Source organism: Armatimonadota bacterium (assembly GCA_036504095.1).
Lineage (GTDB): Bacteria > Armatimonadota > DTGP01 > JAKQQT01 > JAKQQT01 > DASXUL01.
The window spans coordinates 171,455-286,797 of sequence record DASXVS010000080.1 but is presented as its reverse complement, the minus strand read 5'-3'; the positions used below and the strand labels follow the sequence as shown (position 1 = coordinate 286,797).

Annotated in this window: 92 protein-coding genes (2 of these 92 running past the window's edge); 44 read left to right on the top strand and 48 right to left on the bottom strand. The window is 62.9% G+C overall.

What is annotated here, in order from left to right; genetic code table 11:
* From VGM51_19455 to VGM51_19435, 5 genes are all read right to left on the bottom strand, one after another.
* Positions 1–919 carry the 5' portion of a hypothetical protein gene (locus VGM51_19455; GenBank protein ID HEY3415218.1) on the bottom strand. It extends 965 nt beyond the left edge of the window, so 919 of the gene's 1,884 nt are visible here — the first part of the coding sequence; it begins with the start codon at positions 917–919; the stop codon falls past the left edge of the window.
* A 14-nt stretch (positions 920–933) separates the two neighbouring features.
* The gene (locus VGM51_19450; GenBank protein HEY3415217.1) at positions 934–1,350 is read right to left on the bottom strand and encodes a hypothetical protein; all 417 of its coding nucleotides are present in this window, start codon (positions 1,348–1,350) and stop codon (positions 934–936) included.
* Positions 1,325–1,936, bottom strand: coding sequence for a sigma-70 family RNA polymerase sigma factor (locus VGM51_19445; GenBank protein ID HEY3415216.1), 612 nt, complete (start codon positions 1,934–1,936; stop codon positions 1,325–1,327). Before VGM51_19445 ends, VGM51_19450 begins: the two co-directional genes overlap by 26 nt.
* A gap of 180 nt (positions 1,937–2,116) precedes the next feature.
* Entirely contained in the window at positions 2,117–3,163 is a 1,047-nt protein-coding gene (locus tag VGM51_19440) for a BMP family ABC transporter substrate-binding protein (GenBank protein ID HEY3415215.1), read from the bottom strand.
* Between the two features lie 38 nt (positions 3,164–3,201).
* Positions 3,202–4,773, bottom strand: a complete 1,572-nt coding sequence (locus VGM51_19435; GenBank protein ID HEY3415214.1) for an ABC transporter ATP-binding protein — start codon at positions 4,771–4,773, stop codon at positions 3,202–3,204.
* Between the two features lie 320 nt (positions 4,774–5,093).
* Between VGM51_19435 and VGM51_19430 the strand changes: the two genes are divergently transcribed.
* The 4 genes from VGM51_19430 to VGM51_19415 all read left to right on the top strand — a co-directional run bounded on the left by VGM51_19430 (position 5,094) and on the right by VGM51_19415 (position 8,308).
* Positions 5,094–6,167, top strand: a complete 1,074-nt coding sequence (locus tag VGM51_19430) for an ABC transporter permease (protein HEY3415213.1) — start codon at positions 5,094–5,096, stop codon at positions 6,165–6,167.
* Complete coding sequence (locus tag VGM51_19425) at positions 6,164–7,069, top strand: ABC transporter permease (GenBank protein ID HEY3415212.1); 906 nt, start codon at positions 6,164–6,166, stop codon at positions 7,067–7,069. The genes VGM51_19430 and VGM51_19425 overlap by 4 nt, the downstream gene beginning before the upstream one ends.
* A gap of 78 nt (positions 7,070–7,147) precedes the next feature.
* Positions 7,148–7,933 (top strand): M55 family metallopeptidase, encoded by a 786-nt coding sequence (locus VGM51_19420; GenBank protein ID HEY3415211.1) that lies wholly within the window; start codon positions 7,148–7,150, stop codon positions 7,931–7,933.
* Positions 7,934–8,077: 144 nt separating this feature from the next.
* Positions 8,078–8,308 (top strand): hypothetical protein, encoded by a 231-nt coding sequence (locus tag VGM51_19415; protein HEY3415210.1) that lies wholly within the window; start codon positions 8,078–8,080, stop codon positions 8,306–8,308.
* Positions 8,309–8,413: 105 nt separating this feature from the next.
* Here the strand turns inward: VGM51_19415 and VGM51_19410 are convergent, their stop codons facing one another.
* From VGM51_19410 to VGM51_19395, 4 genes are all read right to left on the bottom strand, one after another.
* Complete coding sequence (locus tag VGM51_19410; GenBank protein ID HEY3415209.1) at positions 8,414–10,210, bottom strand: glycoside hydrolase family 2 TIM barrel-domain containing protein; 1,797 nt, start codon at positions 10,208–10,210, stop codon at positions 8,414–8,416.
* Positions 10,211–10,224: 14 nt separating this feature from the next.
* On the bottom strand, positions 10,225–11,937 hold the full coding sequence (locus VGM51_19405; GenBank protein HEY3415208.1) for an alpha-L-fucosidase: 1,713 nt from the start codon (positions 11,935–11,937) through the stop codon (positions 10,225–10,227).
* Positions 11,938–12,000: 63 nt separating this feature from the next.
* Positions 12,001–13,110: a DUF4855 domain-containing protein gene (locus VGM51_19400; GenBank protein HEY3415207.1), complete on the bottom strand. Its 1,110-nt coding sequence runs from the start codon at positions 13,108–13,110 to the stop codon at positions 12,001–12,003.
* A gap of 37 nt (positions 13,111–13,147) precedes the next feature.
* Entirely contained in the window at positions 13,148–14,575 is a 1,428-nt protein-coding gene (locus VGM51_19395; protein ID HEY3415206.1) for a hypothetical protein, read from the bottom strand.
* A gap of 248 nt (positions 14,576–14,823) precedes the next feature.
* Here VGM51_19395 and VGM51_19390 point away from each other — a divergent pair, with 248 nt between their 5' ends.
* Positions 14,824–17,247: a glycoside hydrolase family 38 C-terminal domain-containing protein gene (locus VGM51_19390; GenBank protein ID HEY3415205.1), complete on the top strand. Its 2,424-nt coding sequence runs from the start codon at positions 14,824–14,826 to the stop codon at positions 17,245–17,247.
* 22 nt (positions 17,248–17,269) lie between these two features.
* Here VGM51_19390 and VGM51_19385 read toward each other — a convergent pair whose 3' ends face one another.
* The 5 genes from VGM51_19385 to VGM51_19365 all read right to left on the bottom strand — a co-directional run bounded on the left by VGM51_19385 (position 17,270) and on the right by VGM51_19365 (position 20,820).
* Positions 17,270–17,731, bottom strand: coding sequence for a 2TM domain-containing protein (locus tag VGM51_19385; protein ID HEY3415204.1), 462 nt, complete (start codon positions 17,729–17,731; stop codon positions 17,270–17,272).
* Between the two features lie 31 nt (positions 17,732–17,762).
* A complete protein-coding gene (locus tag VGM51_19380) occupies positions 17,763–18,245 on the bottom strand; it encodes a 2TM domain-containing protein (protein ID HEY3415203.1) in 483 nt (160 codons plus the stop codon).
* A gap of 5 nt (positions 18,246–18,250) precedes the next feature.
* Positions 18,251–18,733 (bottom strand): 2TM domain-containing protein, encoded by a 483-nt coding sequence (locus VGM51_19375; protein ID HEY3415202.1) that lies wholly within the window; start codon positions 18,731–18,733, stop codon positions 18,251–18,253.
* A 23-nt stretch (positions 18,734–18,756) separates the two neighbouring features.
* Positions 18,757–20,145, bottom strand: coding sequence for an asparagine--tRNA ligase (asnS, locus tag VGM51_19370; protein ID HEY3415201.1), 1,389 nt, complete (start codon positions 20,143–20,145; stop codon positions 18,757–18,759).
* 171 nt (positions 20,146–20,316) lie between these two features.
* Positions 20,317–20,820, bottom strand: coding sequence for a DUF4255 domain-containing protein (locus VGM51_19365; protein ID HEY3415200.1), 504 nt, complete (start codon positions 20,818–20,820; stop codon positions 20,317–20,319).
* Positions 20,821–20,940: 120 nt separating this feature from the next.
* On the opposite strand from VGM51_19365, the gene VGM51_19360 reads away from it, so the two are divergent.
* Positions 20,941–23,043, top strand: coding sequence for a glycoside hydrolase family 2 TIM barrel-domain containing protein (locus VGM51_19360; GenBank protein HEY3415199.1), 2,103 nt, complete (start codon positions 20,941–20,943; stop codon positions 23,041–23,043).
* A 95-nt stretch (positions 23,044–23,138) separates the two neighbouring features.
* Here the strand turns inward: VGM51_19360 and VGM51_19355 are convergent, their stop codons facing one another.
* The 3 genes from VGM51_19355 to VGM51_19345 form a co-directional block, all read right to left on the bottom strand.
* Positions 23,139–23,894, bottom strand: a complete 756-nt coding sequence (locus VGM51_19355) for a VanW family protein (protein HEY3415198.1) — start codon at positions 23,892–23,894, stop codon at positions 23,139–23,141.
* Positions 23,895–23,994: 100 nt separating this feature from the next.
* Positions 23,995–28,680, bottom strand: coding sequence for an alpha-2-macroglobulin family protein (locus VGM51_19350; protein ID HEY3415197.1), 4,686 nt, complete (start codon positions 28,678–28,680; stop codon positions 23,995–23,997).
* Positions 28,664–30,259, bottom strand: coding sequence for a hypothetical protein (locus VGM51_19345; protein HEY3415196.1), 1,596 nt, complete (start codon positions 30,257–30,259; stop codon positions 28,664–28,666). The genes VGM51_19350 and VGM51_19345 overlap by 17 nt, the downstream gene beginning before the upstream one ends.
* A gap of 256 nt (positions 30,260–30,515) precedes the next feature.
* Here VGM51_19345 and queC point away from each other — a divergent pair, with 256 nt between their 5' ends.
* A complete protein-coding gene (gene queC / locus VGM51_19340; protein ID HEY3415195.1) occupies positions 30,516–31,208 on the top strand; it encodes a 7-cyano-7-deazaguanine synthase QueC in 693 nt (230 codons plus the stop codon).
* Here queC and odhB read toward each other — a convergent pair whose 3' ends face one another.
* Together odhB and VGM51_19330 are read right to left on the bottom strand one after the other, a co-directional pair.
* The gene (gene odhB, locus VGM51_19335) at positions 31,209–32,453 is read right to left on the bottom strand and encodes a 2-oxoglutarate dehydrogenase complex dihydrolipoyllysine-residue succinyltransferase (GenBank protein HEY3415194.1); all 1,245 of its coding nucleotides are present in this window, start codon (positions 32,451–32,453) and stop codon (positions 31,209–31,211) included. It abuts the gene before it with no gap.
* 1 nt (position 32,454) lies between these two features.
* Entirely contained in the window at positions 32,455–35,325 is a 2,871-nt protein-coding gene (locus VGM51_19330) for a 2-oxoglutarate dehydrogenase E1 component (GenBank protein ID HEY3415193.1), read from the bottom strand.
* A gap of 109 nt (positions 35,326–35,434) precedes the next feature.
* On the opposite strand from VGM51_19330, the gene VGM51_19325 reads away from it, so the two are divergent.
* From VGM51_19325 to VGM51_19305, 5 genes are all read left to right on the top strand, one after another.
* Positions 35,435–36,667, top strand: a complete 1,233-nt coding sequence (locus tag VGM51_19325; protein ID HEY3415192.1) for a glycosyl hydrolase family 28-related protein — start codon at positions 35,435–35,437, stop codon at positions 36,665–36,667.
* A gap of 55 nt (positions 36,668–36,722) precedes the next feature.
* Entirely contained in the window at positions 36,723–37,406 is a 684-nt protein-coding gene (locus VGM51_19320) for a hypothetical protein (GenBank protein ID HEY3415191.1), read from the top strand.
* A gap of 146 nt (positions 37,407–37,552) precedes the next feature.
* The gene (locus VGM51_19315; protein ID HEY3415190.1) at positions 37,553–38,674 is read left to right on the top strand and encodes a DUF4185 domain-containing protein; all 1,122 of its coding nucleotides are present in this window, start codon (positions 37,553–37,555) and stop codon (positions 38,672–38,674) included.
* Complete coding sequence (locus VGM51_19310; protein ID HEY3415189.1) at positions 38,671–39,912, top strand: beta-galactosidase; 1,242 nt, start codon at positions 38,671–38,673, stop codon at positions 39,910–39,912. The genes VGM51_19315 and VGM51_19310 overlap by 4 nt, the downstream gene beginning before the upstream one ends.
* Before the next feature lie 182 nt (positions 39,913–40,094).
* Positions 40,095–42,692 carry a tetratricopeptide repeat protein gene (locus VGM51_19305; GenBank protein ID HEY3415188.1) on the top strand — a complete coding sequence of 866 codons (2,598 nt, stop codon included), beginning with the start codon at positions 40,095–40,097 and terminating at the stop codon, positions 42,690–42,692.
* 137 nt (positions 42,693–42,829) lie between these two features.
* Here the strand turns inward: VGM51_19305 and VGM51_19300 are convergent, their stop codons facing one another.
* Complete coding sequence (locus VGM51_19300) at positions 42,830–43,201, bottom strand: VOC family protein (GenBank protein ID HEY3415187.1); 372 nt, start codon at positions 43,199–43,201, stop codon at positions 42,830–42,832.
* Between the two features lie 56 nt (positions 43,202–43,257).
* Positions 43,258–44,328 (bottom strand): redox-regulated ATPase YchF, encoded by a 1,071-nt coding sequence (gene ychF / locus VGM51_19295; protein ID HEY3415186.1) that lies wholly within the window; start codon positions 44,326–44,328, stop codon positions 43,258–43,260.
* 141 nt (positions 44,329–44,469) lie between these two features.
* Here ychF and VGM51_19290 point away from each other — a divergent pair, with 141 nt between their 5' ends.
* Together VGM51_19290 and VGM51_19285 are read left to right on the top strand one after the other, a co-directional pair.
* Positions 44,470–44,943, top strand: a complete 474-nt coding sequence (locus tag VGM51_19290; protein ID HEY3415185.1) for a hypothetical protein — start codon at positions 44,470–44,472, stop codon at positions 44,941–44,943.
* Positions 44,944–45,023: 80 nt separating this feature from the next.
* Positions 45,024–45,404 (top strand): YtxH domain-containing protein, encoded by a 381-nt coding sequence (locus VGM51_19285; GenBank protein ID HEY3415184.1) that lies wholly within the window; start codon positions 45,024–45,026, stop codon positions 45,402–45,404.
* A gap of 30 nt (positions 45,405–45,434) precedes the next feature.
* Here the strand turns inward: VGM51_19285 and VGM51_19280 are convergent, their stop codons facing one another.
* Positions 45,435–48,854, bottom strand: a complete 3,420-nt coding sequence (locus VGM51_19280) for a PAS domain S-box protein (protein HEY3415183.1) — start codon at positions 48,852–48,854, stop codon at positions 45,435–45,437.
* Between the two features lie 239 nt (positions 48,855–49,093).
* On the opposite strand from VGM51_19280, the gene crcB reads away from it, so the two are divergent.
* From crcB to VGM51_19265, 3 genes are all read left to right on the top strand, one after another.
* On the top strand, positions 49,094–49,474 hold the full coding sequence (gene crcB / locus VGM51_19275; GenBank protein HEY3415182.1) for a fluoride efflux transporter CrcB: 381 nt from the start codon (positions 49,094–49,096) through the stop codon (positions 49,472–49,474).
* A gap of 9 nt (positions 49,475–49,483) precedes the next feature.
* Positions 49,484–49,843, top strand: a complete 360-nt coding sequence (locus tag VGM51_19270; GenBank protein ID HEY3415181.1) for a DUF190 domain-containing protein — start codon at positions 49,484–49,486, stop codon at positions 49,841–49,843.
* A gap of 255 nt (positions 49,844–50,098) precedes the next feature.
* A complete protein-coding gene (locus tag VGM51_19265) occupies positions 50,099–52,993 on the top strand; it encodes a glycoside hydrolase family 38 C-terminal domain-containing protein (GenBank protein ID HEY3415180.1) in 2,895 nt (964 codons plus the stop codon).
* A gap of 90 nt (positions 52,994–53,083) precedes the next feature.
* Here the strand turns inward: VGM51_19265 and VGM51_19260 are convergent, their stop codons facing one another.
* From VGM51_19260 to VGM51_19195, 14 genes are all read right to left on the bottom strand, one after another.
* Positions 53,084–53,491 carry a hypothetical protein gene (locus VGM51_19260; protein HEY3415179.1) on the bottom strand — a complete coding sequence of 136 codons (408 nt, stop codon included), beginning with the start codon at positions 53,489–53,491 and terminating at the stop codon, positions 53,084–53,086.
* Between the two features lie 90 nt (positions 53,492–53,581).
* Positions 53,582–54,613 carry a Gfo/Idh/MocA family oxidoreductase gene (locus VGM51_19255; protein HEY3415178.1) on the bottom strand — a complete coding sequence of 344 codons (1,032 nt, stop codon included), beginning with the start codon at positions 54,611–54,613 and terminating at the stop codon, positions 53,582–53,584.
* 102 nt (positions 54,614–54,715) lie between these two features.
* Positions 54,716–55,351 (bottom strand): GDSL-type esterase/lipase family protein, encoded by a 636-nt coding sequence (locus tag VGM51_19250; GenBank protein HEY3415177.1) that lies wholly within the window; start codon positions 55,349–55,351, stop codon positions 54,716–54,718.
* A gap of 90 nt (positions 55,352–55,441) precedes the next feature.
* Positions 55,442–56,386: a sugar phosphate nucleotidyltransferase gene (locus VGM51_19245; protein ID HEY3415176.1), complete on the bottom strand. Its 945-nt coding sequence runs from the start codon at positions 56,384–56,386 to the stop codon at positions 55,442–55,444.
* Between the two features lie 13 nt (positions 56,387–56,399).
* Positions 56,400–57,347, bottom strand: a complete 948-nt coding sequence (locus VGM51_19240; protein HEY3415175.1) for an inositol monophosphatase — start codon at positions 57,345–57,347, stop codon at positions 56,400–56,402.
* Between the two features lie 177 nt (positions 57,348–57,524).
* Positions 57,525–59,705 (bottom strand): protease pro-enzyme activation domain-containing protein, encoded by a 2,181-nt coding sequence (locus VGM51_19235; protein HEY3415174.1) that lies wholly within the window; start codon positions 59,703–59,705, stop codon positions 57,525–57,527.
* A gap of 391 nt (positions 59,706–60,096) precedes the next feature.
* Positions 60,097–61,689 carry a phosphoenolpyruvate carboxykinase gene (locus VGM51_19230; protein ID HEY3415173.1) on the bottom strand — a complete coding sequence of 531 codons (1,593 nt, stop codon included), beginning with the start codon at positions 61,687–61,689 and terminating at the stop codon, positions 60,097–60,099.
* On the bottom strand, positions 61,595–61,942 hold the full coding sequence (locus VGM51_19225) for an RHS repeat-associated core domain-containing protein (GenBank protein ID HEY3415172.1): 348 nt from the start codon (positions 61,940–61,942) through the stop codon (positions 61,595–61,597). The genes VGM51_19230 and VGM51_19225 overlap by 95 nt, the downstream gene beginning before the upstream one ends.
* A gap of 228 nt (positions 61,943–62,170) precedes the next feature.
* Positions 62,171–62,968, bottom strand: coding sequence for an RHS repeat-associated core domain-containing protein (locus VGM51_19220; protein HEY3415171.1), 798 nt, complete (start codon positions 62,966–62,968; stop codon positions 62,171–62,173).
* 248 nt (positions 62,969–63,216) lie between these two features.
* Complete coding sequence (locus tag VGM51_19215; protein ID HEY3415170.1) at positions 63,217–64,839, bottom strand: trypsin-like peptidase domain-containing protein; 1,623 nt, start codon at positions 64,837–64,839, stop codon at positions 63,217–63,219.
* A gap of 164 nt (positions 64,840–65,003) precedes the next feature.
* Complete coding sequence (locus VGM51_19210) at positions 65,004–65,561, bottom strand: hypothetical protein (protein HEY3415169.1); 558 nt, start codon at positions 65,559–65,561, stop codon at positions 65,004–65,006.
* 106 nt (positions 65,562–65,667) lie between these two features.
* The gene (locus VGM51_19205) at positions 65,668–67,272 is read right to left on the bottom strand and encodes a glycosyltransferase family 39 protein (protein ID HEY3415168.1); all 1,605 of its coding nucleotides are present in this window, start codon (positions 67,270–67,272) and stop codon (positions 65,668–65,670) included.
* 100 nt (positions 67,273–67,372) lie between these two features.
* Positions 67,373–68,248 (bottom strand): class I SAM-dependent methyltransferase, encoded by an 876-nt coding sequence (locus VGM51_19200; protein ID HEY3415167.1) that lies wholly within the window; start codon positions 68,246–68,248, stop codon positions 67,373–67,375.
* Positions 68,175–69,389: a glycosyltransferase family 9 protein gene (locus VGM51_19195; protein ID HEY3415166.1), complete on the bottom strand. Its 1,215-nt coding sequence runs from the start codon at positions 69,387–69,389 to the stop codon at positions 68,175–68,177. Before VGM51_19195 ends, VGM51_19200 begins: the two co-directional genes overlap by 74 nt.
* 226 nt (positions 69,390–69,615) lie before the next feature.
* Here VGM51_19195 and VGM51_19190 point away from each other — a divergent pair, with 226 nt between their 5' ends.
* Positions 69,616–70,629, top strand: a complete 1,014-nt coding sequence (locus VGM51_19190; GenBank protein HEY3415165.1) for an LCP family protein — start codon at positions 69,616–69,618, stop codon at positions 70,627–70,629.
* 372 nt (positions 70,630–71,001) lie between these two features.
* Positions 71,002–71,826, top strand: a complete 825-nt coding sequence (locus tag VGM51_19185) for a sigma-70 family RNA polymerase sigma factor (protein HEY3415164.1) — start codon at positions 71,002–71,004, stop codon at positions 71,824–71,826.
* Between the two features lie 48 nt (positions 71,827–71,874).
* Here the strand turns inward: VGM51_19185 and VGM51_19180 are convergent, their stop codons facing one another.
* Complete coding sequence (locus VGM51_19180) at positions 71,875–72,861, bottom strand: zf-HC2 domain-containing protein (protein HEY3415163.1); 987 nt, start codon at positions 72,859–72,861, stop codon at positions 71,875–71,877.
* 120 nt (positions 72,862–72,981) lie between these two features.
* A complete protein-coding gene (locus VGM51_19175) occupies positions 72,982–73,698 on the bottom strand; it encodes a sigma-70 family RNA polymerase sigma factor (protein ID HEY3415162.1) in 717 nt (238 codons plus the stop codon).
* A 141-nt stretch (positions 73,699–73,839) separates the two neighbouring features.
* Here VGM51_19175 and VGM51_19170 point away from each other — a divergent pair, with 141 nt between their 5' ends.
* From VGM51_19170 to VGM51_19105, 14 genes are all read left to right on the top strand, one after another.
* On the top strand, positions 73,840–74,358 hold the full coding sequence (locus tag VGM51_19170; GenBank protein ID HEY3415161.1) for a gamma carbonic anhydrase family protein: 519 nt from the start codon (positions 73,840–73,842) through the stop codon (positions 74,356–74,358).
* A gap of 26 nt (positions 74,359–74,384) precedes the next feature.
* Entirely contained in the window at positions 74,385–74,858 is a 474-nt protein-coding gene (locus VGM51_19165) for an ACT domain-containing protein (protein HEY3415160.1), read from the top strand.
* A gap of 176 nt (positions 74,859–75,034) precedes the next feature.
* Positions 75,035–76,393, top strand: coding sequence for an aspartate kinase (locus VGM51_19160; GenBank protein HEY3415159.1), 1,359 nt, complete (start codon positions 75,035–75,037; stop codon positions 76,391–76,393).
* Positions 76,394–76,496: 103 nt separating this feature from the next.
* On the top strand, positions 76,497–76,760 hold the full coding sequence (locus VGM51_19155; GenBank protein ID HEY3415158.1) for an AtpZ/AtpI family protein: 264 nt from the start codon (positions 76,497–76,499) through the stop codon (positions 76,758–76,760).
* On the top strand, positions 76,760–77,146 hold the full coding sequence (locus VGM51_19150) for a hypothetical protein (GenBank protein HEY3415157.1): 387 nt from the start codon (positions 76,760–76,762) through the stop codon (positions 77,144–77,146). The genes VGM51_19155 and VGM51_19150 overlap by 1 nt, the downstream gene beginning before the upstream one ends.
* A complete protein-coding gene (gene atpB, locus VGM51_19145) occupies positions 77,143–77,934 on the top strand; it encodes a F0F1 ATP synthase subunit A (GenBank protein HEY3415156.1) in 792 nt (263 codons plus the stop codon). Before VGM51_19150 ends, atpB begins: the two co-directional genes overlap by 4 nt.
* A gap of 63 nt (positions 77,935–77,997) precedes the next feature.
* Positions 77,998–78,273, top strand: a complete 276-nt coding sequence (gene atpE, locus VGM51_19140; protein HEY3415155.1) for an ATP synthase F0 subunit C — start codon at positions 77,998–78,000, stop codon at positions 78,271–78,273.
* A gap of 77 nt (positions 78,274–78,350) precedes the next feature.
* Entirely contained in the window at positions 78,351–78,965 is a 615-nt protein-coding gene (gene atpF, locus VGM51_19135) for a F0F1 ATP synthase subunit B (GenBank protein ID HEY3415154.1), read from the top strand.
* Positions 78,962–79,528: a F0F1 ATP synthase subunit delta gene (locus VGM51_19130; protein HEY3415153.1), complete on the top strand. Its 567-nt coding sequence runs from the start codon at positions 78,962–78,964 to the stop codon at positions 79,526–79,528. Before atpF ends, VGM51_19130 begins: the two co-directional genes overlap by 4 nt.
* Positions 79,529–79,821: 293 nt before the next feature.
* Positions 79,822–80,262, top strand: a complete 441-nt coding sequence (gene tnpA / locus VGM51_19125; protein ID HEY3415152.1) for an IS200/IS605 family transposase — start codon at positions 79,822–79,824, stop codon at positions 80,260–80,262.
* Between the two features lie 134 nt (positions 80,263–80,396).
* On the top strand, positions 80,397–81,155 hold the full coding sequence (locus VGM51_19120) for an SIMPL domain-containing protein (protein ID HEY3415151.1): 759 nt from the start codon (positions 80,397–80,399) through the stop codon (positions 81,153–81,155).
* A 59-nt stretch (positions 81,156–81,214) separates the two neighbouring features.
* Positions 81,215–82,753, top strand: a complete 1,539-nt coding sequence (gene atpA / locus VGM51_19115) for a F0F1 ATP synthase subunit alpha (protein HEY3415150.1) — start codon at positions 81,215–81,217, stop codon at positions 82,751–82,753.
* A gap of 87 nt (positions 82,754–82,840) precedes the next feature.
* Complete coding sequence (gene atpG / locus VGM51_19110; GenBank protein HEY3415149.1) at positions 82,841–83,704, top strand: ATP synthase F1 subunit gamma; 864 nt, start codon at positions 82,841–82,843, stop codon at positions 83,702–83,704.
* Positions 83,705–83,742: 38 nt separating this feature from the next.
* Positions 83,743–84,204: a GNAT family N-acetyltransferase gene (locus VGM51_19105; protein HEY3415148.1), complete on the top strand. Its 462-nt coding sequence runs from the start codon at positions 83,743–83,745 to the stop codon at positions 84,202–84,204.
* 9 nt (positions 84,205–84,213) lie between these two features.
* Here the strand turns inward: VGM51_19105 and VGM51_19100 are convergent, their stop codons facing one another.
* The 3 genes from VGM51_19100 to VGM51_19090 all read right to left on the bottom strand — a co-directional run bounded on the left by VGM51_19100 (position 84,214) and on the right by VGM51_19090 (position 88,647).
* The gene (locus VGM51_19100; GenBank protein ID HEY3415147.1) at positions 84,214–86,505 is read right to left on the bottom strand and encodes a hypothetical protein; all 2,292 of its coding nucleotides are present in this window, start codon (positions 86,503–86,505) and stop codon (positions 84,214–84,216) included.
* A gap of 22 nt (positions 86,506–86,527) precedes the next feature.
* Complete coding sequence (locus VGM51_19095) at positions 86,528–87,298, bottom strand: IclR family transcriptional regulator C-terminal domain-containing protein (protein HEY3415146.1); 771 nt, start codon at positions 87,296–87,298, stop codon at positions 86,528–86,530.
* Positions 87,299–87,525: 227 nt separating this feature from the next.
* Positions 87,526–88,647, bottom strand: a complete 1,122-nt coding sequence (locus VGM51_19090) for a hypothetical protein (protein ID HEY3415145.1) — start codon at positions 88,645–88,647, stop codon at positions 87,526–87,528.
* Between the two features lie 45 nt (positions 88,648–88,692).
* Between VGM51_19090 and VGM51_19085 the strand changes: the two genes are divergently transcribed.
* Entirely contained in the window at positions 88,693–90,684 is a 1,992-nt protein-coding gene (locus VGM51_19085; GenBank protein HEY3415144.1) for a right-handed parallel beta-helix repeat-containing protein, read from the top strand.
* Positions 90,685–90,839: 155 nt separating this feature from the next.
* Here VGM51_19085 and VGM51_19080 read toward each other — a convergent pair whose 3' ends face one another.
* Together VGM51_19080 and VGM51_19075 are read right to left on the bottom strand one after the other, a co-directional pair.
* Positions 90,840–91,988, bottom strand: a complete 1,149-nt coding sequence (locus tag VGM51_19080; GenBank protein ID HEY3415143.1) for an NlpC/P60 family protein — start codon at positions 91,986–91,988, stop codon at positions 90,840–90,842.
* A 108-nt stretch (positions 91,989–92,096) separates the two neighbouring features.
* Positions 92,097–92,537 carry a hypothetical protein gene (locus VGM51_19075; protein ID HEY3415142.1) on the bottom strand — a complete coding sequence of 147 codons (441 nt, stop codon included), beginning with the start codon at positions 92,535–92,537 and terminating at the stop codon, positions 92,097–92,099.
* A 387-nt stretch (positions 92,538–92,924) separates the two neighbouring features.
* Between VGM51_19075 and thrS the strand changes: the two genes are divergently transcribed.
* The 5 genes from thrS to VGM51_19050 all read left to right on the top strand — a co-directional run bounded on the left by thrS (position 92,925) and on the right by VGM51_19050 (position 99,130).
* Complete coding sequence (gene thrS, locus VGM51_19070) at positions 92,925–94,703, top strand: threonine--tRNA ligase (protein ID HEY3415141.1); 1,779 nt, start codon at positions 92,925–92,927, stop codon at positions 94,701–94,703.
* A gap of 87 nt (positions 94,704–94,790) precedes the next feature.
* On the top strand, positions 94,791–95,699 hold the full coding sequence (locus tag VGM51_19065) for a class I SAM-dependent methyltransferase (GenBank protein ID HEY3415140.1): 909 nt from the start codon (positions 94,791–94,793) through the stop codon (positions 95,697–95,699).
* 103 nt (positions 95,700–95,802) lie between these two features.
* Positions 95,803–96,915 (top strand): uroporphyrinogen decarboxylase family protein, encoded by a 1,113-nt coding sequence (locus VGM51_19060; protein ID HEY3415139.1) that lies wholly within the window; start codon positions 95,803–95,805, stop codon positions 96,913–96,915.
* Positions 96,916–96,927: 12 nt separating this feature from the next.
* A complete protein-coding gene (locus VGM51_19055) occupies positions 96,928–98,151 on the top strand; it encodes an MFS transporter (GenBank protein ID HEY3415138.1) in 1,224 nt (407 codons plus the stop codon).
* Positions 98,152–98,239: 88 nt separating this feature from the next.
* On the top strand, positions 98,240–99,130 hold the full coding sequence (locus tag VGM51_19050; protein ID HEY3415137.1) for an MBL fold metallo-hydrolase: 891 nt from the start codon (positions 98,240–98,242) through the stop codon (positions 99,128–99,130).
* A gap of 90 nt (positions 99,131–99,220) precedes the next feature.
* Here the strand turns inward: VGM51_19050 and VGM51_19045 are convergent, their stop codons facing one another.
* The 5 genes from VGM51_19045 to VGM51_19025 form a co-directional block, all read right to left on the bottom strand.
* Positions 99,221–99,724 (bottom strand): GNAT family N-acetyltransferase, encoded by a 504-nt coding sequence (locus tag VGM51_19045; protein ID HEY3415136.1) that lies wholly within the window; start codon positions 99,722–99,724, stop codon positions 99,221–99,223.
* 24 nt (positions 99,725–99,748) lie between these two features.
* On the bottom strand, positions 99,749–100,171 hold the full coding sequence (locus VGM51_19040; GenBank protein ID HEY3415135.1) for a hypothetical protein: 423 nt from the start codon (positions 100,169–100,171) through the stop codon (positions 99,749–99,751).
* Positions 100,172–100,274: 103 nt separating this feature from the next.
* Positions 100,275–103,427 carry an SMC family ATPase gene (locus tag VGM51_19035; GenBank protein HEY3415134.1) on the bottom strand — a complete coding sequence of 1,051 codons (3,153 nt, stop codon included), beginning with the start codon at positions 103,425–103,427 and terminating at the stop codon, positions 100,275–100,277.
* A 19-nt stretch (positions 103,428–103,446) separates the two neighbouring features.
* A complete protein-coding gene (locus VGM51_19030; protein ID HEY3415133.1) occupies positions 103,447–104,298 on the bottom strand; it encodes a TIGR02757 family protein in 852 nt (283 codons plus the stop codon).
* A gap of 39 nt (positions 104,299–104,337) precedes the next feature.
* On the bottom strand, positions 104,338–106,068 hold the full coding sequence (locus VGM51_19025; protein HEY3415132.1) for a gamma-glutamyltransferase family protein: 1,731 nt from the start codon (positions 106,066–106,068) through the stop codon (positions 104,338–104,340).
* Between the two features lie 421 nt (positions 106,069–106,489).
* Between VGM51_19025 and VGM51_19020 the strand changes: the two genes are divergently transcribed.
* From VGM51_19020 to VGM51_19000, 5 genes are all read left to right on the top strand, one after another.
* Positions 106,490–106,804 carry a septal ring lytic transglycosylase RlpA family protein gene (locus VGM51_19020; GenBank protein ID HEY3415131.1) on the top strand — a complete coding sequence of 105 codons (315 nt, stop codon included), beginning with the start codon at positions 106,490–106,492 and terminating at the stop codon, positions 106,802–106,804.
* A 245-nt stretch (positions 106,805–107,049) separates the two neighbouring features.
* Positions 107,050–110,397, top strand: coding sequence for a glycoside hydrolase family 38 C-terminal domain-containing protein (locus tag VGM51_19015; protein HEY3415130.1), 3,348 nt, complete (start codon positions 107,050–107,052; stop codon positions 110,395–110,397).
* Positions 110,398–110,452: 55 nt separating this feature from the next.
* Complete coding sequence (locus VGM51_19010; GenBank protein ID HEY3415129.1) at positions 110,453–113,713, top strand: glycoside hydrolase family 38 C-terminal domain-containing protein; 3,261 nt, start codon at positions 110,453–110,455, stop codon at positions 113,711–113,713.
* Between the two features lie 361 nt (positions 113,714–114,074).
* Positions 114,075–115,175 (top strand): DNA polymerase III subunit beta, encoded by a 1,101-nt coding sequence (gene dnaN, locus VGM51_19005; protein ID HEY3415128.1) that lies wholly within the window; start codon positions 114,075–114,077, stop codon positions 115,173–115,175.
* Between the two features lie 45 nt (positions 115,176–115,220).
* Positions 115,221–115,343, top strand: partial view of a hypothetical protein gene (locus tag VGM51_19000; GenBank protein ID HEY3415127.1) — the beginning only. The gene runs 189 nt beyond the window's last position; the window shows 123 of its 312 coding nt (coding positions 1–123); it begins with the start codon at positions 115,221–115,223; its stop codon lies off the right edge, out of view.

Genomic DNA, 115,343 nt, shown 5'->3' with positions numbered 1-115,343 from the left:
TGGTGGACTGGGCTCGCATCAGTGCGCCGACCTTGAGAAGGTCCAGCCGGAGGTCCGCCGCGCCGGTCCCGTTGCGGGCCTTTTCCCGCCGGGCGGCTTCGGCACGAATCAGCGCGGCGGTATCTTTCAACTGCGCATAGTGCGTGAATGTCATGCCGCCGAGTGTGCCGGCATGAACCAGAGTGTTCCCGGGTCCCAGGGCCCGATTCGCGAGGCGCCAGGCCCCGCTCACCTCGTCGGCGACATAGTCGTTCCACTGGGGGAGAGCGGCGGCGTGGATCATGGAGCGCAGGGCGTCATCGTCATGGCCGGCGGCATACAGGCCGGCCGACCGTATCGCCGGGAAAAACGCGTTCCGCGGGTCGAGCCGTTCACCTTCCGCTGCCAGGCGGTCGAACGTTGCGTAATGCCCTTCAAGTGGTCCTTCGACGGTGCGGGATGTGCGTAAACCGTCAGCCGTTCCGAGCGCATCGAGTTCCGTGCGATGGATCCGGATATTTGCGCCGGCCGCATATCGAAGCGTGGCGGCTATGACGGCGGGGTTTCGGGGAAACCGGGTCGTCATCGGCAGCAGGCCGGACAGCGTGTCACGGGGCGGAGGCTCCGGGCCCGGTTCGGGCAGATCCCGTACGACAGCCGAAACTTGTGCCATCGCATCACCTTGCATCGCCTCGGCAGCCTGCCGAAACGCCGCTTCCGATTCCGGGGTGCGCGCTCCTCCCTCCGCGTAGGGGCTGAGCTCCGGCGGAGTGGCCTGCGCGAGGCGCGTGGGGATGGCCAGGGCCGCCTGGAGCCGTATGAGCCAACTGCTGCTGGGGGAGTGCCAGAGAGCCAGCACAACGCCAAATGCCAGACCCAGGAGGATCGCGGCGACTCGCATTCGGGTTCGGGCGGCATATGGGCGTGTGCGGTACATCATGTGTGGATTCCGACTCAGCCGCCGGCGTGATGCGGCCGGTGCGTCGGCTCGGCGGGGCGCCATTTACCCATCGACAGATAGGCGTCCGCGGTAAGCGCCGTCTCCACGGGGGTACTGTCCCGCCTGAGTGTCTGCGCGGAGGCCGGGGGGCTCGCGGCGAGGGCCGGGTTGGCGGTCTTGACGTTTGACGAGAGGATCAGCGTGGTGACGACGGTCGACACGGCAGCGGTGGCGAGGGCCGGGCGCAGCGCCGAGAGGAGCAGCTCCCAAAGGGGCGACCGCCCGCTGACCGCGCTGAGCACGCGGGCGTCAAAATCCGCCGAAACGGGTGGAACCGGCTGCGCGCGCAACCCTTCGCGGAAGGCCATTTCCGTGTTGTCATCCATCACGCCATCGTCTGACGGATCAGACCGGCGGTCCATCCATTTCATCTGTTTCCTCCGTGACCTTCGCCCACATCTCGCGGAACCGTCCCCGCGCCGCGTTCAAACGCGACCGAACGGTGCCGACCGGTATGCCCAGCGCTTCGGCAATTTCCTCGTACTCCAGCCCTTCCAATTCCCGCAGTACCAGCGCCGCGCGCAGTGCCGGGCTCAGCCGGTCCAGCAACTCGCGAACGACGATGCGGGTATCCGCCTTGTCCGGCGGCGATGACAGCGGAAGCGTATCGTCCCATTGGATCTCGGCGTCCCAGCGTTTAAGGCGCCGGCGGTCCAGGCAAACCCGAAGCACGATATGGAAGAACCAGGTGCTGAAACGGCTGTCCCCCCGGAAGGCGCGAATACCTTTGAAGGCACGGATAAATGCTTCTTGCGCCGCATCCTCGGCTTCATCCGGCCTGCGCAGAACCTGCGTTGCCAGACGGACAGCACGAGCCCGGTACCGGGACAGGAGATAGGTGAAGGCGGCATCGTCACCGATGCGCGCACGCACGATCCAGCGCGATTCCTGGTAATCGTCCTCGGTTACGCGCGTTGTAGCCATAGCGTGCATTGCAGGGGCAAGTTCGCCGGTCATCGTCGGTCCTCCCTCAAAGGAGTAGACGAGTTGACCGGTCCGAGTAGTTCACCACAAAGACACAAGTCCGAAATGCTGATTGCAGAATGATGAGTGATGAATTCGGTCGCGTCATCGCGTATTCATCACTCATCATTCCAAACTAAGCACTCTCTGTGTACCTTCGAGGTTGATTCCGTTCTACAGCTTGAAGTTGTTTTTCGCGGCGAAGGCGGTCAGTTCGGCCGGGGTGGCGGGCGGAACGATGTCTCCCGCGATGATCTTCTGCTTGAAGGCATCTACCTTCGCCATTACGTCCGCCGGCACGTCTTTCCGGGTGTACTTCATTTCGCTGAGGCCAACGCCGTTTTCCTTGAGCCCATACTGGTGGTCGCCGGGGGTGAATTGGTTCGACTTTACCTTCTGCGTGAAGTCGTAAACCGCTTTGTCCACGTTCTTGACCATACTGGTCAGGACTTTGCCGGGGGCCAGGTGGTCCTGATCGGAGTCCACGCCGATGGCGTATCTGCCGGGACCCTGGAGTTTGGCGGCGTTGATGACGCCCAGGCCGCATTTGCCGGCCGCGTGGAAGATGATATCGGCGCCCGTGCTGAACTGCTGTTGGGCCTGAATCTGGCCTTTGCTGGAATCGTCCCAGGATTCGGTGTACTGCGAAATGATCTTGATGTCCGGCCGCATCATTTTAGCGCCGGCGACATAACCGCTTTCGAAGCGTCCGATGACGGGGCCGTGCATCCCGCCGATGAAGCCGATGGTTCCGGTCTTGCTCATTCCCGCCGCCAACGCGCCGACGAGGAATGAGCCCTCCTGCTCTTTGAATGTGATTCCGGCGGCGTTTGGGGTATTGGCGGCCTGACCGTCGATGATGACGAACTTGGTCTTGGTGTCCTTGTACTCTGCCGCAACCTGGTTGTAGGCATCCTGCTCGAGGTAGCCGACCGCAACGATGAGATCGTAGCCCTGTTTGGCGTAGCTGCGGAGATTGCGCGCGTAATCGCTCTCCATCTGGCTCTGGGCGTATCGCGCTTCAACGCCCAGGTCCTTTTGCGCATTTTGAGCGCCGCGCCACGCCGAGGCGTTGAAAGACTGGTCGTTGATTCCGCCCCGATCGGTCACAACGCCCAGCAGCAGTTTTTTCGAGCCGCCGGCGGGACCTGGGGTCGATTGTTTCGGTTGACAGCCTGCCAGGGAGGCGACGGCAGCAAGGCTAATGATCCATGGTTTCAAGTTCAGGTTCCTCTCAAATAGCATTCAAGATAGAGCGATCAGGAGTCCTGGGAACCGCCTATCATCAGGCGGCCGAGGCCTTCCCGTGTGGCTTCGGCGCCGGAGACGGTCCCGGCGACCTTCCCGCGGTAAAGGACGGCGATACGGTCGCTGAGTGACAACACCTCATCGAGGTCGAGTGAAATCAACAGGATCGCCCGGCCCGCGTCCGCTTCGGCGCGCAGGCGGTCGTGCAGCATTTTCGTGGCGCCGATGTCGAGGCCCCGGGTGGGCTGGTAGGCGATGAGAAGTTTCGGGTTCCTTCCGACTTCGCGGCCGAACAGATACTTCTGCTGGTTTCCACCCGAGAGCGAACGGGCCGTAGAACGGGACGGGTGGGTCATTCCGACCCGCGGCGTTCGCACGCCGAACTCCTCGACAATCGCATCGGCGTCGCGTTCCATCTCCGCCGTTGCGAGCGACGGTCCATTCGCGTAAGGTGGGCGGTCGTGACGTCCGAGGCAGAGGTTTTCCGACAGCGAAAAGTCCAGAACTAGGCCCTCGCGCTGCCGGTCTTCCGGAAGATAGGCGATCCCGGCCTGATATCGGGCATAGGTCGGGGTGGACGTTATGTCGGTACCATCCAGCGCAATCGAGCCTGACTGGACTTCGCGAACGCCGATGAGCGCTTCGGCGAGGGGGGCCTGGCCGTTGCCGTCCACACCCGCGACGGCGACGATTTCGCCCGGCCGGACAGTGAGGCTGATGCCGGAGAGGCCGGTCTCGTGCTGCGCCCCGGATACCACCACGTCCCGAACCTCCAGAACCGGGCGTCCGGCCGCACTGCCCTGTCGCGCCGTGCCGCGGTCGTCCAACCCGAGCACACTCTTGACCACTGTTACGGCGGGACCGGAACCGCCCACCAGGAGCGATGCCAGTTCGTTGACTGATGTGTCACTGGTTTCCAGGGTCGCCACAAGTTTCCCCGCCCGGAGCACGGCGACGCGGTTGCACAACTCCATCACCTCCGGCAGTTTGTGGCTCACGAACAGCATCGTGAGGCCCTGGTCGGACAGGCGGTGGAGGTTCGCGATCAGGTCCGCGCTTTCCTGAGGGGCGAGCGATGCGGTCGGCTCGTCCAGGATCAGAAGCTGCACGTCGCGGTAGAGAGCCTTCAGGATTTCCACTTTCTGCTGCGCGGCCACGGTCATGTCCTGCACGGCCGTATCCGGATCCACGGACAGCCCGGTCGTTTCGCCGAGGGCTCGCACGCGCTCGGAGAGTTTGCGCCGGTCCATGATCAGCCCCCTGCGAGGCTCGAATCCCAGGCCGATGTTCTCGGCGGCCGTGATGGGGCCTACGAGGAGGAAATGCTGGTGGACCATGCCGATTCCGCGTGACTGAGCGTCGCGCGCGGATCGCCAGCGAACGGGCTCGCCTTTCCAGATGATCCGGCCGCCGTCGGGCTGCAGTTCGCCCGCCAGCATACGCATCATCGTGGATTTTCCGGCGCCGTTTTCGCCGAGGACCGCGAGGCGGTCACCGGGCCGGACCTGCAGGGAGATGCGGTCGTTCGCGGTGAATGCGCCGAACGTCTTGGTGAGGTTCTCTGTGGAAAGCAGGTGTTCCATAAGCGGAAAGGCGCAGATGCGCCGAACGCATGGTAGCGTCTGGCGGTTGAAAGATGGAAACGAAGGGGCCGGACCGGGCAAGGCCGGCCCGGAAGACGCGCGCGGCCCTGCCGGAGCGCGAGTGAATACTCTCGGCATTCATGAGACGCAACGGGATGCCGCCCAGGGGTTTCGGTGCGAGACCGGCGTGGCGGAGAGGGCCACAGAATGTTCACCGGCGGGCGTGCTTCTTCCTATAATGGCCGTGCGGGCCGCCTTGCGAACGCTCGTCCCATGAACATGAAACTCATTCCCGCGATCGTACAGACTGGCAGCCCCTTATGCGCGTTCTGATAGCCGCCGTCATTGGCCTCGTGCTGAGCGCCGCGGTCATAGCCGCCACCGGCTACCAGCCGGTCGACGCGTACCGCGCGATGTTCTCGGAAGCGCTTGGGTCCGTGGAGAGCCTCGCCGGGGTTCTGGGGGCCGCTACTCCGCTGCTTTTGCTGGCGCTGGGGTTCACCGTTGCTTTCAAGGCCGGGTTGTTCAACATCGGCGGCGAGGGCCAGTTCGTGATGGGCGCGGTCGGCGCCGCACTGCTCGGCCACGCAGGCCGCGCGCTGCCGGCTATCGCCCTCATCCCGCTCGTGATCGCCGGCGGAATGGTTACCGGGGCCGCATGGGCCGCTCTCGCCGCTCTGATGAAGGCCAAGCGGAACGTTCATGAGGTGGTGAGCACCATCATGCTGAACTGGGTGGCGCTGAAGCTCTCCACGTATCTCATCAACACCGTTTACGGCCCCATGCACGATCCGGCCTCCCAGAGCCCGCAGTCGCTTCCTATCGGTTCGAACGCGGTCCTGCCCACGCTCTTCGCGCGGACCGATCTGCATGCCGGCGTCTTTCTGGCCCTTCTCATGGTGCCGGCGGTGGCCTGGCTTCTCAGCCGGTCCGTGCTTGGATTCGAGATTCGAGCGGTAGGCAAGAACCGGTTCGCGGCGCGCACGTACGGCATCGACGAGGGGCGCGTGCTGCTCCGGGCAATGGCGGTCAGCGGCGCTCTGGCCGGCCTGGCGGGCGCGATGGAACTGATGGGTGTATCCGCGTATGCGGGCGCTCTGAAGCCGGATTTCGCCGCGGGCCGCGGCTTTGACGGCATTACGATCGCCTTGATGGGTGGCGGAGGGCCGTTGGGAATTCTGGCGGCCTCACTGTTCCTCGGCGCGCTCCGCCTCGGTGCAATCGGTATGGAGACGCTGACAGGGGTACCGAAGGAACTGTCCTTCATCGTGCAGGGCATTTTGATCCTGGCGGTCATGACTCCGGTCCTGGCGGACTACCTTCGCGGGTTCCGCAAATCGCGGCCGTCCGCCTCGCCGGATGCGGCTCCGCCACCGGTGGTGCCGCCGTCATGAAACTGCTCGTTACGATCCTTGCCAGCACGATGAGCCTGAGCGCGCCGCTGATCCTGGCGGCGATGGGCGGCATTCTGTCGGAGCGCAGCGGCGTTGTCATCATCGCCCTCGAAGGGATGATGCTCGGCGGAGCGTTCGCGGCGATCGCTTTCGGCTCGACGGGCGGGGTACTGGCGGGGCTCTTCGCCGCGCTGATTGTGGGCGCGCTGCTCGGCCTGCTGCATGCGGCGGCGACGCAGAAAATGCGCATCGGCGCGATCGTCAGCGGGGTGGCGATCAACATCCTCGCATCCGGCTTCACGGGCTACCTCAGCAAGGTGCCGTCGATCCCCAAGGAGGCGGAAGGGCCCAGTATCTGGAACATCCCCGTGTTGTGCAATATTCCGGTTCTCGGCGACGTGTTGTTCCGGCAGAGCCCGTTCACGTATTTCGCGTGGATCACCGTGGCGGCGATGTCCTTCTTCCTCTGGCGGACGCCGTGGGGCCTGCGCGTGACGGCCGCCGGCGAGAACCCGGAAGCGGTGAAGGCGGCCGGCATTAATGTGGTAAGACTGCGCTTTGGCGCCGTGATGGCGGCGGGCATGCTGGCCGCGCTTGGCGGCGCGCAGCTCAGCCTGGGCCTGGTTCAGAACTTCACGGACAACATGACGGCCGGCCGCGGCTTTATCGCGTTGGCTGCGATCGTCTTCGGACGGTGGCGGCCGGGGGGAGCGCTTATCGCCTGTGTGTTTTTCGCCTTCGCCGACGCGCTGCAGAGCGGCCTGCAACTGGTCCCCGGCATCGGTAACAAGGTGCCGAGCGAGTTGCTGGCAATGCTGCCTTATGTCGCAACGCTGGTTGCCTTGGTCTTTTTCTCGAAGCAGGTCCAGGCCCCCGCGGCGACCGGCGACACCGGAGACTGACAACAAACCACAAAGGCACAAAGACACGAAGATACCTTTGTGTCTTTGTGCCTTTGTGGTTGTTCTCGAGGGAGCAAGATGAAGATCTATATTGCGGCGGATATGGAGGGCGTGGGCGGCATTATGCTGCCGGAGCAGTTATCCCGCGGGACGGCAGAATACGCCGAGGCGAGGCAACTTTTGACTGCCGAGGTGAACGCCGCCGTTGACGGCGCGTTTGAAGGCGGAGCGACCGAAGTCATCGTTCGGGACGCTCACGGTACCGGCTTCAACATCCTGTGCGACCAATTCGATACCCGCGCGCGCCTCCTGCAGGGCGCTGCCGTCCCTGACAGGTTTCCCGAACTCGAAGGCGCATCGGGCCTGATCCTCCTCGCATACCACGCGAAGGCCGGTACGCAGGCTGCGGTGTGCGACCACACGATGTCATCGGTCGCCTGGTTCCGGTACGAATTGTGCGGGCGTGAAGTGGGCGAGGTCGGCATCGACGCGGCCCTCGCAGGCTGTATCAACGTTCCTGTGATGCTGGTGACCGGTGACGACAAGGTGTGCGCCGAGGCGGCCGCGCTGCTTCCTGGCGTGACAACGTGTGAGACCAAGATCGGCCTCGCGCGCCATGCCGCGATCCACCTCGCCCCGGCGGAATGCCGCCGGCGGATCCGTGACGCCGCAACGAAGGCGGTCAAGGCGCCCCGGCCGGCGCCGTTCCAACCGGCGCCACCCTACGAGGCCCGCGTTACCCACGTGCTCAGCAGCGGCGCCGACGGTCGCCGGTACGACCATCGCACTTTGCGCATCGACGCGCGGACCGTCGCCTGCCGCGGCGACGATTTGCGCGACGTCATCGAACGATCTCTGCGCTAAACCGCGTCCGGATCGCCTCGTTTCGGCTCCGAGCGCTTTTCTGCGAGAATCTTTGCCCAATCGTGCACCATCATCCGGTTTTAGTCGTCAAACCAAATGTGAGCAATCGGGTTCGCGGCGTGAGGGAGAGAGCGGAACGCGCAAATGGCAACGGCGGAGTACAAAAGGGGCATGGTTTTGGAGCCGATGCGGCAGCCGGGGACCGAGCAGCGGCTCTGTGTGCTTATGGAAGACGTTGCCTTGCTTCCCGTGCACGTGAAAGTGGCGGAACGGGGCGGAGATGGACAGATCCTCCTCACGGGTCAGGAGTTCGTCGTGCCGCCATCCGCGCTTGAGCTCCTCCGTCCCATCGCGGGGCTCTGCTACGAATTCTGACCCCCCGGTTATTCACCACAGAGCCACGGAGGACCCAGAGATTGGGGCTGAAGTCGTAGAGCTGAATCCGGCACCCCCTCTTGCCCTCGCCCACTCACGATCCTGTCACTCGTAACGGATATCGTCCAGGTAGAAGGTGACGGGGCGCCCCTGGCCGGCCACGGTGAACGCGAAGCCGGTTTTGACACGCGTCAAGTCCTTTCCGGTCAGGTCCATCGAGAACTGCTGCCACGCGGTGGTTAGTTTTGTCTCCAGTTTCGCCTGCGCCGTGTCCGGGTATTTGCTGTCAGCGCCGATCAGGCCGATGAGGAACGTGACGGTCTCCGTGCCTTTGTCACCACGCGCCCAGAAGGTGAGCCGTTTCGCGCCGTTCAGGTTTCGGCCGCCGGGCAGATCTCCCCAGTCGTTCGCGGGACTCTGCCACACCACGCCGGCCCAGTCGTTGCCGGCGCTGTAGTCGCACTGAATGCACGTTGTCCCCGAGTGCGGCTGGATTTTGCAGCCCTCGTCCAGCTTGAGCGCCTTGATGTTGCCCATCCACCCCGTCGGCACGTACACGGCGTCGCCCTGACCTTGGTCGGAGTAGACCGTGAACGGCAGTTTGGCCGCGGTTGCCGCGACGGGCTTGATCTCGCCTTTGACCAGCAGCGGGATGTTGCCGACGGCCGCGTTACCCTTGCCATCACGAGCGTATGCGAACAGCCGGTACCCGCCCGCTTCGGCGGGCAGTTTGACGTCCGCGCCGTCCTTGCCGGATTTCACGATCGCCTCCGGGTACGTTGGCAGCGCACGCTCCGACGAGCCTCCCAGGTTGTAGCGATCCGCTTCCGGCTGCAAGACCCATGTGACCTGCAAGGGATCGCCGTCGGGATCGGTGACGTTGAAAGACGCGTGCACCGTCGCGCCGGGGTCCACCTGGTCGGGGCCGTCGAGTTTCAGGGAGTTGATGACCGGGCACCGATTCGCAGGCGGCTTGCCGGACCAGAGCTCGGTCATCGTGTCCACGACACCAAGATTGCTTCCGTCCGACAACAGCATTCCGAACCACGTGGCCGTGGCCTCCTGTTTGAAACCCCACGTAAATGCGTATCCGCCGAGAGACAGCGGGCGATTGACGATGGCCTGGGTGTAGGTCCGTCTGTAGGCTTCCGCCTTCTGCGTGCTGGTGAGTTCCTGGGCCGCGCCCCAGGCGGTCTTGCCGGTTTCCCACGTGCCACCGGGCCCGTACTCCGTGAGCACGTACGGCTTCGTGCCGCCGGCCGCCTTGTATCGTTCCGGGATCGACGGGCCGCCGCCGTAGGAGTTGATGCCCACGATGTCCACGTCCGGGCACAGGCGGTTGATGTTCTTGACCCGATCGCCCCCGATTTCCGAGATCACCGTCATCACCGGGTGATTGGGGTCGAGGCGCTTGACCATCACCGCCAGGTTATTGATGGCCGACCAGATGGCGGCGTTGTCACCCGCGCCATAGCCTTCCATTTCGTTGCCCAGCGCCCACATGAGGACCGCCGGGTGGTTCTTGTATTGCTCGACCGACTTCCTGACCTGCGCTACCTGGTCGGCGACCTGATTGGCGTTGTTGTAACTGAATCCGTGCTCCTCGTGGCCAAGCCAGATGCCGACGGTGATCGTAAGGCCCAGTTTCTGGGCCTCATCCAGCATCGGGCCGAGGTTGTCCGCGCCCCACGTCCGGTTCGAGTTCGCACCGGCTGCCTTGAGGCGATCGAGCGGTCCGCTCCCCCCGGCGCCCTTGATGAAGAACGGCTTCCCGTCGCGCAACAGGCGGTACCCGTCGGCGGTCTTCTCAAGCGTCACGGGAACGGGTTTGGCCGCCTGTGCGCGGGCGTTCGCGGGAATGGCAAGTACGATCAGGACCGTCAGCAGAGCGCGGTGGTTCATATCCGTTGTCTCCTCTACCGGTGCGCAACATTACGCAATGAGAACTCGTTGATCGTGGGGCCGTCGCTTGCTTCGAGTATGTTGAGCCGCACGTATCGGCCTGTCACTTCGGGGAAGGTGGCGCTGAAGTGCTCTCCCATCGTTGTGCCGGCGAGCGCCGTCCGCCACGGCTGATCCGGCGTGTCGCGGTACTCGATTTCGAACCGCCGGATCCGCGGCGCCCATTCGCTGACGCCAACTTCGTTGAAGGTTGTCGGTCGGCCCAGGTCGACCTCCAACCAGCACTGTTTGGTGCCGGTGTCCGTGGCCCAGCGCGTTGCGTCATCATCGTCCACGGCGGCGGAGGCGGCATAAGCCGTTTCACCCTGGTAGACGTTGGACGCGGTGGCCTTCTTGCCGGCCGCGAGGGACGATGCGGGTGACCATCTTACCGGTGTGAGGCTTTCGGCGTTCGCGTCGAGTTCGAGCGCGACGATCGTATCGATATCGTTCCGATGCCCGGGGTCCACGGATATCTCGATGCCCCGATCGGTTTGCGAGACGGTGCATTTTCCGCCAGTCAATACGCTGGAGCGCGTGATCTTCGCGGGGAGCGGCGAGAGCGTGATCGTGTCGCCCGGCCAGCGGAAGACGTGGACGTAGACCGTCTTGCCTTTCGACGTCGATACACCATCGCCGGACGGCATGAACGGGCCGCCGCGGGTGCCGTAGATCGCCTTGCCGTTCTTGCGCAGCCACGTGCCTACTTCGTTCAGGCGCTCGACCTGCGGCGCCTCGATCTCGCCGAGCGGCGTCGGCCCCACGTTGAGGAGCAGGTTGCCGTCGCCGCCGGCGCACCGGGCGAGTGTACGGATGCATTCGGAGAGCGGCTTGAGCGTGTCGTTCGGCTTCCAGGCCCATTGGGTGCAGATTGTGATGCACGATTCCCACGGCGCGTCGCGATTGAAGCGGCCGATTGTTTGTTCCGGCGTGGCGTAGTCGCCGGCCTTGCCGTCGCGCCCGTGGCCCACACGGTCATTGATGATGATGTCCGGCTGAAGCGACCGGACGTACTTCTCCAGGTCGAGGCCTCGTTCCAGGTTCCACGGTTGCTCCCACTCGCCGTCAAACCAAACCAGGCCCAGCGGTCCGTACCCGGTGACCAGTTCTTTGAGCTGGCCCTTCATATACGCGACGTACCGGTCCATGTCGGGGTTTGTCTTTACGCCGCCGCCGGGGGCTTCGCCGATCGGGTAGTCCGGATGCCGCCAGTCCAGAACCGAGTAGTACGTACAGAACCGGATGCCCTGCCGGCGGCACTCATCGGAGAGTTCGCGGACCACGTCGCGCTTGAACGGGGTATGCGTGATGCTGTAGTCCGTGAGCTTGCTGTCCCACATCGTGAAGCCGTCGTGGTGCTTGGTGACCAGCACAATGTACTTCACCCCGGCGGATTTGGCGATGCCGACCCATTTGCGAGCGTCGAACTTTTCCGGGTCGAACCGTTTGTACAGGTTGTCATACTCGGCGGCGGGCACTTCGTTCGAGCGGGACCACCCGATTTCCGTCCCCTTCAGAGAGACGGGCCCCCAGTGGATGAACATGCCGAACCGCGCGTCGCGCCACCAAGCCATGCGCGCATCGCGCTGGGCAGGTGTTTCGGGAGGCGTCACGGCGGCGGACGGCACAAGGGAGGCGGCAGCCATTAAGGCGCCGAGCGCGGCAATCTGTCCAGACGGAGTCTTCATAGGAGGCCTTTCGCGGTTGCGGTTGTTGGTACACTCCCATTATGCACTCGGCGGATTGCGCGGTCAGTCCTCTTTTATCTCATACGTACCCTTCACGAAGCGATAGATGTCGTGGTAGTACGCGCGTTCGACTGGGTCTTCGTGGTCCCACATCTGGGCGATTCCATTGCGGCCGTGATACCAGGCGCACGCGGCCTCCTTCATGAATCCGAACTTTGCGCCCCCGTTCAGGTAATCACGGAAGCGCTTCTGGCGCTCGTCGAGCACCGCGAACGGTTCTCCCCATTCCAGATAGTACTCCATCTCGAAGCCGGCGTTTCGCGCTTTGGCGACGGCGGCGGGTCCCTCGATACCCGGCGTATTCACGTAGAACATGTGGTTGGGCTGCTGGAAGGCGAGGTCGAAGTAGTAGTCCTGGTAGTTGTCCAGCAGGTGTGTGTTGTACGTCGATGAAAACGGAATCCACGTCATCACCTTGCCGAGTTGCTTCAGGTGTTTGTGGTGCTCCTTCAGCAAGAGGTGGTCATCCACCTCCCAGCCGTGGTACACCGTCTCGAACGGCCAGTAGAACCCCAGAAAGCTCACGTTGGGCCATCGCGCATCATCCCATCTCGCGACGCACTCATCCGCGAACCAGTTCGTCGCGGCAAGGCGGTCCATCGTGGCCGGTGTGATGCCCTGCTTGACGGTGCTGAAATTGAGGCATTTGTCGCTGCCCGGCAGGCGTCCCCACATGGGTTGCATGATGCCGGGGTAGGGGGTCATCAGCACCGCGTTGTGCTTGTGGGCCGGCGCGGGCAATTCGCACTTCAACGACTCGACGCCCGCATTCATCGCATCCAGGTATCCACCGTCGCCGAAGTAGACATCCAGGAGGTCGTCGTAATCCTTGCGGGTGGCCGGGTTGGGCACGGGAATCGGGTAGAAATCGCCCTCGCCGCACATCGTGGTCCCCAGGTTGACATCCGACCCGAAACTGCGGCCGGACGCCGCGGTCATCGGCACGAAGAGGAGGGAGTCGAAAAACCAGTCCAGGGGCTTTCCGTCTTCGTTCATGTACGCGAGATAGGGGCGTATTCGCTCGGCGTTCCAGATTGATATGTCGCGGCCGTAAAGGAGAATCAGATGGCGCAGGTAGCCCATCTCGGGCGCGCCCTGGGGGAAGTATGGCATGGGGAATATGTGTCCTTTCGCGAATTGTTACATAACATTATGCACTCTGCGCCAACTCCCCGTGCGACCTAATCTCCTCAACGAGCGTGCTCGCGTTCGAAATGCCCAGCCAGAAGCGAATTGTGGCCCGTGATCCCTTGATCACCCAGAACTGCATCACGTCGCTGCCGACCCTGCGCGACGAACTTATGTCAGACCAGGCGATGAAGGTCTTGCCGGAAGGTGTTGTCTGCGTGACGCCGAGACTGTCCGTGCGGATGGACACGGTACGGTAGCGCCACAGACACCATGCCCAGACCGCGAACGAGCCGAGGCCGATGATCCACGGCGCCAAGCGATCACGCTGTACGGCCAGGCCTTGTGCCTGCAGGACGCCGATCACTACAGCGATCAGCACGAAGCCCAGCGGGAACATGAGCAGCGCGCGGCTGGTGTACGTCCGGTAGTGGTAGACGTGAACGCCTGCCGAACCGCCGTCCGGGCCGATGACGTCGCCCTCTGCGTCCGACGTGTACCGCGCGTTCACCGCGAATCGCTTAATGATGGCGTCAAGCCGCATGGCGTCTCGAATCATACGGGTGTACTCGAACTCGCCGTCCGGCGTGACGATGACCCGCTTTTTCCCGTACGCCATGCGTCCCACCGGAACAAGCCGGACGCCCTGAACGTCCTCCCAATTCGCACGCAGAGACCGCTCCCCGTCCTCGAACGCGATTCCGTCCGGATCGACGGTGATGCGTTCGGTGCGCCGCCGAAGTCCGTCTTTGATCGCGATGATGAAACCGCAGTACACAAAGGCAGCGATGCCTGCGGCAAGGACGAGCACCAATATGAGAAAGCCACACATCATCAACAGTCCCAGGTCCTGGAGGATGCCCGCCAGTTTGGCGAGAACACGGTGGAAGACCAGTCCAACGTAAAGAGCGGTGCCGACGATCGCGGCCCATCGCGCCAAGGCCAGGCGACGCTCGTCGTACTCAAAAACCCGTTGCGACGTTCCGCCGCTCGTGAGCACACCCCATTCGTCCTCGAGGACGTCAAGGGCACGTGCAGCCAGCAGTGCCTTGAGGTCTGCCTGGTGTGTCCACAAATCCGGCACAACCAGCCGGCCGGCATCAGTCCGGATGATCAGGAACGGCTTGCGCGCCGCGCCTTGGGTGTCCTGCAAGTGGTACTCCAGCACGCCGGACCACGGAACAGACCGGCCGAACCCGAACCGCCTCCAACGAAGGCCATGCTCGTCCGCCACAACGCTGGAGGTGGCGCAGAAGAGCGTTTCCATCGCCGAGAGCGACAACGCGATGAATCCGATGGCGGTGAGGGCAGGGTCGTCCACCGGGTGTGGAGCCAGGGTGGGGATAAAAAGGAAGAATCCACCAAGCAGCGCGAGAAGCGCCGCGGAGGTGATCCACAGGGGGCCCGGGCGGCATATAACGGTTGTCACTGGCTTCAATGATGTGTTCATGGTCGATGAGATTCTCTGCTGTTGTGAAAATGCCGACGCCAACCGGGCACTGAAGTACCCGTCTAGTGGGCCTTCGGCCAATCGTCCGCCGGACGAAGGCGGAGCGCTACGCGCGTGTTGTCGATGAGATTCTTCGCTTCGCTCAGAATGACATCCTAAGTCACCTCTGTGTCCTCGGTGGTGAATCCGAAGGTCGATACGAGCGGGACGTCACCATGTTACAATGACGCAGGAAACGGAGGAAACCCATGCTCGCGAAGACCCTGCACATGATAGGAAACGCCCACCTGGACCCCGTGTGGCTCTGGCGGTCGCAGGAGGGCTTCCATGAAGCGCTCGCCACGTTCCGTTCGGCACTCGATCGGATGACCGAGGACGACGGCTTTGTCTTCACTTCCAGCAGCGCCGCGCTGTATGAGTGGGTTGGTAGCGTGGCGCCGGGAATGCTGGATGAGATCCGGGGACGCGTAACGGAGGGACGGTGGCGCATCGTGGGCGGGTGGTGGATCCAGCCCGACTGCAATATCCCGTGCGGCGAATCGTACGCGCGGCAGGCGCTCTACGGCCAGCGGTTCTTCCGCGAGAAACTGGGCGTCACGGCCACGGTGGGGTATAACCCGGACAGCTTCGGGCACAATGCCATGCTGCCGCAAATCCTCGCGAAGAGCGGCATGGACTCCTATTTATTCATGCGTCCCGGCCCGCACGAGAAGGATCTGCCCGGACACATCTTTCGCTGGGCTTCACCGGACGGTTCCGAGGTGACGGCGTACCGGATCCCGTACACCTACTGCACCTCGCCCGAACAACTGCCGGAGCACCTGGCCCGATGCCGCGCGCTCGAACAGGACGGCATCGATGAGTTCATGTGCTTCTACGGCGTTGGCAATCACGGCGGCGGCCCGACGAAGGAAAACCTTCGCCTGATCGCCGAAGAAGCCGCCTCAAGCACGGAGACCACGATCGTCCACAGCTCGCCGGACGACTACTTCAGGGCCATCCGCGGCGCCGATCTGCCGCTGGTCAACGATGACCTCCAGATCCACGCGCCCGGATGCTTCGCCGCACACAGCGGCATCAAGCGCTGGAACCGTATCGCGGAAAACCGGCTGCTCGGCGCCGAAAAGATCTCCACGCTGGCGAACTGGATCGCGGAGTTTGACTATCCGAAGGACCTTGGCCGCGCATGGAAAAACGTGCTGTTCAATCAGTTCCACGACATCCTGGCCGGCACATCGCTGGAGGAGGCATACGAAGACGCCCGGAACGATTACGGTGAGGCGATCGCCATCGCGGATCGCGCACTCGGCGCAGCGGCCGTTGGGATTGCCTGGAAGACCAACTTGCGCCCTGTCGACAATTGCCTTCCGGTTGTCGTGTTCAATCCGAACGCCTGGCCGGTGCGCCGGGTGGTGGAGTTCGAAACGGATACGAACCACGCGCCCAGTGTGATGGTCGCGCCGGACGGGAATCGCTCCGTCGTGCAGGCGGTGCTGCCGCAGGCGTCGGTCGTCTTTCGCAAGCGTATCGCATTCGTCGCCGAGCTGCCCGCTCTGGGATACCGGGCCTTCTGGGGGTTGGCCGAACCGGAACAAGCGCCACCGACCGAGGTCAGTGGCTGGCGCGGCGGAATGTCGGCTGAAGCCGACTCCGGCTCGGCGGACATCGAGAACGAATACCTCCGCTTGAGCGTAGACCCGGCGACCGGGTTCATCACGCTGTTGGACAAGCGGACCGGCGTGACTATTGTACGAGACGGCGCTGCGCCGTGCGTGATCGCGGACGACAGCGACACGTGGAGCCACGGGCGCGTCCGCTTCGATGATGAGTTTGGTCGGTTCGCCGTGACGGGCATCTCGCTGGAAGAGGCCGGCCCGGTGCGATGGACGCTGCGGTTGGAGAGCGGGTGGGGTTCTTCTACGCTGGTCCAGCGGTTTTCGCTGGCGGCCGGAATCCCACGCGTGGATGTGGCGGTGACGGTTGACTGGCACGAGCACCATCAGATGCTTAAGCTACGTTTTCCGACCGGGATTACCGACGGAGTGGTGACCTACGAGATCCCGTATGGCAGCATGGTCCGCCCCGCCGATGGTAACGAGAAGCCCGGCCAGTCGTGGGTTGATATCAGCGGCGCCGGCGCGGGGCTGTGCCTGCTGAACGACGGCAAGTACAGCTACAGCGCCGAGGGCGATACCCTCAGCCTCACGGTGCTTCGAAGCCCCGTCTACGCGCACCACGACCCATATGTCCTGGATCCGGTGCTGCCCTACGCCTGGCAGGATCAGGGCGTTCAGTCATTCATGTATTCGCTGCTGCCGCATGGGGGAGACTGGCGCGCTGCGCACCCGCATCGCGAGGCGGCGGAACTGAACCAGCCGCCCGTGGTTCAGATCGCGACATTCCATGAAGGCACGATGCCGACGGAATACTCACTGGCCACCATTGAGCCGGCCAACGTGATATTAACCGTATTGAAGGTGGCGGAAGATGGGAGCGGGATCGTCCTCCGGTTGGTGGAAACGGACGGAATGGCGTGTCGTGCGGCGATCACTTTCAACTGGGGCCGCACGATCGAGGCGGACTTCGGCCCGTACGAGATCAAAACGATCCTCGTGCCCGATGACTCCGATGAGGATTGGGTAGAGACGAATCTGTTGGAAACACCACTGTGAGGCCAGTGGGGCGAAGGCTCCGTTACATCCGCGGGGGCAGTTCCTTCTTTGGCGCCGGGCCCGGGTGGTGTACGTGGAGCCAATCGTTGTACGCGTCAATGTGGTCCTGACTGTCGCGTACATTTGCGCGCACCCAGTGCTTAAAGAGGCCGAGCCCCATACCGAGAAGCGGGAACACGAACCACCAGAATCCGCGCGTTGTGAGGTAGTTGAACGCGAACAGAAACGCGTTCACGCCGATGAAGGAGTACAGCGCCGATTGAAACGCGCCACGCTCATGGGCCAGGAACTCGCTGTAGAGTTCGCGGCGTCCCCCCTCGGCGAGGTGTTCGGCCTCGGCCAGGCGCAGCGCCTCCGGTGAGATGCCGAGTTCGGCGCCAATCTTCTCCAGTTGCTCCAACGACATCGCGTCCTTAAGCGGCATATTCTCGATGGCGCGGCGCAGGATGTCGTTTGATTCTTCTTCCGAGTAGTGTGGTTTCATATTGTTCGCTTCTTCGCGGGTTTCGAGCGCGCTACCCGCCGGGGCGCGGAGCGATACGCCCGAGTTCCTGCGCGGCGAGCTCCCGCGCCCGCCGCTCGATGCGCCATCGGGTGAACCGGAGTTCGAAATCCTCGCCGTCCGTACGCAGGACAAACGCAGCCCGCAGCGCCAGGCCGATGGTCGAGCCAATCATCACCACTATGGCGAGAGAAATCGCCTGTTCCCGGCCGATGGCGAGGCACCAGAGGAAGAACAGCACGTTCACCACGGCAAAAACTGTGAAGGTGCGCCGGAAATCGGCGCGACGCGTGGCGATGAAGGCTGCACGGTCGACTGCTTGAGCCTGTTCGGCCTCCCAGTCCGCCTCCGCCTTCTGAAGGGCATCCGGCGAAACACCGAGCTCGGTTGCGATGCTCTCCAGTTGCGCACGCGACATCTCATCCTTCATCGGCATGCGTTCAATGGCGCGCCGCAGGATGGCGTTGGCTTGTTCCTCTGTGTAGTGCTGTCTCATCGCGGTCAGAGGTCCTTCTTCGATCCGAGGCGTCCCAACTCCCGGGCTGCTAGTTCGCGGGCGCGCCGCCCGATGCGCCAGTGAGTGTAGCCTGCGTCGAATTGCGCGCTTGTTGTGTTGAACGCGGAAAGGCCGTGGCAAACGATTCCGATGCCCCACAGAAGAGCGATGACAACCGTTGGGATCATGCCGTCCGGATCGTTCTCGGCCCCTGTTACGTAGGCGATCATGAGCGTGAACAGGACGTAGGCTGCCAGGTGCTTGTAGAATCCGAGGCGTTTCAACGAAGCGTATGCCAGCCGTTCCTCTTTGTCCGATCGCTCCGCGTGCCAGTCATCCTCAGCCTTGCGCAGCGCCTCGGGAGACACGCCAATCTCCGCCGCAACGGCTTCCAACTGCTCGCGGCTCATCTCATCCTTCATCGGCGCGCGTTCCACCGCCCGCCGGAGGATCTCGTTCGCTTCTTCCTGTGTATAGTGCGGCTTCATATGGGATGGAAGGTCCTCCAGGATCAGAATTCCGCGCTGCCCGGCGTTCGCGGGAACGGGATGACATCCCGGATGTTCTTCATCCCCGTCAGGTACATCATCATGCGTTCCAGGCCGAGGCCGAACCCTGCGTGAGGCGCGGTGCCATACTTCCTGAGATCAAGATACCATTTGTAGTCATCTTCCGGCAGGTGCTGCGCGCGAATCTTTTCGAGAAGGACGTCGTATCGCTCTTCACGCTGGCTGCCGCCGATGATCTCGCCGATACGCGGCGCGAGGACGTCCATCGCCCGCACCGTCTTGCCGTCGTCGTTCAGGCGCATGTAAAAGGCCTTGATGTCTTTCGGATAGTCGGTCACGATGACGGGCTTCTTGAACGTCTCGTCGGTTAGATAGCGTTCATGCTCGGCCTGCAGGTCAACGCCCCATTCTACGGGATACTCGAACGGTTTGCCGGCCCCTTTCAATATACGGATAGCCTCCGTATAGGTTACGTGCTCGAAGTCGTTGGACGCCACGTTCTCAAGTGTCGCCAGCACGCTGGTATCGATCCGCTTGTTGAAGAACTCCAGATCCGGCGCGCACGTATCGAGCACGTGGGCGATGATGTGCTTCAGGAACGCCTCGGCGAGTGCGCGATCGCCGTCCAGGTCGCAAAACGCCATCTCGGGTTCTATCATCCAGAACTCGGCGAGGTGACGGGGGGTATTGCTGTTCTCCGCGCGGAACGTGGGGCCGAAGGTGTAGACGTTGGAAAACGCCAGCGCGAAGACTTCGGCCTCCAACTGCCCGCTCACTGCAAGGTAGGCCGGTTTTCCGAAGAAGTCCTGCGTGAAATCGACACGTCCGCCCTCACGGGGAAGGTTCATCAGGTCCAGTGTGGAAACGCCGAAGAGGCTCCCGGCGCCTTCCGCGTCGGACGTCGTGATGAGCGGCGTGTTGACGTAGAGGAAGCCGCGCTCCTGGAAGAAGCCGTGGATCGCGCGGGACAGCGCGTTGCGCACCCGGAAAACGGCGCCGAACGTGTTAGAGCGGACGCGCAGGTGGGCGATCTCGCGCAGGAATTCCATCGTGTGCCCCTTCTTCTGAAGGGGATAGGCTGCCGGATCGGCATCGCCGAAGATGTGGATCTCGGTGGCCTTGAGTTCCACCGCCTGGCCGGCCGCGGGGGACTCCACGAGGTCGCCGGTTACGCGCAGGCACGCTCCGGTCGTGATTTTGGCCAGCGTCTCCTCGGGTACCGTGCCGGTGTCGATCACGATCTGCAGGTCCGCGAAGCACGAGCCGTCGTTCAACTGCAGGAACGTGATGCCCTTGCTGTCGCGGCGTGTTTTCACCCAGCCGTGCGCCTGAACGGCGGTTCCGGGCGTTTTCTGGAAGATGTCTTTGATGTATTCGCCGCGCAAAATCATTGTGTTTGCCTCTCTGATGGAATAATCGGCAGCCGACCGGGGTTCAACGTCCGTCCCGCGAGCCATCACGTAGATCGCCGCGAGTCACGCCGCAACCGTCCCAACGGTAGTCGCCCCGCCGGCTGCGGACGTGATTCCAGACTTCGTTGAAGATGACACCGAATGTCCGGTTCAGGCGCCGATGCGCAGCCGGGCGGAATAGCCCACGGAAATCTGGTATCCGTGCGGGCTCACGCCTTTCCACAGCCGCAACATCGCCTCGTCACTGAGGTCCTCCAACTGGTACTCCAGGACTTCGCCTTCATCGAACACGACGCCCTTGACGGCATTCAACGTGGCCGCATCGATCGCGGGGGTATCGGTCAGCGTTTCCATCGCCCAGCCGAGGATGCGTTGCTGCTGCCCCGCGTCCTTGCCCCAGGCGGTCAGGATGAAGTGAATGTACAGGGGGAGCGACGGCCTGCCCTTGCGCGGCGGGTTCCGGGATGTGATGTCCTGGCTGACCCGGTAAAGGAGCAGCGTGACGCCGCCAGTGGGTGGATCCACGAGGTCCGACGATCCGATGACGCGGAAGTGGAGGGGTTCGCCCTTGAAGTCGTCTTTGCGGTATTGCCGGTCCAACAGGTCAACAACCGCCTGGCAGGCGGTGGCTATCGCGCGATAATTGGCCATCATCACTCTCCTTTGGTTTTCCTCATTGTGGCACCGAACATCAACGGTTGGCCCACTCGGTTTGACCCGGCCATAATGATCCCATGCCAACCGTTCTCCGCTCCCGATTGCGTAAGGTGCGAAATGAAGCTATCGATTCCTCTCCTGATCCTCTGTGCGGCTTTGCATTCGGCGCGCGCCCAGGCCACGCCTACGCTGCCGGACCACACAATTGACCTCAACGCCAACTGGCGATTCCTGCTTCAAAACCAGCCCTCGGCGCGTGCCGCCGGGTTCAACGACTCCGGTTGGGACAACGTGTCGCTGCCTCATTGCTGGAACGTGCAGGCAGGGCAGGATGGAGACTCCAACGCCTACTACAAGGGAGCGGGTTGGTACCGCCGCCACGTGCGGCTGCCCTCGAGTGACGCCGGCAGGCAGTTCTATCTGCGATTCGACGGCGCGTTCGTGGTGACGGATGTCTTTGTCAATGGGGAACACGCCGGAACACACGACGGAGGCTTTGCTGCGTTCTGCTTCGACGTGACCCGTTTCGTGAAGCCGGGCGGGGACAATGTGATTGCGGTGCGTGTGGACGGTTCGCCGGATGGGCATGCGGGGCCTCCGCAGGGGGGCGACTACACCAAATTCGGCGGCCTCTACCGCGGCGCCCGCCTGCTCGTGCGCAACCCGGTCCACATCTCGACGGAAGATGCGGCCGGGCCGGGGGTCTATCTCGACCAGATGAGCGTAACCCGGGAGGCCGCGAAGATCCGGGTCAGGACGCTCGTCGCCAACTCGTCCGCCCGAAAGACCAGCCCCACGGTTCGCGTACGGATACTGACCGCGGGCGGCCGGCCTGTCGCGGCGGAATCCGCGGCGGTGACCGTTGCGCCGCGAACCACGGGCGTGAGCACCATCAGCATGCAGATCAGGCATCCGCATCTTTGGAACGGAGTCCTGGATCCCTACCTGTACCGGGCCGTTGTGGAAATAGCGTACGACGGTAAGGTACTGGACCGGGTGGAGCAGCCGTTGGGGCTCCGGTATTTCCGCATCGATCCCGAGGCCGGCTTCGTCCTGAACGGCAGGCCCTACGCCCTGCACGGGGTGAACCGGCACCAGGACAGGCTGGGCGAAGGATGGGCTATCACAAGCGCGGACACCCGCGAGGATGTCGGGTTGATTTGTGACCTGGGCGCCAACTGCCTCCGCACGGCTCACTATCAGCAGGCCGACGATCTGTACACCCTCTGTGACGCTAAGGGCGTCGTCGTGTGGACCGAACTCTGCATGGTGAATTCCGTCCGGCGATCCGAGGCATTCAAGGACAGCGCGCGGCGGCAACTCGTGGAACTCGTCAAGCAGAACTACAACCACCCGTCTATCTGCTTCTGGAGTTTGTGGAACGAGATCTCGTTTGAGGGTGGCAAAGGCCCGAACGATGACGACCTGGCCTTCCTGAAGGGTCTGAACGACACAGTGAAGCGCCTCGATCGGTCGCGGCTGACCACCGCGGCGAGCAATTCCCTCGGGACCCAGCGCCAAACGTTGACCATACCCGATGTGATCGCGTGGAACGGGTATCCGGGCTGGTACGGCGGGAAACCGGGCGAATGGGACCGCACGCTTGGTAATCTGCGGTCTTCCTTCCCGGGGCGCGCGGTCGGTGTCAGCGAATATGGCGCCGGCGCAAGCGTATTCCACCATGAAGCCGCACCGAAACAGCCTTCCGCCGGCGGCCCATTCCACCCCGAGGAGTGGCAGTCGCTCGTCCATGAGGCCGACTGGAAGGCGCTTTCGGCGCGCCACAACTTGTGGGGCACGTTCATCTGGAACATGTTCGATTTCGCCTCGATTACCCGCAAAGAGGGCGATCACCCCGGTCGGAACGACAAGGGGCTGGTGACGTATGATCGCCAGGTCCGCAAAGACGCTTACTTCTACTACCAGGCGCAGTGGACTCGGGGACTCATGGCGCATATTACCAGCGGACGATTCAACCCGCGACCGTCGGGTCCGGCGGAACTGAAGGTCTACTCGAATGCGGATACGGTGGAACTCCGCCTGAACGGCAAGCCGCAGGGCGCCAGATCCGGCGATGGCGGCGTCTTCAGATGGGATGTGACCCTTCCGGAAGGGAGCGTCCGCGTGGAGGCCGTCGGATATCGCGGAAACGAGAGGGCGAGCGACGCCGTGGCCTGGACGTGCTCAGCCGCTGCGCCCTCGCGTATCGGCCCAAAGTGAAGCATCAAGTCAATAGGTGAATGAGTAAACGCGTGCGCAGACGCGCCTCAAACGTCGCCTCATCCCCCTTCACCGGATGACGCACCAGTAGCCGCTTACGGAGCGACGCCGAGCGCCACCACCCGGTTCATCGCGGGGTAGGAGTCGCGAGAGACCAGTTCACGGATTCCGGCGCGCGGCCCCTTGTCGAACACGCGGTAGACGGCTACGCACGCTCCCGGTTTGCCACGCGTGATCACGCGGCGCTGGCCGGCCGGCACGTGAACGCTGTTCTGGACGATCTCCATGGGGTCGACCCGGCCGGTGGTCACGCCCGTAACGCCGGCGATCGGTCCGCGATCGCGCCCCAGAACCTCGAACGCGAGCGAGTCGCCCACGTTCCGCAGCCGGATGCGGACCGGCCACCGGTAGGGGTTCTGCAGGCGCAGGTCCACATCGTACTGGGCGACAGCCGCATCCAGGCCCGGGGGAGCATAGCGGGGCGCCCACGTGTGCCGGTGCCGCTCCACGATCTTCAGGCCCGCCAGCAGGCCTGCGTTGTAAAGAGTTGTGGACGTCTGGCAGACACCGCCGCCCCAGTCCTTGACCAGTTCGCCTTCGTAACTGACCGGCGCCCGGACGTAGCCCCGATCCATGCTCCACGGCCCAACCGTCCGGTTGAACGAGAACACGTGTCCCGGTTCTATCACGGCGCCGTCGATCGCTTTCGCGGCCAGCATGGCGTTCAGGCGCTGGCCGGCGGTGCGGCCGTCCAGCGAAGTGGAGTAAGCGCCGAGGACACCCTCGGCTCGCGGCTGTAAGAGCATCGCCAGCAGACCGACGGCCAGAACGAATAGAATGATGACTCGCATAATAGGGTCGAGGGCTTGGGGTGTTGGGTCTAGGGAGAGGACGATAGGCTTGGGATTCCGCCCCTAACCCGAGCCCCCATACTCTAGACCCTCACCCCCCTCACTCCTTGATCGTGATCTCGTCGGCGCGCGATTCGGCGCGCAGACTGGGATTGTACATGTCAAACACCCGCGGCGGCAGTGCGGTGTACCTTCCGGGGACCGTGGCGGTGAACCTGTAATCGAGGCGATGCAGGCCCGGTTCGATATGGCGGATGCCGAACGCGACCTTCTGGTCCCGAACGATCTGATCGGCCCACCAGTTTCTCCAGTCCGACGCATCCACGGCGCCGCGGTCCCGGACCTCTGCGCCGGCCGGAACCGGATCCTCAACCATCAGGTAGTCGAATGCGCGAATGGCGTGCAGCACGAGCGTCACCTCAATGATATCGCCGCTGCGGAACTCCTTGACGCTCGGACGCCAGTCGGCGAGCGCCCTCTCGTTGTACGGGTTTTCACCGGGCTCCACCTTGCGGTATCTCCGCTCTATCGTGATGCCGGCCTCGTTCGACAAGGGTGAGCCGAGATCCATCGTAGCGGACTGGGTCAGCGATGCGGTGTAGTACAACCTGCCCGTTCCCGCCGCCCGGATAGTGACCCGCAACGGCCCGACCGGCAGGTCCCTTGGACCAAGCGCGACCTGGAACTCCGGACGCATCATGTCGGCGGATGTGAGCCGGCGCGAGGCGATTTTCCGCCCATTGACTTCGATGGTCGCGTTGAGGTTCGGCGTGAGCTCATTCGTCAGGCGCACGTACCGGGCCAGGGCGTAGAGCGCGGCCGCGGTGTCCCGCGTGGAATCCCAGTGGTTTGCGCGACGCTGATCCATGATCCAGCGCGTGAGGGCGGGGAGGCGCGGGTCGCCGGGCGTGATCTCGCAGGCGGCGTACAACTGGGCGGCGCCATACTCGGCCGGCGACCGCCACTCGTAGAGGCTGGTCTGTGGCAGGAACCCGCGATCCGAGAAGTGCTTCCAGGTATCTGAAAGGACTCTGTTCGCCCGGTCGGCCTGCCCGGTTCTTGCGAGCGCGAGCGCCAGCCACGGCCGGCCGGCATCGCTCAGCTTCAGTCCTTTCGTTGCCGATGTTGAGATCGCGAGAGCGATGGCGCTTTGGGCCTCCTGCGTGCGCCCTGCGAGAGTGAGCACGTAGGCAGCGTAGGCGCGGATGTCCGAACCCGTCTTATTGTCCGGGTTCTGCGCCATCCGGGCGAGCGCATCGATGCCGCGGGACAGCGCTCCGTCGTTGATGGTGAAGCCGCTGTCACGGGCCTGGATTAAACCGAACACGACATATGCGGTCATCCATGAATCGCTTTCGTCATACGTCCACCATTTCCAGCCGCCGTCGTCGTGCTGCATCGTATAGAGCTTGAGCAGCCCTTCCTGCACCATGGCCGGGAGTTTGGCTTTCAGCTGAGGCTCATCGATTCCGCGATTCTGCAGCAGGTTGAACAGAATGACGTCGGGAAGGAACGCGGACATCGTCTGCTCCGTACAGCCATACGGATATTGCGCCAGATAGTCCAGCGAGCCCAGCATCGCCGAGACAATCGACGGCGAGAGGCGGATCGTCAACGCCTGTGTCCCGGGGACGCAGTCCGTGCGAACCTGCAGCGTCTCGGTTCGCGAGCCCTGCACGTCGCCGCAGCGGGTGTCGGTCTGCTCCCGCCCCTTGGGCAGCACGGGCACGGTAAGTTCCATGGCGTCGTTCAGTTTGCCCGCCGTTCCCCAAACGCGGATGCGGAGCCCGCCGATATCGGCCGGTCGAACCTTCCAGGCAATCCTCTCGGTCTTCCCCGGGCCGACCTCGCGCTCAATCCGGCGCCCGCCTTCCAACGGAGCCAGCGGGGAGTCATATCCAACGGTCGCCTTTACGGAGGCCGTTGTGAGATTGTGCGCGACGGCGGCGATTTCGACCTCGTCGCCCTGAACCATGAATCGAGGCGTCTCCAGCCTCAGCAGGAAGGGCTTCTGGACGATGACGCTTTGCGTCGTCTGACCCACGCGCGTCTCCGCGTCCGCCGCGCGGCACGTGGCGCGCCATGTGGTCAGATTGTCCGGCAAGGTTACGTGGAACGTGGCGTCGCCTTGGGAGTCGGTGACGGTCGCGGGCTGCCAGAACGCCGTGTCCGGGAACAGCCTGCGGGTCCGGATGCCCTGTCCGGCCTTCTCGTCGCCGGAAAGGTAGATGTCCGGGAAGGAGAACTCAGTTCGGACTTCATTTAGCCTCTTGGGATAGAAGAACGTCACGATGTTGGGCGTCTGCTCCGCGAGTATGTCGTAGACAGCCTCATCCACGAGGCCCAGCGATACCTCCGCGCTTACGGGCTTTCCCTCGGGCGAGAGCGTCTTGACCCTGTACACGGCGGATTCGCCTGGTTGGTAGATCGGCTTATCCGCCGTCACCTCCACGCGCAGCGCCTTTCGCTCGCGCGAGATGTTGAGCAGCGCCGAGCCGTTGAAGTAATTCTTCCCCTTTATGTACGAGACTGTGGCGTTGACGGCCGGCATCATATCCGCGGTGATCGGAATCCGGAGGATGTTGGATTTGCCCTCAAGACGGATCACTTTGTGCGAGATGATATGGGCCGCCTCGATGGTGAGCAGCGCCGAGACGCCCGCCTTTGGCGACTGGACGACGATCTCCGCGACTTCGCCCATCTTGAACACCCGTCGCGCCGCGTGAACCTCGAGATTCTGGAACGGGTAGCCGTAATCCGCCGAGTCCGAGCTCATGACGTAGATGCCGGCCTGTTCGGTCACGGCATTTCGCCGCGAGTCCTTCGCCCGGGCGATGATGCCGTAATCACCGTCTACCGGCGGAGTGAGCGTCACCGCCGCGTCGCCGCGCGGGCCGGTGACAAATGGGACTGTGGCAACCTTGTTCGATGTCTCCTCGTACCGCTTCCATATGTGGCGAACGAACTCGATGGCGCCTGACACGTTTGGAACCGGCTTCCCATCATAATCGACCGCGGTCACGACGACGCTGGTCGGAACGCCCGGCTTGGCCAGATATCCCTCCGTGCGTAACTGGAGGCGGAAATCCCCCTGGGTGACCAGAGTGGAGCCCTCCCCACCAGCCTCGAACCTGCTCGCGTCCGTGACCGTGGCATTGACCGTGTACTGCCAATCCTGCCCCAGATCGTCTGCATTCTGCGAAGGAGTGGGCGAGAACTCGATATTCAGCCGGCCCATGGAGTCGGTAGTGCCCTCGCCGGTCTTCACCGTCTCGCCGCTGTAGTAATCGTCGTTCATCTCGGGCTCAAGGTCGGAATCCCAATATCCGCTGTCTTCGCGGTAGTAAGACGGGCTCCGGGTGATGAACCAGCTCACCCTGGCATCCGGCACGGGCGCACCGTAGTAGTACCGGGCCTCCACCGTCGCGGCGACGGTTTCGCTGGCGGTATAGCGCTTCCGTCCCGGAGTCACCGTTACCTCGAATTCGGGCTTGCGGTACTCGGCGACCATGAAATCCGTGTCATAACGGTTGCCGCCCGCGTTGAGCGAGATGGTGTAGGGGCCGGGAATGGCGGCGCGGCTCAACGGGAAACTGCCGTTCATAGAGCCGTTCTTGTTGGTCCTGAGGCCGCCGGAGTAGATGACGTCTTCGTTGCGGTCGGTCACACGTACGCGGGCGTTCAGGCCGGCGGGGATTGTATACTTGTCGCCGTTAAGCGCTCGGGCTATGGATTTGAAGTACACTGTGTGGCCGGGACGATAGACGGGCCGGTCCGTGTAGGAATACACGCGGAGATGGTCGCGGCTTTCGGCACGATCGGTATACGTTCCCGAGATCGCCACGGAGTCCGCGTAGCGCGCAACAGCGGTCATCTGTGATCCGCGCACCGAGGTTGGAGACACCATCCAGGTGCCATCCGTCCCCGTCTCGCCCGATGCAACTGTCTTGCCTTTGCCGATGACCTGGATGCGAGCGCCGGGTACCGGCTGACCTGTCTCGATGTTGGCGGCGTAGACCAGCGTGTCGCCCGGCGACGACTTGAGGATAATGGCGAGGTCCGTGACTGTCACGACGCTCATTTCACGCGCAGGGCCGGCATCGAAGGCGACCAGGTACATCCCGGCCGCGAGTTTTCCGAAGCCCACATCCTGGCGGAACACGCCCTCGGCGTCCCGTTTGACGATCGGTTGTTCCGTCCTGCTGACCAACCTGAGCGTTTTCAGCGCGTCCAGGTTGACCTGCCTGATCTGGCGGCGTCCGCCTACGGCATCGTTGAATCCCGACTGCCAGATGCGCGCCATCGCGGAGTCGGTGATGCGGTAGACACGGATGCTCAATTCGGTTACAGGCGCGAATCCGTGGACCTTGAGTTTGGGCGTCTCCCGTGTGGTAAACACACGCTGGTGCTGAAAAACCTGCAGGAACGGATCGGCCGGCGGCAATTCCAGCGTCTGTGAAATTGATTGGCCTTCGAGGACTTCGATGATTTGATTGTTCTGCTTGTGAGCCTGGGTCACGGCGCTGATACGGTACAGGCCCGTCGCCACGCCGGGGAACGAGAAAGCGCCGTGCTTGTCGGTTGCGGAGTAATAGGTCTGGTGAGTGTTCAAGGCAGGTGTGAGCGTTACCTGCGCGTTCGGCAAAGGTGAACCGCTCTCCGCCGCCACCAGGGTGCCCGACACGCTTCCGCGTGGTGTTTCGGCGTTGATGACATACGCTGCCGCCGCCAGCAATACCAGCAGCATGAGCAGCAACGCGGCATTGGATTCATGCAGGCGTTTCATCGCTCATCCCCCTCAGCTTGCCCGCAACATAGACGACAAGCACGATGACGGCCAGAACCGCTATGGCATAGACTTTTTGGGCGCGCGTGAGGTCGAGGTTGACGGCGATCGGCGTTATGTGCGCCGCGATGAGCGCGGAGCCCAGCAGGAATACGTGGGGAGACGACATGATCGCGATCAGACGCTCCTCTGCGGTGCTCCACGCGACGACAAGCATCCAGACGACTTCAGAGACCACGAGGCCGCCGATGAAGGCCGCGGTTGCGCGTCCACCCCAGAGCGCGGCGATGAAGACCGGCGCTGCGACGGCCATGAGGCCGAGACCCGTCACGGCGAACGCCTGGGCTGACTGGAGCCCGGGGCGCGATTTCCACCGTGCGCTGCCATTCGCGACGTGGCTGAGCAGCGCAAACACGGCTCCGGCGCCCAACGCAACCGCCAGGAACTGGTAGTGCTGTTGAAAATCGAGTGATCGCCACTGCTCAAATTCATCGCTATACAATCGGTACCACGTGAGCAGTAGGAGAAGGGCGGCGCCGCCGGAAACCATCGCTCCGGCCATCGAACCCTGGGCGGTTGGCCGCCCGCCGTGGACGAGCAACACGATGACACCGGCCGCCACAAGCGCGAGCGCCTGGCCATAACCCCCGGCCGCCTGGAACGCCAGCGCGCCGACCAGCAGTGCGGCAAGCGCTGTCACGAGGGCGGGCATGGCGGGCCGTCCGGGGTAGTCTCCGGACGCGGCATCTTCACGCTGGAACAGGAACGCCATGAGGCCGAAACCGACCGTCGCGTAGACGAGCGGCGTCCATGTCAGTTGCGGCAGGAGTTTCCAGCGGATCAACCCGGCGGCGAGGGCTATTGCCAACGCGCAGGCGATGCCCGTGATCAGCAGGCGGGCGGGCGCGAGCTTCGCGCCGTTGCCGACAGCCACGAGGATCAGCACCAGAGCGGCAATGGCCGTCAGAAGGCCCGGTATAGACCAGTATCCGCCGGCGTCGGCGAATGGTGTTGCGCGGGGATACCGGGCGAGCGCGAGATATGACCCGGCGGCAACCGCTCCGGCGGAGAGGATGTACGATTCGATGCCGCGGCACAATGCCCCGGCCGATGAAGCGCCGGCCGCGGCGGCGGGCGCCAGCATGCCGATACAGCCGATGGCGACGATCACCCCTCCCAAGGCACAGCCTATCACCGCGTCCGATGGGTCCCCGCGAAATAGGATCAGGATCAGGCTGGGTCCGAGTGCGGCCAGTGACAGGAGCCCGGCGCACCGTCCGGCCCAGGCATCGCCGGCCGGGTCTGTGGCCGCTTCCCCCACGGCCAGAAGGGCGCACAACGCGCCGATCAGGATGCCGAAACCCATCAGCAAGCCGGGCGACCACGGGGGCTTGTACGGCAGTGTAAACAGGAAGGCGAGAAGCGCGGCCGATGCGCCGAAGGCGGGCGCCAGGCCCCACCCGTCCCGCAGCAGCCTCGACCAGCCCGATGCCTGCTTCGTGGCGCGACGCGCCAGCCAGGCGTAGATAAGGCCCAGAAGCGAAGCGCCGGTGGCAGCACCGGCAAGCACAGTCTGCATCTTCGAACCCTCCGTACAGCGTCATGACCGATTGGGCGGCATAAGGCAGGCGGGCTCTAGCGACCGGCGGGCGGCAAGACAGGAAGGAAGACGCCCACCGCACCGCCACTGCGAACGCGCTGCATCTTTGAACGCTCCTGATTAGGGGGCAGCCCCGTGAACGGGCTCTGAATTAGTGAACGGATGACCGCACTGAAAGTCACGCTGGAACAGGCATCGATTTCCACGCCCGCATGATAGGTTATACTTACCGATTATGGCGAGTTCTCATGCAGTTGTTTTGCTCAGTGGGGGACTGGATTCCGCGACGGCCCTGGCGGTGGCTCAGAGCGACGGGTTCGAGGCCTGCGCGCTCAGTTTCCGCTACGGCCAGCGGCATCTGGTGGAGATAGAGGCGGCGAAGCGGGTCGCGCAGCGGGCGGGCGTGTCCCGCCACGTTGTGATGGACATCGACCTTCGCGCGTTTGGCGGCTCCGCCCTCACTGACGACATCGCGGTTCCGAAAGGCCGCGACCTCGCGTCGATCGGCCACCGCATACCCATCACCTATGTCCCCGCGCGCAACACCATTTTCCTGTCATTCGCGCTGGCATACGCCGAGGTGCTGGGCGCGGCCGACATCTATATCGGGGTCAATGCCCTGGATTACAGCGGCTACCCGGACTGCCGTCCGGAGTACATCGAAGCGTTCCAGAAGATGGCCAACCTGGCAACACGCGCCGGGGTAGAGGAGGGCCGCCACCTGACGATCCACACCCCCTTGCTTCACCTCACAAAGGCGGAGATCATCCGTCTCGGCCGCTCGCTGGGGGTAGACTACAGCATCACGATCAGTTGCTACGATCCATCGCCGGAAGGCGTTCCGTGCGGCGCGTGTGACTCCTGCCTTCTTCGGGCCAGAGGGTTTGAGGAAGCGGGTATTGCCGGCCCGTGGAAGACCGCGGGCTGACTAGCCTTCCAGCAGCAGGCGGGACGGGTCCTCGATCATCTGTTTGACGTGAACGAGGAAACGAACGGCCTCGGCTCCGTCCACGATGCGGTGATCGTAAGAGAGGGCGAGGTTCATCATCGGGCGGATGACGACCGCACCGTTCAGCGCCACGGGCCGATCCTGAATCTTGTGCATTCCCAGGATGCCCACTTGCGGCGTGTTGAGGATGGGCGTGCTGAGCAGGGAGCCGAAGACGCCGCCGTTGGTGATGGTGAACGTCCCGCCCTGCAGTTCCGGCAGCGTCAATTTGCCGTCTCGCGCTCGGGCGGCCATGCCGGCGACGTCGCGCTCGAGTTCCGCGAAGGTCTTCCGGTCGGCGTCCCGAACGACGGGCACGACGAGCCCTTCGTCGGTCGAGACGGCGATCCCGATGTCGTAGTATCCCTTGAGGACCATCTCGTCGCCCTGGATTTCGGCGTTGAGCATGGGGAACACCTTGAGCGCGCTCACGACCGCCTTCGTGAAGAACGACATATAGCCCAGGCCGACGCCATAGCGTTCCTTGAAAGCGTCGCGGTGGGCGGCGCGAAGAGCCATGACGGAGGACATGTCCGCTTCGTTGAAACTCGTGAGCATGGCGGCGGTGTGCTGGGCCTCCACAAGGCGAGTCGCGATGGTCTGCCGGCGCCGGGACATCCGAACCCTCTGCTCGGGGCGATCCGTCGCTGCAACCTGACCTGCCGCCGGAGGAGCCAGGAGTTGAGGCGAGGCGGCCGGTGGCGAAGTGAATTGCGGCAAAACGGGCGGCGGCGTGGGGGCGGGGATGGAGGGCACGGTCTCAGGAGCGGCGTGCTGGATGAAGCCCTCGACGTCCGTCCGCGTTACCTTGCCACCCGGACCGGTGCCGGGAACCGCGGCGATATCGACATCTTCCACCCGGGCCATGCTCCTCGCGAGCGGCGTGGCCGTAGCGGGCGCGGGGGGAGGCGCCGGGGGCGTCGCGTCGGCAGCGGCGTTCTGGGGCGCGCCTTCCACGACGCGGCCTAGGACCTCGCCCACCTGCACCGTGTCACCTTCATTCCGGAGAATCTCGCTCAGGACGCCGGCGCGTTCGACGGTCACATCGAGGTCAACTTTGTCTGTCTCCAGCGCGAGCACTGCCTCGCCTTCGGCGACGGCGTCGCCGGGCTTCTTGAGCCAGCGGCCAAGCGTGGCATCCACCACCGATTCACCGAGTTGGGGTACGACAATATCGAATGGCATCTCAGGTTGCGCTCCTTGGTTTGTTCGCCGACCTTCGTTTCGGCTTTTCGACGGCCGGGTCCGGCACGGCGTTCAGGACAGCAGTGATGATCTTACCCTGCGCCGATTGGTGGCGTTTCAGGGAGCCCTCGGCCGGGCTGGCGCTCTCCGGCCGGCCGACGTATCGCATTTCGAGATTCAGGCGTCCGGCGTCTCTCAGCACGCCGCGCACGCGGGGCGCGGCGAATGACCACGGCCCCATGTTGCGCGGCTCTTCCTGCATCCAGACAACCTCCAAAAGGGAAGGGTACATTGATAGGACCGCGGCGAGTTCATCGGACGGAAACGGGTACAACTGCTCCAGCCTCGCGACCGCGATCCTGGGCGCCTGTTTGAACGCCTCATTCGCCGCCAGATCGTGGTAGACCTTTCCGCTGCACAGGATCAGTCGGGTCACGGCGGCGGCGTCCGTAACCGCTTCATGAAGCACCGGGCGGAACGCACCGTCAGAGAGGTCGGCCAGCGACGATCCCGCGGCCGGCAGACGGAGAAGGCTCTTCGGGGTAAGGAGGATCAGCGGTCGCGGCGCCGTTTCCAGCAGGGCCGCCTGGCGTCGCAGCACGTGGAAATACTGAGCGGCGGTGGTGCAGTTCACCACGCGGATGTTCTCGTTGGCGGCCAATTGCAGGAACCGCTCCAGGCGCGCGCTGCTGTGTTCCGGCCCCTGTCCCTCATATCCGTGCGGCAACAGCAGCACGAGCGACGGGGTCTGCCGCCATTTGGCGTTGCCGGACACGAGGAACTGATCGATGATGACCTGCGCCGAATTTCCGAAGTCTCCGAATTGCGCTTCCCAGATGACGAGGGCGCCGGCGGCGTGCATGCTGTAACCGTATTCAAACCCCAGGGCGGCGCACTCCGAAAGAGGGCTGTTGTAGATGGCAAATGACGCGCGCGCTTGCGGAAGCGATTGCAGCGGCACGAAGCAGTCACCCGTTGTCGGGTCCCAGACGACCAGGTGGCGTTGGCTGAATGTCCCGCGCTCGGCGTCCTGACCGGTCAACCGGATGGGAGTGCCGTCTTCGAGGGTCGCGGCGAGCGCCAGGGCCTCGGCGTGTGCCCACTCGATGCCGCCCGGTTCCGAAATCAGTCCCCGCCGGCGCTGGAGATTCTTCTCCAATTTCGCATTGGGAGTGAACTCCGCCGGCCTCGCCAGCAAGGCTTCATTGAGATCGAGCAGCCGCTCAGCCGAAACACGCGTGTCCGGCGCCGGGACCGAATATATGCTCTCCGAGACCACGTTTCGCACGGGAGCGACCGGCTCGGCGCTCCGGGCGGTCTGCAACTGTTCCTTCACCGTGCCGACCATCGCGTCCGCTTCGTCCCGCGTGAGTACGTGGTCGCGCTCCAGGTCGCGAGCGTACAGTTCGCGCACCGTGGGGTGCGCGGTGATCCTCGCGTACATGCGAGGCTGTGTGAACGCCGGCTCATCGCCTTCGTTATGGCCCCACCGCCGGTAGCCGATGAGATCGATCAGGAAATCCTTGCCGAACTGCTCGCGGTAGGCGTGTGCCATACGCGTAACGGCGACGCACGCTTCCGGGTCATCCGCGTTCACGTGAACGATGGGAATCTCGTACCCTTTAGCGAGATCGCTGGCGTAGAGGGTGGAGCGCGCATCCCCGGGGCCGGTGGTGAAGCCGATCTGGTTGTTCGTGATGATGTGGATCGTGCCGCCCACGCCGTATCCGGGGAGTTGCGAGAGGTTGAGCGTTTCCGCCACCACCCCTTGTCCGGGAAAGGCCGCGTCCCCGTGGATGAGCACGGCGAGCGACGCCGCCGGATCCTGCAGCGGGTTTCCGCGCCGGTTCCGCCGCTCCTGTGCGGCGCGTGCGCGGCCCACGACGACAGGGTTCACATACTCGAGGTGGCTCGGGTTCGGCGCCAGCGTGATCGGCATATCGTGATGGCGCAGGGCGGTGTAGGAACGCCGGGCGCCGAGGTGGTATTTCACGTCGCCGCTCCAGCCTTGCGTGCCGCCGCCCGAAACCGCCGCGCTCTCTTCGCGGACGGCGGACTGGAATTCCGCGAGGATGACCGCATACGGCTTACCCAGAATGTGCGCGAGCACATTGAGCCTCCCGCGATGGGCCATACCCATGACCATCTCCCGCGTTCCCGCCGCAGCCGCCGCCGCGATGAGCTCGTCCAGCATGGGGACGAGGCAGTCCACCCCTTCAATGGAAAACCGCTTCTGCCCAACGAACGTCTGGTGCAGATAGCGTTCGAACGTTTCAACGGCAGTGAGGCGTTCGAGGAGCTCCCGCTTCCGATCGGCGCCGAAATCCTGGAAGAACCGCCGGCTTTCGATGACCTCGCGCAGCCATTCGCGTTCGGCGGGCACGTGAATATGCGCGTAATCGTATCCCACCGAACCGGAGTAGACGCGGCGCAGCCGGCCGATAGCCTCCAGCGCGTTCGGGGCGCCTTCCGACAACGGCCCACCCACCACGCTGGCGGGAAGCGCCGTGAGGTCGGTGGTCTGAAGCCCCTGGTTTTCCAGCTCCAGCGCCGGATCGCCCGGCGGGTGCGTACCCAGCGGATCGGTGTGCGCCGCCAGGTGGCCGATCTCGCGGATCATCCGTGTGAGGCGGGCGGTCGCGACGATTTTGGTGATCTCCGCCTCGGATCGCGTGAAAACAACGGCCGGCGCCGAAACGGCCGGCGCCTGGGCTGCGGCTTCAGCGGCGGGCGCCGGGTTGTTCGCGGCCTCCCATTGTTCGAAGAGGTTGCGTGTTTCGGCGTCCACGGAGGCCGGGTCCTCGCGGTATTGATCGTACAACTCCTGTGCGTAACCCGCATTCGCGCCAAAGAATGTGTTGAAATCAGCCATCGTTTTACCTGTGGGCTTAAGGATACCCTTCAGGCGCCGTGTTTGACACCCCCGCCGGATGCAGGAACACCATTCACGCGGCACCAATTCCATTTATGGAGGTCGGCGAATGCGCGTGACACCTGTCCTCTCGGCGGCACTGTTCCTTTCGGCCGTTTCCGTTGCCCTCGCGAAGCCGCCGGGAAACAGCGTTCGCGATTACGGCGCGAAGGGCGATGGCAAGGCCGACGATACCGCTTCATTTCAGGAGGCGATCGACTCTATCGCGAAATCGGGCGGGGGTGTGCTTTCCGTTCCCAGGGGCAACTACCTCATCAAGACTCACCTCACGGTCCGGGAGCACGTTGTCCTGGAAGGCGTGTTCAAGGCGCCCACCGCGCGGTCCGAGATGAAGGGCAGCACACTCCTCGCCGTGGAGTCGAAAGGCGGATTGGAGGGAGAGCCGTTCATCACGCTGCTTGCCAATGCTTGCCTCAAGGGCATCACCGTCTTCTACCCGGAACAGAGCCAGACGACTCCCAAACCATATCCGTGGACGGTCCGCGGCATCGGCGACAACTGCACCATTAAGGACTGCCTGTTTACCAACCCGTACGCCGCAGTCGATTTCGGCACCTATCCCGCAGGCAGGCACTATATCAACGGCCTCTACGCGCAGGCCATCTACCGCGGCGTGTTTGTCGACAAGTGCTTCGACGTGGGGCGCCTCGAGAACGTTCACCTGTGGCCGTTCTGGACGGAGAAGTTGATGGACTGGACGCTCAAGAACGGCGAGGCGTTCACCATCGCGCGGACCGACTGGGAGTACATGACGAACTGCTTCTGCATCTCGTACAAGACCGGCTTCCATTTTCTGGGAAAGGCGGACGGGCCGGGAAACGCCATCCTCACCCAGTGCGGCTCGGATGTGGGAGATGTGGCCGTCCAGGTGGACGCGCTTCAGGGGCACGCGGGAGCGTCGTTCCTCAATGGCCAGTTCATGGGAGAGATCCGGGTCGCACCGGCCAACACGGGTCCGCTCAAGTTCACCGCCTGCGGTTTCTGGGGCGTCGCCGGTCGGACCGAGACGTATGGCATCCTCGAGGGTCACGGCCAGACGAGTTTCAGCAACTGCCATTTCACCGCGTGGGACCAGAAGACTAACGGCGCGCCGGCCATCCACGCCGTCAACGGCGGGCTGAGCGTGATGGGCTGCGATTTCATGGACGCCGGCCTGAACCAAATCGTGCTGGAGAAAGGCGTCGAAGCGGCCACCATCGTCGGCAACCGTTTCCGTGGAGGGCAGAAAATGACCAACAACAGCAACGGAAGCGTCGAGATCGGGCTGAACGCGAAGGGGTGAGGGGCGGAGGGAGCACTCGGAGACGGCTCCCCACGTGTATGAAAGGGTGTAAGCTATGGCGAAACGCGCTGATCTGATTCATCTTCCCGCTTTGTTCCTTCTGAGCACTGATGTGACGCGGTATCTTGCTCCAGAGCTAGCCGTTGATGGTTTTCTTACCGTGGAGTTACGCGACTGGGCCAGAAAGAAACTCCTGTCGTCCTTTCACGATGATGACATTGACCTCGACGGTCTGCAAAACTCAGTGCGCGGTGCACAGGCAGAACTTGGCAAGCCTATGGTGGGCGCCATTGCACACTGGCGGAAAATGGCGTTCCCAAGAGAAATCGAGTCGGTTCGCCGCTGGGTTTGGATGATGTTGTTCCTCAAGCTTCGAGATGTGTGGGAAGCCGCCGAGCAGAACAGCCGCGATCCGCTATGTGAAGAGGAATACGCGTGGGTTAGGGTGCTGATACGTCAGCGGGTAACCCATTCATGCATCCTAAGGGATGAGGTCGATGATCTCCTGGAAAGATCGCGTTCGGAATGGGACCCGATGGTGGCATCCCGCTATTCCGACTGGTTCGACGTAAGATCGCAAATCATCCAGACTGCGGACAGCATTGCAGCAGCTCCCTTGTGGTCAGTACTTCTCAGAGAGTTACCAAGTGATCAGCTCAGGCGTCTCGCCGATTGGGCGGTTAGGATCGCTAGGGAAGAACGCTTGCCAGTAACGAGGGCTGCTTTCCCAAGTGTATAGCCAACAACAGCAACGGCAGCGTGGAGATCGGGCTGAACGCCCGCCAGTGAGGGGATGAGGAAATGAGCAAACGGGGAAACGGGGAAATTGAGAAACTGGGAAATGGGGGCAATGAGGAAATGGGTCAACGAGTCAATGGAAGGACATTGACTCGTTGCTCCGCTGGCTGTCTAGCTCGCTGGCTCATTTCCTCGTTTCCCCGTTTCCTCGTTTCCATTTTCCTCGCCGCTTCCGCCCATGCCGCGCCATCCGTGGTCGCGGTTGAAAATGGCGGGCTGCTTTTCACGGACAATCCGGCCGGGGTGAGCGGGACGGACGCCGGGTTTTCGTCGCCCATCGGCGACAAGACGCTCTGGATCTTCGGCGATGTGTTCCTCCTCGATCCCAGTAAGCCGGAGAAGCCGTATGTCGGCAACGTGAGCAACTGCGGTCTGCTGGTTCCGACAGGGAAGGGGACCGCGCCATTGAAACGCTACGGGTTCCTGACAAACCCGCAGACGGGACTGGCGCGGCAGTTGATCCCGCTGGCGAACCGTGAGAAGGACGATACCCGGCTCTGGCCCGGAGGCTCCTGGTACGACGCCGCCACGAAACGGCTCTATCTGTACTATTCGGGCATCAGCATTCTCGGCGATGGTGTCTACAATTTTCGGTGCAACGGTTGGGGGCTATGCGTGGCGGATACCTCGAAGCCGGAGGCCATCCGTTTCGACCGGCTTCACCCAAAGGGCCGAGAGTGGATGTGGCCGAACGCGCCGGGCGCCACAGTATACGGGAATGCGACGCTGGACGGCGGCGATTGGCTGTACGTGTATGGAGCGCACGACGACAGGCCGGGCAGTTCCGCCCGCCTCGCCCGAGTCCGAAAAACAGATGTAACTGATCCCGAGGCGTATGAGTACTTCAGCGGATCGCCGGATAAGCCATCGTGGAGCAGAAAGCAGGAAGACGCGGCCGACGTCCAAGGGTTGCGCGATTTCCCGAGCGAGCTGTCGGTCGCATACAACCGCTACCTCGGAGGCTACCTCGCCGTGCACAACGTGATCCTGGACGACCGCATCCGCCTCAGCCTGGCGCCGCACCCGTGGGGACCGTTCACCAAGATCGCGGATATCGGCGCTCCGAGGCAGGCGCTCCAGAAGAACCCGTGCTACGCCGGGAAGGAACACCCTGAACTGGCGGAAGACGGCGGGCGGATTGTGTACATAACTTACGTTGACCAGCAGCGCTACTGGCTGCAACTCCTGAAAGTGACATTGAAGCGATGACTAAATCCTGGAAGAGTGCGATGCTGGCGGCGTTCGCAGCGTTTTACTGCGTTCGGGCGACGGCGGCAGGGAAAGGGCCCGAGTTCCCGCTGGGCGTTTGGTATGAGGGCGGCGTCGGCGCGTTCCGCGACGACCTCATCCCCGCCGATCCCGCGCTGGCCGCGCCGATCTATCTGAAGCACTTCAGGGATATGGCGGCGCACGGCATCAACTGCGCCGTCGTCCCGAACACCCCGCCGGATCACCATCAGGCGATCCTCGATGCGGCGCGGTCGGCGGACGTGAAACTCATCATCGAGGTCAACAAAGAGGGCGGGGATCTCGGAACCATGATTCGCGGCGGGAAACCGGTCTCCGAGGCGGCGATCAACGCGACGCTCACCCGCGACCTCCGGCCGGTGATGGACCATGCGGCGTTGTGGCGCGTGCAACTTCTGGATGAGCCGCCGCCGGGCACCTTTCCGCGATATGCCGAGGTGGCCAAAGGGTTGAAAGCCTACGCGCGCCGCCTCAAGCCGTTTACTTGCCTCATCGGCGCTGACGGCTTCGACGAGTTTTTGAAGACAACCGGAAGCGACGTTGCGGCGTTCGACCGGTATCCCATCGGCGTCGGTACCCCGCTGGGCGACGTCGCCGCTATGCGCGATTTCGAGCGGGTGGCGACCAAGGCGGGGCTCGCGTGCGCGAAAACCGGCGCCGCGTCCTGGGCGGTGATGCAGGTCCACGCCATCACCGGAATCCACAGGTTCCCAACGCCGGGCGAAATCCGGTGCATGACGTACCTGGCCCTGGCTTCGGGCAGCAAAGGCCTGTTCTGGTTCCTGTACCAGACCGAATACTGGAACAAGGCCAAGGGCGAGATGATGTCCGGCCTCATCGACACCGATGGCGACGGCGATGCCCGTTGGGAGGAGGTCGGCCGGCTCACGAAGGAGACCCGCGCGCTGGAGCCGACGCTGCTGAGATTGACGCCGATTGCCTCGCCGGAGGATACACGCCCCCACGCAACGACTCATTATCTCAAGGACAGAAAGGGCAGACGGTACGTTTTCACCGTCAATCTGGACACTGTTTCGGCGCGGGACGTTGAGACGCGGATTCAACTGCCTAATGGGGAAAGCTCCGCCGTCACACGGCTGCCGGGCGGAAAACGAGTTGCGGCCCGCCGCCAGAATGGCGGTTTGGTGTGGTCCGAACGCCTCCCGGCCGGTTCAGGGGCGCTGTATCGGCTTGACTAGTTTGATGCCGTAGTGATCGGACGCACGCTAATGTCGGCGAGGACGCCGACCAGGGTTTGTCGGCGAGGACGCCGACCAGGGTTTGTCGGCGAGGCGTCGACAGAGGTTTGTCGGCGAGGACGCCGACAGAGGTTTGTCGGCGAGGACGCCGACACTACCAGTTGAGTGAAAGGATGCAAAGCATGATGCGGATAATCAGGGCCGTGGCGGTTATGGCCGGAATCGCGGTGATGGTGGCGGCCAGTGCGCGCGCGGAGACCAATCCGCACGACGGCTACGCTTTCTGGCTGCCGAACGGGAAGCTGACCGTCGGTGACAAGGTCAGCGAGAAGCGCTACAACTTCCGGCGCGAAGGCAACACGGTCACGTTCGATGTACCCCTGCGCAAGACGCGCTTTGATACCCCATCCGGAAACTTGTATGTGCTGACCGTAGGGCCAGTCGATGCTGAGGTGACGAATGGCGTACGGCTATGGGGAAACCTGTTCCTCATACCACGTGCGGAAACGGCGGCCCCAGCGTCTCTCAAGGTGACTTCCGACGCGAAGGGCGCTCTCCCCAAGGCCTATCGATTCTACTTCTCGGATGATATGCGTGTATGGCCACGGCTCAGAGACCCACAGCCGCTCTGGAAGAGTTCCGCAGAAACAACCAATTACTACGCGTGTGGCGTGGAGCGACTTCTCGCAGGAAAACTCCCTGAAGCAAGCGAGTGGTTTATTCGCGTGCTCAAGAACCGTCTCACCACCGAGCAGGCACGGTACGCGCGCCATATGATCCGCTGGTGCGATGCCGAGACGCGATTCCCCAAGATCGTGAAGACCGACGCGAAGGCTTACTACAACCTGGGGCTGTACTGCATGGTCAACGGCTTCTGGGAGTTGGCCGAGAAGTCGTTCATGGCATCCACCAAGGCCAACCCGAAGAACCCGGACGCGTGGTACATGCTTGGAGACGCCGCCAGTTACGTTCACAGCGACCTGGATATGAACTTCGCACAGGTCTACCCGTACTATCAGAAGGCGGCCGATCTATATCCCCGAAAGAACAGCAACACGTTCCGCAACCACCTCGCGCTCTTCCGGAAGCTGCGCGTGAGCGACGGCAAGGGCGGCACGACAGTCATTACGATGTCGGACGAGCAGATCGCCGCGACGAAACTGAAATGGAAATGGTGCACGGCGCTGTTCGAAGCGTCAAGCCGCGGCTCCATGCGGATGGTCAACAACTGGGCCGAGTACGACCGGGAGTTCGACAACAGCGCGCCCATGGAACACGACCCGGCGCCCTACGAGGGCCTGTTCGAAACCGGCACCATCGAGACGTTCATGAAATTCGCGGGTTGGGGCGCTTCAGACGCTATCGGGCCGGACTGCGGCGCCAACCGTGGCGCCGACGTGAACATTGGCCAGCGCGAATGGGACGTCCTCTACCATGAATGGAATCACACCCTGGACTGGCTGATGACGTTCAGCGGCCAGGGCATCGGCGTGCCGGACACACACAGCAGCGACTGGTGCGGGTTTGAGCCAATTTCCAGCATGGGCATGGGCCATCACTCCTGCAACCGCTACTACATGACGCCGGGGATGTACCGCACGATTCACGGAAGCGACAAACCAACGACTCCCTGGATTGACGAGTGGCTGATATCGAACCCTACGTCACTGGATGCGGGGGCGACACCGACGACCGAGAAAGACCAGAATCGACTTCGCGCAGCGGTCCTCGCGGTGCAATCGCCTCTTTCGCCACGGAACGTGCCGAGCGTGAGCACGACTTGGGCGTCCACCAACGCCGTCGATGGGTACGTTGACCTGTACGCCATCGAGCATGGACGCAAGGCAGCCTATTCGTTTGCGCACACATACGTCTGGTCGCCGAAGGACCAGAAGGTGCGCTGCTGGTATGGCGCCGACGACAACGCTAAAATCTGGGTGAACAATCAGCTTCAGTATCCCGGCCAGTACTGGAGCGTCTGCAAGTGGGAAGAGACGCAGGAGAAAGACCAAATATGCTGCGCCCTTGGCTTGAAACGCGGATGGAACAGCGTGCTGATGCAGGTAAGCAACGTGCCGCGCTTCACATCTAACCCGCCGCCGCCACATCCCTTCTACTATGGAAACCCGGATTCGTGGGGCTTCAGCATGCGCCTTTGCGGATTCCAGAACGAACCGCTTGAGGGCGTGAAATGGCAGGCCAAACGCCCGTCGATGTTCGAGGCATCGCTGCTGGCTCACGTTCCGACGCTCGGAGAGCAGAAGAACCCGAAGCCAACGTATTACCAGTGGGCCAAGGTGAAGGACGACTACACCTGGCTGCTGCCGCACTTGACGACCATGGACCTCCGCGCGATCACGGGCTACAGCAAGCTGAACGCATCGGAAGAAATGCTGTTCGATCCGGGCCAGCCCACGACGCTCAAACCGGCGCGGCTCTTCCACAACGGCAAAGCGGACCCGAACGAAATCGCGCTGAACAACGAGTTGAACTGGTTCTTCTCGCCAAAAGAGATGGTCGGGGTTCTGCGATACAAGAGGGGGGCCGCGCAGGCGCGCGATCTCGTATTCCTCCGCCCCGAGATGTACGAAGCGTTCACGAGCATCGCCAGGGTCTCCCCGGAGGCTGCGAAGCGCGGCATCAAGAGCCATGCGGACCGTGTAATCGGCTACTACACCGTGCCGCGTGGAGACAATCTGAACGGCCGCGTCGTGCTGGTACTCGACACCTGGCTGGGCAACAACCCGCCGGTGGACGAGGAAGACCTGCTGGCGCCGTAACGATGAGCGATGAACGATGAACGCCCTATGAGGGGGTTCATCGTTCATCAACCTGATTTCATCACTCAGGGTGTCCTTGTGGTCGTCTCCGCTTGCAGCGTCGCATGCTGCGGTTTTTCAGATTGCGGACACGGGCATCAAGCCGCCTCATCCGCCTTTTTCAGCAGGCGGTGGACGCGGAAGAGGTTCTGGTCCGGGTCATCGAAGGAGAATTCACGCGTGCCCCAGGGCTTGTCCGCCGGCGCGCACAAGACATGGGCGCCGCTCGCGACCAGCTCTGCGTAGACGGCATCCACGTCGTCCACGTAGAAGTTGCAGACGACTTCGTCGAAGGGCGGGTTCTGCCGGCGCAGGAACAGGCGGACACCGTCCCGGATAACCGAGGCGAAACCGTGTGCTTCATACACCCACTGCAATGTGAACCCCAGCGTGCCCTGATAGTGGTTCAGCGCGCGCTCCAGATCGGCCACGGGCAGTTCCGGGACGAGTTCCCGCCAGGCATTCGCCATCGTGTTATCCTTTCAGGCAAAGCCTTAACAGCAGAGGCTCTGCCGAATATCCAACACTACACCTGGAACCGGAAGTTCACGACGTCGCCGTCCAGCATGATGTAGTCGCGGCCTTCGAGGCGGGCGAGGCCCTTTTCCTTGGCGGCGGCCCAACTGCCGGTTGCCATCAGGTCGTCGAACGAGATGATCTCGGCGCGGATGAAGCCGCGGGCGATATCGCTGTGGATCTCGCGGGCGGCGTCCTGCGCGCGTGTGCCTTTGCGGATGCTCCAGGCGCGAACCTCGTCGCGGCCTGCCGTGAGGAACGACATCAGGCCAAGAAGGTCGTAACCGTGTTGGATCAGGCGGTTGAGGCCTGGTTCCGCGAGACCGAGATCCGCCAGGAATTCCTTCTCCTCCTCCTCGTCGAGGTCGGAGAGTTCAGCCTCGATGGCCGCGGAGATCTCCATGACGTGCGTGCCCTGTGGCAGTGCGGCGCGGAGTTTCCCGGCGTCCGGACTGCCGCCGGCAACGAACGCCTCCGGGACGTTGGCCGCGTAAATGACCGGTTTGTCAGTGAGGAGGAACAACTCGCGACGGTTTTCGGCGCCCAGGGCGAGCGTACGGGCCGGCTGGCCATCGGAGAGGTGGGCCTCCAGCGCCTGAAGCTCCGACTTCGTCCATTTGGGCGCGTTGTCCCCCTTTTTGACGGGACGGTCAGCCTTCTGTATCTGCTTGCCCACGCTCTGGAGGTCGGCAAGGATGAGTTCCATTTCCATGGTTTCCATGTCGTCCACGGCGTCTACCGCTTTGTCCGGCTCTTCGGCGAGGGTGAAGCACCGGACCACGTGAACGATGGCGTCCACCTCGCGGATCTGCGCCAGGAATTTGTTGCCGAGGCCTTCTCCTTTGCTGGCGCCGGCCGCCAGGCCCGCGATGTCGACGAACTCGACGGTGGCCGGGGTGATCTTCTTGGGGTCGAAGAGAGTCGCCAGCGCCTGAAGGCGGCTGTCGGGCACATGGGCGGTGCCCTGATTGGGTTCAACCGTGGTGAACGGATAGGCGCCCACCGCCGCATGCGAGCGCGTGATAGCGTTGAACAGCGAAGTTTTTCCGGTATTGGGCAATCCCACGATGCCAATCTGCATATCAAAGCCTCATTTCGGGGTATTGTTGTGTCAAGTCACCTGGTCCGGCGATCCGGCTGGCCGTTACATTATAACGTTCGTGGCGCGCCATGCTAACATTGGGTGCAAAGGCGGCCCACGCCTCAGCATAAGGAGGTTCCATTGGACCACACGCTCACACTGAGTCCGCTCACCAACATCGCCATTCTGGTGATGGCGCTGGGGCAGTTGTTGCTCGTCGGCGCGGTTGTTTTCCTGGCTTTCAAACTGAAAACCATCGTATCGGATACCGTCAAACAGGCGCTGAACGAAACTCTGCCACGGGTGCAGCCTGTTATAGACAATGTCACCGGCATCACATCGCAGGTCAGCGATGTGGTGAAGTCGGTTGCTCCGAAGGTGGAGCGCATGGCATCGGACGGCGAAAGCGCCGTTCATAACGTGACGTCGAAAGTGAAGACCACTTCCAGCATCGTAACAGAGGGCATTGCGAAGCCGATGGCCAACATTGCCGCGCTGCTCACCGGCGTCCAACGCGGGATCACCGTTTGGAAGACGGCAAAGGCAACACAAGGTGGCGCTGCGCGGGCGATGGAGGCCGACCATATGGGCCAGCCCCCCGGCGCCGATTCCTGACCGCGGCGGACAGGCCGCATCCAGTGTTCGCGGGCACGTTAGCCGCGACACCAACGCGATAGCACCGAAAGGACCGTAAAATGGCAAAAACTGATTTCGCCGTAGGACTACTGGTTGGCGGCGCCCTGGGAGCCGCACTTGCTCTGCTCTATGCGCCAACTACCGGAGACGAATTCCGCGCAACAGTGAAGGAAAAAGCGACCGACTTGGGCGGCACCGTCAAGGAAAAGGCAGGCGAATACTCCCACACCATCCGTGACAAAGCGGCTGACCTGACCGACACCGTCCGTGAAAAGGCGACCGACCTTGGGGGCGTCGTTCGCGGAAAGGCCGCGGATATCAGCGGCGCCGTACGCGACAAGGCCGCGGACCTTGGAGACACTATGCGCGACAAGATGGGCGGGGTACAGCGCGTTCAGGAAGCCGCCGAAGATCTCGGCCAGGCGATCAAGGACATCTGAACCGATATCCGGGGGGATGACGGTTCGCCGTCATTCCCCTTCTCCCCCGCCTGACGGCCCGAGAAGTGCCGCGCGCAGGAGATCGAGGTCAACCGGCTTGGTCAGGTGGTCGTCGAAACCCGAACTCACCGCCCGCTCCCGGTCGGACTCCTGACCATACCCCGTCACGGCGACTATCCTGGCCCCGGCGGTTTCGGGCCGCCCGCGCAATTCCCTCGCAACTCCGTAGCCGTCCAATCCCGGCAGGCCGATGTCCAGCAGAACGACATCCGGCCGTTGCCTGACGGCCACTTCGATGGCCGCCCGACCGTCTTCGGCCTCGAAGATGATGCACCCGTCGAGCTCCAGGATGTCTCGCAGCGTCTCCCGGGCATCGACGTTATCGTCCACCAGTAAGACTGTGATTCCGGGGCGGACCGCTTCGTGCGATTCGTGTCGCGTCGGCTGAGGTTCACGCAGATCCTGAGTGCTGGCGGCGGGGAGGCGCACCGTGAATGTTGCACCGCGCCCCGGCCCGGCGCTCTCCGCGACTACGGTTCCGCCGTGCAGATCGACGAACGATTTCACCAAAGATAAACCCAGCCCAAGGCCTCCGCCGGCGTGAGCGAGAGTTTCGTCCGCCTGGGTGAACACCTCGAAGACCTGAGGCAGCATCTCTGCGCCGATCCCCACGCCGGTATCCCGGACTGTGAGGACTACCGCCGGCCCGTCACGGTACGCGGTTACCCACACGGACCCTTCGTTCGTATATTTGACGGCATTCACAACCAGGTTGAAGAGAACCTGCTCCAGGCGGATCTCATCGGCGGTCACCAGCAGATCCGGTTCCGTGTCCACGCTCAGATCAATGCCCTTGGCTGCCGCCAAAGCTGCCAGCGAGCGGACGACTGTAGCGGCCAGCGAGCCCAGGTCAACCGGAGCCAGCCTGAGGGCGACGCGGCCAAGGGCAATGCGCGAAACATCCAGGAGGTCTTCCAGGAGACGCGCCTGGGTTGCCGACGCCCGCTCGATGGCGTCGCGCGCCCGGAGCAGCCTCGGCTCGGCGGGTTGCACGGACTTGAGCACTTGCGCCGCGTTCACGATAGTCGACAGCGGATTGCGCAATTCGTGCGAGAGCAGAGCGATGAACCGGTCCTTCGCCCTGGCAGCCTCGATCAGCGCTTCCTCCGCCCGTTTGCGCTCCGTGACATCGCTGTAGGTGATCACAACGCCGTGTCCTTCCAGCGGCAGAGGGGCGGCGGTGACGCTGAGCCAGGTGACGGTCTGGTCGGGGCCGACGATGCCGATCTCGCCGCCGGATATCACGCGCCGTTCGGTCAGGGCCAGCACGCTGGGAAACTCATCGGACGGCATCGGCGATCCATCCGGGCGGACGATTTGCCACTGCGGACTGGCGATCTCGCGGGGGAGTTGCCCGCCCAGACGCGCCGAAAGCAGCGTTTTCGCGATCGGATTGGATTCCATGATACGCCCAGCCTCGTCAACGACGTTGATGCCGAGCGGGAAAGACTCGAAAAGGGTCCTGTATTTGGCCAGCGAAACGCGCAACGCTTCATCCGCGCGCCGCGCCTCAGTGGTGTCCTGTATCGTTCCGATCATCCTGATGGGTTGGTTCCGGGCGTCGTATTCGAGCCTGCCACGGCCGTGCACCCACCGTTCCACCCCGTCCCTTTTTCGGAAGATCCGGTACTCCTTGTCGAAGGGCTCCGCCGTTTCCAGAACAGCGCTCGCCAGGTATTCTACCATCGCGGCCCGATCGTCGGGATGCACGAGGGTAGACCATCCCTCCACCGTTCGGTCGAAGCTTTCGTCAATCCCGAATATTCCGTCGAGGATGTCCGAGCTTTCCCACCGGGCCGTTTCAATATCCAGGGTGTAGGCGCCAAGCCCGGCGATCAGCTGGGTCTCCCTCAGGAATTGAGCCGAGGCCGCCTGGGCTTCCTCCGCCCGCTTGCGATCTGTGAGGTCCGTGTGGGTGCCCGTCATCCGGATCGGTTCGCCGGATTCGTTGCGTTCCACGACCTTCCCACGCGCCAGAATCCATTTCCACTGGCCGGACTTAGTCTTAAGGCGTTGCTCGACCTCAAACAGCGGCGTGTGCCCCTGCAGATAGGACTGCAGGAGTTTGTTGGTCAGCGGCATGTCGTCGGGGTGAACGAGGTCGTTCCACACCCGGGCAACCTCGGCCATTTCGTCGGGGGAATAGCCCAGAATCTCGCAACCGCGCGGGCTGAGGTAAACAGTGCCTTCCGGCAGGCGCACATCCCAGAGGCCATCGTTCGCCCCTTCCAGAGCAAATCGAAGGCGCTGTTCGCTTTGAATCATCGCGGTTTCGGTGCGCTTGCGTTCGGTGATGTCGATCACGCCCGCGATCGCGCCGATGTATTCCCCGTCTCCGTCGGCGAGGGGCGAGGTCGCGATGACAACGTCCACGCGGTGGCCGTCTTTTGCGTGGAGCACGAAGTCGTGCTGCTCGTCTATGCCCTCCAGCCTGCGCTCCAGATTCCGGCGCGCCGTGCCGACACCGGACTTGTCCATGAACGAGAACATATGCCGGCCGAGCATCTCCTCGGGCGTGTAGCCCAGCATTCGCGCCATGTTCGCGTTCGCATAGGTGGTTCGCCCGTCCGCATCGATGACCCAGACGCCTTCCTGGAGCGTCTCGACGAGGCGGCGATGCATTGCTTCACTCGCGCGCAGCTCGCGCTCGCTCTGGCGACGGGCCGTGATGTCTTCCACGAACCCTTCCACATAATCGATCGCTCCGTCCCCGGACCGCACGGCTCTCATATGCAGGTTGGCGGTAAACTCCGAACCATCGCGGCGGCGGTACTCCACCTCACGGCGCACGAAGGAACCGCTTTCCAACGCATTCTGCACGATTGCGATTCGCTGCGCGGGATCCACGAACAAGCGGTTAGGGATATCCTTCACTTCGGCCAGCATTTGAGCGGGCGAGGCGAATCCGAACATGTCTGCGGTGGTTTGATTGACGTCAATGAAGCGCCCCGAGACGGTGGCCTGGAAGATCCCTATAGGAGCGTTCTCGAAGAGGATTCGGAACCGCGGCTCGGGATCGCCTGCTGCGCCGGCGGCCTGGGCCCCCGGATCGGACGACTCCGCGCACGCGCAGCGTTCGGCTTCTTCCAGGGAAAACGCCGCGTACGCGAGGCCGATTTCGGCCGCCCTTGCGTGCCCCTCTGGGAACACCTCCGCGGCTGCCTTCGCGATGGCGCCGTTCAGCGCAAGGAGATTCCGCAGGGCCGCCGGAAGCCCCGAGGCAAGGTACGCCGGGGGCTCCAGTGCGGGATTGCCGGTGACCCACAATTCAAACCGCCGAAGCGCTTCAGCGCACGACGCATCGGTCGCGCCACCCTCACGCGCGGCGGCGAGGACACGATCTCGCAGAGCGTGTAAGTCTGTTGCCAGAAATGTCTCCGGTTGATCCATTGGCCCTCCGCCCGGTTGCCTCCACTGCTATGCACGCGCCATCTATGACGTGATGATAGCGCTGCGGGGCGCGCAACAACACTTTGGTTTGACCCGCGCGGATGTGCGCCCATAACATCCAACCGACGGCCTTCACATCTGCGTCATTTGTGCGCGCTGTCCAGCGTGAAGCCCTATGGGGCGGTGCGTCCGGCCGAGCGGCGGACGCGCATCAGCAAGGTCCTGGCCCACTCGAACTCATGAAAACTATCCACATAGCCGTGGTGGCCCTTGGCGGAGGCGGAGGCGCCGTCGCCCGTTATGTGCTGGGGGGCTGGATCTCCGTTCGTGCGGGCCCGGGCTTTCCCTGGGGAACGCTTGTCATCAACGCCAGCGGCTCCTTTGTCCTGTGCCTGCTCGCAACGCTGGCGCTGGAGCGGTTCACTCTCTCACGTACGTGGTTCATCGCGCTCGGCGTCGGTTTTTGCGGCGGCTACACGACGTTCTCCACTTTCTCATACGAGACCCTGCGGCTGGCCGCCGAAGGGAGTTGGGCCCGCGCGGGATACAATGTGGTCGCCTCGGTTGCGGCGGGCATCCTCGCCGGGTTGCTGGGCATTCTTGTCGGTCGCGCGGTTTGAGGTATGGCAATGGAAATCGTGGGTCAGGCGAAGAGGCTGCGCATATACATCGGGGAAAGCGATCACTGGCACGGGCAATCGCTCTACACGGCGATCGTCCAGGAGGCCCGCAAGGCCGGGTTGGCGGGCGCGACGGTCCTTCGCGGGATCGAGGGTTTCGGCGCGGAGAGCAGGATCCACACTGCCCGAATCCTTCGGCTTTCCGAAGACCTGCCGATTCTCGTGGAGCTGGTTGACAACGCCGACCGGCTCGATTCCTTCCTCCCGACACTCCTCCCGATGGTGGGTGGCGGCCTCGTTACGGCGGACGAAGTCGAAATCCTCCACTACAAGCCGGGAACCCAGCCCTCGAGCGGTGACAAGCCGTAGTGATGCGTCAAGTCAACGGGTGAATGAGTCAACGGGTCCGCAGACACGTTGCTCACGTTGACGCGTTTTGACAACCCTGGATGACGCATCAGGTCGTCTGTCGTGGTGCGCCGCGCGCCGTTCATCGCATCCAGTCCTATCCCCCCTGCGCCACATTTTCATCGCGGCTCTGGCAAACGTCGCCGCCTCCGGCAAAGTATGAAGGTAGATATCGTCATACGTGCCCGCTCCGGGGGGGAGAGTCTATACAGAACCATGTCAGACAGCCTGAGGAATAACACAGAACTCATCACAGCCGCGCGAAATGCGCACACCCAGCGATTCCTGGCCGAGATCGCTTTTGTTCGGCAGCTGGCGAAGGTGGAGAAGAAAGATTGGGACAGCCTGATCGCCGAGGCGGAAGCCCTGTTCTCAGCCGGCGTTGCGGGCAGTTTGGAAGACCTCCGGGCCGCGGTTGAGCGCGCTGAGGCGGTCCTTGCTCCCATCGCCCCCATCGCCAAGGGACACACGGTCTATTGCGTCGGCCACGGCCATATCGACATGAACTGGATGTGGGGCTGGCCGGAGACCGTTGCGACCACCAACGACACGTTCCTCACCGTCCTCAAACTGATGGACGAATTCCCGACGTTCAAGTACACGCAGAGCCAGGCGTCGGTCTACGAGATTGTACGCAGGCACAACCCGGAGATCTTCGAAGGGATCAAGAAGCGCGTGAAGGAGGGGCGATGGGAAATCGCCGCCTCGCATTGGGTGGAAGGCGACAAGAACCTGGCCTCCGGCGAAAGTCTCACGCGGCACCTGCTCTACACGCGCCGGTTCATGAAAGAGCATTTCGGGCTCGAGCCTGAGGAAGTCACCGTTGACTGGTCGCCGGACACGTTCGGCCACGCGTGGTCTATCCCCAGCATCGATGCGCGCGGCGCGGTGAAGCATTACTATTTGTGCCGCGGCGGAGATGCGCCCCTGCCACCGCTTTTCTGGTGGGAGGGCCCCGACGGCGGCCGGATACTGGTCAACCGCGAAAAGCACTGGTACAACAGCGAACTGGCGCCGCAATCCGCGATGATGCTGCTCGATTTCCGCGAGGAATGCGGCATGAAGGACTGGATGCAGGTGTACGGAGTGGGAGACCACGGCGGCGGTCCAACGCGGCGCGACCTGAAGCTCGCTATCGAGATGGATTCCTGGCCGGTGTTCCCCAATTTCAGGTTCAGCACCACGCGCGAGTATTTTGCGGCGATAGAGGCGAACTCCGGGGATTTCCCGGTTGTCACCCGCGAGCTCAACTTCGAGTTCTCCGGCTGTTATACGTCCCAGAGTGATATCAAGCGCAACAACCGGCACGGCGAGAATGCCGTTGGCGAGGCGGAATCCGCCGCGGCGCTGGCGTTTGCGGCTCTGGGCCGGGATTATCCCGCGGAGACCCTGCGCAACGCCTGGGTGGACGTTCTTTTCAGCCATTTCCACGATATCCTGCCCGGCTCGGGCGTCGCGGATACACGAACTTTCAACCAGGGGACCTTCCAGAAGATCGTGGCCGCTACCGGCATGGTGAAGACCAACAGCCTGCGGGCCGTCGCCGCGGCCGTCAACACGTCTTTCGCCGGAGAAACGGACAGCCGCGTTGTCCCCGCCGACATCGCCGCGATGGGCCTCGGTGGCGGGCCGGGACGCTTCAGCAACCGCGGCGAAATATCCTCGGCCGGACACGTTGTGGACGGCCCCCGTCCCGTGATAGTCTTTAACCCCACCGCCTGGCAGCGCGACGAGGTGGTGAAGGTTTCTGTTTGGGACGCTCAGACAGGCGCTTGCCCCGGCAAGCTGGAAGACAAGACATGGGTGGTGAAGGCCGCCGACGGAACGCTCATCCCCGCACAGCGAACGGACCACGGCGACTACTGGGGCCACAAATTCGTGGACCTCGCCTTCCCTGCGAATGTCGGCCCCATGGGATACGCCGCATACAGCGTCGAGGAGGGAGCCGTCGAGGGATCCGAGCCGGCAGTGGTTCTGAAAGCCGGATCGGAGGGCAAGGACCATGTGAACCTTCCGGCCGGCGAACTGACGATGGAGAACGAATTCCTGAAGGTGGTCTTCGACAAGGCCTCCGGCGGTATCATCAGCCTGCTTGATAAGCGCACCGGAAAGGATGTGGCGGATCCCGCCAACCCGATCGGCTTGCTCGAATACACCCTGGAGCGGGCACAGGGTGGCAGCGCGTGGATACTCGGCGCGCCCGAGAAGACCGTCTGTCCGCTGGAACTCACGAGTTTCGGCGTCGGCACCCCAGGAGCGTGGAACACGGACGTGAGCGCCAACGGCCCTTACGTCGCCACCGTGACGGCGAAAGGGAAGATCGGCGGTTCCACGTTTACCGTGATGTACCAGTTGAAGGCAGGGCAGCCCTGGGTGGACATCACCGTGGACACTCGCTGGGTCGAAATCGGGGGAGACAGTATCGGCACACCTCGGCTATCGATGCGCTTCCCTGTGAATTTCACATCGAAAACCGCGCTGTATGAAATACCTTTCGGCACGCTGGAGCGCGAGCCCGGTAACGCGCGCGACGTCCCCGCCCTCCGCTGGGCGGACCTGAGGAGCCAGGACGCCGGGCTGGCGGTCTTGAACGACAGCAAGTACGGCCATGCCTTTGACGGCAAGTCGATTCGCGTCGCACTGATCCGCTCAACCTGCAATCCGGATCCGCTGCCCGAGATCGGCGACCACACGATCAAATTCGCCGTCGCGCCGCACGGGCCGGACATTTCGAACGCGGAACTCATCCGTCTCGGCGCCGGTTTCAACCATCCGCTGCTGAGCGTGCCGACCGACGTTCACGAAGGCCCGCTTCCGGCGTCAATTGGGATGGCCGTGTTCTGCGCTGAGGACAACGTGCTCGTGACGCAGTTGAAGCGCGCAGAAGACAGCAATGAACTGGTGTTCCGCCTTCAGGAGGCAGAGGGCAAGGCGACCACCGTGCACGTGACGCTGGATACCACGCTGTTCGGCAAGGTAACGGCCGCCGTGGAGGCCGACCTCATCGAGCGACCGCTGACTTCCGGAACGGCCGCACTCGCGGGAAACGGGTTCAGCGTGAGAGTGGACGGCAACGGCATCGCAACGGTAAAGGTGGCCTGCGCGAAGTAGGACACCTTTACCGCAGAGGACGCTGAGAACGCGGAGGGGCGCAGAGGATGGGAGTCTTCTGCGCCCTTCGTGGCGAATGGCAAATTTGCCCTACGAGCTGGCGAGTTCGGTGCGTTTGAAGTACACGTCTGCACCACCATCGGGGATCCGTATCTTGAAGCCCTTGCGGTCCAGAATGCGCCTTAGTTTGAGATTGGGGTGAGCGCAGTTAACGGCGTGGACTATCCATTCCATCGCGGTACACTCCCGGCCCTTTGCGAAGCGCTCAGCAAGCAGCCAAAGCGTCGGAAGTACACCCTCTCCGCCGCCATCAATATGTGACAGCTCTACGGAAAGGCAGTCGTCCGACACGCTGAACTGGCCGAGCACGCAAGCAGTGCCCGCCTGGAAGACCACAGGCTCACCCGTTAACAGCAGAGCTCCGATTTCGGCGTCAGGAATCGCCAGGATCTCATCAGGGGTGAAGCCCTCGATATCGATGCTCTCTGTTCGGGGCATCTGCAGCCTCCAAAGCCAGGAGGGGCGCGGGAATCTAACAATCCCTCCGCGCCCCTCTGCGTACTCGGCGTCCTCTGCGGTAAGATCGCCTTACGGCATGAGCACTTCCTTGCCCGTCCTGGCGCTTTCGTAGATCGCCAGGATGAGATCGACGGCCGTGCGCCCCAAGTCCGGAGTGATCATCGGGTCGCGATCGTCTCGGATGGCTTCCGCCATATCCCTGATCAGGCGGGTGTGGCCACCGGAACTGAGAAGTCTCGGGTCGATCGCGCCCTGCATATCACCCTTGCCGCCGGTGATCCGGTTGGCCTCGTCGCCTTCGATGTACCATTCGACGATCTGGTCATCCGAGATGCTGATGGAGCCCTTCGAACCGTGAACGTTGTGGACCATCGAATACCCGGGCACGCAGGATGTTGACACTGTCAGGTTGCCAATGGCGCCGTTCTTGAACTTGATGGCCGCCGTGAGGTTGTCTTCGACCTCGATCTTGTGGGTCAGCGTGGCCTGGTAGGCCTTAACGGACGCGATTGGTCCCATGAGGTAGTAGATCAGGTCCACGCCGTGGATGCCCTGGTTCATAAGGGCGCCGCCGCCGTCGAGAGCATACGTGCCGCGCCATTCGCCGCTGTCGTAGTACTCCTGGCTGCGGAACCACTTCATATTCGCTTCGGCCAGGAACAGGGTCCCCAACTCGCCGCCCTGGACGGCATCGCGGACCTGGTTGATGACGTCCATCGCGCGGCGCTGGAAAATGCAGCCGACCTTCACGCCGTATTTCGCGGGCACTTCGGCGATGGCGTCCAGTTTCTCCCTGGTGATGTCCATCGGCTTCTCCACGATGGCGTTGATCCCCTTCTTCGCGGCGCCGATTACGCCCTGATGGTGGATGCCGCTGGGAGTGCAGACGCAGACGCAATCGAGACCTTCGTGCTCAAGCATGGCCTCCAGCGAATTGTACGGCTTACAGCCGAACTTGGTGGCGAGGGCCTGCGCCCGGTCGGGCAGGATGTCGCAGCAGGCGACGAGTGAAGCAACGTCCGGATTTGCCTTGAGCGCATCCGCGTGGGTGCCGCTGATGACGCCGCATCCGACGATGCCGAAATTGATGATACGAGACATATTGTGACCTTCCAAAGCGATTGGGCGGCTGAGACAGGGGCTGAGGTCGAGCGGCTGAGGGCTGAGACAGAACCAGCTACATCAGCTTTCGTGTCTCGGCCCTCAGAATTCCATCAGCGCCTGCCAGAACAGGGTTCTGATCTGGTGGGCGCCTTCCGGGGTGGGATCGAGAACCGGCGTGAGCCAGGCGTCTTCGCCGGACTTTGGGCCGTGTCCTTCAAAATGGGAACAGATGTCTATGAGCGACGCTCCCTGTTCGCGCGCAACATCCGCAATGGCGGCGTTGTACTCAACCAGAGTCGCGGAGACGTCATCGCCGGCGCCGGGGTCCGGGATGTTGCCGAGCATGAAGTAGGCCTCGGCCAGACGCCGGCCAAGTTCATCGAAGACCGCGACCAGCGCCTCGTACAGTTGGTCCGCATCGCCAACGCAGTCGCCCATTTTCAGGAGGTCCTTCGCGCCGGCGGTTACGGTCACAAGCACGGGATCGTCCGCGTTGCCCACACGCTTCATCTGGTGGGAGAGCGTTGTCTTCGCCGTGGCGCCGTCCTGTCCGAAAATCAGGAGGCGGGCCGCCGGATCGCGCGTGACCATATCGCGGCCGTGGAACTCGGGCCACTCGGCGTCGCGATTGCGGTAGAGAAGGGATGCGGGGCCACGGTGGGCGCCGACAGAGGCGGAGTCAATACATAGATTATCGCCAACGGCGATCAGTGCGTCAAAACGCGGGGCGCTCAAGAACCTCTCCTCAGTGGGTTGATGGGGTTAGTGATTTCCAGCGTGCCTTACCATCACGGGACGCCGCTTCATAATTGGCACATTCATGCGCTATGGGGCAACCAATTGCGTCATTGCGCGCCAGAATGTCTTGACTTCCTCGGCATATCTTCCGTTCAGCGCAAGGGCGATTTGCGTTTCGATGAGTCCGAGCGGCACGCCCATATCGTAGCGATCACCGTTAACCTCGATGGCGATGGTCGGCACGCGTTCCGCGAACATCGCCTGCGCGGCGGCGAACTGGATTTCGCCGCGCGTCCGCTGGTCGGCCGCCACCAGTTCATCAAGGCAGTCGAATATCTCGGGTGGAAGTGCGTGCATCCCGAAGAAGCACAGATACTGGTCCTCCGGGAGGCCCGGTACTCGCAGATGGGCGCGCGCAAAGTCGACGGTGGGCTTCTCTACGACACTGGTGATGTTGTACGCTCCGGGCTGCCCTCGTATTGGGTCGCCGCCGACCGTGCCGTACAACCGCAACCGGCTCTCGGGTGTCCTCTGCACGGCGAACACGGGGCGGTCGCACCGCTCCGCCATGTCCAGCACCTGCCGCATCGTGGGGCGCTCTTCGCGAGACACGTAAACGTGGTCACCCAGCAGCAACAGGAACGGGTCATCGCATACCCAATCCCGGGCGCACCAGACGGCGTGCCCGTAGCCTTCGGGACTTGGTTGGACGATAGTGGTAAGCCGCGCGCCGATGTCGGCGAGGCGATCGCTCACCGTGAGACCCCACGGCTTGGTCGCGAAGCGGGGCCGCATGTTCTCGTCCATCCCCTGGAAGAATCCGCGGAAGGCCTCTTCGTCCTCCGGGGATGTAACGACGCCGATTTCCTCGATGCCGGACGCCAGGGCTTCCTCGATAATGATCTGGAGCGTCGGTTTGGTGATCCCGTCCCGGTCCACCACAGGGATCAGCGCTTTCTGTATGGCTTGCGTTGCCGGGTATTGGCGCGTGCCTCTTCCGCCGGCGGTTATGAGAGCTTTCGTGATTCGCATAGGATTGTTTGTGTCACGGCCGGCTGAATGGTATAAGCAGTCTTCTCAGCGCGGGCTGAATTTGAGCCCTGATACCCTCGTTGGCGTAGCCGATCCAGGAGACGGGTTCGCGGATGTCCAGGGGCGCCGACAAAGCGTCGCCGCGCTCGTCGGTGATGATGACGCCCGCTTCCTTTGCGATCAGTTCGACGCAGATATCGTAGGGGTGGCAGCACAGGCGGGCCGGGTTTGGCCCGAGGAACACCGGCCGCAGGTCCGCATTGAACCGGTCGTGCCCGACGACCAGTTCGTACAACTGTCCGCCGGTGGAGATGTACTGGTCATCGAACGCGAGCGGATTCCCGCCCTGGACGCCGTCGAGGACTTCGGCGAAAAGGTCTTCTTCCAGTTGCGCCGCCTGCACCTTTGTGCCCGGGAAAAACTTGGTGATCGATGCGAATCCGTGCGCGATCGTCGCCGATCGCGAAGGGCGCGGGGTAAACGGCTCAACGCTTCCCGTGAGCAGGTTCTGGCGTTCACCGTGAGCGCCATGCCCGCGGACCGCCCACAGCGTGTCGCCGTAAAGATGGCGTGTGGTGGGCAGTTCGGTCATCACGGCCATTTCGATGTCGGCCAGGGTCGTAGCCGCGCCTTTATTGGGAGCGATGCCCGCAAGCGCCCAGGCGGAGCGCTTGTCGTACATGATTTCGCGAGTACCGTCAATCGGGTCCACGATCAGCAGGAATTCCGCCCGATCGAAGGCCGTGCCCGCGGGGAACGCGCGCCAGCCATCGCCCGGAACGCCTTCGGCGATCAGCACGAACGGCGTTTCTCGGCCCCAGCGCTCACACTCCTCGAACAGGACGTCCTCGCCCTTCTCGTCGATTCGGTAGATCGTGTCGCCGTCGCTGGAGTGGTCTTCCGCGACGTCGGCCATCGCATTGCCCTGTACGCGCAGGTGCGCCAGTAGGGCATCGCGCATGCGGCGCTGGAGCGCAATGAGACGCGCGATAGACGGAGGAGGTTGGGGGATGGAGGCTGGATTTTCCATGAGTTGTCGGGAGCGGTTGCAGGACGCTCCGGAATCATTATAGGGGCATCGGAACGCGGAAATGGGGAAATGAGCGTTCATCTCCCCGTTTCCGCGTTTACGATTTGTCTAGCGGACCGTCAGGGCGAAGTCGTCCATCAGGAACCACGTCGCCAGCGAGCTGTCTTCATTCCCGATGGCGCAAACGCGGATTGTCTGGCCCTTGTAGGCGGAGACGTCAAACGTCTGCTGTGCGTAGCCGGCGTTCTGATTCAGGTTTGAATAGGTCGCAAGAGTCGCAAGGATGGCGCTGGCGCTGTTGCGGACCTGGATTGACAGCTTATCGTGAAGTACTCCTGTCGTGTCCGCGGAAATGATATGCAGCCAGAAGGTGAGTGTAGCGCTGGAGGCGGTGGATGGAATTGCCACATCCTGATAGATGGCGTCCACATGCTGCGTCCCATAGCCGTTGAGCTTGGCCTTCCAGACGCCGGAGAGCGCGGGCAGCGTGGTGCTGTTGTCCACCACGCCTGGGGTCACGTACCATGGGCCGGGGTTTGTCGAGCCGTTTTCGAAGCCGGGATTGAGAAGCAGTTGGCTTGCCGGATAGGGCGCGAGATCCGCCAGCAGGTTGGCGCCGTTGAACGTGCCCCAACCGGTCGCGTCGTCATAACCCGTCACGGCGGGGTAATAGAGGTTGGTGCTGCCGTCGGCGATGTCGTGGAAATCGGTGGTGTAGCGGCCGCCCTTGCCGACCTGATAGATGGCAGGGTTGGCGAATCCCAGTGGAGAGGTCCCGTTGGCCGCGCGGCGCTGGTTGACGAGCGCTGTGTACGCGGCCCAGAGCGGCGCAGCGCAGCTTGTTCCACCGTAAATCTGCCAGCTGCCGAAATACACGGAGTAACCCGAATACGGGTCGGCGTCCAGCGATACGTCCGGCACGTTGCGCATTGTGGTCGACCCCTTGGACGCGGAGGATACAACGCCGGACTGCCAGGAGGGCATGGACCAGACGGTGCTGATGCCGCCTCCTCCGCCCGATTTACTGGTCGAGCCTCCGTTCCACGTGGTCTCGGACGACCACGCGCCGCCGGCCCCGCTCGTCGTGAGACGCGTGCCGCCAACGCCGACCATGTAAGGCTGAGACGCCGGATCATCCACGCTGAGGGATGAGCCGTTGTCGTACGCCCCGCTGTCACCGGACGCGGCGTAGATCGATTGTCCCTGGGCGGCCATTTGCTGAAACGCCGTATTCTCCGCGTTGCGTGTGGCGGCCCCGGTGCTGCCTTCTGCGAGGCCCCACGATGTGCTGATCTCTTTCGCGGCGTTATCCGAGGCAATACGGTTGTACGTGTCCACCACGCCGGATCCGGAATTCGGGCCTTCGTAGACGACGATCTTGGAGGCGCCCGGCGCGACGGCGATCATCAACTCGATGTCCAGCGTCACCTCGCCGGCGCCGCTGCCGGCCGCGCCCGAATAGCCGTCCACCAGCACATTCTGCAGCGGCACGGCAGGCAGGCCGAAGTAGCTTTCGTATGTGTGGATGTCGCTGGCGGCGTAGCCGTCGAGTTCGAAGAGCGCCAGGGTCTGCCCGGTTCCCTTTTCGGTCACGGTGGAGAGGTTGTAGGCCGAGCGGATGTCGGACGGTGTCAACGCGCCGCCGGGACCGGAGCCGACCTGGAGCGGCGAAACGGACGCCGACGCATCGGCCATCGGACGGTTGTGCGTCTGCCAGATTGCGGCGTTGTCCAGCCCGATGACGCCGCTTATGACGCCTGCCAGGGCTTTTGGGACGGAAGGTTCGGCGTCCGGGGCGCGGAAGGTCCTTCCGCCCGGATCCTGATAGCGCAGCAGGTGAAGCCGGAAGGCCGACTCCACGGCGGCCGCCGGGCCTTCCACGTCCAGCACGAGGCGGTTGGCGTGCTCCGCCGTCACGCGAAGACCGGAGGCTTCGGCGAGAGCCTTCACCGCGCGGTAGTCCTCGGGGCTTGGGCTGAAGCGCGAGGTGAATTCCTCGGACGTCAGGAAATGGCCGTAGCCCGGATCGGCCGGGTCATAGAGGCGGCCCAGGAGCGACTGGAGCTCGCGCTCGTGGTGCAGTGGCAGCGCGATGGCCAGAGCGATCGGGTCCTGCGGCTGCAACCGGCCAACCACACGGGCCCGGTAGACCGAAGCCGGAAAGTGGCCAGGAAGCCTTACGTAGGGTCCCGACTGCGCGGAGACGGGCGCGGCCAGGGTTATGGCGACGGCGGCGCCGACGGCCTTAACGACGTGGGTCAGCCACGCCGGAGAATAGGGTTTGCACACGGGATCTGTACCTCCATCGCCGGCGCCTTTGCCGGCCGGGTTGCGTGTGCGAGCCTCGCGTTCCCAGTTGACGAAGCCATTATCAGCGGATCTGCCAGGGTCGAGAGCTTGCACGGGGTGAGCAGGCGGAGCGTTCCGGGCGCGTGTGGCCCAGGTCCCGGAGCGTCGCTCGCCAGTGTCCCACCGTTGCCGCCGCAACGGGTACGACGTTGCCATGGCGCTGCGGACTCTTCGAGTTTATCACACTCCTCGAGCCGGTGCATGCGCGCGGGGAGACACGACAATGGCGGGCCACTGAACACCGCCGCCGTGACAGGGTCCCCTTCCACGGCAAAACGGGGAAACGATCCGCATTGGGATCGTTTCCCCGTTTATCAACCGACGAGCGAGCTTAGCCCTGCGGGCCGGCTGCTTTCACCTCGGGCGTGGTCTCGCTCTCAAACGACTTGAAGTTATCGACGAACATCCCGGCGAGTTTGCGCGCCTGAGCGTCGTAGGCATCGCGGTCCGCCCAGGTGTTGCGCGGGTTGAGAACCTCCGGCGGTACGTTGGGACATGCTGTCGGGACATTCAGGCCGAAGAACGGGTCCCTGGCGGTCGGCGCCTCGGCGAGGCTTCCGTCGAGCGCCGAACGCACCATCGCGCGGGTGTGCTCGATGCGGAACCGTTTGCCGGTGCCGTACGGGCCGCCCGTCCAGCCAGTGTTGATGAGCCAGACGTTCGCGTTGTGCTTTTTGATCCGTTCACCCAGGAGCCGCGCATAGACAGTCGGGTCGAGGACCATGAACGGCGCGCCGAAGCACGTGCTGAAGGTGGCCTGCGGCTCCGTAACGCCCTTCTCGGTGCCGGCGACTTTGGCTGTGTATCCGCTGAGGAAGTGGTACATCGCCTGCTCGGGGGTCAGCCGGGCCACGGGGGGCAGAACGCCGAACGCATCGGCGGTGAGCATGATGATGTTGGTGGGGTGCGGTCCGAGGCCGTCGCGTTTGATATTCGGGATGTGGGTGAGGGGGTACGCGGCGCGGGTGTTCTCCGTGAGGCTGTCGTCATCCAGGTTGAGGCGCCCCGTGTCGCTGTCGAAGCCCACGTTCTCCAGGACCGTGCCGAAGCGGCGCGTGGTCTGGTAAATCTGCGGTTCGCTCTCGGCGGACAGGCGGATCACCTTGGCGTAGCAGCCGCCCTCGAAATTGAAGACGCCGTGGTCACTCCAGCCGTGCTCGTCATCGCCGATGAGCTGGCGTTCGGGGTCGGCGCTGAGGGTCGTTTTGCCGGTGCCGGAGAGGCCGAAGAAGATCGTTACGTCTCCGCCGGTTCCGATATTGGCCGAGCAGTGCATGGACAGGACGTCCTTCTGCGGCAGCAGGAAATTCAGCAGCGTGAAGATGGATTTCTTAATCTCACCGGCGTACTCGGAACCGCCGATGAGGATGAGCCGCTGGCCGAAATTAATGACTACGAACACTTCGCTGCGGGTGCCGTCGACCTCCGGAATCGCGTGGAAATTGGGGGCGTTGATGACCGTGAACTGCGGTTCGTGATCGACAAGTTCCTCCGGCTGCGCCTGAATGAACATGTTGCGCGCAAAGAGGCTGTGCCAGGCGGTCTCCGTGATGACGCGGATGGGAAGCCGGTAGCGCGGATCGGCGCCGGCGAAGCAGTCCTGCACGAAGAGGTCCTTGCCCTGGAGATAGGCCAGCATGCGGCCCTTGAGGCGCTCGAAATTGGCGGGGTCCATCGGCTTGTTAACCTTGCCCCATGCGACGGCGTTCTCGCTGGACGGCTCCTTCACGATGAACTTGTCGTTGGGTGCGCGGCCCGTGTGAGTGCCGGTGCGGACCACCAGCGGCCCCAGATGGGCGAGGCGCCCCTCCCGCCGGCGGATGGCCTCTTCATAGAGGAGAGAAGTTGAAAGGTTCCAATACACCGACTGAACGTTCTGGATACCGTGGGCCTCGAGTCCCACCCTGCTCTGAAATCTGCCCATAACCTGCATAGCTGCCTCCCGACGATACGCGCGCCACGGCCCTTTGGTTCGGCCGTGGCAACCTAGTTAAGCCTAAGTATGGCGCGAGGCGGCGAGGAGGGCAAGGGACGTTGGGGGATGGGGGATGGGGATAGGAGTCCACCGCTACCAGCGGGTTGTTGCCGCAGTAGGCGTACCAGTTGCTTTCGTCCTGCGCCGGGTCCTGGCTGATGAACCGGCCGATGGCGGGATCGTAGTAGCGGTTGCCAAGCAGGTAAGCCTGACTCGGTCATATTTGCCGGTTGTCCTGGGCTTGTCGGGCACTCGTCTGCCTGGTTGGCTACATATGGCGTAACGGGTGCTGCACGATTGAAAGCGCCACTGTGAGGAGCACGCCAATAACCAGTACAATCACAAGGCACAATACAAAGAGAAAGACACCTCGCATGAATTGGCGAACGTCGCTTGACCCATTGGGATGTGAACTGCGCATAGAATCCCCCTACCAGCCGTTCATAATTGCACGCTCGCGTTCGTACTCATACAGCGTTTTGAGGCCGCGGATGCTCGAGTTTATTCCGGTGACAGGCTGGTAGAATCCGTCAGCCCCCGTCCAGTGGCCGCCGGGGCCAACTATTCCGTCCCGGAGTTCGTAGTTGTGATTTGAATGACAAGCGAAGAATCGAGCCTCATCGAGTTTCCGTCCGCTCAATGCCCTCTCGAAATCGGCTCCGCGCATGCCATCGCTGCCTTTTCCACCTTTCCCGGGGTTGACAGAGACAGCGCCAGGGAAGGCTTCGTGGCCAATCCATGTGAGCGCGTTCACGGACTTGTCCGCCAAGGCGAGGTCTACCTGCTTCTCCGTGGGGTTTGTACGAATCTTGACTGAGCCATATCCTTCGGCATCATAATAGCCAGCCGCCGTCTTGGCGAGATTCTGGACAGCACGGTCGTTTGCACCTTGCATCTTGCCAACCTTGGTATCGGCAATCACAATCAAAGCCGTTTGATCCTTTTTCTCAGTCAGCCCGCTCGGGTCCACCGCGACCAGCGGGTTGTTGCCGCAATACGAATACCAGTTGCTCTCGTCTTGCGCCGGGTCCTGACTAATGAACCGGCCGATGGCAGGATCGTAGTAGCGGTTGCCCAGCAGCATTAGACCGCTCTCGTAGTCCGCCTGGTACTGGTGGCTGCCGCCCCAGAGGAACGGGGTGGGGGTGGGAACGGTGTAGTCGCCGACCGTGGAGAGGTCGCGCATCACCACGTTTCCGAAGGCGTCGTAAAGGATTTCGTCCTCCACGTACTGGCCGCTGGATCAATTCCTCCTCGCTCAAAGAAAGAACGCTAATCAATCTGACGTGATTGTAGTCCATTCTGATGTATCACGATGACCCATCCCCGGTGTTAATATGAATGCCTGATCGGTTGTGACGTTTGCGCCGCTCCCCCAAATAAAGAAGGGAAGCGGCCCGTTTCCGGACCGCTTCCCAGTTCACCGATTTTCCTTGGGCGCGGGTACCAGTCACCTGACACCTGTCACCCGTCACCTCACTTCGCTTCGGGCTTGATCGTCCGGATGCCGGTGCTGCGTCCGCCGCTGGCGCTGGGCGCGTTCACCTGCATGATGATCGCTTCGCCCGGCTTCACGTTCTTGATGGCGGCCATCAGGGCCGAAACCGTCGGCGTGGGAGTGCGTCCGACGCGAAGGATCACGCTGCCCGGAGGGATGCCCGCTTCGTAGGCGGGACCGCTGAGGTCCCACTTCGTGACGAGCACGCCCTTGATGGCCGCGTCCAGGCCGAGGCGCTGCGCGTCCTGCGGGGACAATGAGCTTACGGACATGCCGAGCGTGGCGAGTTTGGTCTCCTTGCCGGGCTGATCCGCGGCGCCGGGCGACGGCGCGCCGTTGATGTCCTTGGCCAGTTCCTCTTCCGACTTGCGCTTCTCGGTCGTCACCTTAAGCGTGACCTGCTTGCCGCCGCGCACGACCACCAGATCCACCTGGCGACCGGGAGGCGTGGACGTAACGGCGGCCTCAAGGTCGTCGAAGTCCGCGATCTTCTGACCGTTCCAGGAGGTGATGACGTCCTCGGGCTTAACGCCTGCCTTGGCGGCGGGGGTGTTGTCGTTCACCTGTTCCACAAGCGCGCCATACTCAACGCCGTAATACTTCTTCAGTTCAGGGCTGAGCTTGCGGTTCATCTGGCTCACAGCGACGCCCAGGTAGCCGCGCGTTACGCTGCCCTTGGAGATCAACTGATCCAGAATGCTCTTGGCCACGTTGATTGGAATGGCGAAGCCGATGCCCACGCCGCCGCGGTTCGGGCTGGCGATGGCCGTGTTGATGCCGATCACGTCACCGTTGATGTCCACCAGCGGTCCGCCGGAGTTTCCGGGGTTGATGCTGGCGTCCGTCTGGATCATGTCGCGATAATCTTTGAACCCTTCCACGCCGGACAATTCGCGCCCGGTGGCGCTGATGACGCCCACCGTCAGCGTTTCGCCAACGCCCAGCGGGTTGCCGATGGCGATGGCCCACTGGCCGACCTTCACCTTATTGGAGTCCGCCAGCTTGGGGATATTGGCCCGTGTAACGCCCGCCGGCGTCGCCATGCTGATCAACGCGAGGTCGGTCTTGTCATCGGAACCGACGACCTTGCCGTCTACCTTCTCGCCGTCCTTGCCGGCCAGGATGACCTGGATCTTGCTGGCGCCATCCACCACATGGAGGTTTGTCAGCACGTAGCAGGTGTTGCCGTCCACGCGCACGATAACGCCGCTGCCGGTGCTGATGCCCATTCGGGGCTGCGGCTGGGGGGAGGGCTGATTAGGCGAGTTTCGGAAAAACCCGAACGGGTCCGGGAGTTGGAACGGGGCGCTGTTGTCCCCGTTGTCGCCGGAATCGGGGGTGGCGTTGGCATCCGGCCTCGTCGTCGCCTCGATGCTCACCACGCTCGGCTCCACCGCATCGGCGATTCCCACGAAACCGTCCTGCAGGACGCCCAGGGCGACGCGCTGCTTGCCGGTGGTTGCAGCCGCCTGCTGCGCCGAGGCGGTTTCGATCGCGTCACGGCGGAAAAGCGCCACGAGCGAGAAACCCAAAGCCAAAACACTGATAACCATCAAAACTGTGTTGGAAGGCTTCTGCCAGAACCCATCTTGTTTGTGCATTTCGGATCTACCTCCAGATGTCATATGTTGCGAGGGGCGGGTACCCCGGCGAGCCGAGGCATCCCGTCCACAGTATAAGTCGTATATCGGGCCCGTTTGGTTCCCAAATTGAGCATAGCGGGTGAAGGGGAAACCGCTATTGTGCTTGCGTGCAGGCGGGCGGTTTACCGGCCACAATCCAGGCGCGTGAACAGGACCTTTCCGGCGGCCGTCACGTTGGCATTGAAGGCCCGCACCTTTGGGGCATCCGGCCCGGAGAAGGCGGTGCGGAGCAACTCTTTCAGGTCCGTATCCTGCATTTGCGGCACGCGAGCGCGATCTGAGTGTTTGCGGGAATAATCGGCGCAAACAGCCTCGTCCGGCCCGTCCGGCGCCGCACCGTGGAAGATGAGGATGACTTCGCTGGTTCCGTGGGATTTCACCAGGAACTGGCATTCGCTCACCATCTGCGCCGCACGGGAAAACTCTGCGGCGCCGCCGGCCAGGCCCCCCGGTCCGCCGGGAACGTACAGCCTGTCGTAGGCGTTGATGCCGAGATGGTTGTTGAGAAAATCGTCCAGATGCGCGCGCATGCGGCCGTCGGAACACGCGATGACCAGCGCGGACGGCCGTTCGGCGCTCCATTGATGGCGGCTGACAAAATCCGCATTCGCTTCGGGATTCCCGGCGGGCTCGGACACGGATGTGTCGGGGACACTGGGTCTGACTGGCTCGAAGATCATGGTGCCTCCTGTGGCCGGGGCCGCGGCCCCGGTAGATTTATTACCTGATACGCCCGATGACGAGTGCCCGGTTACACCGATTTGCCGCGCAAAAATGCGGGCGGCATCATCGCAGGCGAGCGTAGTACACGCTTTGGTCCGGGAACACGTGCGGCGGCCCATAGCCGGGCAGCGGCAGGCGTCCAAATTGTACAACACGCCATTCGTCCCATCCGTCCGGTACATTCATGCGCTTTCGCGGGGATTTCAGGTAAATGCCGTCGGGGGTCACGCCATAATCGGCGAACCGCGGCAGGTCGGCGGGGGTGGGCGGTAGAGGTAGACTGCGCCGGTAGCCGTACCAGGCCACGCTCCAGGGGACGTCGCTCAGTATGATGGCGCCCTTGGGCGTTGAGGTGTGGATCCATCGCTGGTTGTTGAGTTTCCATTCCACCCAGGTGCGGTCCTCGCGGGGTCGGCGCGGGGGGCCGATGATGTACAGAGAGCCAAACAACAGCGGTACCGTGACAAAGACGGCAAAGGACGCGCGGGACGGCGAGAGGCCTGGTCGCACCTGGTCCCATATCCACAGGAGGGCGTCCGCCGCGTAGATGATGAGAAACGGCGTGAATATCGCGTAGTAGCGCGGGATGTTGGACAGGAGCCCAAGCGTCACGAAGTGCAGAACGAAGACGCCCAGCAGCCATCGGCGCAGGCGCTGGGCCTCGTTCACCATAGGCCGCAGTGTGCTGACGACGAAGAAGGGAAACACCTTGCCAAGGTCTCCGATGCTGTCGATGTTGTTCCACCAGAGGTCGCCGGTCTGGATCAACCACTTCTTAACCGTCCAACCCGGGTGTGCCATCCAGAAATGCGCCGGTTTCTCGTAGATGAACTGATACCAGTCGTGTGTGTGCGGGCTCGCGGCGGTCATGTATCGCACCATCAACGCCGTTGTAAGGCTGAACAGCGGGTCGCCCGCCAGAAGGTAGTTTCGGTACAGCCAGGGAAACGCCACCGCCGCGGCCGGGACAACGAACTCCAGCGCGGCGGCCAGAGGACGCCGGCGATGCGTCTTCCAGATGAGAATCAGCATCGGCAGGGCATACAAAGCGACGCTGTAGCGGTTGAGAAACGCCAGGCCGGTGATGAGGCCGGCGAGCGGTATGTGCCACCATCTCGAGGGCCATAGCACCAGGTACAGCGCCGCGAGGAAGAAGAACAGTGCGGCGGGTTCCGTGAGCCCGGTGATCGAATCGCCCAATTGCCCGCCGTTGAACGCGAACAGAAACGTGGACAGCAGCGCTACCCGGTGTGAGAACATCCTCCGCGCGAACAGGTAGACCAGCGGTATGGCGAAGAAAAAGAACAGCGCCGAGGACAGGCTGATTGCGAAATCGCGCGGGCCGACGACCTTCATCAACCCGGCCTGTATCAGGGACGGCAGCGGAAACCGGTGGAGGTTCCACCATGGCTGACCGAGGCGGCCGGTCTGCTTCATCCACTCGAGGCCGCCCAACGGCATGATGCTGGTGATGAAGCCCTTGCCCTCGGCCACATTGCGGGCAATTTGAGCATAGTCCTGGGCGTCCGGATCCTGGAGGGCTATCGGGCGCGCGTGCCAGTAAAATGGAATCCACAGCAGCAGGGCCCCGATCCAGATGAGCGCAACGTTTCGCCATTCTTTCGGGGATATCGCAGGCGTGGGTGATGGTACCGGGTCGGATCGCATACCAATACGATACGCGGGAATGGGGGCGCGCTTCAACTGGCCGGATATCGCCGGCGCCCGGCCGAAAGCCTTGCTCGCGCGGCCGCCCCAGGCCCGCAGTCTACGCGGCGTGACAGATGGCCACAATCTCCGCGCTGGTCACATAGGACCAAGGCTTCATGCCGAGGATGTTGTAGAGCGTGCGCAGGGCCTTGCCGTCCACCTGTCGGAGGAACGGAACCATCCGGATTTCCGAAGTCATTTCGCACTTGGTCAACGTCGCTTTCAGCGTGAAAGGCGTTTGCTCATTGACGTGGACGTGCTCATTGTACCCCTGGCCTTCCTCGGGATTCTTCGGCAGGCGGTCGCCTTTCCAGTTGGGCTTGGTGGCGGCGAGCGCCGCGGCCGCTGGGAAGACGCGCCGGATGACCGGATAGAGGGCGCGGATCACGGGATAGGAGTACCTGTAGAACAGCTTGTTGGGGGCCGTGTGAACGATGAGTTCGCCGCCGGGCGCCAGGAGCGTCCTCAACGTGTTGAGGGTCCTCTCCAATTCGTGCTGATGAAGGTGCTCCGCTACGTCGATGAAGAATATCCGGTCGAAAGTCTCCCCCGCCAGGCTCAGTTCCACGGCGTCGCCGACGCTGAAAGAGACGCGCGCGCGGAACTCGTCGTCGTAGGTAGCAAGCGCATCGTTGGCAAGGGCGATGGCGTCTCGCGAGTAGTCCATTCCCTTTGCCGTTGCGCCCAGAATACCGGCCTGCAGGACCAATTCGCCGCGACCGCAGCCCACATCCAACACGCGCTGGCCGGGCTTGATGGACGTCATGGAGAGGAGTTTCGCGTGCCGCGGGGTTATCTGGCGGCCGCCGGTGGAGACGAAGAGTTCTCCTCCCTCCATGTTCTGGAGGTAGTAATCGCGGTCATACCACTCGCTGGGAACCTGTTCCGGAAGGTCCGCCGGGGATTCTCCGGACCGGGCGTCGCTGGATCGCAAGATATGTCTCCTCAACCGTGATGCCCTGAATGCACTCTCCGTGCGGGCAATTCGTGGACTTGTCGTTGAAATTCGTAATACAGGGGCTGCAGGGAAGGTTCCTGTAAAGCACCGTGTTCTGCGCGCCAACCGGGCCGTAAAGCGTGGGATCGTTGGGCCCGTAGAACGCCACCGCCGGCACCTGGAGCGCCGCGGCAAGGTGGACCGGACCGGTGTCGGCGCATACTATCATTTGCGCGCTCTGTAGAACCGCCGCGAACGCGCTCAGATTGAGGAGGCCGGCGGTGGAGGAGGCCGGCGATTTCATGCGCCCGCGCACCGAGTCCACAAGCTCTTTCTCCCGCGGCGAACCGCTGAAGACAACGGCCATCCCGGATTCCTGGATAATCTGGTCGGCCAGTTCGGCGAACCTCTCGGCGGGCCAGCGTCTCTGCGGCGCGTTTTCCCCCGTTCCGGGGTGGATCACGACAAACGGCCTGTCCAACAGCCCCTCCGCGCCAAGGAAGGCTTCCGCTTTCAGCAGGTCGGCGTCGCTGAGTGAGAACTCCGCCAGACCTTCCGGCCGTGGGACGCCGCCGACGGCGCGCGCGAGATCACAGAACACGTCCGCCATATGCACGCCGTCGCGGTATTCCACCGGGTGGCTGTATACGCCGGAACGCCCCTGGCCCGCCGTAGCGAACCCCACGCGCACCGGTGCGTTGCCGAGGCCCGCGATCAGCGCGGAGTAGCGGGAAAACTGCTCAAAATCCACAACCATGTCGAAGCGCTCGCGGTACATGAAGCGCAAGAGTCGCAGGGTTTCGTGAACGACGGAGCGGAGGCCGGTGACGTTGAAGTAGTGAACGTGGTCCACCATCGGGTAGCGTTCCAGGAGCCCGCGGTTCGCGGAGATGGTGACGAATGTGATCTCGGCATCGGGGAACTTCTCGCGGAACGCGGCAACCGCTGGCGAGGCGAGGATGAGGTTCCCGAAGCCCACCCATTTCATCATCAAAATCTTGCGGGGATATGTCAGTGCCTGCGCGGCGCGTTCCCGCCCAAGCCATCGCCTGGGCGAGACTTTTTGCGCGAATGCTGCGGCGCAACAGAGCGGGACCCCGATTTTGCGGTCCACAAAGCGGACCAGACCCACGTTCACGTTTGGTACTTCCCTTCGAACTCCTCTACGGTAGCACACCGCCGGCCAAGGGTCAACGCGGAGCGCGCCGGCGCCTTCGATTTGTCCTCTTCGGACCGTACGATGCATCTATGGTAAACGTTACATCAGAGGAAATGTGTCGAAGCAAACGAACGTTCCCTACACGTGTGCTCTTATTCGTCCTATTATGTGACCATATCCTCTTTTAACACATGGAGAAGCCTCAATGCCGCGGCCGCTCGACCTTTTCGTCCCTTCCCGAACACTTAATACCACCGCCCATCAGCCTTGGCGGACTTCGCACGGAGAACTCGTAACGAAACGGCGGCCCGCCGGACGCTCGCCTCGCGCATCCCGGAAGCGCCGCTCCGCGTGGGGGATCGTCCGAACGCTGGCGATCTTCACGATGGTTGCGACGTGCGGCGCCCTGCTGGCGTTTCCCGATATCAGAGCCGCCGCCGCGGCCGCGTGGCCTGCCGCTACGCCCGCCCAGACGTTCGGAAGCCCCCGGGTTCTGCTCCTTGTGATGGGCTCCGACCGCGATTACGGGACCAACGGTCAACGCATCGATGCTCCGGGCAGGTCCGACACCATGATGCTGGCCGATCTCGACCTGGATGGCGGTAAAGCCCACCTGATCTCGATTCCCCGGGACACCGAAGCCGAAATCCCCGGCCGTGGCATGCACAAGATCAACGCCGCGTACGCATTTGGCGGCGTCGACCTTTCGCGGCGCACGGTGGAAAACCTCATCGGCGCCAAGGTGGACCATACGGTTGCCGTGAACCTGGACGCGTTCCGGGACGCGGTGGATGCCCTCGGCGGCGTGGACGTCACCGTGGAAAAACCGCTCCGGTATACAGACCACTGGGCCAATCTGGAGATCAATATCCCCGCCGGGCCGAACCACCTGGACGGCGAGCACGCTATGCAGTTCGTCCGATTCCGGCACGACGCCATGGCGGACATCGGCCGCGTGAAGAGGCAGCAGGATTTCATGCGCGCGCTCCGGGAAGCGATGCAGAAGCCATCCGCCATCGCCCAGTGGCCGGGCGTGGTGCGCGCCGTTGCGTCTCATACAGAAACCGATCTCACACCCGCGCAGATGATTGCCCTCGGACGGTTCGCCAAGTCCCTGCCGAAAGGCTCGCTCGTAACCGAGACGTTGCCGGGCGCGTTTCATCGCAGCGGATGGCGCCCGGACAAAGTCGCCATGAAACGCCTGGCCTTTCGGTCGTAGAGAGCCGAATACCTGTAGGAAATGTGGCCGCGAAGGTGTATATATAATTGTTCACTCCTGAACGGAATGCCGCGAGACTGGGTGCGCCCTGCCCTCCTCGCGGCATACTTTTTGGGCCTTGCAGCTTGAGGAGTGTTTGCCGGACACACGATTCGGGAATCAAATACACAAGTGATGTCCATCACCGGTTTGGCCGAGGCTGTTCCCGCGCCTCGTGAACGCCACAATCATGGATGGTGGGGGCGCTTTGTCGTGCCGCGTACACGCGCTCTCGGCGCCGTGAGATAATGGCGGCCCGTTCCGTCAGGGTGGAAACCACAGGGGTGGCCATTTGTTCGCCCAGCGAGCGCACTACCGAGGCTGGTGAGGCATATGCCGAAGAGATCCCATGACGTTTCCGAAGGAAATGCAGTCCAGTCCTGGATGAACCGAGTGGGCCGAAAGCCGCTGCTTAAGGCACACGAGGAAATTGGGCTGGCCAGGCTGTGCCAGAGCGGCGATGACGCGGCGGCGGAACGGCTTGCCGAAGCCAACTACCGCCTCGTGGTAAGCGTTGCCAAGCGTTTCCGGGGCCTTGGCGTCCCCTTCGAAGACCTTATCCAGGAAGGCAATATCGGCCTGCTGCGCGCCGTTGAGAAGTTCGACCCCACGCGCGGTGTCCGGTTCTCGACCTACGCCACGCCCTGGATTTACCAGGCCGTCACGCGCGCCGTCGTGAATCAGGGGCGAAGCATCCGCCTTCCCAACAACGTGGCCCGCCTCACACTCAAAGTGTCGCACGTGGCGCAGACTCTCCGACAGGAGCTGGGGCGCGAACCCACGAACGAAGAGATCGCGGACGCCAGCGGGCTGCCCGCGGAACTCGTGCAGGAGCTGTCCACCCTGGCGACCCAGACCGTGAGCCTCGACGCGCCGTTGAGCGACGATACCGACGAAATGCTCGGCGATTTACTTGCAGATACGCAGGCGACACCGACACCGGAGCCGGGCGAGGAGTGGAAGCAGGAGACTGTCGAAGACATGCTTCAGAGGCTGGATCCGCGCGAGCGCGAGATCGTGAGGCTGCGTTTCGGGTTGGATGGCGGCGGCGAGCGAACGCTTGCGGACGTGGGGAAGCGGGTTCACCTCAGCAAGGAACGCATCCGCCAGATCGAGCATCAGGCGCTGCAGAAATTGCGCCACCAGGCAGCAGGATGAAAAGAAAGCGGGAGACCTGTACAGGTCTCCCGCTTTTTCGGCCCAGTGTCATCGGTGCAGGTTGCACGCGCTATCGGAGCGATCCACCTTCAACGATGCGGCGGCTGCAACTGCGTCAAGCACATCTTCGGCATTTATTCCGCTGGCGTTTACGGTGACCGGCTGATCCAGAGCGCCGGAGGGCGCGGAAATCGGTGTTGCGCGGTACGCGGCCAGCGCGGCAAGCGCCTGGCGGAGCGTGGTGGCCTGAGATGTGCGCCATTGGAGCGGAGAGCTCGTGGACGGCGCCATTTGCGCGGGGAGCATCACGCTCACCGCCGCGGCGTCCGCAAAACTCGGGCCCACCAATCGGAGGGTCACTTCGTGAACCGCCGCCTGCCCATTCGGAAGCAACCGGACGCTTACCCGCTGCTTGTCTCCCGCCGCCAGATCACCCTGCCACACGGAAACGCTGCCATCCGGCTCGGGTGAACCTCCCGCGGTAACGGTCACATCCGCCGAAGAGCGGACAGTCATCCGCCAGTGCCCGGTGCGCGGGACGGAAACATCAAGCAACAGGTCATCCGGCGTTCCGGCCGCGCGGAATCCCGCCAACGAACCAACGACGGAGACGGTGGGGGGCGTCGAAACCGCCGGAGCGGGCGTTTTCCACGGAATCCGTCCACCGATGCCGCCAGTGACGCCTTCGTGGAAAGGACCCAGCGCGAGCACGACGGCCAACACCGCGACGACGCCGGCGCCGGCCGTGGCGAACTGCCAACCGCGTGAAAGGGAAGCGAACCAGCCGCCGGCGGTCTTCCGGCTCGCCTTCTGCTCAACCCTCAAGCGCCGCATGACATCGTCGGCAAGGCTGCCCGGCGATTCAACCAGCAGGACCGGCTCGTCCAGCACGCGAAAGAGATCGGCGACGGCCGCCAGATCGGCCCGGCACGTTTCGCACGATTCTATGTGCTGGTCAACGTTCAGGCGCAGGCCCGGCTCCAGGTCGTTTTCCACATAAGCGGAAAGGTATTCAGATATGGTTTCACACCGCATTTGTCGGATCGCCCCCTTTGGGCGTAGAACGCACGATTGCTGTTACATTTAACAGCCCGAGCCGACTTGGCTCAATAATTCCGACCACACCGGTACCGCCATTGTTCCCGCCGAAGCAGGCTACCGCGAAAAAACATCCCGAGCTTTGTCAAGGTTCGCCCGTAATGCCAGCCTTGCGCGGTTCAGGCGCGATTTCACCGTACCAATAGGCGCTCCGGTGATCTCGCCGATCTCTTCGTAGCTGAGGTCCAGAACGTGGTACATGGTGATCATCTCGCGCTGGAAGTCGGGGAGTTCGCGGATGGCCTCGTCCAGGATCCGCCTTCGCTCCTGTTCCTCGGCCAGAGCGTTGGGGCCGGGCGTTGAATCCTCTACCTGCCTTTGAAGGACCGAGCCTTCGGATTCGAACTCGTCGTCGAGGGAAACCTGAGGGTGCGCCCGCCGGCGCTTCCGTTCGTCGAGGAACACGTTCGTGGCAATTCGGTAGAGCCAGGTAGAAAAGGAGGACTCGCCGCGGAACCGCGGAATGGCGTTGAAGACCCGCACGAACGCTTCGGATGCGATGTCGTTCGCATCGTCGTAGTTGCCGCTCATGCGGTAGGCGAGGTTGTAGACCGGTTTTTCGTAGGCCCGAACGAGCGCGTCGAACGCGTCGAGGTCGCCGCGCTGCGATCTGTCGACCAGGCGGCGCTCCGCGTCAGGGTCCAACGGTGCGATTCTTCCGGGGCGGGGATTGGTTTCCACGAGGACATTATAGGAGGCGCGGTGATGCTTAAACACCACCGCCGCATCCCACACGAGCGACGTCGTGGCATCGCCGGGCAACAGGCGCGCCAAGTGCGTCCCCGCTTGACGCTCAAACACCCCGGCGTTTACAATGATGAGCAGACGCGCGACGCTTCGCCAAGAAAATTGCCTGTCGGCCACATCCGGTCCTCTCTGACCGACCGGATCGTGGCCAGTTTGATATATGGACCTGTGGCCATCATCAGAAGCTATAACGGCGTTCAGCCGGAGATTGGCCCGAATGCATTCGTCGCCGAGACGGCCGCGCTCGTCGGCGCGGTTCGCGTAGGGGCCGGGTCCAGCATCTGGTACTCCGCTACCCTGCGAGGCGACGTCGATTCGATAACGGTCGGCGCGCGCACGAGCATCCAGGACGGCTGCGTTCTGCACTGCGAACGGGGCGCGCCATGCGTAGTGGGCGATGATGTCACCGTGGGGCATAACGTCACACTTCACGGTTGCACGGTGGAGAACGGCGCCGTTATCGGCATCGGGGCCACGGTGCTGAACCGGGCCGTAATAGGCGCCGGGGCCGTGGTTGCCGCCGGGGCGCTGGTGACGGAGGGTGCAGTGGTCCCGCCCGGAATGGTCGCGATGGGCGTACCGGCGAAAGCGGTCCGGGAGGTCACGGAAGCGGAGAAGAACCGGTTCCGGGCTAATGCCGAGCACTACGTACTTCTGGCGCAAGAGTTCCTGGCGGATTCCGCCTGAGGCGGGTCCCCGCCCAAATGCATTCAATGAGACCGACACAACATACGAGTTTCGAAAAGGAACGCGGCGTTAACGACGTCCATATCGACGCCGAGGTCGCGCACATTGTCGTTTCGCTCCCGAGGCAGAAACTGACGCCGGACAAGCACCTGGACATCTACAAGGGCCTTGGAGGCGCGGGGATGGCGCTCCGCCTGGTGAAGATGCACCCGGGCGGGGTGAGTTTCGCCGTCGAGCGCCATCAATTCGCCGAGGCGCAGCAGATCATCAGCCGGCTCGGCTATACGTTCGAGGCAACGGACGATCTGGTGATCCTGGCGATCACGGCGGTCAACATGCGCGAAATGTTCGGCGTGATGGCCAAGATGGCGGAAACGCTCCTGGATGCATCCGTCGAGACCGTTCAGGTGGGGGATGCGCACGACGCGGTACTGGTGATGGTTCCCGGCGCCCAGGCGGAAACGGCAGTGGCGGCGCTGCGAAAGGCGTTTGCACTATGAAAATGCACTGGATCGAACCGCTGATGGAGGGTTGTGGAGTTCAAGACAACGCGGGTGCATTTCGGGACGAGGCAGACCAACTCACGTCTATATTCATCGCGTACATCAATACAGCCAAGTCCCGGAGGTAGATTGTCCGACATTCTGCATTCAGCATTCTGACTTCTGCATTTTCTATGAAGATCATTGTTCAAAAATTCGGCGGCACCAGTGTTTCAACGGCCGAAAACCGGGAGCTGGCGGCGGCAAAGGTTATACAGGCCAAGGAAGACGGCTTTTTGCCTGTGGTCGTGGTTTCGGCGATGGGTCGCAGGGGGCAGCCGTACGCCACCGACACCCTGATCGATGAGCTCAGAGCCGTCGATCCGGCAACGAAACCGGACAACCACGAGTACGACATGCTCGTCTCCGTGGGCGAGATCATTTCCACCACAATTTTCGCGCAGCTTCTCCGAAGCAAGGGCTACGCAGCCAAATCCATGACCGGTCAGCAGGCTGGCGTCATCACCGAAGACCGGCACGCGGATGCCCGCATCCTGTCGGTTGACCCGGAACACCTGCTCGCCGTGCTTGAGGATGGGATTATCCCTGTGGTCGCCGGCTTCCAAGGCGTTACCCAGCCGAGGGACAAGCGGCATTCTCCGGAGATCACCACGCTGGGCCGCGGCGGGAGCGATACTTCCGGCGCCGCGCTGGGCGCTGCGCTGCACGCGGAAGCGGTGGAGATATTTACGGATGTTGACGGTGTGAAAACGGCGGACCCATCGATTATCCCGGACGCCATCACCCTGGACACGGTCACATATCTGGAAATCGCCGAGTTGGCTCACCTCGGCGCGAAGGTTCTGCACCCACGGGCCGCCGAAATCGGCATGGACTACAACGTCCCTATCTGGGTGAAGTCCACGTTCACGGACGAGCGGGGCACCCTGATAACGCATGTGGACAACCCGGTCGCGTGGCCGCGCATCACGGGCGTTGCGCATTCCGGCAAGGTTGTCTATTTCAACCTTACGGTGGAGGACCCGGGCGACAAAGCCAAAATTGAGCTGGAACTCTACCGGCTGTTCGCCCAGGCCAAGGTCAATATTTACCTGATTTCCGCCAGTCCGAAGAGCGTTGGGTTTGCCGTCGAGCGCGGCATGCTGCCCCGCGTTCAGGAAATGCTGCAGGGGCTGATGATACCGGTGGAACTCGCTGGCGGAAACCTGCGATGGTATATACTGAGTCTCGGCGAAAGCGCCGGCATGCAGGGGCAGCGGATGCTGCTGGAAAAATGCCAGGGCAAGCTGGACTACCGCGTGGCGGAAGCGACGATGACCGAGAACTGCTCGGTTGTCTCGTTGATCTCCGGATCGATCTTCCAGTCGCCATCCGTGCTGGCCGAAGTGGCCGAGACGCTGGCGGAGGCCGGGGTAGAAATATATCAGATCGCGGACAGCCAGTATTCACTCTCGCTTCTGGTGCTTGAAAGCGAAGTGGAGCGCGCTGTGAGAGCGCTGCACACAAGATTCGTGGGGCAAAGGCCCGGGTGAGTTCAGAGTCTCGAGTTCCGAGCACGGATTCGGAACCCGAAACCCGGAACTCGGAACCCGGAACCCGGAACTCGGAACCCGGAACGCGGAACTCGAAACTGACATGCGGTTCAAACTGACCCCCGAGAAGCGCCGGGAATTGCGCGACACCGGGGACGCATCCATCGCCGGCTGGATGCTCGTGGTGTGCATCGTCATCGGGGCGCTCGGCGGAGAGTGGGCGGACAAGCACTTCCACGTGGCGCCGAATGGGGTGCTGGTGGGGGTCCTGCTTGGCGTCGGAGCCGGGTTCGTGAACCTTTTCACGGTGGTACAGCGCATCAAGCGCGCGGAAGAAGAGGAAGACCGCCAGAAGCGGAACCGGTGATGAAAGAGGACGGGCTGCTCGACCGTATCCTGAAGATGTCGGTTGGCGTGACCGTCTTCGTGACGCTTTACGTGGCCTCGCTGGGCCGCGCCTGGGAAGGCCTTTCGTTCGCGATCGGCGCCGCTGTTTCCATCGGCTTCTTTCTGGCGTTGCGGGCAGGGATTGAGCACGGATTCCGGCCCGGCGCGGGCCGGAAGGCGCGTGTGGTAACCGTCATCGGAGCGGTGGTGAAATACGGGCTGGCCGGCTGGCTGATCGCCTTGATGGTCCGCTGGCCGCACGCTCGAATGGGTTTCTTTCTCGCTGGGGCCACGACGGTCCCCGCGGTGATTGTATTGAAGGCGTTAGGCCAATTGCTGGCCGAAGCGTCCGCGAAAAAACGATGAATTTCGGACATCCCGAACCAACCTGGCTTCACCCTCTCGCGAAACTGATCCCGGAGAGTGTCCTCCCGTACGGGGAGTTCGTGGTCATCACGGTACTGGTGGCGCTGATTCTGATTGGCACGTTCGCCCTGCTCGCGCGGCGGTTGAGCACTCGTGACGTTTCCGGGGGACAGGCGTTTTCCGAGGTCGTGGTGAGCGGGTTCGTTGGCTTCGTGGAAAGCGTTCTCGGCCCCCACAGCGAACGCCTCGTTCCACTGATTGGAACCCTGTTTCTGTTTATCCTCACGATGAACCTGTTCGGCCTCATCCCCGGGATGCTTTCGCCGACGGCCAGCATGAACACCACGGTCGCCCTGGCGCTCATCGTGTTCTTCAGGGTCCAGTATGAGGGCATCCGATCGCACGGTTTCCTCGCTTATGTGAGGCATTTCGCGGGCGAACCGACGGGCATCCATTGGATATTCGACGTATTTCTGGGCGTGTTCATGTTTCCGCTACACCTCATCGGCGAACTGGCCAAACCACTTTCGCTGTGTTTGCGTCTCGCGGGAAACATCTTCGCAGAGGATTCCGTCATCTTCATCTTCGGAACGCTGTCGCCGGTGCTCTATCTGTTTCTGAAGCACAGCCCGTGGGCGAAGGAAGTACCATTCTTCCCGTTGCAGATACTTATCCTGCCCCTGATGATCCTGTTTGGAGTGATCCAGGCGCTGGTGTTCTCGTTGCTGGCATCAATTTACATTGCGGTTATGGTGGGCGAATCGCACGAAGAAGCGCCTGCACACTAAGGTCTTGAAGAGGGTTCGGCCTCGCGGCGGTTCCCCGTTAGCTATCAAAGGAGCAAACTGAAAATGCTGTACCTCGCATTTCTCGCACTCGGAGTGACACTCGGCCTGCCGATCGCCGTACTTGGCGCCGGCATGGGCCAGGGCAAGGTTGGCGCCGCCGCCATGGAAGGAATCGCGCGTCAGCCCGAAGCCTCCGGCCGAATCCAACTCGCCATGATCCTCGCCCTGGCGCTCATCGAGGCCCTGGTCATCTACGCGCTGGTAATGTTCTTCCTCACCAAGGGCTTGCTGCCGCAGATGTCGCCGGAACAGGCCATTCAGATGGCGACAGGCAAATAGGATCCCTCTCTGCAGACGTCCCGCCCCGGCGGGGCGTCTCGTTGCGGGCGCTTCGCCCGGGGGAGGCGCACCAGCCTATGAAGAGATTCCTGAAAAACACGTATCGCACGCTGAGCGTGGCGGCGGTCGGACTTATCGTCTGCTCTGCCGGATTCGCCGAGGAGGCCGCGGGTTCGGAAGCCAAGCCCGGCGGTCTGCTCGGATCGCTGGGGCTGGACCCGCGTACCGTCATCGCCCAGGCCCTCGCGTTCATCGTTCTGCTCTGGGTGTTGAAGAAAGTCCTGTGGGGTCCGGTTCTTAGCATCATCGCCGAACGCCAGACCGAGGTCGCCGATATCTATTCCGTGGCCGAACAGGCGAAGGCGGCGGCCGAGACCGCGCGCAAAGAATACGAAGCGCACCTGGCTGCAGCGGATGAGGAGAGCCGGAAACGGATCGCCGATGCGCTGGTCCAGGCCAACGCGATGAAGGATGAGATCCTGGCGAATGCGCGCCAGCAGGCCGACCGCATGATCGCGTCCGGCAACGAAAGCGTGCGCCAGGAAATGGAAAAGGCGCAGGCACAGATACGGGAGGCCTCCACGCGGATGGCCGTCGAACTCGCGGGGCGTATCATCGAGCAAAATATCACCGTGGACTCTCAGCGAACGTTGATTGACCGGTTCATCGAGGGAGTGGGGCAGCCGCAGTGAGACCGCCTTCCAGCGTGGCGCGCCGCTATGCTAACGCGCTGTTCCACATCGCCCAGCGCGAAAACACCGTTGACGCGGTTTCGGCGGACCTGACTGTAATGTCAGGCATCCTTGACCAGAGCCCTCAGGTCCTTGCGGCCCTGGCCGTTCCGCGCGTGCCGGTCGAGCGGAAAAAGGCCGCGCTGCAGGCCATCGTCGGTTCGCAGATGGTTCAACCGGTGACGCGACGATTCCTGGATATGGTCCTGGATCACAGTCGCGAGGCATCACTGCCGGAGACGGCCCAGGCGTTCGCGCAGCTGGCGGACGAGGCCAGAGGCGCGGTGAATGCCGAAGTGCGGTCCGCATCGCCGATGGACGAAGGCCAGACTGCCCGGCTGAAAGCCCGTCTCGACGCGCTAACAGGCAGGGAGACGCGGCTGACGTTGACCACCGACCCGTCACTGGTTGGCGGCGTGATCGTCCGCATCGGCGACACCGTGATGGACGGCAGCGTGAAGGGTTACCTGGAGCAGATCGGCGCGCGCCTCATGAAGGCCACGATGCCGGTAGTTGGAAGTTAGAAGACACTATTGGATTCTCGCCTTGGCCATCGGATGAATCCGACGGCTGGGCGACAAAGTCGGTTTAAACCGACTGAATTCGTACGGTAGCTGGCTTCAGCCGGGTTTGTACGTCAGTCTTCGGCTTCAGCCGATTACGAAACCTGGGCCATCGGATGAATCCGACGGATGGGCGACGAAGTCGGTTGAAACCGACTGAATTCGTACGGTAGCCGGCTTCAGCCGGGTTTGTTCGTCAGCCGTCGGCTTCAGCCGATGGGGCGCAAAGATCTGGGATTGACGGAGGCTGGAGAATGGCATCTGAAAGAGATTCCAGGTTGTCGGGGAATCACACTGAGGTGTTCATCCACTTCACGTGGTCGACCATGGGGAGAGCCCCTTACCTGTCTCCGGATATTCGGGAAGATGTGTATGCGTGCATCCGTAGTGGCTGTGCGCGCCAGGGACTGACTGTCGTAGCACTGAACGGGATCGAAGATCACGTGCATTTGCTGGTGCGAATGACTACCACGACAACCGTTGCGGATGTGGTGCGGCAGGCGAAAGGCGCTTCATCGCACTTTGTGAACCATTCGGGGGACGATCGTGGCTTCCGATGGCAGGACGGGTATGCAGCATTCAGCGTGTCGAGATGGGACGCCCCAAAGGTCGCTGGATACATAGCGAATCAGGTAGAGCATCATCGCGATGGTACAACGAAGGACGCGCTGGAGCCATTAAGTGCCATCGGTTGAATCCGACGGATGGGCGACGAAGTCGGTTGAAACCGACTGAATTCGTACGGTAGCCGGATTCAGCCGGGTTTGTACATCAGACGTCGGCTTCAGCCGATGGGGCCAAAGTCGGCGCAACCTGGGGGGAAACGACAATGAAAACGGTGAAATCGATCGTATTGGCATCGCTGCTGGCCCTCGCCCCTGTGGTGGCGAGGGCGCAGAGTGAACCGCTGATGCGCAACGTCAGCCACCTGATCTCGGCGTCCGGGCGCGGCGAAGTACGCGTGAAACCGGATGTCATTCTGATGTCTATCGGCGTTCAGGAGCGGGGCGCCGAGATCGCCGGACCCAGGAGCCGCGCCGCGAAGAAGGTGACCGACATCGTCGACGCTCTGAAATCCGCGGGTGTGAAGGAAGCGGAGATCCGGACTTCGCGGTTCAGTGTGAACCGCGTGTGGGAACCGCTGAACGATCAGAACCAGCCGGTCGAATACTCCGGACCGTCCAACAAGGGACACTTCGTCTACCAGGTCGCCAACAGCGTGTCCGTGCGTACCGGGCTTCTGGAGAAGGCGGGGGAGATCCTGGACGCGGTGGTGAAGGCGGGTGCGAATGATATCAACGGGCCGACTTTCGGCTTGAAGGACGGCTCGCCGCAAGAGAAGCAGGCGCTGGCCGACGCAGTGAAGGATGCGCGCGCAATGGCGGACACGATGGCGGCAGCGGCGGGTGTGAAGATCACGGGCCTGGATCACCTGAGCGAGCAGGGCACAAATGTGCCCAGCGCAGAGGATGTGGGTGGGACGATGAGCTACCGCATGGCTGCCAAGGTCTCGGGGCCGTCGACTCCCATCAGCGCGGGCGAAGTAGTAGTCACCGCGAACGTGACGGCGGAATACAGATTTGAGTAGGCAGATTCAGCGCCCTCACGGGTGGTTTATGGCGCAAACAGCAGGAGACAGTAGGAACAATGGCAATACGACCCGATGAAGTGACGGCGATTCTGGAACGTGAACTAGGCGCCTATCAACCCAGCGTCGAGGAAGTGGGCGTGGGAACCGTCCTCCAGGTGGGAGACGGAATCGCTCGCGTCTACGGTCTGGCGGAGGTGATGGCGTCCGAACTCGTCGAGTTCGAGGTGAAAACGAAGACCGGCGAGGAACTCCGCATCACCGGCATGGTCCTTAACCTCGAAGAGGACAACATCGGCGTCATCATCCTCGGGGAAGACATACACATCCAGGAAGGCGATCAGGTCAGACGCACCGGGCGCATCGCGGACGTCCCCGTTGGCGACGCACTGATTGGGCGTGTCGTGAATGCGCTTGGCGAGCCGATTGACAACGAAGGTCCCATCGTCACGGACCATCGCTACCACATCGAAACCCGCGCCCCCGGCGTCGTTCAGCGCCAGCCCGTGAAGCAACCGGTCCAGACCGGCATCAAGATCATCGACGCCATCACACCGATCGGCCGCGGGCAGCGCGAGCTCATCATCGGCGACCGCCAGACCGGCAAGACCGCCGTCGCCGTGGACACCATCATCGCCCAGAAGGGCCAGGACATGAAGTGCATCTATGTGGCCATCGGCCAGAAGCAGAGCACGGTAGTCCAGGTGGTGGAAGCCCTCAAGCAGCACGGCGCGATGGAGTATACAACGGTCGTGAGCGCGTGCGCCTCGGACCCCGCGTCGCTGCAGTATCTCGCTCCGCTCGCCGGTTCCAGCATGGGCGAATACTTCCGGGACAACGGGCAGGACGCGCTGGTCATCTACGACGACCTTTCCAAACAGGCCGTGGCCTACCGCCAGATTTCGCTGCTCCTTCGCCGCCCGCCGGGCCGCGAGGCGTATCCTGGTGACGTCTTCTACCTCCACAGCCGGTTGCTGGAGCGCGCCGCGAAGTTGAACGATGGCCTCGGCAAAGGAAGCCTCACGGCGCTCCCGCTGATCGAGACGCAGGCGGGCGACATCAGCGCCTACATCCCGACCAACGTGATCTCCATTACGGATGGCCAGATCTTCCTGGAGAGCAGCCTGTTCTACAGCGGCATCCGCCCGGCTATGAACGCGGGTCTGTCCGTGAGCCGCGTCGGCGGAAACGCCCAGACGAAGGCCATGAAGAAGGTCGCCGGCAAACTGCGCCTGGAACTGGCTCAGTACCGTGAACTCGCCGCCTTTTCACAGTTCGCCAGCGACCTCGACAAGGCAACGCAGGCCCAGCTGGCCCGCGGCGAGCGCCTGACGGAAATCCTGAAGCAGCCGCAGTATACCCCGATCGCGATGGAGGACCAGGTAATGGTCCTGTTCGCCGGCACCAACGGCTATCTGGACCACATCGAGGTTGCCGATATCAGGCAGTGGGAAGTCGGGCTGTATCCGTTCGTGCACAGCCGTTACCCGGATGTGCCGCAGTCCATCGCGTCAACGAAGGATCTGGACAAGGACACCGAAGCGAAACTGCGCAAAGCAATCGAAGAGTATAATTCGCAGTTCAAACCGGCAGCGTAAAGCACACAAACCACAAAGACACTAAGGCACAAAGACCGGAATACGCTTTGTGCATTTGTGCCTTTGTGGTGAAATAAAGGTAACTCCATGGCGACGGTTCGCGAGATTCGTGCTCGCATAGCAACTGTAAAGAAGATCGAGCAGGTTACCACCGCGATGAAACTCGTCGCGGCGGCCCGTTTGCGTCGGGCACAGGAGCGCGCGGAAGCCGCCCGTCCTTACGCCGACCTGATGCAGAAGACCATCCAGCAACTGGCGCCCAGCCTGAAGGGCCTCGACCACCCGTTACTGGCCGATCGCGAATCGAAGGCCGCCGCCGTCATCGTTCTCTGCGCTGAGCGGGGCCTGGCCGGGTCCTACAACACCAACATCATGCGCGAGGTGGCGGTGCTTGTGTCCTCGCTGCCGGTACCGGCGCGCCTGTACGTTATCGGGAAGAAGGGCGCCGGTTTCCTGCGGCGCCGCAAATATGACGTGGTCTACGAAGCCTCGATGCCCGGCACCGAAGTGAACCTGGGCGAAGTGCGAGCGCTGTCGGCCCGTGTGAGGGCCGAATTCGAGGCCGGTGATGTGGACGAGGTTTACCTCGTATACAGCCGGTTCGTGAGCGCTATCACGCAGCGCCCGACCGTCCTGAAGGTCCTGCCCTTCGAGGCGCCGGCTCACGACGCCAACATCCCGGTTGCCGACGACCTCATCTTCGAGCCGGACGCCCCCACGCTTCTTGGCCACCTGCTCCCGCGCTACGTGGACGTGCAGGTCTACCGCGCCATGACCGAGGCCGTCGCCAGCGAGCACGGCGCGCGCATGACAAGCATGACCAGCGCCAGCGACAACGCTGCGGAAATGATAAGCGACCTCACTCTCCAGTACAACCGGGTCCGTCAGGCCGCCATCACGAAGGAACTCGCCGAAATCGTCGGCGGCGCTGAAGCGCTGGCCAACGCGTAGGGGATCGGAATCCGCGCCGCCGGTTTGGGAGTTGTCCCTTGATTGAATACCGTCTCGCCGGACCGGACGACGTTCCAGCCCTCGCGCGGATGCGCTGGGATTGGAAGCTTGAGGAGAACCCACACGCCGATCTGACGCTAGAGGAATTCCTTCGTGAGTGTGAGGCATTCCTACGGCGCGGTATCGAGGCAGGCGACTGGGCCCACTGGATCGCCACCGAAGACGGCGCCCTGCTGTCCAATGCCTCGGTGTTCCGCGTCCCCAAGATTCCGCACCCGCGACGAAAGTCGAAATGGCTCGGCTACGTCACCAATGTCTGTACCGTGCCTGACCGGCGGCGGCAGGGGATCGGCGCTTCCCTGATGGCGCATCTTGTGGAATGGGCCAAAGCCGGGGAATGTGATACGCTGATCCTCTGGCCGTCCTTAGGCAGCGTACCGTTCTATGAGCGCGCCGGCTTCCGCAACGACAACGACATCCTTGAGCACACGCTTGAGTAGCGAATCCGGTTAGTCCGCGTAGGCGAGCGGACACCGGATCACGCACGGCTCCACCACAACCGGTCGGTATTTCTTGATGGGATCGTGTTGCCGCAGCGCGTGGTCCAGTTCCGAGGCGGCGACGTTCTCGTCCGGGAAGACGTCGGCCGGAGAACCCAGATACTGGAAGCCGCTTTCGCCCATCAGGGCATACCTTTTCACCCAGTCGCACCTCTTTGCGTCGATGTGCTGAAACCCGTACGTGCGCCCCTCGAGCGTGAACTCTACCCGTCTGCCTGTGAAGGCATGCGATGGGCAAGCGGCGATACACCGGGCGCCACACGTGACGCAGCGATCCTCCGCGGAATCCGGCTGATACAGGTCGGACGGCCATAGTGGCGCATCGGTCACGATGGCGAACACCCTCTGGCGGATGCCGAACTGGGGCGTTGCCAGGTGACCGCTAGTGGCCAGGTATCCCAGTCCGGCCGCCACTCCCGCGAACCGGTTTGTGAACAGATCCGGCTGCGGTCCGCGGGGGTTGGCGGTCACGGAATCCGAACCTGTAACGTCCGTCACAAGGCGCGCACGGTACCCCCACGCCTCCAACTGCTTGATGATTCGAACAGCGATCGGCCATCCGACGTAGTTGGTCACGTAGGTTTCGAACGAATACGGGCCGGCCGCCTCCGCGGGAGGTTTGGTTGCCCAGCGCAGGACTTCCTCGTGCATGCGAAGGCCGAAAACAAAGACGGACTGGGCTCCGGGCAGGTGATCTTCCGGCGTTTGAAAGGTGCGTCGTCGCGCGGTGATTTCCGGCTCCCACGGAGTGAACCGGATGGAACGGTCCGCCGCGTCCAGGATCTCCTCGCCATCGAAGGCGGGCCTGAGTTGGTCAACAATGGCGTCCATGCGCGCTGCCGACGCGATACCCATCAGGTCAGCACCGCACGCCCGTGCGAGTTCTGACAGTTGGCTAGCCAGATCCGAAGTGGCGTCACCCCAGTCAGGCTTGACCGTATCGCCCGAGGGTCCGCGCCGTTGCGGCTGAATGGCCATGCGCGTCAACACAGTGTTGGCCAGAACCAGGCGCCCGTTCAGATCCGCCTGAGCGGACACAACCGCTTTGGTCGCAGAAGCCGTGGTGACCGCATCAGGCTGGGTGATGTGTTCGACGCTGACGATGGAGCGGAAACCGAGAGTCTCGATATTGCGGGCGAGGTCATAACTCAGAGAGTCGATCTGGTATTGTGCCCCAAACCGTGCGGCCTCGGTGTCCGCTTCCTGTGGCAGGGAGAGCACCAATGTCAACGCGCTCTTCGTACCCGGCAGCACCGACTCGGGATCCACGCCCATCGCGCGCAGGTCATCCGCGCTGGTGACGATGAGTTGTTCGGCGCCTTCCGCGCAAACTCTGGCAAACAGACGGTCCACGACTCCGCGCGAGACACGGGTCTCGTCTGTGGACACCCAGTGCTTGCGCATCGGGGTTTTCGAGTAATTGAGATCGAAACTCCGGTTGGGCTTGGGCACGCAGAACTTCAGGCATTGCCCCATCTCTCCCGCGCGCACTCCGTGCTGCTTCACCATCTTGAGGATGACCTGCTCGTTCACCTTTTCCGGTATCTCCAGATCGAGGTCGAGGTCGAAATGCTCACCCCAGGCGCAGCGCCATAGGTTCTTGTTCGGGAAGCGATACTCGTAGTCGGATATGCGCAGCACCTTTTCGCCGTCGATTTCCGTGGACAATGCCTTTGACGGGCAGTGCTTGCGGCAGAGCATGCACTTATCGCAGATCGTACCCGGCGGAATCAGCGGATCGGGCTCGATGGCCGCGTTCGTAATCACGGTGATGAAGCGGTTGCGCGCACCGTACTCCGGCGTCAGCGCAAGGCCGTTGAATCCCATGTCGGCAAGGCCGGCAACGACCGCCATGTAGATATGGCTCACGTCCGGAGCGAACACCGCATCCAGTTCCTTGTAGGAGTTGTACCGCCAGATATTGCTGGACGCGATCGGCATCGCGCCGTATCCCTGGCGCTCGATGAATGTAGCCAGGCGGTACGCCATTTCGTCGAGGCGGGAGTTCATCAGGTACTGGATGGAGTAGGGCCCGATCTTCTGGGGGTGCTCAACGCCTCCCAACTCGATGCATGCGTCCGGGTGGTGGATAGCCATCACGATGACCGTCCGGGCATCTGGGTAGAGCCCCTGCGGGCTCATCATCAGTGGGGCCTGGGCGCAGCGATCGATGCCGCCGAAACCGACGAGATCGGCGCCAAGCCTGTACGCTGCGTCCTTAATACGTTCTTTGAGTGACATGGGGTTTCCTCAATACCTGCGATCAGGCTTGTGCGATCTCCTCGCACAGGTCTCCGGCAACGGCGCGAAGGCGTTCAAGCAACTGTCGGCGCCGCTTTTCGGGGCATCTGTAGGCGGGTGCAAAGGTGGCCAGTGTGCCCCAGACCGGGTTGGCACCGTCGGTGATGGGGCAGGCGATCGCCACCAGTTCCGCCCGCTCATCGTGCAGAAGGCTGAACCCTTGCGACCGTGTTTCCGACAGGGCCGCGCGGAGGCCTGCTTCATCGCCGATGTCGTTCCAATGCCGGCCTGGCATGCCTTGCCGCGCGATCACTTGCTGAAGCTCCGCTTCTCCCGCGGAGGCTGCCAGCATTCGGCCGGTGCTTTTTGCCCAGAACGGCTCACCATCGACGAGCGCGTGCGAAACACTGACGGTGTGCGTGCTGTCAACAACGGCAACGGTCACCCGCTCACCGTTGATGAGCGTAGAGCAGACGCACGCCTCTCCCTCCGCATCGACGAACTTGTGGAGCGAAGCCATCACCCGCTGGTATGTGCGGGGATCCGCGCACTGGGTCACCCGGCCGATCTGTGCGCATTTCGGGCCGGCAACGTAGATGCCCCGTCCCTGCTGCGCAACATATCCGCTGGCAACGAGGGATTTGAGGAGGTTGTGCGCCGTGTTCTGGGGCAGACCCAGCTCCTGGGCCAGTGACGCCAGAGTGACGCCCTTGTGCGAGACGTCATCCAGGGCGATTCGGTCCAGCAGGGCCATCGCCTTCACCACGGATTTGACGGATGATTGATTTTCCATAATACGGAACAATATTCCTCATGGAGGATTATAGCGGCAGAGAACGCGTCTGTCAACGGGTTTTTCAAGGAAGCACGGACTGAGGCGCCCTCTCCTCCCGCCGCACGATATCTGGAACTTGGAGGTCGGGATTCCGGACTAGGTAGGGTCGGCGTCCCGCTGACCACCCACAGCGAGCCGAAGTCACCCCCGCTGCCGGCACTTACATGTCGGCGAGGACGCCGACACTACCTGACCGGTTGTTTGAGGACGACGACCGGACTGCGTCCCTCGGCGAGGATGGCGATGCGCTTGGTCGGCATGTGCAGCAGCATGATGTTAGGACCAAGCTGGAACACGGCCATATCGCCAGGGAGCAGTGTCGCGAACCGGGGTGTCCAGGCCAGGTAAGGCGTTTCCAGGGCGAGGTTGTACTCCTCGCCCTTCTTGTTCACTGTGATGCCGCGTCCGGCGAAAACATCTGTTTCAATATACCAGTCGGTATCGCCGGGGGCGCGCAGGTCGGCGGGATACACGAATTCCCAATCTTCGAAGGTAAGGGGTTGCCCGCGCTTCACAGAACGGCTGGTGCGTTTGGCGTATGTCCCCACGGGCGCGATCCGTTCGGAAAGACTACGGGCCGCGTGTATGAACGGATAGGCGCTTCCACCGCTCATCGCACACAGGTCGCCTATGCCATCCTTGCCTGGCCTGATCCATATATCTTCGTCCGCCTTCACGGCGCCAATGCCGGCGTAACGGAGGCCAGTACCGTCCAAGTTGACTTGCCACACCGCGTCGCCCTTGCCGACGTAGTAGGCCGTGGCAACCGGGAGCGAAGCGAAAGTGATGGCAGGGCTCAACCGCGCCTTCGTCAGGAATGTGATGGGGGAGGCGGAAATGTACAACGGGACCAGGAGAGCGTAGGACACCGTTTGCGCCAGAAGAGACATCCGAAACGCTTTTCGCCACGGATGGGCGGTCCCGCGAGCCAGGACGCGGCAGAAGGGCCATTCCAGAACGATGGTTGCCAGAAAGGAGATACCGATGGCGACCAGTAGCAGCATCAGGCCGTGACGCAAGATAGACTCGCCGGAGGCGTGCTTCCCGGCGGAGGAAACCACTGACAGCAAGCCGATTCCGGCAAAGAACGAGGCGTAGTTCGCAGCGATGAGCCAGCAGGCGCACTGTAGATACCTGACGCGAAACACCCTCCAGATCACCAGGGCTTCGATCAAGGCGATCAGCCAATTGAGGATGACCAGTTGACCGAAGCCTACCCACATCAGCGGCGTTCCGGCGTCGGCGCGGGCGCTGGACGCGGTGGCAACGGTTATCGCCAAGATGAAAGCGAAACAGCGGCGGTTCATATCGCAATGATAGCGTGCTGTCACGGAATATCGGAGGAATGGCTTATGGGCACTCTCAGTAGACTCTGCCTCTCACTCGGCCTCGCTGGCGCGAGCCTCAATGCGCTTGCTGCCACGCTCTACGTTTCGCCAAAGGGAAACGACGCATGGTCCGGTCGGCTGCCCGCTCCAAACGTCAAACACACGGATGGTCCGTTTGCCACACCAGTGAAGGCGCAGATGGCGGCGCGGAACAAGCCGGGTACCAGTATCCTGTTCCGGGGCGGTATGTACAGGCTTCCCCAACCGCTGGTCCTTATCCCGGCGGATTCCGGCGTCACGTGGGCGGCTTACCGGCGTGAGACGCCTGTCATCAGCGGTGGAATACAGCCAACGGACCGCAGGCTCCTGCCCAACGGACGCTGGGAACTGCGGTTCGCTGCCGGAACGCCGGCCTTCGAGCAGCTCTTCGTGAATGGGCATCGCCGGTACCGGCCGCGCCTGCCGAAGAACGGCTACTACCGTATCGCGGGCTATCTCGCTCCATCCAAAGGCGACAAGCCGGACCGCTTCCGCTTCCAGCCCGGCGAGTTTCGCCCGGATTGGGCAAACCTGAGCGACGTCCAGGCGCTCTGCTTCCACCAGTGGACGATGCAACGGCTACGGGTGGCGGCGGTCGATGACGCTGCCAACACGGTCACGTTCACTGGCGCAACGTGGCACCCGACGATGGCTGCGCTTGGGGCAGGCGATCGATTCCTCATCGAGAACGTGAAGGAAGCGCTCTCCGAGCCCGGCGAGTGGTACCGCGAGCCCTCGACCGGCGTCGTCACCTATATTCCGATGCCGGGAGAGAAGATCGAAACCGCCGACATAGTGGCGCCGGTGCTGAGCCAACTCATGGAGATCAAAGGTGCGCACGATGTGACGTTCCGGGGGATTACTTTCGCCCACACAGGCTACATCACGCCGCCAGCAGGGCGCAGCTTCCCGCAGGCGGAGATCGACCTCGGAGCGGCGATCACGGCCAGCAACGCCCGCAACTGCGCGCTGGATTCCTGTACTATAACTCACACCGGCGAGTATGCCGTTGAATGGAAGGGCGGCTCAACGGACTGCGCGATGCGCCGGTGCCATCTGACCGATCTCGGCGCGGGAGGCATTAAGGTCGGCGATACATCGCCCGACCGCACGGAGCGCATCACCGTGCAGGATTGCCGCATCGCGCACGGAGGACGCATCCACCCGGCCGCCATCGGAGTATGGATCGGCCAGTCGGCTAACAACCTCATCAGCCACAACAGCATCGAGGACTTCTACTACACCGGCGTCTCGGTTGGCTGGGTCTGGGGCTATGCCGCGTCCGGCAGCCATCACAACCGCATCGAGGACAACGTTATCGCCAACATCGGGCAGGCTGTCCTAAGCGACCTGGGCGGCATCTACACGCTGGGGCTTTCGCCAGGCTCGGTCCTGCGCGGCAACATCATTCACGATTGCGACTCCGACACCTACGGCGGTTGGGGGATCTACTTTGACGAGGGCACAACCGGCATGCTGGCCGAAAACAACCTCGTTTATCACACAAAGACCGGCGGCTTTCACCAGCACTACGGCGAGAACAACATCCTGCGGAACAACATCTTCGCGCTGTCGCGCGAGAGCCAGATCCAGCGCACGCGCATGGAGCCGCATCTGTCTTTCACGTTCGAGCGCAACGTCGTCTACTACCGGCAGGGCGTGCTGCTGGGCAGCAACTGGGGCGATGCCAACTTCACGATGGACTACAACCTGTACTGGAACCCGAAGGACTCGGTCCGATTCCTGAGCCATCCTCTCAACGAATGGCAGAAGGACAAGGGGAAGGAACTGCACAGCGTCGTTGCCGATCCGGGGTTCGTGGACCCGGAGCACGGTGACTTCCACCTGAAGCCCGGCTCACCGGCGCTGAAAATCGGATTCAAGCCGTGGGACTACACGAAGGCGGGGCCGCGAATGAAATTCCCGAAGGACGATGTGCCGCCGGCGTTTCCGGTGATTCTGCCGAAGTATGAATAAGCACAAAGGCACGAAGACACAAAGCTAGGAATGATGAGTCATTGATGATGATTGATGGATGTCCGGACTGTGGCGCGGGCGCCCATCCCATATCCGGCAAGCATCACTCCAACCCCCGCACCGATCACTCTCGTTGTGCCTTTGTGCTGACCTCTTTACCCGCCGAGGTTGGATGTGTCCGTCGTGCCGCCGTACACACGGCGGGCGCCGACATACCGGGTCGCGTAATACGGGCTATCCAACGACGTGATCTTGAGGTTACTTTTCGGATTGGCCGCGTGGAGGAAGCGGTCGTCGCCAAGGTAAATGCCCACGTGCGACACGCCGTTCCCCTTCGTGTTGAAGAACAACAAATCGCCGGCCTGCAGGCTGTCGCGCTCTACCGCCTCGCCGACCGCGCACTGCTGCCACGAACACCGCGGCAGTTTCACCCCCAGCGGTTCGTAGATATACAGGACGAGGCCGCTGCAGTCGAACTGGCCCGGTGTCTGAGCGCCCCAGACGTAACGGCTGGTCTGTATCGCGGGGTCCGATACGACGTCGATGAGCCGTTTTCGCAGCGCGACCGGACAGTCGGTCTCTTTGATGAGTGAGACCGCTTCGTCGGGATCCCAGGCCTGCGCTGGCGCTGCCGCGGGGTCAACCATCAGGTCGGTTACGTCTACCGCGCCACGGCGAGAAGCCAGTTGCGTCCTCTCCGCCCGGCTCGCCCGGGCTGCCGCCGTTCCGTGGGGGGGCGGGCCGTACACCCGGCCGGCGCGTTCCTGTGCCGCCTGAATCTGCCTGTGCTCTAGTTCCTTCGCGGAAATGTCGCCTGGAAGGCGCGGGTGCTGAGTGGCATTCGAGCGTGTTGGCTCAGCGGCGGGCGCCGGGTGGCGTCGCGTGCGCGTACGCGGCCCGGGGTTCGCGGCGACAGCACGCGGCGCGGAAGACGGTATTTCGATGACGATCGCGGAAGACGGCGAAACGCCGGTATCACGCCACGTTTGAGCGCCATCGGGCAGGTGGACCACTACGCGGACAGCGTCCGGTTTACGCGTGAATTGGCTGAACCGCAGAACGGGCGCCTCGTCGGCTTCAACGGGTGCAACTCGGGCGTCCGGGTCCAGCACGGCGTCGGGGATGTCCATGATGAGTCTGGCAGGTTCCGGATAGGTGTGCAGGGTGTACCGCGTCTTGCCGGACGCGTTCACGCTGAGGCGGAATCCACGGGCGGTCGGAGTCAGCGTGACGCTATTGACGTGTACCGTCGCGTGACCTGCTGACGCCGTCAGCAGTCCGCCGATGAGGAACCAGTGACGCATGAAGCCTCCCATGGGATAAGGAAAGGGTTACCGAAATGCTCATCGGACTTCAAACCGCATTTATGTAGGGAACGGGCGTTTCGGGTGGAATCCAGATGTCCTGCCGCCTCAGTTGGCGACAAGCCGTTCGCGGATCGCCTCTATCCACTGCCTACCGTTCGGGACCAGAAACACAACCGAGGATTCGTTTGCCAGCCTCATCGAGACGTAGTTCGCAGACGTGATCGTCCGCGTTCCCAACGGCACTGTGTCGGAAACCTCGGCAACCCAGTCGAGATCGATGCTGATGTCCGGACCCAGGGGGCGTTTGAACAGGATCCGGTGATCCAGGAGGGCAAGCGTTCCGATACTCTTGGACACCCCGAACCGCCCGTTCCAACCCTGGTAGTTGGCGCGAACCGGCCCGAGGATGACCTTTTCGCCCGACCGCCAGGATTCTGCGCGGATCGCTTCCTTCTGCCGTCCCATGCGATAGAAGATGAGGCTCCACACCACCACCTGCGAACCGATCACAAGCAACAAGACGAAAGCGATGTGCGGAACGTCCATTCACAATTGCTCCGGGAGCCGATACGCTGAGGTTGGCTGGCAGGTTTCAGGGATCGCGATTCAGCGTGAAGGGTCAAGCCGGGGAACTACTAGAGTACTACTAATCAATGTCAGATTAGTAGTTCGCGCGTTTGCTGGCCCGGTCGTTCACGGCTGAGACGCTGCCTCCCATTGTACTGCCTCCTGTTTCCTGACTCATTCACTGTTTGACACCAATTGCACCGCTTTGTACAATGATCTCAGGGACCGTCGACGTGGATTGGGCGTTGTGAGCTCGATCTGTTCGGTCCAGCTTTGGCCTTGGGCTTCGCCCAATGCCCGGCCCTCGCGGGCCAAGTCTCCCGGACCTCCCGTAGTAGGGGCGGCCGGAAATAAGGAGAACACCGCATGTCATCCCCAGTCGCTGCCGACGCACCTGTCGAAGTACCGCCTTTCCTCTCGGCCGAAGATCTCGCTGCGCTTCGTCATTCGGCGTCGCACGTGATGGCGCAGGCCGTGGTTGAGCTCTTCCCCGGCACCAAACTAGCCATCGGACCTTCAACCGATGAGGGTTTCTATTACGATCTGGACTCACCGCACACCTTCACCGCGGACGATTTTGACGCGATCGAAAAGCGAATGGGCGAGATCATCAAGGGCGATTTCGCGTTTGAACTCAAGCCTGTCTCGCGTGAAGAAGCGTTGGAGCACTTCCGCAAGGAAAACGAGATCTACAAGGTAGACCTGATTGAAGGGTTTCCGCCCGACGAACCGGTGTCCTATTACCAGCACTCGACGTTCAGCGATCTGTGCCGCGGCCCCCATGTGCCAAGCACGGGAAAGATCGGCGCGTACAAACTGCTGAGCGTGGCCGGGGCGTACTGGCGCGGCGACGAGAGCAACAAGATGCTCCAGCGCATCTACGGCACGGCCTACGCCACCAAAGCGGAGCTCGATCAGCACCTGTACCGCCTGGAAGAAGCGAAGAAGCGAGACCACCGCAAACTCGGCAAGGAGCTGAACCTCTTCACGTTCAGCGACGAAATCGGTCCGGGCATTCCGCTCTTCCTGCCGCGCGGCGAGATGCTGCGGCGAATTATGGAGACGTATGTCCGCGACGTGCAGACGCGCTACGGCTACGACCACGTGTGGACGGGCCATATCGTGAAGGAGGAGCTGTTCCGGAAATCCGGCCATCTGGAAAACTACATCGACGTTATGTTCCCGCCGATGACCGACACGGACGGTCCGACGTATCGGTTGAAGCCGATGAACTGCCCGAGCCACATGACGCTCTTCAACACGCGGCTGCACAGCTACCGCGACCTGCCGGCTCGCTTCGCCGAATTCGCTACGCTTTACCGGTATGAGAAGACGGGCGAGTTGACCGGTCTGACGCGCGTCCGCGCCCTGACGCAGGACGATTGCCACATCTTCTGTACGGAAGAGCAGGTTGAAAGTGAGTTCGGCCTGGCGCTCCGCCTCATCCACGAAGTGCTCGATCGTTATGGCTTCAGCGATTATAAGGTCCGGCTGAGCATGCGTGGAACGGAGCCGGGCGGGAAATACGTGGCCGACGACGAGAAGTGGGAGCGCGCCACGAGCGCGTTGCGCCGCGCGCTGGAAGCGAACGCCGTGGAATACTACGAAGCGCCCGGAGAGGCAGCGTTCTATGGACCAAAGGCCGACTTCCAGACGAAGGATGTCCTGGGACGTGAGTGGACGGCTTCGACGATCCAGGTGGACTTCATTCAGCCCGCACGCCTCGGCTGCGAGTACATCGGCGAGGACGGCAAGCCGCACACGCCGGTTGTGCTGCACCGCGCCGTAACGGGTACCACGGAGCGCTTCCTCGGGCTGCTCATCGAGCAGTACGCCGGCGCGTTCCCGCTCTGGCTCTCGCCGGTACAAGCCGTGATCATCCCGATCGCGGACCGCCACAACGCATACGCCCAGGCGGTGCTGGACCGCATGAAGGAAGCCGGGTTCCGGGTGGAAGTTGACACGCGCAACGAGAAGACCGGCTACAAGATCCGCGAGGCCCAACTTCAGAAGACGCCGTACATGCTTGTGGTCGGCGACCGCGAGATTGAGGCCGGAGCTGTGAGCGTGCGCAGCCGTGAAAAGGGCGACGAAGGCTCCATCAAGGTTGATGCCCTGATGGCGCGGATGAAGTCCGAACTGTAAAGCCCCTTACCCCCTGGCCCCCTTCCCCAATTCCGCGCTGCGCGCGGGGGGAAGGGGGAACGGGTGGGCGGATATCGCGGCACGTGTATGGCAACGACGTACGAGAAGATCGATGTGACCGCGAAACTCGCCGCTTACATGCGCCAGTTCACCGACATCCCGTTCGCCGACGATGTCGCCGAGTACGTTCAGGCCAACGCCGCATTCGACGCGATGCTGCGGAAGACCGGCCTGAAGCCGGAGCAGTTCACGTGGTATGCGCCCATCTTTGAGGCCCGGTACAAGAGCATCGCGGCGGTGCTGCGGAAATCCGGCATCAGGCAAGCCATCGAGCTGGCAAGCGGACTCTCATTGCGCGGGCTTGCGATGACCCGGGACCCGGCGCTTACATACATCGAAACCGATATGCCGGCCATCACCGCCGAGAAGACTGCCCTCGTGGCGGATATCCGGCGCAAGCGGGAGCTGGCGCCGACAGAGAACTACCGCATAGTATCCGCGGACGCGACGGATCCGGCCCAACTTGCCGCCGTCGCGGACGGCCTGGAGGTTGGCCCCGTCGCCATCATCAACGAGGGCCTGATGCAATATCTGACCCGCGCCGAATTGCGGTCGGTGGCCGCGATCGTACATGATGTGCTGGATCGCTTCGGCGGCATCTGGATAACGCCGGACTTCTCGTTTGTATCCCAAGAGACTGACGTTTCTGAACAACAGAAGGCAGTTCGGCGGGCCGTTTCCGGGGAGATCGACCGCGATATGTACGAATGTGCCTTCGCGGACGAGGCGGCATTGCAGGCATTCTTCGACGAAACCGGATTCCAGGCCGATGTGCGCAATCAGGTCGATGAGGCTGGCCGCGTAGTTTCCGTCACGCGCCTGAATCTGCCGTCAGACACGCTTGAGCGTTTGCGCCCGAAACTAAGACTCTGGGTTCTCCATTCAACCACTGCGCTCCGGGGCATGAATGCCCCGGCCGTTCGGCCTTCGGCCTGAATGCCCGTAAACGGGCAATCCAAAGGCGAAGCCAGAAGCTCACTTCTGGCTACTGCCTACTGTCGACTGACTACTTGAACCAATGACTTCCAGACAACGCCTGATGGCGACACTTCGCGGCGAGCCGGTGGACCGGCCCGCGGTCAGCCTCTACGAGATTGGCGGCTTCCACTCGGACCCCACCGATCCCGACCCTTTCAACGTCTATAACGATCCGTCGTGGCTGCCGCTTCTGCAACTCGCGGAGGAGCGCACGGACATCATTCGCATGGTTTCGCCCCAACTGACGCCCTCAGCACACAACCCACGCGACGAGTACTTCCGCGTAGAGGCCTACGAAGAGGCCGGTTCGCGGTTCACACGCACGACGCTCGAGATTGGCGGGCGTACCCTTACCTCACTGGAACGGCGGGACCGCGGTGTGGACACCGTCTGGACGCTGGAGCACCTTCTGAAGGACGAGGACGACGTTCGCGCCTATTTGCAGCTTCCGGACGAGGTCTTCGATTTCGAGGTTTCGGTGGACGCTCTGCGCGGGGCGGACGCCGCAGTGGGAGACCGCGGGATAGCGATGGTGGATATCGGCGACCCCCTTTGCAGCGCGGCGGAGCAATTCTCGATGGCGGATTACATCATGCTGGCGTTCGCGGAACCGTCGCTGTTTCACGAACTGCTGAGCAAAGTGGCGCGGGGTATCCACGAACGGGTGCGCGTGGTCGCAAAAGCCTTCCCGGGTCACTTATGGCGAATCTGTGGTTCGGAGTACGCCGCGGAGCCGTACCTGCCGCCGCGCCTTTTCGATGAGTACGTAGTTCGATACGACAGCCCGATGATCGAGGCTATCCGCTCAACCGGCGGTTACCCGCGCATACACTGTCACGGGCGGGTGAAGAACGTCGCGAAAATGATCGTAGGCATGGGCGCCGCTGCCCTCGATCCGGTCGAGCCGCCGCCCCAGGGTGACGTTACGCTTGCCGAGATGCGCCGCGACTATGGACGGGACCTGGTGCTGTTCGGCAATCTGGAGGCGAGCGACATCGAGAACATGGAGCCCGCCGAGTTCGAGGCGGTGGTCGCCACCGCGTTGCGTGAGGGTACTTCCGGCGAAGGCAAGGGTTTCGTTCTGATGCCCAGCGCCTCGCCCTACGGCCGGACCATCACCGAGCGCACCATGCGGAATTACGAGACCATCGTTCGGCTGGCCGAAGCCGCCTGACCCGGAGATCCGATGCTATCTGATACGAATCGCACGCTTGTTTTCATCGCGCGTATGCTGCGCACTTTCGGGTTTGGCATGGTCTCGGTGGTCCTCCCGCTGTACCTGCTGAACCACTGCGGGCTGTCAGCCAGCCTGTTTGGGCTGGCGCTCACGCTGACCCTGATTGAGGACGCCATCGCGACGACGGCGATCGCCGCCATCGCGGACCGATTCGGGCGGCGGATCGTTCTGTCCGTGGCGCCGCTCCTCATCACGGTCGCCGGCGCGGGATTCGTGCTCGGCCAGCACAGCGTCTGGGTGCTGATGGTCGTGGCGGTTGTCGGCACCATCAGCCCCGGCGGCGTTGAGGCCGGTCCGTTTCTCGCCGTGGAGCAGGCGGTCCTGTCGCAGACCGCCGAAGGGCACAAGCGGACAACCCTGCTCTCGTGGTACAACGTGGCGGGTTCGCTGTTCGCCGCGCTGGGCGCGGGAGCGGCGGGTGTGGTGACATACGCCTTCCGCCGGAACGGCCTAGATGAGTTGACTGCCTTCAACGCGATGCTGTGGGGATACGCGGTCATCGGCGTGCTGTTGATGCTCATCGCGGCGCGTCTTTCCGCCGGCGCGGAGGCGAAGGCGGCCGCCGTGGTGGTCGGGCGCAAGGTCGTGATGGGGCTGCACAAGTCGAAGGTCATCGTGGCGAAACTCGCCGGGTTGCAGGGCATCGATGCCCTCGCTGGCGGCCTCATCGTCCAGACGATCGTCGTTGCGTGGTTCCACACGCGATTCGGCGTGAATGCAGAGCATTTGGGGCCGATCTTCTTCGGGACCAACATCCTCTCGGCGGTTTCATTCCTGGCCGCCGCGCCGCTGGCGAAACGGATCGGTCTCCTGAACACGATGGTGTTCACGCACCTGCCCAGCAACATCCTGCTGGCGCTCGTCCCGCTGATGCCGACATTCTACACGGCGGTCGGCATGCTCCTCTTCCGCCACCTTCTCTCACAGATGGACGTGCCCACACGCCAGGCCTACACGATGGCACTAGTCGATCCAGACGAGCGCAGCGCCGCGGCCGGCATCAGCGCCAGCGTCCGCAGCGTCGCCCAGGCCGTCGGACCGACCATCAGCGGCATCTTCCCCCACGCGGCCATTGTGGCCGGCATACCGTTCTTCGTGAGCGGCGCCATGAAGAGCGCCTACGACCTGGCCATCTGGCAGGTGTTCCGGAAGGTACCGGTGCCGCGCGAATAGCATTCGGCATTCAGCATCCGGCATTCAGGAATCGGAGCGTGAATGCCGGATGCTGGATGCTCTCGCACACGTGCTATGCTCAGAACTGATGAATCTTGCTGACGTTCTCGAGGGCTACTCCAAGGCCATTTATTCCACGTGGTTCTACTACGCACCGGACCGCGTCCTCTTCGATGCGGGTGAGGGCGTGGCAAGCCGTATGGAGAACCGCGCGTTCGCCATCCGCCGCGTCTGCTTGTCGCACGGGCATCTGGATCACATCTCGGGGCTTCCCACCCTGATCCATATCCGGATGGCGGGCATGGGCGAGAAGACGCTGCCGCTGGACGTCTACTACCCGGCGGGCGACGGCTACATCGAGGGGCTTCGCCAGCACCTGGACCGTGCGATGGGCAGACGAACCTTCGAGCTCAACTGGCATCCTATCGGTCCTGACTGCCGGATCCCGTTGACCGCCGAGGAAGACGATCCGCCGCGCCAGCACGAGCGGTGGCTGGAGACTTTCACCACGCAGCACGCACGTGGCCGCCTTACGCTCGGATACCGCGTGGTGGAGCATCGACACCGCCTGAAGCCGGAGTTCGCGGGCAAGCTGCAGAACGAGATACGGGACCTGGTCAAGGAGTCCGGCCGCGATGCCATCACGGAGCAGTACGACCACCGCCTGCTTGCCTATCTCGGCGATTGCGTGCCGATGGAAGTTTCGCCGTTCGCGGACGCGGACATCCTGTTGCACGAGGCCACGTTCATCAACGCGGAAGACCGTGAGCAGTACGTCCACAGCACGTTGGACGAGGCGATCTCAACAGCGCAGGCGGCGTGCGCCGGGAACCTGGTTCTGTTCCATGTGAGCAGCCGGTATCCGAGGAAGCAGATCCGCGCGGAGGCCGTGAAGGCGCTCAATCGCCACGGTTTCGACCTGTCGAAGGCGTGGCTGCTTTACGAGTGGCGCCTGGACCGATGTGATACGCTCCAGTAGACCACAAAGGCACAAAGACACTAAGGGATCGATGAATGCCCGATGCGGGCGAGGCGCCCGCGCTACATTCGGTCGTTCATCGTTCATCGCTCAGACTTCATCGTTCAAGACGAGTTGCATGTAGACGATGTCCTGCCAGCGGTCGAACTTGCGGACCGCGTCCCGGATAGTGCCGGCGTGTTTGAAGCCGTTGCGTTCGTGCAGGCGGACGCTGGCTTCGTTCGTTCCGCCGATCACGGCAACGATAGTGTGGAAACCCGCCGCGCGGCCGGCTTCAATCAAACGTGGCAGCAACAGGGCGCCGATGCCCTTGCCCAGTCGATCCGGCGCCACATACACGGAATCCTCGGCCGTGAGGCGGTAGCCGGGTTTGCGATGGTAGGCGCTCAGCGACGCCCAGCCGACCACGCGGCCATTGTCGTCCTCGGCGACGAGGACCGGATATCCTCCGGCGATGTGCTCGTCAAACCAGGCCGTCCTCTGTTCCAATGTGATCGGTTCGAGGTCGGCCGATGCCGTTGTCCCGACGCCGGACTCATTGTAAATGGCCAGGATAGCCGGCAAATCTGAATGCTCGGCGGTCCGAACGGTCATCGCTCATCGTTCCTCGTTCATCGCTCACTTCCGTACTTCGGTCCAAACGGCATCGTCGCCCAGAAGGGCTCTGAGCTGAGACACGAGTCGGGCGCTTGGCTGCACGCCGAACGGCAGGTTCTGCTGGCCCACTCCGCGGTGCAGCGTAACCGGCGAGTCGCCGGCGTTCTTTTCCAGCAGGAACCGGGCCGCTTCGGAGAGGATCTCGGGTTGGTTGGCGACGTTCACGTGAAGCCGCAGTTTCTGCGGTTTCACCCCCTGCATCAGGCGCGATGCCTCCTCCGCCGCGTTTCCAGCCTGCGCCAGCAGCACGCGCGCGCGGGCGATCTCCTCGCCGGGGATGGAAGCCAGGTGTTCGCCGATTTCGGCCAGGCGCATGCCGTATCGCGCCGCGTCCTGTGCCGCAGTGTCCGGTCTTGCGACCGATGAATGCGATTTGATCTGCATCGTCTCACACCTTTCTATGAATCGTCAGCGCCGCGCCCCGTTGGCGTCCGCCGACTTGGCTCCAATCAGCCGCCGACTTCAGTCGGTGGGCTGGGCACGGCATTCAACCTTCCGCTGCCAGTTCCATCTGGGCGGCAAGCGGGCGCATCTCTTCCGGCGCGTCCTCCACCCGCCCTTCGTTCATCTTCAGGCGGTATTGAAACTCGTCCGCGGCGATCGCCTGGCTATGCGAGATGACCAGTATCTGGTCGAACGTTTCGGCTATCTCGCCCTTCGTCAGCAGGTACATCAGGGCCTCGGAGCGTTCGGCGTCGAATGAACTCAGCGGTTCGTCCAGGAAGATGAACCCGGGAGCGGCGCCCCTTTCCTGGGGCAACGTTGCCACCGCGAACGCCAGGCGGAGCGCCAGGCTGAACTGGTCGCGCGTGCCGCCGCTGAAGATGTTCTTCGATTTCCACATGCTTGCCCGCTCATCCCAGACCTCGATCTTGTAGTCGGGAGTCAGCTTGGCGTCGTGGTAGCGCTCCATCGTGAGGGCGGGCAGGATGCGGCGCATGTGCTCTATCGTGTAGGGTAGCACTTTGCCCATGATGCGCTCGCGGGCGTTTCGCAGGATGGCGATAGCCTTCTCCCGGACCGCCTGGTCGCGAGCCATGTCGTCGCGCTGAGCGCGCTCCACTGCGGGGTCCATTCGCTCTTTGGAAGGGTCGAGCCCAAGGGCCGACGCCAAGTCCGCGCGGCGCGCCATCAGGCCGGCGTTAAGCTCTTTCAGTTCCTCGAATTCGGCGTCCAGGGCGGCGCGATCGGCCGGGTCGGCCTCGTCCCATCCGGGCAGCGCCTCGGCGAGATTCCCGGCGGTGAGCGGTGCGTCGGGCGGGTATTTCAACGCGTCGGCACGGCGGCGAAGCTCGATTCCGGCGGACGCGGACTCGCGCTGGGCAACGGTCCGGTCATTTTCGGCGGCGTTTCGCTCCTCACGCCGCAATTTGAGTTCGGCGCGCGTGGCCGCCTCGTCGAGCGAGTCCAGCTCGTCTGCCAATTCTGTCCGAAGGGTGCCGGCGGTTTCCGCGGTCTCAGGAACCGTCGCGTCGGTGTGAACGGCCGCGACCGGCGGCCAGGCGGCCAGCAGTTCGTCCCGCTCTTTCGCGATACCGAGTTCGATCAGTGAAATGCGTCGCTCCATGGCGGGACGTTCGGAGAGGTTGCGCTCCATGAGGCGTATTCTTTCAGCGAGACCGGCCTCGGCCAGGGCGGTCGCCTCACGATTGGCCGAGAGGTCGTCCTGAGGATCGACGCGTAGTTCGGCGCCCCGCTCTCGCGCCGCGTCCGCCCACGGCGCGATGATCGCTTCGCGCACGCGGGTCACCCACGTCTCAAGCCGATCCATCGTCGCTTTCAAGATGGCAACGTTGGACGCTGCCAGCTCCGCCTGCCGGGCCGAGATCGCCTTGAGCTGCTCCTCGATCGCGCCTTGAGCCTGCCCGAGGTCGCGGCGAACGACCGAAAGGCGCTCGGAGCCGAGATCGCCACCAACCCCGGGCAGCGAATCCAGCCGGGCGTCGGCTTCCGCGGAAGAAGAAGGAGTGGGCTCTTCCAGGGCCTCCAGCCTGGTAACAGCCTGCTCCAGACGCCCCGCCGCCGCCCCGGAAGTTGCCCTCGCGTTCTCCATCTGCCCCTCGAGCCGAACGTAAGCGTTCTGCGCCTCCCGCAGGGCTTCGGCTGCTGCCGTTTCCTCTTGGCGTGTTCGATGAAGTGCGGCGACACGTCTGCGTCGATCCAGATAGAGGGCAAGCCCGATGAGAACCAAGACAACCGAGAACCCATACATCACCCACGACAGCCCAGGCGGAACTGGGTTCTTGGTGGCAAACCAGGCCAGAATGGCAGCGCAAATCACAGGAACCACGGAACGTCGCTCTGCCGATACGACCGACCTTCGCGCGAGGTCCGCAGCGAGACCAGCGTCCTGAAGTCTCCTTTCGGTAACGTCTGCATTGGTATGTGCCTCCGCAGCCTGCGCCGAAATCGTCTGCACCCCGTCCCGCGCGGAAACCGCCGCAAGCCAGTCCTCAAGCGCCTGCCTCACGTTGGCGGCGCGTTCGGCGATCGCCAGTTCGCGCTCTTCGGCCTCCAGCGCGGTGATGCGCTCCCGTTCAACTTGGACGCGCGATTCCATCTCCGAGACGGCCTTTGTCGCGGCCTCGACCTCGGCGATTCGGCGCTTCAGGGCTTCGGCGTCGGCTTTAGCCCGACCGGCCTCCGCATCCAGAGCAATCAGGCGCGACCATCGGCCGCGGAGCCTGCCAAGTATCGCCATGTTGGCGCGGAGCGCGGGCAATTCCTCGGTCGCGGTGCGGTCCATTTCGGCGAGCTGAGTGCGCAGGCGATCGATGTCCCTTGCCTGCTGCTCAATGGCGCCCAGCCGCACGCCGATGATCTCGGCAGCGGAGACCGCGGCCCGCACCGATTCGAGCCGGCGTACGCGCTCCTCCAGCTCCTTGATGGGCACTTCGAGGGCGGCGATTCGTGTCTGCGCATCAACGATCGCGGCGTCGCACTTGTTGATCGCAGCGAGATTGTCCTTGATGGCGATGATGTCCAGCGCCATCTTGCACTCGCGGCCCCGCCTCTGAACGCCGGGGATCTCCGCCATCACCTCCGCCAGTTTCACCCGCTGTTCGAGGCGCTGGAGGCGGCGGCTGTCGTCGATGGTAATCCTCAGGCTTCGCTCGTCATCCAGCATGCGGTCCATATTCAGGAGGCGCATGAGGCTCTTCTCGCGGTCCGCCGCCGTCATGCCCTCCAGCTTCTCCAATTTCTTCTGCTCCACGAAACAGGAGTTCAGGAATGCATCGGAATCCAGTTTCAGTTCCTGCTGAAGGCGGTCGTTGACCGCCGATGACCCGCGAATCTCCTCGCCTTCGGTACCGTCCGGGTTGTATACCTTCAGGCGCGCTTCGGCGGTGGCACGCGTCTTCGACCGCTTCACCTTGCGCTGGATCAGGAAGCGCCCGCCCGGCGATGCGATCTCCAGAATGACGATACCCTCGGTCGCCTGATAACCGACCAGGTCCTCGACCGTCGTGCCGGACAGCAGCGTCTTGCCGAACAGAGCGAAGAACACGGCCTCGAACAGAGTGCTCTTGCCGGCTTCGTTGCGCCCCTCAATGAGTACGCTCCCCACGGCGGGGAACCGGAGGCTGACGTCCTGGAGTTGCTTGAAGTTGTTCGCTTGTATCGAAAGGAGCTTGATCATCGGGGTTCGGTGTCAGGTATCAGGTGCCGGGTGCCAGGCCGTCCATGCCGAGGTGGCTGAGCACAAAATCGAAGCGAATCGGGTCTGCCGGATCCAGGCGGCGCAGGACGTCCGTTATCTCAAGAGACATCCGCATATCGGCGGATAACCTCGTGGTCCAGCCGAGACATTTCGCGATGCGGGCGACGTGGACGTCAACCGGGATCAACAGTTTGGCGGGGCTTATTCCCGGCCACGCCCCAACGTCGGGCGATTCGTTGCGGACCATCCAACGCAGGTACAGGTTCAGCCGCTTGCACGCGGAGCCGTCAGCCGGCGATGCCAGAAAGTGCCGCAGCCCGTAGGAACCGGCGCCATCCAGGTCGTGCGCGAAACCGCGCAGTTCGTTGACGAACGCGGTCAACCCTGGACGCACGTCGCTATCGGCCTCTGAATAACCGCTCAGAAACAACGCGTGCAGGCTGCCGTGGTGCTCCAGCGCGCGTCGAACCACCGCCAGTGTAACAACCACCGAACGCGGCGTGTGAAAGCGGTGCGTGCAGTCATCGAAACGCTGCGCCTCGCACTCGGGGTCGCATCCCGTGACGAAACGCCAGGGCTGCCAGTCCATCGCCGCCAGAACCCGCTCCACGGAGGGCAGGATGGAACCGATGCGTCCATAGGCGAGCGACGCGGCGATCAGGCCGGCGATCTCCTGATCGCGCGGATCGTCGAACCGGCGCACGAAGGAGACGGGGTCTTTCTCGATCCAGAGGTCCCATGGCGCGTCGGAGTAAGCCTGCTCGATGTCGGAGAAGTCCATACTCCGTTCATTGTAGCCCTCCGACGAGAAGGTGATGAGCAAACGAGGAAATGGCTGGATTGGCATCATTGCCCCATTTCCTCATTTCCGCATGTCCGTCTGCTTTGGTCACCAGCCCGCGGCGTAGGCGGTTTCGTGGCGGGGCGAGGCTCCGGCGGCGAGGGAACCGGCGTCCCAGCTGATGGCCGTGGCGCGGCCGTTTTCCCACGGGCCGACCGTCATGACGTCGTGCCCCTTCTTTCGAAGCGCTTTTCGCACATCGGGAGGAATCCGGCTCTCGGCCACCATCGTGCCTGTCAGCGCCTCGTGCGGATAGAAGCTGGACGGGAAGTGGCGCGTGTGGACGGTCGGCGCCTCGAGCGCGGCCTGAAGGTCCATTCCGAAGAGCAGATGGTTGAGCAGGAACTGCAGCGTCCACTGGTCCTGTCCATCACCGCCTGGGGTCCCGAACGCAAGGCGGCGGCCATCGGGCAACGCGGCCATCGACGGTGTAAGTGTGGTGCGCGGCCGTTTTCGAGGTTCCACCGCGTTGGGATGTCCCGACACAAGCTGGAACATCTGGGCCCGCGTGCCGAGCGGGAAGCCCAGCCCTTTCAGGGCTGGCGAACTCTGCAGCCACCCGCCGGATGGCGTGAGGGAGACCATGTTGCCGTCGGCGTCCGCGGCATCGACGTGCGTTGTGTCTCCGCCGAGCGGCTTTGGCCCGCGGACGGGCGACAGCGGGGGACCGGGCGTTGTGTCCCACAGCGGAACGCGGATGGCGGCCTCGGGGTCGATAAACACCCGTTGCCGCTCGTTATAGTCCTCGCTTAGAAGTGTTTCCATCGGCACTTCCGAGAAGAGCGGGTCGCCGTAGAAGCGCTCCCGGTCCGCGAACGCCAGTTTCGCGCATTCAATGATGGTGTGCAGATAGTCCGCGGAGTTGTGGCCCAACGCCGCGAGGTCGTATCCCAGCAGGAGCGCCAGCTGTTGGAGAAAGACGGGGCCCTGACTCCAGGCGTCGCATTTGAACACGCGGGCGCCGTGGAAATCGAGGGTGACCGGCTCCTCGATACGGGTTTCATACGCGGCGAAATCCGTCACGCACAGCAGCGGTCGGTGGACGGCGCCTGAAGCGTCCATGCTCTCTGCGGAGTCCAGGGCGGCGCCGATCCGATCGGCCACTTCACCCCGATAGAAGCAATCGTGGGCCTTGTGAAGGCCGCATACGCGCTTACCACCGCACCCGGACTCGGCCCGGATCAGAGCGTCGAGCGTGTCCGCCCACGCGGTGTTCGTGAACGTGTCGCCGATGGCGGGGGCAGAACCGTCGCGTAGATAGGTGGCGGCGGAGGTTGGCCATTCTCCGGTGAAGCGGGCAAGCATTCCGGTTATGTTCTCCGCCAGGCCGCCCGTAACCGCGAATCCGTGCCGCGCGTAGTGCAGCGCCGGGGCGGCCGCCTGCGCCAGAGATCTCGTACCAAACTCGATGAGCGCCGTGATGTACGTCGAAACCGCGGCGGGGACGCAGGCGGCGAGGTAGCCGTCCCCGGGGATCGATGTTACGCCGAGCGAATGGAATGCGTCCAGCGTGGCCGCCGTAGGCGCCCAGCCTTGCCCACTCAGCACGACCGGGGATGCGGCGGCGGCCGGCCAGATGATCATCGGATTCTCGCCGCCAAGGCCGTTCTGATGGGGTTCGACGAGGCTCTCGACCAGGCCCGCCGCAACGGCGGCGTCAATCGCGTTTCCGCCGTCGGCAAGGATGGAGAACCCGGCCATTGCGGCCAGGTAATGGCCCGCCGTTACCATTCCTCTTCGCCCACGCAGGATGGGCCGGCACGTAAATTCCCAGGGCATTAGCTTGTGCGCCTCCAACGCGCTCGATTGTCAGTATATGCCGTCACCGGCATTTTGGCCCATCAACGATTTCGCCGTTCTGCTCGCGCTTGAGGAACCCCGGCGGCACCGCGGGTGTATGCGGAAGGTGGCGTGCGCGGGAACGCGGCGAGCCACTAAATGGCACCTTGCAGGCAGTCCGGAACTGGACTTCGAGGGCGAAACGCCTCAACATGCTAAGAGCATCGGTACGCCCCGGTGCGCGCCGTCAGTGGCGCCCAGTCGCCCATCAGGGGTGGAAAGGAGACGTGGGCATTTGCCTTTGTCCAGAGCAGCAGCCGGTCTGGTATCCGCGCTTGTAGCGGCCGCCAATGCAGCGCACCCCGGCGCTTCGCAGACAATGACACCCCACCCTCAAGCAACGTCTGCCGGCAGACCTGGCGTGGTCAGAACGCTGGTGGGCAATGCCTCCTGGTACGGTCCCGGCTTTTATGGTCGACGCACGGCATCGGGTGAACCGATGAGCCGTAGCCGCAGCACCATTGCAAGCAGGCACCTGCCATTCGGTACACGCGTCCGCGTGACGTTCCTGCGCACGGGACGCAGCGCAGAGGCCCGCGTCAACGACCGCGGTCCCTTCGTGCGCAGCCGCATCATCGATTGTTCAGAGGCGCTGGCACGCAACATCGGCCTGCGCGGCGCCGGCCGTGGAAGGGTGAAGGTGGAAGTCCTTGCCCGTTCGAACCACAGCCGCTAACCCCGTGCGCTCTCCACGCGATTGAGCGCGCACAATCGGGCCGGGCCCTCCTGACGGGAGGCCCGGCCCCTTTATTCGTTACACCAGATACGGCGCAGCGCCAGGTGTGGCCGCCTTCAATCGGCGCACCTGTCAATCGTCCGCGCCTCACACTTTCCAACGTCGCCAATCGCCGCTATCCTTTCGAGTAATAGCGCCGATTTCAGAGATGCGCCCGCAGTTAGCTTGAAAGGAACCCCACCGTGATGAAATGGCCCCTCCTTACCGTGTTGGCAGCGACGGCGAGCGCTTGCCTGGCCGCCTACCAACCCCCGGTCTCCCTCGCCGCGCAGACCGTGTTGATGATGGCCGGCAATAACGTATCAACCGGCGGCAATTTCTATCTTTATTACCCGGTCTCTCACAAGAGCGTCACCCTTCGCAAAGGCGACACCCTGCAGTACGACCTCTTCATCCCGCATAGCTCCACCGAAATCAACGGCGGCGCCGATCTGGAGTGGGCGGACGGAACGATCGGGCTGCGCGACAGGAAAATCCCGGACCAGAACGGAGTGCGGATTCATCCGGAGCAGGTGGTCGATCAGGCTAAGGACAAATGGTATCATCGCGTCATCAAACTGGATTCACTCGAGGGTATGACTGTTCGCACCTGGACCATCGCCTTTGAAGGCGACAAGCCGGGACCATATGTCATATTTGTCGGCGCCTACGGCATCCGGCACGCGGACGGCACCTGGGATTGGGCGTACAACGGTGGCCCTGCGCCGGCGCCCGCGGGCGACATCAGCAACGTAGGATACAGCCGCGAAATCGTCCTTCGCGCGGTAAATCGCGATTGGGTTGCGGCCGGCAACATCGATAAGGTCGTGGCGGACCAGATGGCCGCGTTCAGGCGCGATTCCGACATCACGCAGTTCCAGAACGACGTCGAATACGTTGAGAAATTCGCCAAATCAGCGCCGGACGCCGCCGGTTACGCGAAATACATCACGGCGGCCCGCCAGGCACTGGACAAGGTCAAATCCAGCCATGACATGAGCGCCGAGGAGATGAACTCCCTCCTGACTTCCGGCCGGGAACAACTCGGGCATACGCACCCGCTGATGCAGGCCTTCACCGGCTATCTGGTCGGCCATAGCCACATCGATTTTCAGTGGCTCTGGGAATGGCCGGAGTCCTACGAGGTGTGCCGCGCGACGTTCAACACAATCTCGAACCTCATGGACGAGTTCCCCGGGTTCGGATACAGCCAAAGCAGTAGTGCGCTCTATAAGGCCACGCAGGATTACTACCCGGACGTGTTCAAACGCATCCAGCAGAAGGTCAAGGCGGGGACCTGGGACGTTGTTGGAGGACGCGTGTGCGAAGGCGACACGAACATGATCAGCGAGGAGAGCCACGCACGCCATTTCCTCCTCGGCCAGCGCTATTTCAAGGACGCGTTCGGCAAGACCGCGACCGTGGGCTGGGAACCGGATACGTTCGGCCATACATGGAGCATGCCCGAAATCATCAAGATGGGCGGGTGTGACACCTACTACTTCTGCCGCGGAGGCAAGGACAAACCGCTCTTCTGGTGGGAAGGCCCGGACGGGACGAAGGTTCTGGCGTTTGACGAACCCGCTTCCGGTTCGTGGTATGGGGGAAACCTCACTCAGAGCACTCTGAACGAAGTGTTCCCATGGTATGACAAGACGGGCACAAATTCGATCCTGTGGATCTACGGAGTGGGAGACCACGGCGGCGGTGTCACGCGGGAACAGATTCAGGAAGGCCGCAAATGGCAGAAGGCGCCGTTCTATCCCAACGTCAAGTTCTCGACAGCCACCAAATTCTTCGACGCGATCAAGAAGGGTGACCTGAGCAAGGTCCCGACCATCGCGGACGAACTGAACCCCGTATTCAACGGATGCTACACAACGCACAGCGACCTCAAACGCCTTAACCGCGATGCCGAGAACGCCACCGCCACTGCCGAATCGGCCGCCACAATCGCCAATCTCTTCGGCCAGCCCTATCCGCAGCGCACTTTCAATGAAAACTGGGAAGGCATCTGCTTCAACCACCACCACGACACCCTGCCCGGAAGCGCCATCCACGAGTCCTATGTGAAGAGCCGCGAACAGCTTAGCGCAATTGTCGCCAGCAGCAGGAACATCGCCGGTGACTCAGTCAGGTACCTTGCCACATTCATGAAGCGGTCTGAGGGAGCGGACTACAACGTCGTCGCCTTCAACGGGCTTGGCTGGAAGCACTCAGGCATCGTGAAGGCGCCGTGGCCGTACCAGCCCGACGCCGACCAGTGGGTCGCCACCGCCCCGGACGGCTCGACGGTCCCGGTGACCATCCTGCGCGGCCTGCGCCCGGACAACCCGTCCGGTGAGCCGATGGCCGTCTTCGAGGCCAGAGACGTCCCGGGCTTCGGATATCGGGTATTCGGGATGCGGCGCGTATCGGGGAGCGACAGGCTTCTCGACGCGGTAACCCTCAACCAGAGCGGTGTAGATGCCTACGTCATTGAAAACGCCAGCCTCAAAGTCACAGTCAACAAGCGCAATGGCCTCATCACCAGCGTGTATGACAGTAACGCGAAGCGCGAGATGATCGCGGCCGGCGGGGCGGGCAACCGGCTGGAGATATGGGAAGAGAAGCCCGGCGGGATGAGCGCCTGGCAGCTTGGCGCGTATGCCGGCCACAAAGCGCTTGACGGCGACGCCCAGGTCAAGGTCCTGAACAACGGTCCCGGCGCTGTGATTATCGAGATCAGCCGCGACTACGGCAAGAGCCGCATTACACAGCACGTCGTCCTGCGGGCCGGCGCGGATCAGGTGGAAACGCCCATCTGGGTCGACTGGCAGGAATTCGGCAACGGCAAGGACCCCGCGCCGCTGCTCAAGATGGCGTGCGACGTGGCCGGTGACGGTCTGAAGGCCTCGTATGAGATTCCCTTCGCCACGATACAACGCCCCGCCAACGGCGAAGAGTGCGTCGCATTGAAATCGGCGGACCTGAGCAACGCCGAAGGCGGGATCACGCTTGTCAACGACTCCAAGAGCGGCCACACCGCCGAAGGAAACTCACTTCGGGTCTCGCTGCTCCGGGCCAGTTACGAACCCGACGCGATGGCGGACCAGCGCGAGCACTTCATCAACCTCGCCCTCTTCCCGCACACGGGCGCGTACGGAGCGGCGCAGGTCAAGCGCGGGTTCGAGTTCAACCAGGAGTTTGTCGGCGCCCGCGTGCCGCCGTCCTCCAACGGCGCCCTGCCTCTGGAGAAATCGTTCGTGCTCGTTGTGGGCGACAACGTCGTTTCCACGGTGCTCAAGCGCTCGGAAGACGATCCGAAGGCGATGCTCGTCCGTTTCTACGAAGCGAGCGGCAACCAGTCCCCGGTCACGGTCTCCTCGGATACGACTCTCGCGGCCACGCAATGGGTGAATTTCGTGGAGAATCCGTTGTCCGGCATCAGCACATCAGCCGTAACCAACGTCAACCTGCATAAATACGAGATCCGCAACCTGCTGCTTTATCGCGACAAACCAGTGGCTGCCAGACCGGCCGCCAGGCCCGCCAAGGTTGCGAAGACCAAGTAGCACCCGGTTGATACCGTAAGGGGCGAGGCATGCCTCGCCCCGGGAGACCGCTCTCATGCGCATCGTGATCCCACTGGTAGTGATGGCTCTGGTGTCTGGCACTGCCGCGTCCGCGGACACCGTTATGATGATGGCGGGAACCGAACTCGCCAAAGGCGGCGCTTCGATGGTGTATTACAACCTGTCGAACCAGCGCGTCACCTTCGCAGCCGGAGACCGCCTCGAGTATGACCTCTTCATCAGTCCCGACTCGGCGGAGATAAGCGGCGGTGTGGATGCCGAACTGGACCAGGGCCTGCCGCTCCGGGACCGGAAGATCACGGATCAGAACGGGTTTGACCTTCATCCCAAGACGGTCATCACTCCGGCGCGCGGCCAGTGGCGTCACAGGGTGTTTCCGCTCGACAGTGTCGCCGGGTGCACAACCACCAAATGGAGCATCGTGTTTGAGGGTGACGAACCGGGGCCATACGCCTTTTTCGCGGGGAGCGTCGGTGTTCACCACGCGGACGGGACGTGGACGTGGGTCTATCAGAGTGGCGCGCTTCCCGTCGGAGCAGGGATTCAAGGCATCTCCGGATATAGCCAGAAAGTCGTCGTCCGTCCGGTCGAGCGCTCGCTCATCACGCCGGAGGCGGATATCAAGGCTGTCGTCGCCGATCAGGTGGCCGCGTATGACCGCGAGGGCCAGGCGCGTGAAGTAGCGCACGATATCCAATTGGTGGCCTCTCTCGCCGCGCTTACACCGGACGGCGCGAAATTCAAGCAACCGATCGACGAGGCGAGGGGGGCGATCGACGAGATCGAGACCGGATCGCCGTTGAGCCCTGATGGCGTCAACGCCCGCCTGGCCAGGGCCAAGGCGAGCCTCGCCCGCACGCGTCCGCTGATGAAGCGCTTCACGGGCCACCTGGTAGGCCACGGACATATCGACCCCGCGTGGCAGTGGGAGTGGCCCGAGATCTACGACGTCTGCAACAAGACGTTCTCGCAGGCCGTCCGGTTCATGGACGAGTTTCCGGGTTTCAAATATTCGCAGAGCAGCAGCAGCCTGTACCGCATCGTGCAGGAGCACTATCCCGACGTGTTCAAGCGGATGCAGCAAAAGGTGAAGTCCGGCCAGTGGGACATCGTGGGAGGGCGCGTATCGGAAGGCGATACGTGGATGATTTCGGAGGAGAGCCACGCCCGCAATTTCCTGCTGGCACAGCGATATTTCCGGAAGTGGTTCGGCAAGACCGCGACCGTCGGGTTCGAACCGGATACGTTCGGTCACACGTGGAGCATGCCCCAGATGCTCAAAATGGGCGGCATCGAAAACTACTACTTCGGACGAGGCGGTCAGGGCAAACCGTTCTTCTGGTGGGAGGGTCCGGACGGCACCCGCGCTCTGACGTTCGATGAGATCGCATCCGGCTCGTGGTATGACTCCAACCTCAGCGGCAAGATCCTCGACGAATTGGTCCCGTGGAAGCAGGCGACCGGAACCACCGACATCATGTGGGTTTATGGCGTGGGAAACCACGGCGGCGGACCGACGCGTGAGCAACTGAATATCGCGGAGACGTGGAAGAAGACGCCGTACTATCCAACCGTGGAGTATTCCACGGCGCAGGCTTTCTTCGACGCGGAGCGGAAGCAGGATCTGACGGCGCTTCCGGTTGTGAAGACATCGCTGGACCCCCGCATCGACGGCTGCTACACCACACATTCCGAAATGAAGCGCCTGAACCGCGACGCCGAGAACGCAACAGCCACCGCCGAAACGGCGGCTTCCATCGCGGGCCTCTTCGGGCAGCCCTACCTGAAGGACCGTTTCGACGAAGCCTGGTGGGGCATCACTTTCAACCAGCATCACGACTCGCTCCCGGGAAGCGGCACGCATCAGGTGTATCGGCAAAGCGTCGAGCAACTGTCCGCGATCGTCGCGGAGAGCCGTAATATCGCCGGGGCTTCGGTTCGATTCCTCGCCAGTCTCGCCACGTGTCCGCCCGACAGCGATCTGGCCGTGATGGCGTTCAACCCGCTCGGGTGGCAGCACAGCGGTGAGGTGCGGTTTCCGTGGCCGCGTCCTGTACGGGGCGAATGGGTCGCTGTGTCGCCGGCCGGGGCGCTTTCCCTGATCTCACTCCAGACAGGAGAGCGCCGCGACAACCCGTCCGGCGAACCGATGGCGTCGTTTATCGCGCACAACGTGCCAGGGTTCGGCTACAGCGTTTATGAAATCCGTCCGCTCAACCCGTCAGCCTCCAACTGCGGGATCGTTCAGGTCAAGGATGAAGCGGAGACCCTCACTCTGGATAACGGCCTCCGCAGCGTCGTGATTCGGAAGGATAACGGGCTGATCACCAGCCTCAAGGATCTGCCGTACAACCGGGAGACACTGGCCCCCGGCGGTGCGGCGAACCGGTTCGAAGTCTGGTATGAGGATCCGAGCGGCGATGCGTGGGTCGTGGGCAAATACACCGCGCACGAGGTCCTGGATGGCCCGGCGACCGTGAAGGTTCTGACGAGCGATCACGCGCGCTGCCTTGTGGAGGTGACGCGGCAATACCGCCACTCCACGATTATCCAGCACATCGTGCTGAATGCAGGATCCGAGCAGGTCGAATTGCCGATGTGGATTGATTGGCAGGAGGAGGGGACCCACGAGGCGTCAACCCCGTTCCTCAAACTGGCTTGCGACGTGGCCGGGTCCGACCCCGTCTTCCGCTATGAGATTCCATTCGCCACTGAGGAACACCCCAGCGACGGACGGGAGGCGGCGGTGCTGAAATCAGGGGATCTCAGTTCAGCGGAGGGCGGTATAACCCTCCTGAACGACTGCAAACACGGCTATTCGGCGACGGGAAACACCCTTCGGCTGTCCCTGATCCGTACGCCCAACCGTCTGGATTCCACCTCGGATATGCGCGCCCACTTCGTTCAGGCGGCACTGGTGACGCACGCCGGCGCGTATGGCGCCGAGCAGGTGAAACGGGGCTATGAATTCAACCAGCCCTTCGTTTCAGCCACCGTGGCGCCAAGCGCCTCGGGGCGGTTTCCGCTTCAGAAGTCGTTCCTGAAGGTCGATGGCGAAGGCGTCGTGGCAACCGTGCTCAAACGCGCGGAGGACGATCCGAAAGGCATCCTCGTCCGCCTCTACGAGGCCGATGGGAAGGCGGGAAAGGCCACCGTGGGATCGGACGCCGACTTTACGTCAACGCAATGGGTGAACTTCATCGAAGACCCGCTCGGGAGCCGGCAGTCGGGCTCAAGCGCCACTGCCGACCTGCGCCGCTTCGAGATACGAAACCTGGTGCTGCGCGCCCGTTGACCGGACGCAAGGTGTTAATGGGGGGCACTCTTGCGCTGGGGCGCCGCGGTTTTGTGCTTGTATGCTCATTATCCGGCTGAGTTCTGCCAAAATGAGTAGAGGTTGGCGGCGCAATGTTGGTCAGTTGGTCTGTTCTTGTGTGGGGGAGCCACCCAGCACCCTGCCGCTAAAAAGAGCGTCTCCCGGCATTCAGTGGAGGTAAGAGCCACCTCCCGCGCCGCCAAACATTTCAGCGCAATCGCGCGGCACTTGAAGTCCCCGCCGTCCACGCGGGGACTTCGCTTTGTGTGCGTGACATCCCCGCGCCAACGCGCCATAATACAAACGTAAACCCGAAACCTATACCACTGGAGAGACAGCGATGAAGGCCATGTGTACCAAGCGGGACCTGCACGAGGGACTGGCGGCCGCCAGCCGCGTGACGGGCAAATCCACCTTGCCGATCCTGATGAATCTACTCATCAAGACGGAGCCGGGCGGGCTGGAGATTACCGGCTACGATCTGGAGATCGGCATCCGCCGGCACATCCCCGCCCAGGTACAGGACGAAGGCGCGTTCACCGTTTCGTCCAAGATCCTTACCGACATCGTAAACGCCCTGCCGGACAGCCACGTCCAGTTCTCCGCCGATTCGCCGGGCAATGTGGTGCTGGCCTGCGACCGCAGCAGTTTCGACCTGGTGGGACTGCCGGCCGAGGAATATCCGGTTCTGCCCGAGGTTGGCGACGAGACCCAGGTCACCCTGAAAGTGGGCGCGCTCAAATCGATGATCACCCAGGTGGTCTTCGCGGCGTCCCCGGACGAGGCGCGGGCCATTATGACCGGGATCAACCTCACCATCAAGGACGGCGCCGTGACGATGGCGGCCACCGACGGCCACCGCCTCGCGGTCCGCAACCTGAAGGTGGAGGGGCTTGATATAGAGGCCGGTGCGATCATCCCCTCCCGCGCCCTCAACGAACTCGCGCGGATTCTGCCGTCAGACGAGGAAGCGGACGTTGTTATCCGCCTCGGCAAGAACCAGGCGCAATTCCAGGTGGACAACACCGTCCTGGTGAGCCGCCTCATCGAGGGACAGTTCCCGAACTTCGAGCGCGTCATACCCAGCAGCACGGACAAGAGCATCACTATGCAGACCGCAGACCTCGCTGCCAGCGCCCGCCGCGCCTACATCGTCGCCAAAGAAGCCAGCAACCGCATCATCCTGAAGACCGACGGCGAGAAAGTCATCGTCTCGGCAGACGCCGGCGGCGTCGGTCGCGCCCGCGAGGACGTGGAAGTGATGCGCGAGGGCGACGACATCGAGATCGCCTTCAACGCCAAGTACCTACTGGACGTACTGAACGTCCTGCCCGGAGAAGGCGTGCGCTTCGAGCTGACCGGCAGCCTCAACCCCGGCCTCGTCCGCCCCGTGGATGGCACCGACTACATCTACGTGATCATGCCAATGCAGATCGTGTAGAAGCGCGGCCAGCAGTCCATTCGTCCGCAAAGGATTCGCGACCGCATGATGGAATCACAGGCCGCAAAGCGCCGCTCGAAGGCCGATTACGCCGACCTGCTTTTCGCAGTGAATGACATATTGCGACTCCGCGACCCGGTTGGGCTCATCGAAATGGGCGCGCCGGCT

What these genes read in the sequence shown, in the direction of transcription:
- asnS (HEY3415201.1), bottom strand. Translation starts at nt 20,145, where the DNA reads ATGATTTTGCGCGGCGAATACATCAAAGACATCTTCCAGAAAACGCCC.
- VGM51_19205 (HEY3415168.1), bottom strand. Translation starts at nt 67,272, where the DNA reads ATGCGATCCGACCCGGTACCATCACCCACGCCTGCGATATCCCCGAAA.
- VGM51_19030 (HEY3415133.1), bottom strand. Translation starts at nt 104,298, where the DNA reads ATGATGCCAATCCAGCCATTTCCTCGTTTGCTCATCACCTTCTCGTCG.
- VGM51_19420 (HEY3415211.1), top strand. Translation starts at nt 7,148, where the DNA reads ATGAAGATCTATATTGCGGCGGATATGGAGGGCGTGGGCGGCATTATG.
- VGM51_19365 (HEY3415200.1), bottom strand. Translation starts at nt 20,820, where the DNA reads ATGATGGCCAATTATCGCGCGATAGCCACCGCCTGCCAGGCGGTTGTT.
- crcB (HEY3415182.1), top strand. Translation starts at nt 49,094, where the DNA reads ATGAAAACTATCCACATAGCCGTGGTGGCCCTTGGCGGAGGCGGAGGC.
- VGM51_19445 (HEY3415216.1), bottom strand. Translation starts at nt 1,936, where the DNA reads ATGACCGGCGAACTTGCCCCTGCAATGCACGCTATGGCTACAACGCGC.
- VGM51_19085 (HEY3415144.1), top strand. Translation starts at nt 88,693, where the DNA reads ATGGGCACTCTCAGTAGACTCTGCCTCTCACTCGGCCTCGCTGGCGCG.
- VGM51_19330 (HEY3415193.1), bottom strand. Translation starts at nt 35,325, where the DNA reads ATGGCTGATTTCAACACATTCTTTGGCGCGAATGCGGGTTACGCACAG.
- VGM51_19040 (HEY3415135.1), bottom strand. Translation starts at nt 100,171, where the DNA reads ATGCAGATCAAATCGCATTCATCGGTCGCAAGACCGGACACTGCGGCA.
- VGM51_19215 (HEY3415170.1), bottom strand. Translation starts at nt 64,839, where the DNA reads ATGCACAAACAAGATGGGTTCTGGCAGAAGCCTTCCAACACAGTTTTG.
- VGM51_19180 (HEY3415163.1), bottom strand. Translation starts at nt 72,861, where the DNA reads ATGCGGTGTGAAACCATATCTGAATACCTTTCCGCTTATGTGGAAAAC.
- VGM51_19155 (HEY3415158.1), top strand. Translation starts at nt 76,497, where the DNA reads ATGCGGTTCAAACTGACCCCCGAGAAGCGCCGGGAATTGCGCGACACC.
- VGM51_19150 (HEY3415157.1), top strand. Translation starts at nt 76,760, where the DNA reads ATGAAAGAGGACGGGCTGCTCGACCGTATCCTGAAGATGTCGGTTGGC.
- VGM51_19280 (HEY3415183.1), bottom strand. Translation starts at nt 48,854, where the DNA reads ATGGATCAACCGGAGACATTTCTGGCAACAGACTTACACGCTCTGCGA.
- VGM51_19010 (HEY3415129.1), top strand. Translation starts at nt 110,453, where the DNA reads ATGCGCATCGTGATCCCACTGGTAGTGATGGCTCTGGTGTCTGGCACT.
- VGM51_19055 (HEY3415138.1), top strand. Translation starts at nt 96,928, where the DNA reads ATGCTATCTGATACGAATCGCACGCTTGTTTTCATCGCGCGTATGCTG.
- VGM51_19410 (HEY3415209.1), bottom strand. Translation starts at nt 10,210, where the DNA reads ATGAACCACCGCGCTCTGCTGACGGTCCTGATCGTACTTGCCATTCCC.
- VGM51_19320 (HEY3415191.1), top strand. Translation starts at nt 36,723, where the DNA reads ATGGCGAAACGCGCTGATCTGATTCATCTTCCCGCTTTGTTCCTTCTG.
- VGM51_19210 (HEY3415169.1), bottom strand. Translation starts at nt 65,561, where the DNA reads ATGATCTTCGAGCCAGTCAGACCCAGTGTCCCCGACACATCCGTGTCC.
- VGM51_19425 (HEY3415212.1), top strand. Translation starts at nt 6,164, where the DNA reads ATGAAACTGCTCGTTACGATCCTTGCCAGCACGATGAGCCTGAGCGCG.
- VGM51_19100 (HEY3415147.1), bottom strand. Translation starts at nt 86,505, where the DNA reads ATGTCACTCAAAGAACGTATTAAGGACGCAGCGTACAGGCTTGGCGCC.
- VGM51_19185 (HEY3415164.1), top strand. Translation starts at nt 71,002, where the DNA reads ATGCCGAAGAGATCCCATGACGTTTCCGAAGGAAATGCAGTCCAGTCC.
- VGM51_19430 (HEY3415213.1), top strand. Translation starts at nt 5,094, where the DNA reads ATGCGCGTTCTGATAGCCGCCGTCATTGGCCTCGTGCTGAGCGCCGCG.
- VGM51_19255 (HEY3415178.1), bottom strand. Translation starts at nt 54,613, where the DNA reads ATGTCTCGTATCATCAATTTCGGCATCGTCGGATGCGGCGTCATCAGC.
- VGM51_19230 (HEY3415173.1), bottom strand. Translation starts at nt 61,689, where the DNA reads ATGGGCAGATTTCAGAGCAGGGTGGGACTCGAGGCCCACGGTATCCAG.
- VGM51_19245 (HEY3415176.1), bottom strand. Translation starts at nt 56,386, where the DNA reads ATGCGAATCACGAAAGCTCTCATAACCGCCGGCGGAAGAGGCACGCGC.
- dnaN (HEY3415128.1), top strand. Translation starts at nt 114,075, where the DNA reads ATGAAGGCCATGTGTACCAAGCGGGACCTGCACGAGGGACTGGCGGCC.
- VGM51_19405 (HEY3415208.1), bottom strand. Translation starts at nt 11,937, where the DNA reads ATGAAGACTCCGTCTGGACAGATTGCCGCGCTCGGCGCCTTAATGGCT.
- VGM51_19345 (HEY3415196.1), bottom strand. Translation starts at nt 30,259, where the DNA reads ATGCAGACTGTGCTTGCCGGTGCTGCCACCGGCGCTTCGCTTCTGGGC.
- VGM51_19095 (HEY3415146.1), bottom strand. Translation starts at nt 87,298, where the DNA reads ATGGAAAATCAATCATCCGTCAAATCCGTGGTGAAGGCGATGGCCCTG.
- ychF (HEY3415186.1), bottom strand. Translation starts at nt 44,328, where the DNA reads ATGCAGATTGGCATCGTGGGATTGCCCAATACCGGAAAAACTTCGCTG.
- odhB (HEY3415194.1), bottom strand. Translation starts at nt 32,453, where the DNA reads ATGCCATTCGATATTGTCGTACCCCAACTCGGTGAATCGGTGGTGGAT.
- queC (HEY3415195.1), top strand. Translation starts at nt 30,516, where the DNA reads ATGGCGAGTTCTCATGCAGTTGTTTTGCTCAGTGGGGGACTGGATTCC.
- atpB (HEY3415156.1), top strand. Translation starts at nt 77,143, where the DNA reads ATGAATTTCGGACATCCCGAACCAACCTGGCTTCACCCTCTCGCGAAA.
- VGM51_19060 (HEY3415139.1), top strand. Translation starts at nt 95,803, where the DNA reads ATGGCGACACTTCGCGGCGAGCCGGTGGACCGGCCCGCGGTCAGCCTC.
- VGM51_19355 (HEY3415198.1), bottom strand. Translation starts at nt 23,894, where the DNA reads ATGCGAGTCATCATTCTATTCGTTCTGGCCGTCGGTCTGCTGGCGATG.
- VGM51_19160 (HEY3415159.1), top strand. Translation starts at nt 75,035, where the DNA reads ATGAAGATCATTGTTCAAAAATTCGGCGGCACCAGTGTTTCAACGGCC.
- VGM51_19385 (HEY3415204.1), bottom strand. Translation starts at nt 17,731, where the DNA reads ATGAAACCACACTACTCGGAAGAAGAATCAAACGACATCCTGCGCCGC.
- VGM51_19075 (HEY3415142.1), bottom strand. Translation starts at nt 92,537, where the DNA reads ATGGACGTTCCGCACATCGCTTTCGTCTTGTTGCTTGTGATCGGTTCG.
- VGM51_19395 (HEY3415206.1), bottom strand. Translation starts at nt 14,575, where the DNA reads ATGAACACATCATTGAAGCCAGTGACAACCGTTATATGCCGCCCGGGC.
- VGM51_19310 (HEY3415189.1), top strand. Translation starts at nt 38,671, where the DNA reads ATGACTAAATCCTGGAAGAGTGCGATGCTGGCGGCGTTCGCAGCGTTT.
- VGM51_19015 (HEY3415130.1), top strand. Translation starts at nt 107,050, where the DNA reads ATGAAATGGCCCCTCCTTACCGTGTTGGCAGCGACGGCGAGCGCTTGC.
- VGM51_19305 (HEY3415188.1), top strand. Translation starts at nt 40,095, where the DNA reads ATGATGCGGATAATCAGGGCCGTGGCGGTTATGGCCGGAATCGCGGTG.
- VGM51_19190 (HEY3415165.1), top strand. Translation starts at nt 69,616, where the DNA reads ATGCCGCGGCCGCTCGACCTTTTCGTCCCTTCCCGAACACTTAATACC.
- VGM51_19435 (HEY3415214.1), bottom strand. Translation starts at nt 4,773, where the DNA reads ATGGAACACCTGCTTTCCACAGAGAACCTCACCAAGACGTTCGGCGCA.
- VGM51_19090 (HEY3415145.1), bottom strand. Translation starts at nt 88,647, where the DNA reads ATGAACCGCCGCTGTTTCGCTTTCATCTTGGCGATAACCGTTGCCACC.
- VGM51_19450 (HEY3415217.1), bottom strand. Translation starts at nt 1,350, where the DNA reads ATGAAATGGATGGACCGCCGGTCTGATCCGTCAGACGATGGCGTGATG.
- VGM51_19375 (HEY3415202.1), bottom strand. Translation starts at nt 18,733, where the DNA reads ATGAAGCCGCACTATACACAGGAAGAAGCGAACGAGATCCTCCGGCGG.
- VGM51_19080 (HEY3415143.1), bottom strand. Translation starts at nt 91,988, where the DNA reads ATGCGTCACTGGTTCCTCATCGGCGGACTGCTGACGGCGTCAGCAGGT.
- VGM51_19050 (HEY3415137.1), top strand. Translation starts at nt 98,240, where the DNA reads ATGAATCTTGCTGACGTTCTCGAGGGCTACTCCAAGGCCATTTATTCC.
- VGM51_19390 (HEY3415205.1), top strand. Translation starts at nt 14,824, where the DNA reads ATGCTCGCGAAGACCCTGCACATGATAGGAAACGCCCACCTGGACCCC.
- VGM51_19045 (HEY3415136.1), bottom strand. Translation starts at nt 99,724, where the DNA reads ATGACCGTTCGGACCGCCGAGCATTCAGATTTGCCGGCTATCCTGGCC.
- VGM51_19300 (HEY3415187.1), bottom strand. Translation starts at nt 43,201, where the DNA reads ATGGCGAATGCCTGGCGGGAACTCGTCCCGGAACTGCCCGTGGCCGAT.
- VGM51_19165 (HEY3415160.1), top strand. Translation starts at nt 74,385, where the DNA reads ATGAGACCGACACAACATACGAGTTTCGAAAAGGAACGCGGCGTTAAC.
- VGM51_19120 (HEY3415151.1), top strand. Translation starts at nt 80,397, where the DNA reads ATGAAAACGGTGAAATCGATCGTATTGGCATCGCTGCTGGCCCTCGCC.
- atpE (HEY3415155.1), top strand. Translation starts at nt 77,998, where the DNA reads ATGCTGTACCTCGCATTTCTCGCACTCGGAGTGACACTCGGCCTGCCG.
- VGM51_19265 (HEY3415180.1), top strand. Translation starts at nt 50,099, where the DNA reads ATGTCAGACAGCCTGAGGAATAACACAGAACTCATCACAGCCGCGCGA.
- VGM51_19350 (HEY3415197.1), bottom strand. Translation starts at nt 28,680, where the DNA reads ATGAAACGCCTGCATGAATCCAATGCCGCGTTGCTGCTCATGCTGCTG.
- VGM51_19360 (HEY3415199.1), top strand. Translation starts at nt 20,941, where the DNA reads ATGAAGCTATCGATTCCTCTCCTGATCCTCTGTGCGGCTTTGCATTCG.
- VGM51_19400 (HEY3415207.1), bottom strand. Translation starts at nt 13,110, where the DNA reads ATGCCATACTTCCCCCAGGGCGCGCCCGAGATGGGCTACCTGCGCCAT.
- VGM51_19065 (HEY3415140.1), top strand. Translation starts at nt 94,791, where the DNA reads ATGGCAACGACGTACGAGAAGATCGATGTGACCGCGAAACTCGCCGCT.
- VGM51_19270 (HEY3415181.1), top strand. Translation starts at nt 49,484, where the DNA reads ATGGAAATCGTGGGTCAGGCGAAGAGGCTGCGCATATACATCGGGGAA.
- VGM51_19380 (HEY3415203.1), bottom strand. Translation starts at nt 18,245, where the DNA reads ATGAGACAGCACTACACAGAGGAACAAGCCAACGCCATCCTGCGGCGC.
- atpG (HEY3415149.1), top strand. Translation starts at nt 82,841, where the DNA reads ATGGCGACGGTTCGCGAGATTCGTGCTCGCATAGCAACTGTAAAGAAG.
- VGM51_19260 (HEY3415179.1), bottom strand. Translation starts at nt 53,491, where the DNA reads ATGCCCCGAACAGAGAGCATCGATATCGAGGGCTTCACCCCTGATGAG.
- tnpA (HEY3415152.1), top strand. Translation starts at nt 79,822, where the DNA reads ATGGCATCTGAAAGAGATTCCAGGTTGTCGGGGAATCACACTGAGGTG.
- atpA (HEY3415150.1), top strand. Translation starts at nt 81,215, where the DNA reads ATGGCAATACGACCCGATGAAGTGACGGCGATTCTGGAACGTGAACTA.
- VGM51_19035 (HEY3415134.1), bottom strand. Translation starts at nt 103,427, where the DNA reads ATGATCAAGCTCCTTTCGATACAAGCGAACAACTTCAAGCAACTCCAG.
- VGM51_19285 (HEY3415184.1), top strand. Translation starts at nt 45,024, where the DNA reads ATGGCAAAAACTGATTTCGCCGTAGGACTACTGGTTGGCGGCGCCCTG.
- VGM51_19240 (HEY3415175.1), bottom strand. Translation starts at nt 57,347, where the DNA reads ATGCGCGATGCCCTACTGGCGCACCTGCGCGTACAGGGCAATGCGATG.
- VGM51_19025 (HEY3415132.1), bottom strand. Translation starts at nt 106,068, where the DNA reads ATGCCCTGGGAATTTACGTGCCGGCCCATCCTGCGTGGGCGAAGAGGA.
- atpF (HEY3415154.1), top strand. Translation starts at nt 78,351, where the DNA reads ATGAAGAGATTCCTGAAAAACACGTATCGCACGCTGAGCGTGGCGGCG.
- thrS (HEY3415141.1), top strand. Translation starts at nt 92,925, where the DNA reads ATGTCATCCCCAGTCGCTGCCGACGCACCTGTCGAAGTACCGCCTTTC.
- VGM51_19415 (HEY3415210.1), top strand. Translation starts at nt 8,078, where the DNA reads ATGGCAACGGCGGAGTACAAAAGGGGCATGGTTTTGGAGCCGATGCGG.
- VGM51_19325 (HEY3415192.1), top strand. Translation starts at nt 35,435, where the DNA reads ATGCGCGTGACACCTGTCCTCTCGGCGGCACTGTTCCTTTCGGCCGTT.